Genomic DNA, 115,343 nt, shown 5'->3' on the forward strand with positions numbered 1-115,343 from the left:
GGTACGAGGCCCGGAGCACCAGGTTGATGCCGACGCCGCCGAGTCCACCGATCGCGCCTGCGAAGCCGATCAGCGCGCCGGACATGCTGCGGGACCAGGAGGCCTTCTCGACCTTGCTGAGATCGTCCATGCCCTGGGCCTTGGCCTCGAAGATCGACGGGATGATCTTGTACACCGAGCCGTTGCCGACGCCGGACAGGATGAACAGCGCGATGAAGCCCAGGACCAGGATGGCCAGCGTGCCGGTGGTCGCCGGGCCGGCCGCCCTGTCGTCGAGGGTGCTCGCGGTGACCACGACCGCCGCGGCCAGCGCCATCGCCGAGAAGGTGTACAGGGTGATCTTGCCGCCACCGACGCGGTCCGCGAGCTTGCCGCCGATCGGGCGGGCGATCGAGCCGAGCAGCGGTCCGATGAACGCGATCTGAGCGGCGTGCAGCGCGGCCTGGGCGGGGGTGTCTCCGCCTGCCAGGAAGTTGATCTGCATGACCTGGCCGAAGGCGAAGCTGTAGCCGATGAAGGATCCGAAGGTGCCGATGTACAGGAAGCTGATGACCCAGGAATCGCGGAACTTGAGCGCCTTGCCCATCGCCCGCAGGTCGGCCTTCTGGTTGCCGAGGTTGTCCATGAACAGCGCGGCGCCGATCGCGGCGATGCCGACGAAGACCAGGTAGATGGAGCAGACGATCCAGGGCTCGGTGTTACCGACCGTGGCGATCACGAGCAGGCCGATGAGCTGGATCAACGGCACGCCGATGTTGCCGCCGCCCGCGTTCAGGCCGAGGGCCCAGCCCTTGAGGCGCTGCGGGTAGAAGGCGTTGATGTTCGTCATCGAGGAGGCGAAGTTGCCGCCGCCGACTCCGGCGAGCGCCGCCACCAGCAGGAACGTCGTGTAGGAGGCGCCGGGGTTCAGCATCAGCACCAGGGTCAGCACCAGCGGGACGAACAGGACCAGCGCGCTGAACACGGTCCAGTTGCGCCCGCCGAACCGCGCGGTCGCGACGGTGTAGGGGATGCGGAGGATGGAGCCGACCAGGGTCGGGACCGCCACCAGGAAGAACTTGCCCGCTGGGTCGATGCCGTAGACATCGGTCGGCATGAACAGGATCATCACCGACCAGATGGACCACACCGAGAAGCCGACATGCTCCGCGATGACCGACCAGACGAGATTGCGCTTGGCGATGTCCTTGCCGCCGGCCTCCCAGGCCTCGACGTCCTCGGCATCCCATTCCGCGATGTAGTGCTTGCGATTCGAGAACTCGTCCTCGAGCGCGCCGGCTGTTGCCGTGGCTTCGTCCGAACGTGTGGTCACCGGGCCTCCTCTATGCGTGGGAGACCTAAAGGTACGAGTCGGATGTTGCCGAGGTGCTGCCGGTAATGACTCCGGAATGAACTTGCGCTCACGAACACGGAGGTCGGGTGGTGAGGACGTTTCCGCAGGTAAACGCCATGTTACGGCGTGTGACGACCGGTCACAGCGGGGTCAAGATGTGACCGGTGTCACAGCCAGCTGTCCTCGAGGAACCTCGGTTTGCACGCCACGTAGCCCGCGACCAAGATGACCGCGACCGCGCCGAGCAACAGTGCGAACGGCCAGGTCCAGCCGCCGGTCTGGTCGTGCAGGATGCCGAACAGCAGCGGTCCGATGCAGGCCACCGCGTACCCGAGCCCCTGGGTGAAGCCGGACAGCGCGGCCGAGCCTGCCGCGGTCCGGGTGCGCAGGTTGATCAGCGTCAACGACATGGGGAACGTGCTCGGGCCGAGGCCGACCAGCAGGATCCACAGCACGGGGGCCGCCATGGGCGCGAACAGCAGCCCGGCGAATCCGGCCAGGTAGAACACCGCGCAGGCGACCACGACGGGGTACGGGTTGGCGATCCGCGCGCACAGGGTGGGCGCCCCGATCGCCGCGATGAATCCGACCGCGGAGAACAGCGCGACCATGGCTCCGCCGAATGCCGCGCTCGCACCGGCCTCGGTCAGGATCTTCGGCACCCAGGTGAACATCGAGTACGTGATCAGCGAGGTCATGCCGAACATCCCGGCCATCCCCCAGGCCACCGGCGAGCGCCACGCCCGGCCGCGCTCGCCGTGCTCCGCGTGCGGTTCCGCGGAGGTGTCGACACGGTCTCGGCCGCGCCTGCTGATCACGATGCCGACCCAGGGCAGGGCCGCCGCGAAGGCCAGCAACGACCACAGCCCGAGCGAGACGCGCCACCCGTAGGCGTCCGCGACCGGCACCGCGACGAGCGCGGGCAGGAAGGTGCCGACCTGCACACAGGTGATGTAGATCGTGCTCATCATCGCCACGCGATCGGAGAAATAGCGCTTGACCAGCGGCGGGATCACCACGTTGCCGATCCCCATACCGCCGAGGGCCAACGCGGAGAGCGCGAGCAGGGCCGCGGTGTCGGACACCATCGAACGGGTCGCGATCCCGATGCCGGTCATCAGCATCGCCCCGAGCGCCACCCGCTCCAGACCGAACGTCAAGGCCAGCCGGGGCGTGAGCAGCCCGAAGACGGCGAACATCGCGGTGGGCAGCATCCCGAAGACACCGACGATGGTGGACCCGAACCCGACGTCCTTGCTGATCTCGTCGAGCAGCGGGGTCAGGGAGGTGACGGCGGTGCGGAGGGTGAGCGCGGAGAGCACGATCGCGACCAGCACCATCAGCCGGCCGGTGACGAGTGCGCGCCGGTCGATCGGGTGCCGATGCCGTTCGGTCGCTTGCACGGACACCGCACACCTCGTTCCCTCAACAAATGATCGCAAAATCATAGGATGAATGGATGATCCGATGCAACTGAGTATGATGCGCACACGTCTTACCAGAGAGGGATCGCGTGCAACCCGTACGACGAACAAGCCTCATCGCGCAGGTCACCGACCAGCTGCGCGCGGAGATCGTGTCCGGCCGCTGGCCGACCGGCTCGCGGATTCCGACCGAGCCGGAACTCGCCGAGCTGACCGGGACCGGGCGCAACACGGTCCGCGAGGCGGTCCAGGCTCTCGTGCACGCAGGCATGCTCGAACGACGTCAGGGTTCGGGCACCTACGTGATCACCACCAGCGACCTCGGCGGGACGCTCGGCAAGTACTTCGCGGCCGCGCACGAGCGGGACATCCTCGAGCTGCGTCAGGCCCTCGACGTCACCGCGGCCGCCCTCGCCGCGCGGCGCCGCGACGACACCGACATCGCCACCCTGCGCGATCTGCTCGCGCGCAGGAACCTGCTCTGGTCCCCCGTCGAGGGTGCGGCCGACACGACGGCGGCCGTCGCGGCCGATCTGGCCCTGCATCGCGCGATCGTCGCGGCCAGCCACAACGAGGTGTACCTCGAGTTCTACGACTCGCTACTGCCCGCCATCGAGCAGACCATCCTCCGCCACCCCGTCGCGGCCGAGAACTCCTACGAACCCGAGCACGACGAGCTCGTGCAGGCCGTCATCGACGGCGACAGCGAGCGCGCGGCGACAGCGGCGCGCCGGTTCCTCACCGAGCTCCTGGCCCAGCGCACCTGAGCTGCTAGAGCATCAACCGGATCAGGTCCGCTGTGCGGACCAGGCCGGGCAGCGCCTCGGCCGTCGAGCGCGGATGCAGCGCATGCACCGCCAGACGGAACATCAGGGCGCGCAACAGCATCTGCGGCCATTCCGGCAGATCTTCCCATCGGGCGATCAGCTCCGCGTCGGCTCCGCCCCAGGACAGCGCATCCACCACGACGACCCCTGCCGCCCAGGCCACGGGTCGCCAGTACGGGGTGATGTCGGTGATGCCGGGTGCCTCCGAGCCGGAGAACAGGACGGTGCCGAAGAGGTCGCCGTGCACCAACTGGTCGGGGCTGCGCACCGGCTTGCGTAGCGTCGCGAGTTGCCCGATCAGCTCGACACTGGTCCGGCCGTCGTCGGTGACCGCCTCGAACTGGCCCTTGACCGCCCGCAGGGGAACCTGCTCCCACGCGGCCCGGTCGGCCGCGACGAACACGTCGACATCCGCCCAGGGCGCCACCGGGGGCTGCACCAGGAACCGCGGCCGCTCGAGGGTCGCGGTCGCCGCGTGCAGCCGCATCGACAGCGAGACCACCTCGTCGTGCCGCGGCTCAGGGGAACCGCCGATGAATGTGTCTGCCCGCCATCCCGATACGACATAGCGTCCGTCGGTTGCCCGGACCGGCCTCGCGATCCGCACCCCGTCCGCGGTCAGCGTCTCGCGCACCTTCGCCGACCATGCGGCGCGGGCGTGGTCGGCGACCGGCGAGAGAACGACATCGCCGCAACGCCAACCGCCGTCCCAGTCGGCTCCGAGCGGAATCGGAACCGTCTCGCGCAGACCGAAGGTGGAGCGCACGTGCTCGGGAGGTTCGACAGAGCTCACGTCAACAACGCTACCGCCGTCAGGCCCGTCGCCCTCCCTGACGCGCCGGGTCTGCCTCAGTACACCGGCAGCGACTTGTCCACCTGGTTGGCCCAGGCGATCACGCCGCCCTGCAGATGGGTCGCATCGGCGAAGCCCGCCTTCTTCAGCGCGGCCAGCGCCTCGGCAGACCGGATACCGGTCTTGCAGTGCAGCACGATCGGCCGGTCCTGGGGCAGCTCCGCGAGCGCCTCACCGGACAGGATGCGGTCCTTGGGGATCAGCGTCGCCCCCGGCAGGTGGACGATGTCCCACTCCACCGGTTCGCGGACGTCGACGATCTCGATCTCCTTGCCCGCGGCCAACATCGCGGCCAGTTCGGGCGCCGTGATCGTCGAGCCCGCGGCCGCGGCCACGCCCTCATCGGACACCACGCCGCAGAACGCGTCGTAGTCGATGAGCTCGGTGATCGGCTCCCGGGCCGGGTCACGGCGCAGCTTGATGGTGCGGTAGCTCATCTCGAGGGCGTCGTACACCATGAGCCTGCCGAGCAGCGACTCCCCGATACCGGTGATGAGCTTGATCGCCTCGGTGGCCATGATCGACCCGATCGAGGCGCAGAGCACGCCGAGCACGCCGCCCTCGGCGCACGACGGCACCATCCCCGGCGGCGGCGCCTCCGGGTACAGATCCCGGTAGTTCAGCCCGCGTCCGTCCGGGGCGTCCTCCCAGAACACCGATGCCTGCCCCTCGAACCGATAGATCGAGCCCCAGACGTACGGCTTGCCCGCGAGCACAGCGGCATCGTTCACCAGATAGCGGGTGGCGAAGTTGTCGGTGCCGTCGAGGATCAGGTCGTACTGCGCGAACAGCTCCACCGCGTTGTCGGGCTCGAGCCGGAACTGGTGCAGCCGCACCTCGACGTTGGAGTTGATCTCGAGGATGGAGTCGCGAGCGCTCTCGGCCTTGGGCCTGCCGACGTCGGCCTGCCCGTGGATGACCTGGCGCTGCAGGTTGGACTCGTCGACCTCGTCGAACTCGACGATGCCGATGGTCCCGACGCCCGCGGCAGCCAGGTAGAGCAGCGCAGGCGACCCGAGCCCGCCCGCACCGATCACCAGCACCCTGGCGTTCTTGATCCGCTTCTGCCCCACCATGCCGACATCGGGGATGATCAGGTGCCTGCTGTAGCGCGCCACCTCGGCGCGACTCAGCTCGGCCGCGGGTTCGACCAGCGGCGGCAATGAGTTCTTGGACTTCAGGTCAGACACGACGGCTCCTACGGTCTACGCGCTCACGCAGCTACAACGCTCCGCACGAGTCCATTCTTCCCCCGGTCGGTTACGGTCGGTCGCCCTGGTACGCACGACGTTCGCGAGGAGTCCCGATGAGCACCGCCCCGACCACGCCACCCGATCCGGTCTCCTACCGCGCGGAGGTGCCGGTGCGGTGGTCGGACATGGACGTCTTCCAGCACGTCAACCACGCCAGGATGGTGACCCTGCTCGAGGAGGCCCGGATCGACTGGCTGCGCAGCGTCGGGCCGGAGGCGTCCGAATTGCTCGGGACCTCGGTGGTGGCGCACATCGACGTGCGGTACCGGTCCCCGCTCACCCACGCGGACAGCCCGCTGTCGGTCACGATGTGGATCGAGCGACTGCGCACCGTCGACGTGACCGTGCGCTACGAGGTGCGTGCGGCAACGGCGCCAGCGGATTCCCGCCCCGCGGTCGAGGCCGTCACCCAACTGGCCCTCGGCGATCCGCACACCCAGCGGCTGCGCCGCCTGACCGCGGACGAACGCGCGCTCCTCGCGACCTGGGTGCGCGGCTAGTCGACTAGCCGCGCGGGTGCGGCCAGGGGTTGAACCGGCAGGTCTTGCCGTCCATCGGCACCACACCCTCCGGGTCGAGCTTGGCGATGTCGTTGTTCGAGGTACCGAAGGTCTGCTGCATCATCACCGGCGCCAATCCCCCGTCCGACTCGCAGGGCTGATGGTCCTGATAGCCGATGGCGTGGCCGACCTCGTGGTTGATCTGGTACTGCCGGTAGGAGCCGATGTCGCCCTGGAAGGAAATCGCACCGCGGACCCAGCGCGGCTCGTTGAGCACCACCCGGTTGATCGACGGGTTGTAGCAGGAGACCTCGAGTTCGATGTCGTATCCGCAGGCCTGGCGAACGGTCATCTGGGAGGTCAGCGACACCCTGAACGAGGGTTCGCCGCTGTCGATCCGGCGGACCGCGAACCGCTGGTCCTTGGTCCAGCTCTTCGGGTTGGCCAGGGTCTGGTCCACCATCCGGCCGAACGCCTCGTCGCCGCCGAAACCGGACGTGTCGACGCCGTCCTCGACCTCGACGGTGTACGTGAAGACCTGCTCGGTGCCCTGCCCCGCCTGCCCGGTGCCACCCGGGATCACGTGCCAGGTACCCGCGCCCTGGGCGGTGAACGGTCCGCCGTCCGGGAGAGCGCCGGACGGGATCGTTGCGGCGAAGTTGCCGTCGGCCTGCGGCGGTACGCCGATCACATCGGTGCCGTCGGTGGCCGTACTGAGCGCGCCGAGACCCGGACCGTCGCCGGTCTCCGATTCTGGGGAGCTGCCGCCGCCGCGGATCGCGTCGACGGCGACCAGCACGGTGACCACCAACAGGATCGGGATCGCGTACGCCCGCCATCCGTACACGGAGACGAACTTGCCGAGCTTGCTCTGCTTTCGGACCTGACGTTCCGGCCTCGGGGCGCGGGGTCGCCCCGGCTCGCGACTGGTGGGATCCCATTGCGCTCGAAGCGGCTGATGGGAGCCGGTCTCCCGGCGCCCGTAACGCTCGTCGTCGGGGTACCGATCGTCTCGGTAGTCGTCGCCTGCGCGCGTGGCCGAGTAGCGGTCGTCGGGGTAGTCACTGTCGCCTGAGCGACGCGGAGCGTCGCCCCGCAACCGCGGTCCACCTCGATCTGTCACGGAGCCAGAATCTCACAGACCGGCGCCACGGCGATTCGGCGCGCCGAACGTCGCCCCGACCGGGCACCCGACGGCGACATGCCGACACCGACCGCATCACCTGGAATACTCACTTACACAGCATGCGCCATTGTGAGGGTGGCCCGGCGATCGTCCGGGTATCGTTCGATGACTTTGTGCACTCAGTGCAGTGAGCACCCTCACGGCACCGCACGGGTCAGTGATGGTGGATAGGCAGCAGATTGGGAGCACGATGACAGAACTCGCGGATCGGGCCGCAGCACCAGCCGGCCAGACCACCAAACGCAGCACCCGCCTCCCCCGCGACGCGCGGCGGTTGCAGCTGCTCCAGGCCGCGAGCGAGGTCTTTGTCACCAGGGGCTATCACGCTGCGGGCATGGACGAGATCGCCGAGTGCGCGGGCGTCAGCAAGCCCGTGCTGTACCAGCACTTCCCCGGCAAGCTCGACCTCTACCTCGCGGTGCTGCAGAGCTACGTGGACAGCCTGATCTCGGGCGTGCGGCAGGCCCTTCGCTCGACCACCGACAACAGGCAGCGCGTCCGCGCGGCCGTGCAGGCCTTCTTCGATTTCGTCGACAACGACAGCCAGGGCTACCGGCTGGTGTTCGAGTCCGACGTGATGGGTGACCCGCAGGTCCTGGCCCGGGTCGACCAGGCCACCGAGGCCTGCGTTGACGCCGTCTTCGACCTGGTCAGCCACGACTCGGGACTCGATCCCTATCGCGCCCGCATCCTCGCGGTCGGGCTCGTCGGCACCAGCCAGTTCACGGCGCGCTACTGGCTGCAGGCCAACCGGCCGATCCCCAAGGAGGAGGCCGTCGACACCACCGTCGTGCTCGCCTGGGGCGGACTGTCGCACGTGCCGCTGCAGCACTGAACCGCGCGACACGAACCACAGAGGCACATACGAGAACGGGGCGCGGATGACCGCGCCCCGTTTCTTCGTCCGCTTATTGAGATCAGCTGGTCGCGGCGAACCCGACCTTGCGGCTGTCCGACGGTCCGATCTCCACGTACGCGACCTTGCTGGCCTGGATCAGGAACTTGCGTCCCTTGTCGTCGACGAGCGCCAGCACGCCGCCCTCGCCGCCGAGCGCGCCCGCGACCAGGGCCTCGACCTCTTCGGATGTCTGTTCGCTGTTCACGATGAGCTCGCGCGGGCTGTCAGAAACACCGATCTTGACCTCCACGGCCAACCTCCGAAATCTCGTGCCATCACTACCGAAGTCCAAGGCTAGTGCAGCCCCTCGCCGCCGCGCCCGCGCTGTGCGTGTGCTGAGAGCGAACAGCAGCGGACCGGCCTCACACGAGTCCCAGCACCGTCATGCGCTCCGAGTGCCGTTCCTGCATCCGGTCGAACATGGCGGCGATGCCGCTGAGGTCGCCGCTCGCGGTGATCACCAGCTCGGTCAGATCCTGGCGCTGAGCCATCACGTACTGCGCCTGGGTGATCGCCTCACCCAGCAGCCGACGTCCCCACAGCATCAGCCGGTCCTTCTCCTTCGTGCTCGAGCGGACCGCCGCACTGACCTCGTGCACGACGAACTCTGAATGCCCGGTCTCGGCGAGCACCTCGCGCACGACGCCTGCCACCGACGGGTCGAGGGAGTCCGCGATCTCCAGGTAGAAGTCAGCGGCGATGCCGTCGCCCACAAACGCCTTGACCAGTGATTCCAACCAAGTCGAGGGGTGTGTGGAGGCGTGATAGTCGTCCAGCGCCGCCACGAACGGCTGCATCGCGGAGTACACATCGTGCCCCCGTGCGGTCAACGCGGACTGGAGGGTCTCGAAGTGGCTCATCTCCGCGGCCGCCATGCTCGCCAGCGCGACCTTCCCCTGCAGGGTCGGCGACATCTGCGCGTCCTCCGCGAGGCGATAGAAAGCCGAGATCTCGCCGTACGCGAGAACGGCGAACAGTTCGCCAACTCCCGGATGATCGGCGGCAATGGCTGGCGTCAAAGAATCCGACGAATTGGCTCCCATGCGCACAGCCTAGACGTCGCGCGGTGCCCGCCGACCGGGGCCGCGCCAGGGCGGAGACGGTGAGATTGGCCATGCAAATACCGGCACAGGCGGTCGCGCAAGCTACCATGGACGCGGGCAGCCGCCCGTAGCCCGAGGAAATGGGCCGACACAACCACGCGGCGACCCGCAGATAATGTGCGCGCACCTGATCTTGAGTCCCTTCCCGCGCCGCGCCGAGATCCCCAGATTTCCGCGCTCAGGCAGCAGGAAGCGCGACTCACGGACGAGGGCACCGACATCGGCCGACAATCGGCCTGGCCCCACCTCGTGCGCGCGTGCCAACGAGGAAGGCCAGACCCCTGAGCAAGATCACGATCGACCACGAAGACGACGCGACCGAAACAACTCTCTCCGCCCAGCTCGACGAGACCCACACCGCCCCGACCTTCGCCGAACTCGGCGTCCGGGACGAGATCGTGCGGGCCCTCGCGGAGATCGGCATCGACCGCACCTTCGCCATCCAGGAACTGACCCTGCCGCTCGCGCTGGCGGGCGACGACCTCATCGGCCAGGCCCGCACCGGCATGGGCAAGACCTTCGGATTCGGTGTCCCGCTGCTGCACCGCATCGCCACCGGCGACACCGGCACCGCGACGCTGGACGGCACGCCCCGCGCGCTGATCATCGTGCCGACCCGCGAGCTGTGCATCCAGGTCACCGAGGACCTGGTCAACGCCAGCAAGTTCCTCAAGGCAGGCGACCGCAAGCTCGAGGTGCTCTCGATCTACGGCGGACGCCCGTACGAGACCCAGATCGCCGCGCTGCAGAAGGGCGTCGATGTCGTCGTCGGCACCCCGGGCCGGCTGCTCGACCTGGCCAAGCAGGGCCACCTCATCCTCGGCAAGGTCGGCGTGCTCGTGCTGGACGAGGCCGACGAGATGCTCGACCTCGGCTTCCTGCCGGACATCGAGCGGATCCTCGGCATGGTCCCCGACAAGCGCCAGACGATGCTGTTCTCGGCCACCATGCCGGGACCGATCATCACCCTCGCGCGCACCTTCCTGACCCAGCCGACGCACATCCGCGCCGAGGAGCCGGAATCGTCGGCGGTGCACGACCGCACCAGCCAGCACATCTACCGGGCACACGCACTGGACAAGGCCGAGATGGTCGCCCGCGTGCTGCAGGCCGAGGGTCGCGGCGCCACCATGATCTTCACGCGCACCAAGCGGACCGCGCAGAAAGTTGCCGACGATCTCGCCGAGCGCGGGTTCTCCGTTGGCGCCGTGCACGGCGACCTCGGCCAGGTGGCGCGCGAGAAGGGCCTCAAGGCCTTCCGCACCGGCAAGATCGACGTGCTGGTCGCCACCGACGTCGCGGCCCGCGGCATCGACATCGACGACGTCACCCACGTCATCAACTACCAGTGCCCCGAGGACGAGAAGACCTACGTGCACCGCATCGGCCGCACCGGTCGCGCGGGCCGCACCGGCATCGCGGTCACGCTGGTCGACTGGGACGACATCCCCCGCTGGCAGCTGATCGACAAGGCGCTCGGACTCGGGATCCCGGATCCCGCCGAGACCTACTCCAGCTCCGAGCACCTGTACGCCGAGCTGAACATCCCGACCGACGCCAAGGGCACGATCAAGCGGGCCAGGCCCGAGCGCGCGGAGACCGGCGGCGACTCCGCCGACACCACCGGCACCGAGCGGAGCGAGAAGTCCGAGCGCCCGGCGCGCACGCGGTCCCCCCGCAAGCGCACCCGCGGCGGTCGCAGCACCACCGAAACCAACACCACCGCAGCAGTTTCCGACGCCCCGGCGACGGACACCACCGCACCCTCGGGCGACGGCACCGCGCCCGCGCGCCGTCGCAGGCGTCGGCGTAAGCCCGCGGCAGCGGCAGCCGCACCTTCCGTGGCCGTGGCCTCGGAGTAGCCCGCCGCCGTGGTCGCACCGGAGCGGCGCGCGCGCGCCGACCTCATCGCCGCTGCCGCGATCGCGGTCGTCGTTGTGCTCGCCACCGGTGTGATCTGGCTGCGCAGCGACGCCAGGGGCACCACCTCGATCACCGCGGAAACCCCTGCCACACCGGCAGATACGGCGCTGTCCATCCCGGAGAGCGTCACCGAGATCTGGCGCGCCGACAGCGCATCGACCGGGCGCCCGGTCGTCGCGGGTGGCGCCGTGGTGACCGCGGAGGGCGGTGCGGTCATCGGTCGCGACCGTGACTCCGGCACGCAGCTCTGGAGCTACACCCGGGACCTGCCGCTGTGCGGGGTGATCGGAGCGTGGAACTCCGTCGTGTCGGTGTACCACGACGGTCGCGGCTGCGGAGCCGTCACCGAGCTCGCAGGCGCGGACGGCGCCCGGGTAGCCCAGCGCAGCAGCGATGCCGACGACGCCGTGGTCCTGTCCGAGGACGGCACCTATGTGACCTCCCGCGGGATGGACCGGATGGAGCTGTGGCGTTCGGATCTGGTGCGCACCCTGGAATTCGGCCGCGTCGACGCGCCGGTGAACCCGAACACCCAGCCACGATCTGGCTGCGAGCTGGTCGCGTCGGCGTCGAGCAGCACGCGGCTCGCGGTACTCGAGCGCTGCCCGGACGAGCCCGCCGACCGACTCAGTGTGTTGAACCCCGCTCCCAAGGACAACACCGAACCCGACGAGTACGGCTCGAGCGTGCTCGCCGATCTCGACCCCGGCGTCACCGGCGCGAAGGTCCTCGCCGTCGCGGGTGACCGCACCGCCGTCTACCTGCCCGCCGGACCCTCGACGGGGGCCCGGGTCGGCGTCTTCGACGGCTCCGGCACACCCATCGCCATGCACCCGGTGCCCGCCGACGTCTCCGCCGATTCGAAGGTGGTCAAGGTCGGTTCGGTGTACTCGTGGTGGACGGGCTCACGGGTGATCACCCTGGGCGCAACCGATTTCGCGCCCCGGTGGACCATCGAGGGGGCAATCGGTCCCGGCGCGCTGATGGCGGGCCAGATGCTGGTCCCGGTCGACGGCGCCATCGCCGTGCACGACCTGTCGACCGGAGCCGAGGTGCGTCGGATCGCAGTGGAGCGCGCGGGCGAGCAGGCACCGATCACCACTGCGGTGGTGGGCACGGTGCTGCTCGAGCAGCGCGGGGACGACGTCGTCGCCCTGCGCTGACGATTCAGGCCGTGGGGCTGAAGGTCACCAGGTCCGCGCCGGTGTCCCAGTGCGCCACCAGTTGCTCGGCCAGCTCCCGGTAGGCGAGGGCGCCCTTGTTGCGCCTGCCCGCGAGCACCGTGGCCCCCGAGGCCGAGGCCTCCGCGAACCGCACCGTGCGCGGGATCGGCGGCGCCAGCACGGGCATCTCGTAGCGATCGGCCACGTCGGAGATCACATCGCGGCTGTGGGTGGTGCGGGCGTCGTAGAGCGTCGGCAGCGCGCCGAGCAGGCGCAGATCGGGGTTGGTGATCTGCTGCACCTCGCCGACGGTGCGGAGCAGCTGTCCGACGCCGCGGTGCGCCAGCGTCTCGCACTGCAGCGGCACCAGCACCGAGTCGGCCGCGGTCAGCCCATTGAGGGTCAGGACGCCCAGCGACGGCGGGCAGTCGATCAGCACGATGTCGTAGTCGTTGTCCAGCGTCGCCAGCGCGCGCTTGAGCGCGAACTCGCGGCCCGGCCGCATCAGCAGCATCGCCTCCGCGCCTGCGAGGTCGATGGTCGCGGGCACCAGCGAGATGCCCTCCTCGGTGTCGAGGATCACCTCTCGCAACGCCGCCTCGCCGGTCAGCACCTCGTGCACCGACGATTCGACCCGATCCGGGTTGTGTCCCAACGAGAACGTCAGGCAGCCCTGGGGGTCCAGGTCCACCACGAGCACCTTGCGCCCGAGACCCGCGAGCGCGGCCCCCAGCGAGGCAACCGTCGTGGTCTTGGCGACCCCACCCTTTTGATTCGCCACAGCGAGCACAGTTGTCACGGGGTGATCTTTGCGCACTTCGTCGGATGTGGCGAGCGGTCGGGCTCAGATCGCCCTGGCATCATTGCGGCATGAGCACCGCACGCCCCCGCATCGCCCTGGTCAGACACGGCGCAACGGAGTGGGCACTGAACGGCAGGCACACCGGCAGCACCGACATCCCGCTCACCGCTGCGGGCGAGCAGCAGGCGCGACAGGCCGGGCACCGGATCGCCCTGCTGGGGCTGCGTGACCCGCTGGTCCTGACCAGCCCGCGCAGCCGGGCCACCAGGACCGCGGAGCTGGCCGGACTCGAAAAAGCCACCGCCTGGGACGCGCTGGCGGAGTGGGACTACGGCCGGTACGAGGGCCTGACCACCCCCGAGATCCGCGAGAGCGTGCCGGGCTGGACCGTCTGGTCGCACCCGTGCCCGGGTGGGGAGAGCGCCGAGTCCGTGGCGGCCCGCGCCGATATGGTCCTGTCCACAGCGCTGTCCCAGCTCGAGGAACGCGACGTGATCCTCGTCGGGCATGCACACTTCTCCCGCGCCCTGTTGGCCCGGTGGGCCGAGCTCCCGGTCACCGAGGGCAGACGGTTCGCGATGGACCCGGCGGCGATCTCCGTGCTCGGCTTCGATCACGGTGTTCAGCAGATCAACACACACAACGTCACCTGTTGACGCGATTCGAGAGAGAGCAATCATGATCCGGCGGGCCACCCCCGACGACGCCGCTGCCATCACCGGCCTGATCTACGACCTGGCCGAGTACGAGAAGGCCAGACACGAGTGCACCGTGACCGTCGAGCAGATCACCACCGCGCTGTTCGGCGAGAACCCGTCCGCCTTCTGCCACGTGGTAGAGGAGGCGGGTGACGTCATCGGATTGGCGCTGTGGTTCCGCAACTTCTCGACCTGGGACGGCGTCCACGGGATCTACCTGGAGGACCTCTTCGTCCTGCCGGAGCGGCGAGGCGCAGGCCACGGGAAGGCCCTGCTGGCCGCACTGGCCAAGGAATGCGCCGACAACGGCTACAGCAGGCTCAGTTGGTCGGTGCTGAACTGGAACGCCCCGTCGATCGCGTTCTACGAGTCGCTCGGTGCGACCGCCCAGGACGAGTGGACCACCTACCGCCTGTCCGGAGACGCCCTCGGCAGCCTCGCCAAGCAGGCGTAGCGGCTAGGAGGCCTCGTCGCCGTACTCGTCGGCCATCCACCGCGACGAGGGACTGCTGAAGAGCAACACCAGCGCGGCGACCACGACCACCGCGAGCAACACCCCGTACGCCGGTTGGTGTGAGTCGGTCAGCAGCGACCAGGACACCGGGAGCAGCAACAGCTGGGCGACGACGGCGATCGTGCGGCCCCAGCGCCTGCCCGTGATCAGCGCGAGGCCCGCGGCCAGGACGGCGCCACCGAGGATCGCGAACCACGCCGCGGTGCCGTATCCGCTGGTCGCGGTCTGATTGTGACCGAGGAGGCCACGGATCACGAGCACGATCGCGATGCCGACCGCGACGGTGCCCTGCAGGGTCACCAGCATTCCGGCCCAACGGACCGTGGCGGGCGGGCTGGGGCGTGTGGGCTGTTCTGGCACCGCGCCAGCCTATAGAACGCGAAGCTCCCCGCTAGGGTGGTGTCCTGTGCGCGCGCTGCTGATCGTCAACCCGAATGCCACCTCGACGACCCCCGCGGCGCGTGATCTGCTCGCGCACGCGGTGTCGAGCCGAGTGCAGGTGCGGGTCGCGCACACCACCCACCGCGGTCACGCGGGCGAACTCGCCCGGCGCGCTGCCATCGAGGGCATCGGCCTGATCGTCGTGCACGGCGGCGACGGCACCGTGAACGAGGTCATCAACGGGCTGCTCGGCGCGCCCCGACCGGATTCGATGAGCGAGGTCCCGATCGGGCCCATCCCGCTCATCGCGGTGGTGCCGGGCGGCTCGGCCAACGTGTTCGCCCGTTCGCTCGGCATCAGCGCGGATCCCGTGGCGGCGACCAATCAGCTCATCGAACTGCTCGCGTTGCGTCAGAGCAGGCGGATCGGGCTCGCCCATTGCGACAACCGCTGGTTCACCTTCAATGCCGGCATGGGCCTCGATGCCCAGGTGTGCGAGGCGATCGACGCGAGCCGCGGCAACGGCCACCCGGCGACCCCGTCGCGCTACGTCCGGACCGCGGTCCGCGCCTTCTTCCGCAACAAGGGCACCGAACCGACGCTGACCGTCCAGGCGCCCGGCCACGACCCCGTCGAGGGCGTGCACTACGCCTTCGTGTCGAACTCCAGCCCGTGGACATACCTGAACGACCGTCCCGTCCGGATCAACCCCGAGACCACGTTCAGCACCGGCCTCGGCGTCTTCGCGATGCGGACGATGAGCGTCCCCAAGACCCTGAAGTTGGTCCGCCAGCTCCTCACACCCGGTGCACAACCCAAGGCGCGCAACCTTTTTCGGGTGGACGATGTCCCGCGGATCCTGATCCGCTCGACCACACCGATTGCCCTGCAGATGGACGGCGACTACATCGGCATGCGCACCGAGGTCGAGTTCGTCTCGGTTCCCGACGCGATCTCCGTCGTGGCGCCGAGCGGCATCTGACGCGCCTGACCGCCCCTCTGCCGCCGCTCTGCGCGATCTCCCCCAACATGAGAAAATGCCAAGAAATCTTACGGGACTAGTGCAATCTCGCCGCAACCGGGGTAGAAAGTAGCCCAGACCACAAAGGGCAACCTAACAGAGTGAGTTACCCCACGAAGCGGTCTGATTCCATTGACATCCCGCTAGTTCGTGAAAGCATTCACAAGCAACAGCGCGGAAACATTTCCCACAATGCGCATGAACTCAGCGATACGAAACGGTGCAGAACGCACCCGGTTAAGGAGCAGAAGGATGGACTGGCGCCACAACGCAATTTGTCGGGATGAAGACCCGGAATTGTTCTTTCCCGTGGGCAACAGCGGTCCGGCCATCGCCCAGATCGCAGACGCCAAGCTGGTGTGCAACCGGTGCCCCGTCACCGCCGACTGCCTGTCCTGGGCACTCGAGTCCGGCCAGGATGCAGGCGTCTGGGGCGGCATGAGCGAGGACGAGCGCCGCGCACTCAAGCGTCGCAACGCGCGCACCCGCGCCCGCACCACGGTCTAGCAACACAGCACCGTACGAACGGGCCCGGCACCATGATGGTGCCGGGCCTCAGTCGTTTCCGGGGGTCGATCGTTTCTGCGGTGGATCCGCGAACTACACGCGGTTCGCGCGGCGCCCGAGCGGCACCCGCAGGGCGGCGTCGGTTCCGCCGCCTTCCGCGGGATGCAGCCCGAGCGAACCGCCCAGCTCGGCGGACACCAGGGTCCGGACGATCTGCAGGCCGAGGCGATCGGACCGCTCCAGGCTGAAGCCGGGCGGCAGGCCGTTGCCGTCGTCGTGGATGACCACGTCCAGCCAGCGCGCGGACCGCTCGGCGCGCAGCGTCACGGTGCCGGGCTCCCCCGGCTCGAAGGCGTGCTCGATCGCGTTCTGCACCAGCTCGGTCAGCACCATGACCAGCGGGGTGGCGCGTTCAGCGGGGAACACCCCGAGGCTGCCCTCGCGACGGATCTGGACGGCGCTGCCCACCATCGCGACGTCGGCCATGATCGGCACCAGACGATCGACCACCTCGTCGAGGTTGACCTCCTCGTCCACCGACATGGACAGGGTGTCGTGCACCAGCGCGATCGAGGTCACCCGGCGCACCGATTCGCTCAGCGCCTGACGCGCCTCGTCGTTGTTGGTGCGTCTGGCCTGCAGCCGCAGCAGCGCGGCGACGGTCTGCAGGTTGTTCTTCACCCGGTGGTGGATCTCCCGGATTGTCGCGTCCTTGCTCAGCAGCGCGCGGTCGCGGCGCTTGACCTCCGTGACATCGCGGATCAACACCGCCGCGCCCGCGGGCTGGCCGCCCGGCCGCAGCACCAGGGTGCGCAGCAGCACCGTGGCCCCGCGCGCCTCGACCTCCATCCGCTTGCCCGCCTTGCCCGCGAGGGCGGCCCTGATGTCGTTCGCCACGTCCTGGGAGTCGAACGGGTCGGTGACCAGCGTCCTGGTCACCGAGGCCAGGTCGCTGCCCGTCAGGGTCGTGGTCGTCAGGCCCATCCGGTGGTAGGCCGAGAGCGCGTTCGGGCTGGCGTAGACGACGGTCCCGTCGGAGTCGAGCCGGATGAAGCCGTCACCCGCGCGCGGACTGGAGAGGATCTCGCTGTGCTCCTCCGGCGTCGGGAACGTGCCCTCGCTGATCATCTTGCACAGATCCGCGGCGCAGTCGAGGTACGCGACCTCGAGCGGGCTGGACTGCCGATGCTGGGTGGGGTTGGTGTCGCGACTGAGGACGGCGATCACGTCGCCCGCGCACCGGACGGGGATCGCCTCGCGGCGTACCGGCGTCCCCTCGCCGGGCGGGCCGTCCTCGACGCGCACGATCCGCCACTCCGTCAGCGCCTGCCGCACGTGCGGGTGCTCGGCGTCCGAGACCACGGTCCCGACGGCGTCCTCGGCGAACGCGGTGGGGGCGGTGGTCGGACGGCACTGCGCGACGCAGACCACCTCACCGTGGCCGGCGACCTCCGGGTTACCGCTGTCCGCACCCACCCACAGCAGCACGTCGGCGAACGACAGGTCGGCGAGCAGCTGCCACTCCCCGACCACCCGCTGCAGGTGGTCGACGGCGCTGCCCGGCAGGTCGGTGTGTTCGGCGAGTAGATCACTGAGGGTGGACATCGATCAGGGTGTGGCGGTCAGGAGATGACGGCGATCAGGTCGCCCTGCTGGATGACGTCGCCGACAGTGACATCCACCGAGGTCACGCGGCCGTTCACCTCGGCGAGCACCGGGATCTCCATCTTCATAGACTCCAGGATCACGAGGGTGTCACCCTCCTTCACCTCGTCGCCTTCGGCGACAACCACCTGGAAGACGGTGGAAACCATCTCGGCACGCACGTCTTCTGCCATCGAGCACCTCGCTTGTCTAGACCTGCCAATGGAAGTACAGCCAACCACACGTGGAAGAATGTCCCGGAGCGAGATCTGAGGGAAGGAGACAACCATGGGTAAGCGTGGTCGCAAGAAGCGCAGCCGCAAGGGCAACAAGGCCAACCACGGCAAGCGTCCAAACAGCTGACGCGCCGTAGGCGAAGCCTCACGAGGGCCGGGACACAGTGTGTCCCGGCCCTCGTTGCGTCCCGGCCCATCTCGTGCAGGGGGACGGAACCGCCCCGCCGAAACAGCGTTATACGCAACAGGTCTCGCGATTCACCGTCTTCTGACGCTTTCTCCGAATTTCCCCACGCCCCGGCAGTCCCGTCCATATCATTGCGCCCACGCGGTCGGGGGACCACGCGGTTTGTTTCACTCAAGGCGGACAGCCACCTCGGATCCGGATCCACTCTCGCTGCACTCGACTTCGTCGCGGCACGATCCGAAGGAGACCGATGTCCCGCTCCACCCTGCGCTCGCGCCCCGGCCGGTTCCTCGCCGCCGCTGTGGCCGCAACCGCCGTGCTCGGAGGCGCCCTGGCCGCCGGTGCAGGCAGCGCAATCGCACAGAACGGCTCCAGCGTCGGCTCTCTCGAGGGCCTGGGCTCGGTCGCCGAGGAGTCCGCGACCGCGGTCTTCGACAACATCACGGTCACCAAGGAAGTCGTCGGCGCGGACCTTCGGATCCCCGGCACCACCTTCGGCTACCGCACCACCGTGGCCGCGTCCGGCGCCCCGCCCCGCGAGCTCACCAGGCTTCTCGCCCTCGAACCGGGCGACAACGAGGCAGTGGCCCGGCCCGTCGATGGCACCGCGAAGGTCACCTACACAGCATCCGACGGCACTCGCAGGACCGAACCCGCCCAGCTGACCTGGGCGACGTGGACGTTGACCGACGGCAGCAAATCCACTGGATGGGAGTTGTCGACCGCGGGCTGGCAGATCTCGGCCGACCAGCCGCTGGTCCTCGAAACGCGCTACCAATGGATCGGACAATCCCGGAACTCGGGGCACGAGGGCTTCCGCGACCGCTTCGACACCGCCTTTGCTCTCGAAGTGACCGGCCTCGGCCGAGTCCAGAAGTCCGCGATGGGACCGCAGACCCAATGCATGTCCGAGTGCAGTGCCGCCATCTTCACCCCCTTCGGAAGCTGACAGGACCACTCATGTACACACTCCTGCGGCGTGTCGCCACTGCGGCGGCTGCCACTACTGTCCTCACCGCCGGACTGCTCACCGGCATCGCTACCGCCGCGCCCGTCGACGAGGGCGCCGCCGTCACAGTCACCACCGACCAATACAGGGTGGACAAGGAGGTCCTCGGCGGGAACGTCAAGGCCCTGGGCTCAAGCGTCGAGTACCGTACCCGGGTCTCGACAGTCGACGGGCAGTCCCGACACCTGGACCGGATCTTCGACACCTACAAGCAGGGCCTGACATTCCTGGACGGCAAGCTCAGCCTGATCGCACCCGACGGCGCGAAGACCCTGATCGACGACGTGCCCCTCAACGATCCGTGGAACCACCGGGTCAGCGTCGACCCCGGCAACCTGTGGCTGGCCCCCGGCTGGACCTACGAATTCGACGTCCGGTACCTGATCAACGCCAACCAGTTCGCGCCCGGCGACGTTCTCGAGGGCGGGACCTGGTTCGACACCTGGAACGCAGCGGGAACCGCAACCGACTGGAACCTGCACTTCGCCCGCGACCCGATCGGCATCAAGGTACACATCGTCGAATCACCCTTCGGCACAGGTAGTTCCGGATCAGCCAGCTGAGAATACAAGGACCACACACCATGACCAACACCCTGCGACGCGCCGCGTCCACGCTCACCGCTGCCGCACTCCTGGCACTCACGCTGGCCACCGCAACCGCAACCGCCGAGGATTCCGGCGCGGGCGACAGCGTCACCGTCACCGGATCCGGCCTGACCGTCACCAAATCCGTCTTTGGCAGCAACTACGTCACCAACGGCACTCGCATCACGTACGAGATCTCCCTCACCCCCACCGATGCGAGCAGCCACACCGTCGACAGCATCAGCGACATCTATCCGGCCGGCCTGACCTACCAACCCGGCACCACCGCTGTCACCGTCTTCACCGGACCCGGACAGTCTCAGAACCTCGACCTGACCCCAACGGTCGACGCCACGAGTCGTACTGTGACCTTCACCGACCCCGCACTCGTCCTGCCCGCCGCCGGCCCCGGCACCGCGATCCGAATCCAGCTGTCGTACCTGATTGCCCCCGACGCCTACCCCGTCGGCGCCGACGTCGACAGCGGCCTCACCGTCGACCTCGACGGCACCGACCCGCAGACGTGGAACCCCATCGGCACCCGGTTCCACGTCCGCAGCTACGCCGTCGACCCGTGCCCCACCTGCGTCGACTTCACTTACGGCAGCACCACCTTCGCCAGCTGACGCCCGTCCTCATCCACCGGCGTGACTCGCGGGGAATCCGAAGGCGCCGGATGGAGATTCGACTCTTTGCCGTCTCAACTGTCCGCGGCTGCGCCGCTTGCGCGTCACCGCAGCGCCCACCACCCGACCGGAGACCCATGTCCGACAACGTTCTGACCTCGAGCACGATCCGGCGCCTCACAGCCGGCGTCGCCGTCACCACACTCCTGACGGCCGGCCTCGCCGCAGGCACGGGCAGCGCCGCGGCCGAGGGCTTCGGCTCCGACGGAGGATCCGCCATTGCCGAAGCCGCAATCGCCGACGACATCGACATTTCCGACTGGTTCACCAATGCGCCCGGCTCTGCCGACAACCCAACAGCGTTCGGCTCATCCGACGTATCAGCGACCGCAACCTTCGGCGACCTGAAGGTCACCAAGGCGAACGTCGGCCGGGATACCCGCCTCGCAGGCGACACGCTCACCTACCGCACCACCGTAGCCACCACCGGTGGACAGATCGGCGAGATCACCCAGCTTCTCGCCATCGAACCCAACGGGATGCAGGGTTACTTCGACGGCGCGTGGGGTGGCGGCATGCTCACCCCCGTGGACGGATCAGCCAAGGTCAGCTACACCGCGGCGGACGGAACTCGAAAGACCGAAGCCGCCCACCTCACCTGGACGAAGTGGACGTTGCCTGACGGCGGGACGGTTTCCGGATGGGAACTATCGACCGCGGGGTGGCAGATCTCTGCCACCGAGACCCTGGTCCTCGAAACCACCTACCGCTGGACGGACATGAGCAAAATGAACCAGGTCGGCTACGAGTGGTTCCGGAGCAACATCGACACCGGGGTCGCGATGGACGTTCCCGGGCTCGGGATCGTAGCCAAGCCGGCCATGGGCATGCCGGTGAGTTGCTACAAAGAATGCATGGCCCCGGCCGGGTCACTCCCCTTCGGCAGCTGACCCGACCCTGTGACAACGAAAGGCGATCCGCCCCGAAATTCTTTGGGGCGGATCGCTTTTCGTATACCCTACGACTACTCGGGGTCGATCCTGGTGATGATCCTGGGACACACGGTGTCCCGGCCCTCGTTACATCTCGCCGACGCCAAGGATCGGATCCTCCGAAATATTTTTATACACAACAGTTTTCGCATTTTCCGACGAAACCGGGCGGCCGTCCATACGATCATCGCCAACACGGTCGGGGGGCCGCACAATGTCGAAGTTCCCGACGCGTGCCCCAGTCGTCCACCTCGAACGGAGTCCCGTGCCCCGCCCCACCACCCTCACCCGCCACGTCGCGACCATCGTCGCCACCACAGCCCTGGTCGTATCCGGTCTGGTCGCAGGCGTCGGCACCGCAGGCGCCATCGGCTCCTCGGACTTCGGCATCGGCTTACCCAACCACCCCGAGCTGATCCCCACCGCAACACGCACCGCGGAGAACGTTTCGGTCACCCGGGAGGTCATCGGCCCCAACGCCGGCTACGCGGGTGACAAGATCACCTTCAAGACCACGATCTCCGCGGCGGCAGGCCCGGCCCGGCAGGTCACTAGGATCGTCGACCGCGCACAGCTCATGTCCTACGTCCCGAACACGGCGAAACTCACCTACACCAGCGCGGACGGCACCCGGACGACCGAGGCGGTCACACCGACCTACGTCAAGGCGACATACGACGGCCTCAACCTGACCGACCAGGGGGGAATGGAAGTATCGAGCGCCGGCTGGCCGATCTCCGTCGATTCCGGTGCCACCGTGGTCTTCGAGATCACCTACCAGTGGATCGATTTCCGAGGCAGGCCCTCCATGGAGGATGGAGTCGCCTACACCGGTGTGGGAATCGACGTCACCGGGCTGGACACCATGGACTGGCCCAAGATGACCACCTCCTTCGGCAGCCTCAACGAGGGCGGCCCCTTCGGGAGCTGACCTCACCGGACAGATCGACGGCGAGGGCCGCCCGAGAATTCCCGGGCGGCCCTCGTCGTGCAAATGCCTACTGGTCTGGATCGACCCGCGTGATGATCGTGGTGGTGCGCAGCTGGATCTTGAGCCGCTCACGCAGCCCGTCCGGCGCGTGCTCGCCGCCGCACTTGCGGTTCACCAGGGACTTGACCTTCTCCTCGATGCCATAGGCCTCGAAGCAGGATCCGCAGTCCTCCATGTGCTGCTTCAGCCGGGCGCGCGTCGTCTCGTCGCACTCGTTGTCGAGCATCAGCCACACGTCCGCGATCACCGCGGAGCAGTCCAACCGCTCGAACTCGTCCTGCTCGCTCACCGGGTCGCCTCCTGCTCCTGCGCCGCCGCCGACGCCGCGGCGCCGCTCCGGTTGAATCCACGTTCTCGTGCCACGTCGGCCAGCAGCCCGCGCAGCTGCTTGCGCCCGCGATGCAGACGGGACATCACGGTACCGATGGGCGTGCCCATGATCTCCGCGATCTCCTTGTAGGGGAAGCCCTCGACGTCGGCGTAGTACACCGCCATCCGGAACTCCTCGGGCAGCTCCTGCAGGGCCGCCTTGATGTCGTCGTCGGGCAGCGCGTCGAGCGCCTCGACCTCGGCAGACCGCAGGCCCTGCGAGGTGTGCTCGGCGGTGGCCGCGAGCTGCCAGTCGGTGATCTCGTCCGTCGGGTACTGCGCAGGCTGACGCTGCTTCTTGCGGTACGAGTTGATGTAGGTGTTGGTCAGGATCCGGTACATCCAGGCCTTGAGGTTCGTGCCCTCCTTGAAGGAGCGGAACGCCGAATAGGCCTTGATGTAGGTCTCCTGGACCAGGTCCTCCGCGTCGGCCGGGTTGCGCGTCATCCGCAGCGCCGCGCCGTACAGCTGATCCAGCAGCGGCAGCGCATCGCGCTCGAACCGCGCGGTCAGATCGCCGCCCGACTCGTCCTGCGGTGGCTGATCGTTCTCGGGCCGGTCGTCAGGCACGCTGATCCCTTCGCTCGCCATAGGGATCAAGGCTACCGCTACCCGGTCGACGGGACTGCGGTCAGCGGGGCGCTCGAGGCACTGCACCGACACCTACGACTCCTTTTTCGAGAGGGACCAACGTGCTGGGTGTAACGCCGGTCCAAGGCGTTGTGTTCCCGGCTCACTAGAGTCGGCGCCATGGCCGGTACCTCGACCCCCGCGACCCAGGCGCTCGCCAAGGGCAAGATCGCGCACCGCGTGCACAGCTACGAACACGACTCCGCCAATGCCTCCTACGGCGCCGAGGCGGTGGACGCGCTGGCCGGCCAGCTGGGCCTCGAGCCGGCCCAGATCCTCAAGACGCTGGTGATCAAGACCTCCGACGGCAAGCTGGCGGTCGCCGTGCTCCCGGTCCCCGAGAAGCTCTCCCTCAAGGCCGCGGCGGCCGCACTGGGGTCGAGCAAGGCGGTGATGGCCGAGCAGGCCGAGGCGCAGCGGTCCACCGGCTACGTGCTCGGCGGCATCTCCCCGCTCGGTCAGCGCAAGCGGCTGCCGACCGTGATCGACGCCTCCGCCGCGAACTGGGGCCGGGTGCTGTGCAGCGCGGGCAGGCGCGGTCTGGAGATCGACCTGGACCCGGCCGACCTGGTCCGCCTGACCGGCGCGGTGCTCGCCCCCATCACCGCGGGCTGACCAGAAATACTCGGGGCCCGGCGACGGTTGCACCACGAGGCGCTCATCCCGCCGACGACAGTCATCTCCGAACAAAGGCGGCACCACCGTGACGGTTCCACTCTCCATCCTCGATCTGGCGCACATCGGCGAGGGCGAGAGCGCAGGCGACAGTTTCCGGTCGAGCGTGGAGATGGCGCAGCGCGCCGAGCAGTGGGGCTACCGGCGGATCTGGTACGCCGAGCACCACAACATGCCGTCCATCGCCTCGTCGGCCACCAGCGTGCTGATCGCGCACATCGCGGCGCACACGCAGCGAATCCGCCTCGGCGCAGGCGGCATCATGCTGCCCAACCACGCGCCGCTGACCATCGCCGAACAGTTCGGCACCCTCGCCGAGCTGCACCCCGGCCGGATCGACCTCGGGCTCGGCCGTGCGCCGGGCAGCGACCAGAAGACGATGCGGGCACTGCGCCGCGACCCCGCGTCCGCGGAGTCGTTCCCTCAGGACGTGCTGGAGCTGCAGGGCTACCTGACCGGTCCGTCGCGGATCCCTGGGATCGAGGCGACGCCGGGCAAGGGCACGAACGTGCCGCTGTATGTCCTCGGGTCGTCCCTGTTCGGCGCCAAACTGGCTGCCGCGCTGGGACTTCCGTACGCCTTCGCATCGCACTTCGCTCCCAACGCGCTGCTCGACGCCATCGCGATCTACCGCCGCGAGTTCCGCCCCTCGGCCCAGCTCGCGGAGCCCTACGTGATCGCCGCCGTCAACGTCATCGCTGCGGACACCCAGGACGAGGCGGACCGGCTGTTCCTCGAGACCAAGCGCAAGCGGGTCGGGCTGTTCGTCGGTCGCGGCCGGACCTTCACCGCCGACGAGGCGGACATGATCCTCGAATCCCCCGCCGGCCAACAGGTGCTGCAGATGGTGCGGTACTCGGCCGTCGGTACGCCGACCGTGGTGCGCGAGTACCTGGACCGATTCGGTGAGGAGACCGCCGCCGACGAGCTGATGGTCGTCTCCTCGGCGACCGACCGCGCGGCCTGGCTGCGCTCGCTCGAGCTGGTGGCCGAGGTCAGCGACCTGCCCTCACAGCAGGGTGATCTGCTCGCCGACCGCTGACCCCGGCGCCCCGACCGGCGCGATCAGCTCAGGTCCGTCGTTCCGGACGCTGTTCACCTCGTCCGACACCCGCCGGATCTCGATGCCTGCCGCGACCGCCTCGTCGATCGGGTCCAGCAGGTCGTCGGGTGCGTCCGCGTCCGGGTCGAGCCAGCTCTGCCACCGATCGGGCGTGAGGATCAGCGGCATCCGATCGTGGATCGACTGCAGCGCGCCGACGGAATCCGTGGTCAGGATCGTGACGCTGAGCAGTGGCGGGCCGTCGGCGTCCCGGTCCCGCCACACCGACCAGAGGCCGGCCGCGTACATCCGGGAGCCGTCGGTCGGGGTCATGAAGTACGGCACCTTCACGGCCTTGCCCTTCGCCGCCGGTTCCGTCAGCCACTCGTACCAGCCGTCCATCGGCACCAGGGCGCGCTTGGTCTTCAGCGCCGTGCGGAAGGCCGGCTTGGTCGCGGCGGTGTCCGCGCGGGCGTTGAACAGCGGCGCGCCCTTCGCAGGACGGCTGACATTGCCCGAGGCTTCGCCCGAGGAGCTCGGTGCCGCCGCCTTGGTCCATGGAGGGATGAGACCCCAGCGCATCCTCCGGATACGACGGGTCGGAGTGTCGTCCGGGTGCTCGTGCGAATGCCTGCTCACCACGGCGAGTACCGGGTCGGTCGGTGCCACGTTGTAGTTCTCGGCCGGCTCGCGCGCACCCCCGGGGCCGGACGTCTCGTCGATCGCATCCAACTCGACCGCCAGCAGCGCCGGGTCGACCGTCGTCGCATATCTGCCGCACATACGACCATTGTGTCTCGCACCACCGACACTCTGGGAAGATGGTGCACGTGAGTCTGTGGAGAGCACCCGTCGCCGCGTCGCCCGTGCACGCGTCCGTGACCCTGCCCGGGTCCAAGTCGATCACCAACAGGGCGCTGATCCTGGCCGCGCTCGCCTCGGGTCCGTCGACGATCACCGGCGCGCTGCGCAGCCGCGACACCGACCTGATGATCGACGCCCTGCGCGCCCTCGGCGTGCGGATCGACGACGACGGCGAGCCCACCACCCTGCGCGTGACCCCCGGGTCCCTTGGCTCCGCCGCCGTCGACTGCGGCCTGGCGGGCACCGTGATGCGGTTCCTGCCGCCGCTCGCGGCGCTGTCCGACGGCACCGTCGAGTTCGACGGCGACGAGCAGGCCCGCACCCGGCCCCTGAACACCATCCTCGACGCGCTGCGCGGACTCGGCGTCGACATCGACGGCGACGGCCTGCCTTTCACTGTGAACGGGCACGGCAAGGTCTCGGGCGGCGTCGTGACCATCGACGCCTCGGGTTCGTCCCAGTTCGTCTCCGGGCTCCTGCTCTCCGCCGCGCGCTTCGACGACGGCATCACGGTGCGCCACGAGGGCCGATCGGTGCCCTCGATGCCGCACATCGACATGACCGTGGAGATGCTGCGGGAGGCGGGGGTTCGGGTCCAGACCCCAGGCGACGGCGGCGACGCCGACACCTGGCGCGTGTCCCCCGGGCCCGTCGACGCGGTCGACTGGGTGATCGAGCCCGACCTGTCCAATGCCACCGCGTTTCTCGCCGCGGCAGCGGTGACCGGCGGCTCGGTCAGCGTGCCGCTGTGGCCGGACCGCACCACGCAGCCGGGCGACGAAATCCGCGGCATCCTCACCGAGATGGGCGCCGAAGTGTCGCTGGCGAATTCGACGCTGACCGTGCGCGGGCCGCGTAGCCTTCGTGGCATCGACGTTGACCTGCACGACATCGGCGAACTCACCCCCACCGTCGCGGCCCTGGCCGCCCTGGCGGACGGGCCGTCCACGCTGCGCGGGATCGCCCACCTGCGCGGCCACGAGACCGACCGCCTCGCCGCCCTGCGGACCGAGATCAACAATCTCGGCGGTGCCGTCGCCGAGACCGAGGACGGCCTGCACATCGAGCCGCGCCCGCTGCACGGGGGCGCGTGGCACTCCTACGCCGACCACCGGATGGCGACCGCGGGCGCGATCCTGGGCCTGGTGGTACCGGGCGTGGAGATCGAGGACATCGGCACCACGGCCAAGACCCTGCCCGGATTCGAGAATCTATGGGCAACCATGCTCGAGCCGGCCGGAGCGCCCTCCTGACTGCGCGCCGGTACGACGAGTCCGATGTCCGGGTCCGCCCGGGCAAGGGTTCGCGTCCGCGCACCAAGACCAGGCCGGAACACAAGAGCGCCGAGACGGCGATGGTCGTCTCCGTCGATCGCGGGCGATGGGGCTGCGTGCTCGGCGACGATCCGGACCGGCTGGTGGTCGCCATGCGCGCCCGCGAGCTCGGCCGGACGCCCATCGTGGTGGGCGATCAGGTGGGCGTGGTCGGCGATGTCTCCGGCCGCACCGACACGTTGGCCCGCATCGTGCGCGTCGAGGAGCGCTCGACGGTGTTGCGGCGGACGGCCGACGACACCGACCCGTTCGAGCGGATCGTGGTGGCCAACGCCTCCCAGCTGCTGATCGTGGTCGCCCTGGCTGACCCGCCGCCCCGCACCGGCTTCGTCGAGCGGGCACTCGTCGCCGCCTACGTCGGAGGGCTGGCGCCGATCCTCTGCCTGACCAAGGGCGATCTGGCCGACCACGCGGAGTTCGCGGCCGCCTTCGCCGATCTGGACGTGCCGGTGATCCTCGCCGGCCAGGACGATCCGCTCGGGCCGGTCCAGGACGTGCTCGCCGGAAAGGTCACCGCGCTGATCGGCCACTCGGGCGTCGGGAAGTCGACACTCGTCAATCGCCTTGTGCCCGATGCCGATCGGGCCACCGGCGTGGTCTCCGGCGTCGGCAAGGGACGACACACCTCGACCCAGTCGGTGGCCCTGCCGCTGCCCGACGCCACGGGGAGCGGACGTTCCGGCGGCTGGGTCGTCGACACGCCCGGTATCCGTTCGTTCGGCCTCGCCCACATCTCGCCCGACGACGTGCTCGGCGCGTTCACCGACCTGGCCGCGGCCATCGAAGACTGCCCGCGCGGCTGCAGCCATCTGGGCCCGCCCGCCGACCCCGAGTGCGCGCTGGACCGCCTCGAGGGAGAGGCCGCACGCCGGGTCGACGCCGTGCGATTACTGCTGGTGGCGCTCAATTCCAACGAGGCCTGGTAACGGTTTCGTCACCGAACAAGGTCACGGTCGGGTCAACTACCCCGTGAAATCCCATGTTTGTAGTAACCGTGTTTTTACACTGTTTGGGCTCGACCTGATTCGAATCACTTCAAGGTCAAGACACACCGGGATCACCCGATCTCACCGTCACGACACAAGGAGTTTCAGATGGGTAGTGCAGAAGTCATCCTCGCCGCCGGATCGTCCATCATCGGCGACATCCAGAGCATCTTCGGAACGTTGCTCGACACCGGCTCGGCATTGGTCGGGTCCTAACAAAAGCGGAGTGACGTGAGTGCCCCGTCACCGCGGGGCACTCACGTCACCTTCCACAGATCAGTTCAGCGGGAGAACAGTCCCCGCACGGTCCTGCGCTTCTTCGCCTCACGGATGGCGGTGCGCAGACCGCGACTACGGCCGGTGACCGGATCCACCGTCAGCACCGCCTGGGTGCCCTCCCATTTGCGCTCCGAGGCGGTCTCCGGCGCATCGTCGGTGGTGTCGCGCAGGTACTGGTTGGGCAGTGACAGCTTGGCGATCGTCCGCCAGGCCTTCGCGTACTGAACCAACAGCGGGCCGGTGGTGTAGGGCAGGTCGTACTTGTCGCACAGCGCCCGCACCCGGACCGCGATCTCGGCGTACCGGTTCGACGGCAGGTCGGGGAAGATGTGGTGCTCGATCTGGTAGCTGAGGTTGCCGGTCATGAAGTCCATCACCGGGCCGCCGCTGATGTTGGCGCTGCCGAGCATCTGCCGCAGGTACCACTGGGCCTGGGTCTCGTTGTCGACATCGTCCTTGGTGAACTTCTCGGCGCCGTCCGGGAAGTGCCCACAGAAGATCACCGCGTTGGTCCACACGTTCCTGATCATGTTCGCGGTCAGGTTCGCGGTCATCGTCGACTTCCACGCCTTGCCGGTCAAGGCCGGGAACAGGACGTAGTCCTTGGCGAGCTGCTTGCCGACCTTCTCACCGACCTCGCGCAGCTTGCGCTTGGTCTCGGCGCGGTCGTCGCGGCCCATCGCGACCTTGCCCAGCTCGACGTGTTGCGCGGCGATGCCGAACTCGAAGAACAAGGCCAGCACGGTGTTGTACGCGATGTTGCCTGCGTTGAACGGCTTCCATCGCTGGTCCCGCGTGACGCGGAGCAGGCCGTATCCCACGTCGTCGTCCATGCCGAGGATGTTGGTGTACTTGTGGTGCAGGTAGTTGTGCGTCTGCTTCCAGTGCGCAGACGGCCCGACGACGTCCCACTCCCAGGTGCTCGAGTGCACCTCGGGATCGTTCATCCAGTCCCACTGGCCGTGCATGACGTTGTGGCCGAGCTCCATGTTCTCGATGATCTTCGCCGTGCCGAGCAGTCCGGCACCGAGCAGCCACAACGGGCGCTTTCGGCTGCCGAACAGGACGGCCCGGCCCGCGACCTCGAGGCCGCGCTGCAGGCGGATGGTGTTGCGCAGGTAGCGGGCATCCCGCTCACCGCGCGACTCCTCGATGTCGCGGCGGATCGCGTCCAGCTCGATACCGAGCGCTTCCACATCCGCCTCGGTAAGGTGCGCGTATTCCTTGACGTCCGCAATCGCCATTTCGGCTCTCCCCGCAGTCGATCAGTTCCCTTGGTTCCGACCTACCGTACCGTAAGTTACGGCTGCGTAGGTTACCTGGATCAAGGTGTGATCCAACTCACGGGGAGAGCTCAGCGGCGGCGCTGGAACACGGGCGCCGCCCGCTAGCGACGGCGCTGGAACACGGGCACCGCCCGCTAGCGACGGCGCTGGCGCAACTCCCGCAGCGCCGACCTCAGACCGCTGCGCCTGCCGGTGACCGGGTCGACCCGAAGCGGATTCAGCGAACCCTCCGAGCGGAACTTGCGCTCCGAACTGGTCTCCGGCGCGTCGTCGGAGGTGGCCGTCAGGAACCGGTCGGGCAGGGCCAGCTTGTGAATCGTCCTGAGCGCCAACAGGTACTGGCGCACCAGCGAGCCGGTCGTGTACGGCAGGTCGTACTTGTCGCACAACGCCTGCACCCGGACCGACACCTCACGGAGCCGATTGCTCGGCAGATCCGGGAACAGGTGGTGCTCGATCTGGAAGCTGAGGTTGCCGCTCATGAACGCCATCACCCGGCCCGCCTTGAAGTTGGCACTGCCGAGCATCTGCCGCAGGTACCACTCGGGCTTCGTCTCGTTGCGGTACTGCTCGACGGTGAACTTCTCCGCCCCGTCCGGGAAATGCCCGCAGAAGATCACCGCGTACGCCCACAGATTCCTGGCGAGGTTCGCGGTCGCGTTCGCGGCCAGGGTGTGTTTCCACGCGGGACCGGTCAGCACCGGGAACAGCACGAAGTCCTTCGTGACCTGCTTGGCGGCCTTCGCGTAGAACTCCCGATTCAGCTGGGCGATGTTGGCGCCGCCACGCTTCTCGTCCTCGGCCTTGGCGCTCCCGAGGTCGTGCATCGCGATGCCCCACTCGAAGGTGGTCGCGAGCAGCACGTTCGCCGCGGGCTGCATCAGGTTGATCGGTCGCCACGGCTCATCGCGGGTCATCCGGAGGATCCCGAATCCCACGTCATGGTCCATCCCGACGATGTTGGTGTACGTGTGGTGCGAGTAGTTGTGCGCGCGTTTCCACTGCGATGTCGGACCGGTCATGTCCCACTCCCACGTGGTGGAGTGGATCTCCGGATCGTTCATCCAGTCCCACTGTCCGTGCACCACGTTGTGGCCGAGCTCCATGTTCTCGATGCACTTGGCGAGGGCCAGCATGGTGGTGCCCGCGAGCCAGGCCGGCCGGTACTTGCTGCCGAACAGGGTCAGCCGGCCACCGACCTCGAGGACGCGCTGGAGCCGGATGACATTGCGGATGTACCGCGCATCGCGCTCACCGCGCGAATCCTCGATATCGCGGCGGATCTCGTCGAGTTCGCGCCCGAGCGCCTCGATGTCGGCTTCGGTGAGGTGTGAGAATTCTTTGATGTCCGTGATGGCCATCAGGGCCCTCCGATGGGGATAAGTAGATTGCCTGCGGAGGCCCCCGCGGCGTATCCGATACCGACAACGATAGCCGACATCCGTGAACTCGAGATGACGGAAAACCTAGAGGTCAAAGGTGCAGTCACCAGCAGCCGAAGCGATACAGGTCTGCACCCGCTCGCCCTCGCCGTGTTCGCGCCCGGACCGCAGATCCCGGGTGTGACCGGCGACGAGCGGAACCACACAGGTCTGGCAGATTCCCATCCGGCACCCGAACGGCATCTGGACCCCGACCTTCTCTCCGGCCTCGAGCAGGGTGGTCGCGCCGTCGATCTCGATGCTGCGGCCCGTCTTGGTGAAGGTCACCGTGCCGCCCTGCCCGGCGTTGTCCGCGCGCGAGATCGCGAACCGCTCGGTGTGCAGTCGGTCGGCGAGACCTTCCTCCTGCCAGACGCGTTCGATCTCGTCGAGCATCGGCGTCGGCCCGCATGCCCAGGTCTGCCGCTCACGCCAATCCGGGTACAGCGCGTCGAGGTCCGCCAGCCGGAACCGGCCACCGGTCCTGGTGTGCTGGACCTGGGAGACAAAACTGGGATGCGACTCGTGCAGCGCCGACAACTCCTCGCCGAACATCACGTCCTCGGCGGTCGGCGCGGAATGCACGTGCACCACGTCCGGCAGCTCGTCGCGGCGCACCATCGCGCGCAGCATCGCCATCACGGGGGTGATGCCGCTGCCCGCGGTGAGGAAGAGGATCTTCGCAGGCGGCGGCTCCGGGAGCGCGAAGTTGCCCTGCGGTGCGGCCAGCCGGATCACGGTTCCCGAGGGCACGCCGTTGATCAGGTGGCTCGACAGCTTGCCCTCCGGCATCGCCTTGACCGCGATCGAGATCCGCTTCTTCTCCCAGTTCGGCGGGGAGGTCAGCGAGTACGACCGCCAGTGGAATCGTCCGTCCACGAGCAGTCCGATGCCGATGTACTGGCCCGGCTGGTAGTCGAAGTCGAAGCCCCACCCGGGCTTGATCACGAGGGTTGCCGAATCTGCGGTCTCCTTGCGGACCTCGATGACCTTGCCGCGCAGCTCACGCGCCGACCACAGCGGGTTCGCCAGGTGCAGGAAGTCGTCCGGCAGCAGGGGCGTGGTCACCCGCGTCACCGCTCCGCGCAGCATGTTCAGCTTCGGCCGGCGGGGCGCCGAGATATCGGCAGCAGGCGCCTCGAGCCAGTTCCTCAAACCCATCAACAATCCATCCACTCACGTAGGTTACGGAACCGTAGGTTACCTACACGCGTGCCCTGCTGTCACGCGGACCGTCACAACAGATCGAGTAAGAATGCGAGCTCCTGGGTGGCATACCAGGCCAACTCGTGATCCTCGGCGTCACCGAGCACGAATTCGGCGTCCGCATCACCCAGATCGGCCGCGTCGATCGCCTCCACGGCCTTGGCGATCGCCGGCTCCGCCTCCGCGAGATCGACATGGACTGACGCCACCTCGGCCAGCGTCACCGGCGCCGCCAAGCGGACAACGGCGTCGTCGAGATCGGGCCGCAGCTTCGCCTCGTCCACGTCCGCGGCGATGACCGCGCGGCGCTGGATGCTCGCGGCGCCCTCGTCATCGTCCTCGGCGGCGAGCAGTCGCAGCGAGGCCCGTGCCGCCTCCGTCATCGCGACCTCGGCCAGCTCATCGTCGTCGCCGGAGGCATACGCCTCGCGCAGCGCCGGGGTGACCGCGAACGCGGTGCGGCTCACCGGATCGAACTCCTGGTCCGCGACCAACCTCTGCAACATCGCGATGGTCGCCGGGATGTAGACCCTCATGCGTAATCCTTATGTAGTGGCATCCAACAGCTCCTCGAGCGACTCGTACAGAAGCGCCGTCACCACATCCACGTCGGACATCGCATCGCGGTCGGCATTCAAACCGTAGTAGACGTGGCCGTTATATGACGTCAGGCCGACACTGAGCGTCTGGTTCTTCAGCAACGGCGACACCGGATACATCTCGAGAACCTTCGCCCCGCCCAGGTACAGCGGGGACTGCGGGCCGGGCGCATTGGTGATCATCAGATTGAACACCCGTTGCGAGAGCCCACTGGCCACCCGCAGGCCCATCGCGTGCAGGGTCGCAGGCGCGAGACCCGACATCCGGGCCAGCGGCAGCGCGGCCGACCTGTTCTGCTTCGTGTGTGCCTCGGTGGCGTGCGCGATGTGCGAGAGCCGCACCACCGGGTTCAGCTCCCCCACCGGCAGGTCGACCAGGAACGAGGACACCCCGCGCTCGGCGACCCCGGAATCGACCGCCATCGGCACCAGCGCACGCACCGTGGTGAACGCGGTGACCGGTTCGCCGCGGGACAGCAACCAGTTCCGCAGCGCCCCGGTCAGCACCGCCAGGATCGCGTCGTTGACCGTGCACGAGTACTTGTCACGGACGGCCCGGTAGTCCGCCAGGGACGTCTTCGCGACGGCGAATCGCCGGTTCCGGGAGATCGGCGCGTTCAACGGGCTGGTGGGCGCCGTGTGCGCGGCCGTCCGGACCACCGCGGCGATGTTGCCTGCCACCTCGGCCGCCGTCCCGATCAGGTCGCCGACCGCCATCCGGAGGGTGGCCGCTCCCTCGCTCGGGCGCGCGACCATCTCAGCGACGGCATCGAGCACCAACTCCGCCTCGCGCGGTTCGCGCCGCGGCATCCACAGTTCCTCGATCGGCGGCGGCGGCGTCTTCGTCGGGTCGAGCAGCACCTGACCGATCTCGAGCGCGTGCTCGCCGTCCACCAGCGAGGAATGCGATTTGGTGAAGATCGCCACCCGGTTCTTGGACAGCCCCTCCACGAGGTACATCTCCCACAGCGGCCGGGAGCGGTCCAGCGGTCGTGAGGTCAGCCGCGCCACCAGGTCGTGCAACTGCTCGTCGGACCCCGGCTTCGGCAGCGCCGAACGCCGGACGTGATAGGTGATGTCGAAGTCCCTGTCGTCCACCCACACCGGCCGGGCGAGGCCGAACGCCACCTCCCGCACCCGCTGCCGATATCGCGGCACCAGCGCCAGCCGGTTCTCGACGCGGGTCAGCAGGTCCTCGTAGTCGAGACCCGACCGCGGTGGCTGCAGGATCGACAGCGAACCGAGATGCATCGGGGTGTTGCTCGCCTCGAGGAAATAGAACGACGCATCGAGTGTGGTCAGCCTGTTCACCATTGCACCGGCACCCCCTGCCCGAGATCGAAGAGAATCCGTAGTTCCGTTGCCGTGGCCTCCGGGTCCACGTGGTGCACCCCGACCATCCCCGACGCGGCGGCGCCGCGGACGTTGACCGCGAGATCGTCGACGAACACGCAGTCCACCGGCGCCAGTCCGAGACGATCCGCGGTCAGCCGGTAGATCCGCGGGTCGGGCTTGGCCATTCCGACGTCGCCGGAGAGCACCACCTCGTCGACCAGAACCCCGTTGCCCAGCCCGCGCAGTTCCGCGCCCGCCGGCCCGCCGGGATCGTTGCTGAGGATGGCCGAGCGAACCCCGACCGCGCGCAGTGCCCCGATGATCTCGGTCAGTACCGCACGGTCCGAGCCCGATCCGGCCAGCACGCCGCCGAAGTCCACCACCAACCCTTGCATCCGCCCACCCTATGGCTCCGGGAACATCCGCGCGCGATGAGGTTCGCGAGAACCCGCGCGCCGCTTCCTGATCCGTGCAATCCTTCAGTCCGTCCGGCCTCTCCTCGGACTCGGCACCGCTGCCCGGCGACTCGTCACGAGCCGCCCGTCGAGACAGGAGACGTCCCTCATGCGCGACACCCACAGGTTCCTGACCCAGGCCCCGCGATGCGAACCGCCCATCACTGGCCGGACGGAGTCTCGAGCCGCCGCACACCGCGCTCCGACCCGCTCGCCGCACAGCGGTCGATCCCCCGTGAGCGGCCGCGGTCATGGGAGGCCACCGGCCGAGCCCGTGGCGATCGACCCCGAGGCGCAACGGTTCGCCGAGCACGCCCTCCGGCTGACGCTCGAGGTGCTCGACCGTCGGCGGCCGCCGGCGCAGCTGCGGCCGCTGCTGGCGCCCGCGCTGGTCGGCCTCGTCGGCGCGCTGGCCCAGCGACCCCTGCCTGCCCGTGGGCTCGGCGTCGCCTGCCTGGGCCGCGTGCACCTGCGACCGAGCGGTGCCGATTCCGCCGAGGTGTTCGGCAGCTACTCACGCGGGCCGCGGATGTTCGCCGTCGCGGCCCGCCTCGAACGCACGCCAGCCGCCCTCGGATGGGGCGGCTGGCGTGTCACATCACTTCAGGTCGGCTGAGGCCGGTCACTTCTTGCGCTTGGACCGTCCGGCTTGTCGGCGCTCGCGCCGGGAACCCTCGCCCGCACCCGCGGCGGTCCGGCGGACCTGAGCGTTGCCGTCCTCGGCGGGACCCGAGTAGGTCAGCCGGGTCTCCTCCGACGCATCGAGGCCCTTGGCACGCAGCGCGGCCGGGGCGGCGGGGGCGGCGGGAGCCTGCTCCTCGGTCGGCAGCGCGGCGGGCGCCTGACGCGCCGCGGTTGCGGCTGCCGTCCAACCCGAATGCTCCGGTTCTGCCGCCGGCGCGGCCTCGACCTGCAGGTTGAACAGGAATCCGACCGACTCCTCCTTCAGCCCCTCCAGCATCGCGGTGAACATGTCGAAGCCCTCGCGCTGGTATTCGACCAGCGGGTCACGCTGGGCCATCGCCCGCAGGCCGATGCCCTCCTTGAGGTAGTCCATCTCGTAGAGGTGCTCACGCCACTTGCGGTCGAGAACCGACAGCAGCACGCGCCGCTCGAGTTCACGCATCCCGTTCTCGCCTGCGATCTCGTCGATCTGTCGCTCGCGTGCGTCGTAGGCCGCCCGCACGTCCGCCAGCAGCGCATCGCGCAGTTCCTCACGAGTGAGATCGCCGCGCTCGCCGATCTCGGTCTCGCCGGTCAGCTCCTTGTGGTCGATGCCGACCGGGTACAGCGTCTTGAGCGCCGTCCACAGCTGCTCGAGGTCCCAGTCCTCCACGTAGCCCTCGGCGGTGGCGCCGTCGACGTAGGCGGTGACCACGTCGGTGATCATGCCCTCGACCTGGCCCTCCATGTCCTCGCCCTCGAGGATCTGGCGACGCTCGGCATAGATGACCGTGCGCTGCTGGTTCATCACCTCGTCGTACTTCAGGACGTTCTTGCGGATCTCGAAGTTCTGCTGCTCGACCTGCGTCTGGGCGCTCTTGATGGCCTTGGAGACCATCTTCGCCTCGATCGGCACGTCGTCGGGCAGGTTGAGGCGCGTCATGATCGACTCGAGGGCAGCGCCGTTGAACCGCCGCATCAACTCGTCGCCGAGCGACAGGTAGAAGCGGGACTCGCCCGGGTCGCCCTGGCGGCCGGAACGGCCTCGGAGCTGGTTGTCGATGCGGCGGGACTCGTGCCGCTCGGTGCCGAGCACGTAGAGTCCGCCTGCCGCTCGCACGTCCTCCGCGTCGGCCTTGACCTGGGCCTTGACCTCTTCGAGTGCGGGCTCCCACGCGGCCTCGTACTCGTCGGGGGTCTCGACGGGGTCCAGCCCCTGCTTGCGCAGGTGCAGGTCGGCGAGGATGTCCGGGTTTCCGCCCAGCACGACGTCGGTGCCACGGCCGGCCATGTTGGTGGCCACGGTGACCGCACCGGTGCGGCCTGCCTCGGCGACGATGGTCGCCTCCTGCTCGTGGAACTTCGCGTTGAGCACACTGTGCACGACGCCGCGCTTGGTGAACTGCTTGGACAGGTACTCCGAGCGCTCGACGCTGGTGGTGCCGATGAGGACCGGCTGGCCCTGCTGGTGGCGCTCGACGACGTCGTCGACGACGGCGGCGAACTTCGCCTCCTCGGTCTTGTAGATCAGGTCGCCCTGGTCGACGCGGACCATCGGACGGTTCGTCGGGATCGGGATCACGCCGAGACCGTAGGTCTGGTGCAGCTCGGCGGCCTCGGTCTCGGCCGTGCCGGTCATGCCCGAGAGCTTGTCGTAGAGGCGGAAGTAGTTCTGCAGGGTGATCGTGGCGAGGGTCTGGTTCTCGGCCTTGATCTCGACCTTTTCCTTGGCCTCGATGGCCTGGTGCATGCCCTCGTTGTAGCGGCGGCCGACCAGGATGCGTCCGGTGAACTCGTCGACGATGATGACCTCGCCGTCACGGACGATGTAGTCCTTGTCCTTCTGGTAGAGCTCCTTGGCCTTGACGGCGTTGTTCAGGTAGCTGACCAGCGGCGAGTTCGCGGCCTCGTAGAGGTTGTCGATGCCGAGCTGATCCTCGACGAGTTCGACGCCCGCCTCGTGCACGCCGACCGTGCGCTTCTTGATGTCGACCTCGTAGTGCACATCGCGCTTGAGCAGCGGCGCGATGCGGGCGAACTCGCCGTACCACTTGCTGGACGCGTCGGCCGGGCCGGAGATGATCAGCGGTGTGCGGGCCTCGTCGATGAGGATCGAGTCGACCTCGTCGACGATGGCGAAGTTGTGGCCGCGCTGCACCAGGTCGTCGAGGCTGTGCGTCATGTTGTCGCGCAGGTAGTCGAAGCCGAACTCGTTGTTGGTGCCGTAGGTGATGTCGGCCGCGTACGCCGAGCGCCGCTCGGCCGGGGTCATCCCCGACAGGATCACGCTGGTGTCGAGGCCAAGGAAGCGGTGCACACGGCCCATCCACTCGGAGTCACGCTTGGCCAGGTAGTCGTTGACCGTGACCACGTGCACGCCGTCGCCCGCGATCGCGTTGAGGTAGGCCGGGAGCACACAGGTCAGGGTCTTGCCCTCACCGGTCTTCATCTCGGAGACGTTCCCGAAGTGCAGCGCAGCGCCGCCCATGACCTGGACGGTGTAGTGCTTCTGGCCGAGCACCCGCCAGGAAGCCTCCCTCGCCACTGCGAACGCCTCGGGCAGCAGCTCGTCGAGGGTCTCCCCGCGGGCGTACCGCTCCCGGAACTCCGCCGTCTTCGCGTGGAGTTGGGCGTCGGACAGGGCTTCCACGTCGGGCGAGAGGGTGGATACGTGCTCGGCGATGTGCTTGAGCCGCTTGACCATGCGACCTTCACCAACACGGAGCAGCTTCGAAAGCGACAACGACGGCACGGGCTTAAACGTCCTCAATCCTCGGCGGGCAGGTGGTGTACACGGTGGAGCCGGTCGGGAGAGTTCTCTCCCGACCGGCTCCATGGTAGGCGTTAACTCAATTGACCGGGGTCAGGCCAGTCGGATCAGGCCATAGTCGAACGCGTGTCGCCGGTAGACGACAGAGGGCCGATCCGATTCCTTGTCGTGGAACAGGAAGAAGTCGTGGCCGACCAGTTCCATCTCGTACAGGGCGTCGTCGACGCTCATCGGTGCTGCGGTGTGCACCTTGGTCCGCACTACCTGACCTGGGCCGTCGGGCGGCACGGTCTCGGATTCGAGTGACAGGTCGGGCGAAATCGCCAGGGAATCGTCCTCGGCGAGGGCTGCGGTCGCCTCGGCCACCGAGACCGGTGTCTTGTCGCCGTAGTGGACGCGGCGCCGATCCTTGGTGCGGCGCAGTCTGCTCTCCAGCTTGGTGGTGACGCCCTCGAATGCCGCGTAGAAACTGTCGGCGGTGGCCTCAGCCCTGGCGACGGGGCCCTTGCCCCTGGCGGTGATCTCGACGCGCTGGCAGCTCTTGGCCTGTCGTCGATTGCGCTCGTGATAGAGCTCCACGTCGAAGAGGTAGATCGTGGGATCGAAGCGCTCGAGCCGAGCCAGCTTCTCTGAGACATACACACGGAAGTGGTCGGGGACCTCGACATTGCGGCCCTTCACCACAATGTCGGCGCGCGGGCCGTCAGGCTGCCCGGCCGAGTCCGTCTCTTCTTCGAAAAAAACCGAGGCTTTTGAAGGGTTCGTCACGGTACCTCCAGGTTACGGCCGTGTCACCGCGGTGACAGTCGGCGGGTGATCTGCGCCGGGAGGGGACCGCCCGGCGCCAGGTTTGGGGTATCACCTCCCGCCCGTGTCGTCGGTTGTGTTGGCGACGCTAGTCCGAGTTGGACGCGAGTGCCAGCGTTCTCCCCGATTGATTCATGCGGCGCCGATCACAAGCACGGCATCGACCCTGACACCGCTCCCGGCGAGGACCCGTACGGACTCCGCGGCCGTCGCCCCGGTCGTCAGAACGTCGTCGACGAGCACCACGCAAGCAGACCGGCCGGTTCGCGAACCCGGGGCCACCATGATCCGACCCGACAGGTTCTCGACGCGCGCCCGCGCCGAGAGTCCGACCGAATCCTTAACTCCCCGAGCAAATTTCAGAATCGGCAACACCGCAACCGGTTCGGGCGACAGCGCCGACACCGCCGCCAACGCCGCCCGGGTCACCGGGTCTCCCCCGCGCACTCGCGCCGCCCTCGCCCGGGTCGGCGCAGGCACCAAGGTCAATCCGGCGAGTTCCGGCGGGTCGATCTCGCCGAGTTCTCGAAGCCGCCCAAGAGCACCGGCCAATGCGTGCCCGAGCGGCCTCGCCAGGTCCCGGCGGCCGCGTTCCTTGGCGGCGATCACCGCGCTCCGGCGCGGACCCGTGTACCGCCCCAGCGCCCAGGCCGGAACCCCCGGATCGAGCCGGGGAGCGAGCCGCACCGGGTCGCCCGACAGCTCCGCCCGGCACCGGTCACACCAGTCGGTGCCGACTGCCCCGCAGCCGCCACACTCGCGGGGCAGGATCAGGTCGACGAGCGCGCGCATGCACCGCAGTGTGCACCCGCGCTACGACAGTCAGCCGGGCAGCACGGGGGTGGCCTTGACCCCGGTCAGTCCGGGCACCTCACGCCAGTACCGGTCGGACGCCGGGTCGTTGTTGTTGAGCTGGAACACCCCGCGCGCGTCTCCGACGAACACCGTCGTCGGGGAGGCATCGACGGAGTCCACCGGAGATGTCAGGTTCCGGCTCGGCAGCGCGTCCATCCGGGAGCCGTCCTGCGACACCATGACCACCGGGATCTCGGACGCCGCCCTGACCACAACCACGGAGTCGGCACCACTCCAGTCCAGCGCCACAGCCGGGCTACCGAGACCGACCGCGGCCGGGCGCGGATTCGTGAGCTGGTATTGGCCGTCCGGACGCCGCTCTGCAGTCGCGACGTACACCTTGCCGTCGACGATGATCGCCGCCCGCACGCCGTCGCGGGACAGCCGCAGTTCGGTGATGGACCCGCCCAGCCCCGCGATCGCGGCCGAGTCGACGGGCTGAACGGACATCTGGCCTGCCGGGTCCCGCTCGGCGCGGACCACCCGGGAACCGTCCACCACCGCCCAGATGGACCCGTTGTCGGGCGACCAGGTGGGCCTGGTGATGGAACCGCCCTGGAGCAGCGGCACCGCGTCACCGTCGATCGGGCCTGCCATCAAGGTCCGAACCGTCCCGGACGCCTGGCCCGCGGCCGACACGCCCGCGGCCCATCTGCCGTCCCGGGACAACGCGATGGACTCGAGGCTCGTCGCCGAACCGAAGTAGCCGGGCCTCGGCAACACGCCGGTATCGGTCACGCTGACCAACGCCCCGCCCCGCAGCGCGTTCAGCCCGACGACCCCGCTCACCGAGGCCGTCGGGTTGGTCGAGGCGACGTCGGCGGTGCTCCATCCCTGCGGGTACCGCTCGTCGAGCGGCTTTCCGTCCGCGAGCAGCACGTACGGCCCGGAGATCTCGGCCGTGGCGAGGGTCCACACGACCTGCGCTGCCAGCAGCTCGCGCTGATGCTGGTCGAGTCCCTGCGCGCCCTGGAAGTCGATGCGGACGCCGCCGAACCCGATGCCGACGCCCTCGGTGCGGCCATCGGCCTTGGTGACCGGCCCGCGCCGCGACAGGCCCGCCAACTCGTTCTCGACCGCGTTCGCCAGCACCGCCTTGGGGCCGGCGATGAGCAGGTCCACCAGCCGCTCCGGGAGATTCTCCTGGCGGGCCGAGATCCAGCGCAGGTCGGGCACGACCATGTTCTCGCTGGGAGCGACGAAGTACAGGGCGTTGCGCTGATAGGTCTTGAGGAACTGCGGCCGGTCCATGATCACGCCGGGCGGGAGTTCGTCGATCCGCCACTGACCGTCGGTTCGGTGCAGATGGACCTTGGCCTCGAAATTTCCCTCGGTCGCCTGATAGGAACCGCCGGGTTCGAGCTGACCGACCTTGTTCGCGCGGATGGTGAAGGTGGCCGTGTCGCCATTGCGCTGTTCCTCGAGCACATCCACCTTGTCGACGATGGTCGTGCTCGCGGCGTCGTCCCAGCGCTCCGCTGTGGCCGGGGTCAGGAACTGGCGTGCCGCGGCATGCCGGTTCACCGGGTCCGTGCTGGCCGCGAAGAAGTCCCGCAGCAGCAGGTTCGGCTCGCGGCCGGGCAGCGGCACCGGTACCTCCCCGGTGACCGGGCTGGGCGCGATGGTGCCGATCGCCTGCGGGGTGGACGAGTCGGGGAGGCTGGCGCAGCCGGCAAGCAGGAAAACCGACGCCAGCGCCGCGACGATCCGTACCCTCATGGCCGCTCCCTGAGCATCGGTACGCTGCTCGCCTCATCCGGGTCGAGCGACTCGCTCCGCGTCTGGAGCCCGTCATCGGATCGGGCGGTCCCCGGAATCGGCTGACCCTGAGCGTGTTTGCGGGCCGACGGCTTCAGCGGCAGCGGGCTGCTGGTGATCTTGTGGCCGCGCACCAGGGGAAGCGTCAACCGGAAGCATGCGCCCTCCCCCGGCTCGCCCCACGCCTCGAGCCGGCCGTCGTGCAGCCGCGCGTCCTCGAGGCTGATGGCCAGGCCGAGACCGGTTCCCCCTGAGCGGCGCACCCGGGACGGGTCCGAACGCCAGAACCTGTTGAACACCAGCTTCTCCTCGCCTGGGCGAAGTCCGATCCCCTGATCCCGCACGATGAACGCCGCCGCGTCGGCATCCGCGCGCAGCCGCAGCAACACCGGCTTGCCCTCCCCGTGGTCGATCGCGTTGGCGAGCAGGTTCCGCAGGATGCGCTCGACCCGGCGGGGATCGACGGACGCGATCACCGGCTCGTCCGGCAGATCGAGGATCAGTTCGGTCGAGGACTCACGGGCGAGATGGCGGATCGTCGACACCGCGGCCCGCGCGCTCATCCGCAGGTCGAGTTGTTCGTTGGACAGCTCGGCGACGCCCGCGTCGTGGCGGCTGATCTCCAGTAGGTCGTTCAGCAGCGACTCGAACCGGTCGAGCTCGGCGACGAGCAGCTGGGAGGAACGCCGCATCGCCGGATCCAGGTCCGCACTGCCGTCGTGGATCAACTCGGCGGCCATCCGCACGGTGGTCAGCGGGGTCCGCAGCTCGTGGCTCACGTCCGAGGTGAACCGCTTCTGCAGGTTGCCGAACTCCTCGAGCTGGGTGATCTGTTTGGACAGGCTCTCCGCCATGTCGTTGAAGGAGACGGCAAGCCTGGCCATGTCGTCCTCGCCGCGGACCGGCATCCGTTCCTTGAGCCTGCCGTCCGCGAAGCGCTCCGCGATCCGCGAGGCCGACCTGATCGGAAGCACCACCTGACGGGCGACCAGCATCGAGATCGCGGCCAGCAACACCAACAGCACCGCGCCACCGATGAGCATCGTGCCGCGCATCAGCGACAGGCTCTTCTCCTCGGCCGCCAGCGGGAACACCAGGTACAACTGCAGGCCGGCGACGTCGGACGCCACCGGGCTGCCGACGATCAGCGCCGGACCGGAGTAGCCCTCCGGATCCGAGACCGTCGCGAACTGGTAGCTGACCTGATCCTTCCTGACGAACTCGCGGAGGTTGTCCGGGATCTGCCCGATCGGGCCGCTGGACTCGGTTTGATGTGGCGGCACAGCCGGTGCCACCAGGACGGGAGTGAAGGTGCCCGCGGCGCCCGAGGCCGCGCCCGCGTCACTCTCCCGATTCGTCAGCGCCGCGCGCGCCCCGTCGAGCTGGGTCTCGAGCGAGGTACCGTCGTCGGCTCCCGCCAACTCGTTCTGCACGGTGCTGCGCGCACGGTCCATCTCCTCGGTGGCGGCGGTGATCTTCGCCTCGAGCAGCCGATCGGTGATCTGGCTGGTCAGCACCACACCGAGAATGGTGATGACCACCAGCGACAGCGTCAGGGTCGAGACCACGACCCGGAGCTGCAGTGAACGCCGCCACAGGTGCCCGAGCGAATGACTCAGGTCCTTGCAGCGGCGCAGCAGCGGCGTGAAGGTTCCGTTGATACGCCGCCGCGTACGAGAGAATCGGATCACGGCGGTCCGGCCTTGTAGCCGACCCCCCTGACCGTGAGCACCACTTCGGGATTCTCAGGATCGGTTTCGACCTTGGCGCGCAGCCGCTGGACGTGGACGTTGACCAGGCGGGTGTCGGCGGCGTGGCGATATCCCCACACCTGCTCGAGCAGGACCTCGCGGGTGAAGACCTGGCGGGGCTTGCGGGCCAGGGCGACGAGGAGGTCGAACTCGAGGGGCGTGAGGGCGATGAGCTGGCCCTCACGGGTGACCTTGTGGGCGGGCACGTCGATGACGATGTCCGCGATGCTGAGCAGCTCGGCCGGCTCGTCCTCAGTGCGCCGCAGCCGGGCCCGCACACGGGCCACGAGCCCCTTCGGCTTGAAGGGCTTCATGATGTAGTCGTCGGCACCCGACTCGAGCCCGAGCACCACGTCGACGGTGTCCGTCTTGGCGGTCAGCATCACGATCGGGACCCCGGAATCGGCACGCAGCACCCGGCACACGTCGATGCCGTTCATCCCCGGCAGCATCAGGTCAAGGAGCACCAGGTCGGGGCGGATCTCTCGGACTGCGGTCAGCGCCTGCGTGCCGTCCCCGACGACGAAGGGCTCGAAGCCCTCCCCACGGAGCACGATGGTGAGCATCTCGGCCAGAGCCGTGTCGTCATCGACAACCAGAATGCGTGGCTTCATATCCCTATCGTGTCATCTCGGGACGCCGGAACCCGTCGTTGCGTGGGGTCCGGCGCAGTGTGTCGTCATATCCACTGTGCCAGATCCGCGGCAAGTGCCGCCGGATCGACGTTCGGGTCGATCAGCTTCCAGCTCGAGACCCACTCCCGCTGGGCCAGTCCCCGGTACACCGCACCGGTCCTGGTCTGCAGATCCGAGTCCCGCTCGTAGGCGTCGAGTTCGCGGGTCGAGTCGGACGCCTCCCTGGCCAGCGCGCGCGCCCGCGCCAGTTCGACGGGCACGTCGAGCAGCATCTGCAGCGCCGGTCGTGGCAGCCCGAGGCGATCGAACTCCAGCTCACGCACCCAGCGGACGAATTCGCCGTCCGGCCCCTGCCGCAGGCGCGCCGCACCGTAGGCCGCGTTGGAGGCCACGTACCTGTCGAGCAGCACGATGTCGTGTCGCTCGAGCAGGTCCGTCAGTTCCGTCACCGCGCCGCCTCGGTCGAGCGCGAAGAGCACGGCCATCGCGTGGACCGACTCGGCCAGATCACCGTGGGCGCCCTTGAGCGCCTCGGCCGCGAGATCCGCGTGGATCGACACGCCGTAGCGGGGAAAGGTGTCCACAGCGACGCGGACGCCGGCCGACGTGAGCTCGGAGACGAGCTTGTCGACCAGCGTCCGCTTGCCCGCGCCGTCGAGACCCTCCAGCGCGATCAGTGTTCCCACTGCGGTGTTGCTCAGTACCGGTAGTGCTCGGGCTTGTACGGGCCCTCGACGTCCACGCCGATGTACTCGGCCTGGTCCTTGGAGAGCTTGGTCAGCGATCCGCCGAGCGCCTCGACGTGGATCTTCGCGACCTTCTCGTCCAGGTGCTTGGGCAGGCGGTAGACCTCGTTGTCGTACTCGTCCGGCTTCGTCCACAGCTCGATCTGCGCGATGACCTGGTTGGAGAAGCTGTTGCTCATCACGAACGAGGGGTGGCCGGTGGCGTTGCCCAGGTTCAGCAGGCGTCCCTCGGACAGCACGATGATCGAGTGGCCGTCCGCGAACGTGAACTCGTCGACCTGCGGCTTGATGTTGATGCGGGTGACGTCGGCCGCCCGCTCCAGGCCTGCCATGTCGATCTCGTTGTCGAAGTGACCGATGTTGCCCAGGATCGCCTGGTGCTTCATCTGCTTCATGTGCTCGAAGGTGATGATGTCCTTGTTACCCGTCGAGGTGATGACGATGTCGGCCCAGCCGATCGCCTCCTCCACGGTCTTGACCTCGAAGCCGTCCATCAGCGCCTGCAGGGCGTTGATGGGGTCGATCTCGGTGACCGCGACCCGCGCTCCCTGGCCGCGCAGGGCCTCCGCGCAGCCCTTGCCGACGTCGCCGTAGCCGCAGACCAGCGCCGCCTTGCCGCCGATCAGCACGTCGGTGCCGCGGTTGATGCCGTCGAGCAGCGAGTGCCGGGTGCCGTACTTGTTGTCGAACTTGCTCTTGGTGACCGAGTCGTTGACGTTGATGGCCGGGAAGGTCAGCTCACCGGCCGCGGCCACCTGGTACAGGCGCAGCACGCCGGTGGTGGTCTCCTCGGTGACACCCTTGACGGAGTCCGCGATCGTCGTCCACTTGGACTTGTCGGCCTCGAGCGACTGGCGCAGCAGCGCGAGGAACACCTTGTACTCGTCCGAGTCGTGCTCGTCGTCGGTGGGCGGCACGACGCCCGCCTTCTCGAACTGCGCGCCCTTGAGCACCAGCATGGTGGCGTCGCCGCCGTCGTCGAGGATCATGTTCGCGGGCTCGCCCGGCCAGGTGAGCATCTGCTCGGCCGCCCACCAGTACTCCTCCAGCGTCTCGCCCTTCCAGGCGAACACGGGGATGCCCTTGGGCTCCTCCGGGGTGCCGTGCGGGCCGACGACGATCGCGGCCGCGGCGTGATCCTGGGTGGAGAAGATGTTGCACGAGGCCCAGCGGACCTCGGCGCCGAGCGCTGCCAGCGTCTCGATCAGCACGGCGGTCTGGATCGTCATGTGCAGGGACCCGGAGATGCGGGCACCCTTGAGCGGCAGGACCTCGGCGTACTCACGACGAAGGGCCATCAGGCCCGGCATCTCGTGCTCGGCGAGACGGATCTCCTTGCGGCCGAACTCGGCGAGCGAAAGGTCCGCCACCTTGTAGTCGATTCCGTTGCGGGTATCCGCCTCGAGCTTGTTCTCAGACACTGAGGTCGTCATCTGCCTCTCCTGGTTGCCGATATCTCGGGTAAGGCTATCGGGTTTCCTCCGGGGGCGGGCGCGCGAGTTACGCCTCGGCGGCGCCGACGATCGCCTCGATGAAGGGCACGAAGATCCGGGCCAGGTCCTCGGCCACGTTGCGATCCGACTCCGGCGGCATCGAGATGTAGCCGATCGCCAATCTGACGATTCCCCGACTGAGGATTCCGGCGTCGGCAGGCGAAGCCTGAATCCAGCTGCGCTCCAATGTTTCCGCGAGCCTTGCCGAGGCGTGGTCGAGCAGCGGGGCGCTGTCGGTGGTGATCAGTCGCAGCAGGTCCGGCTTGGCTTCCCCGGTGAGCAGCGACTGGACCAGTGGATCGGAGGCACTCTGCCGGAAGAACGTGGTGAAGGCCTCGACCAGCGCCACGTGCGGCCGACCCGCATTGCCGTAGATGGAGTCCTCGATGGCTCCGACGAAGCTGTCCGCCAGTTGCAATGCGTACGCCTGCGCGAGACCCTGCCTTGACTTGAACTCGTTGTAGACGGTCTGCCTGCTGACCCCCGCTTCGGCCGCGATGTCGGTCATGGTCACCTCGGACCAGTCCTTGACCGACAGCAGGTCCCGCATCGCGCCGAGAACCGAATCCCGCAGCAGCGTGCGGGTCGCCTGTTGGAACGGGATTCGGTTCGTCGGTGCCATGGTGGCGAGAGTGGCAGCATGCATCCGGGCCGTCAAACAGGAACCCGCTGACTCAACGCCGTGAGGTCCTGGCTCTCATCAGCCAGGAGCGCCGGATCGATCGTCGGGTGCTCGCCGATCAGGACCCGCGCCGCGCGGAGGTCCTTGGGCCTGCCGAGGGTCACCGCGCCGACCAATCGGCCCTCCCGACGCGTGAGCAGGGTGAAGTCACGCCCGGCGATGCTGCCCCGAACGACGGTGTCGTCGTTGGCCTGCGGCCACCCCGCGATCTGGAGATTGAGCCCGTACTGCGAGGACCAGCACCAGGGCACCTCGCGGGCCGGTGCGGGCTCCGCACCTGCCAGGCCCACGAGCATCGCGCGCGCGGCGCCGGCGCCCTGGGTCTGCGCGGAGTTCCAGTGCTCGGTTCGATGCCGGCCGCCCAGCACGAGATTCGGGCAGTTGGCCACGTCCCCCGCCGCGTACACACCGGGCTCGGAAGTGGCGTAGCCCTCGTCCACCACGATCCCGTCCGCAATGGTGAGCCCGGCCCGCTCCGCGAGGAGCGTATTCGGCACCATTCCGACCGCGAGCAGCGCCGCGCCCGCGGACCAGGCCGTCCCGTCGTCGGCGGTGGCACGCACCCCGCCCGCACCGTCCGAGGCGAGCTCGGCGAGCCGCACGGAGGTGTGCAACGCCACGCCGTTTTCGCGATGGATCTGCTCGTACAGCGCGCCGACCTGCGGCGGGAGCACCCGGTGCAGCGGCGCGGGCGCCGCTTCGAGCATCGTCACCTCGGCACCGAGACCCCGGGCCGTGGCGGCGACCTCGGAACCGATAAGGCCAGCCCCGATCACCAGGATCGAATTGGTCCGGTCGATGGCGGCACGCAGCGGTGCCACGTCGTGCATCGACCGCAGCGCCAGCACGGCGTCACCGGCCGAGTGCTCGATGCCGCGCGCCCGGCCGCCGGTCGCGAGGAGCAGGGCGTCGTACGGCAGCTCCTCGCCGGTGTCGAGCCGGACCGATCGGCCGGCCACGTCGATCGAGAGGACGGCAACCGACGTGCGGAACTCGATCCCTCGCTCGGTCCAGTAGTCGGCCGCGCGGAGCCGGGCCTTCTCCGCGGGCATCGTCCCGAGCAACAGATCCTTCGAGAGGGCCGGCCGGCGGTACGGATGCGCGGGATCGTCGCCGATCACGGTCACCGCTCCCGAGAAGCCCTCCGCCCGTAGCATTTCAGCAGCGGTGATCCCGGCGACCCCGGTGCCCACGATCACGATCGAGCTCACGAGCGGGCAACCTCGACCATCTCGAAATCCGCCTTGGCCGCGCCGCAGTCAGGGCAGCTCCAGTCATCGGGGATGTCGTCCCAACGGGTGCCGGGCGCGATGCCGTCCTCGGGCCACCCCAGTTCCTCGTCGTACTCGAACCCACACTGGACACAGCGGTAGAGCTTCATCACGCAGTCCTCTCGAAATCGATCTTCTCCCGCACTCCGCAGTCCGGGCAGCACCAGTCGTCGGGAACCGAATCCCATGGGGTGCCGGCCGGGAATCCTTCTCGCGGGGCACCTTTCACTTCGTCATAGCGGTAGTCACACACCGGGCACTGATAGGCAGCCATGATCACGCCGCCCCGTAGCGGGAGAGGATCCGCTCACGCTTGGCCGGCTGGACATTCACCCGGGTGATGTCGCCGTCATAGTGGTCGAGGACGCGCTTGTCCATCACCTTGCGCCAGACCGGCGGGAAGTACGCGAGGGAGATCATGCTGGCGTAGCCGCTCGGCAGGTTCGGGGCGCCGTCCATGCTGCGCAGCGTCTGGTAGCGCCGCGTCGGGTTGGCGTGATGGTCACTGTGCCGCTGCAGGTGGTACAGGAAGATGTTGGTGCAGATGTGATCCGAGTTCCAACTGTGCGCCGGGGCGCAGCGCTCGTAGCGGCCACTCGCGGTCTTCTGACGAAGCAGTCCGTAGTGCTCGAGGTAGTTCACGGTCTCCAGCAGCGAGAAGCCGTAGACGGCCTGCAGCAGCAGGAAGGGCAGCACCTCCCAGCCGAACCCGGCGACGAGCGCGACGTACAGGACGACGGACATCAGCCAGGCGTTGAGCACGTCGTTGTGGATGCTCCACGTGCTCTTGCCGAGGCGTTCCATGCGGGTCTTCTCCAGCTCCCACGACGACTTCAGGCTGCCCCAGACGCTGCGCGGCAGGAAGGACCAGAAGGTCTCGCCGAATCGGGCGCTGGCCGGGTCCTCCGGGGTGGACACGCGAACGTGGTGGCCGCGATTGTGCTCGATGTAGAAGTGCCCGTAGAAGGTCTGGGCCAGGGTGATCTTGGACAGCCAGCGCTCGAGCTCGTCCTTCTTGTGGCCGAGCTCGTGGGCGGTGTTGATACCGATGCCGCCCATCACCCCGATGCTGAGCGCGAGTCCGATCTTGGAGGCGAGTCCCAGACCCCCCTCGATACCTAGCCAGGCGAGATTGTCCGCGGTCCACAGGTAGCAGGCGAACACCAGGCTCGCGAGCTGGAACGGGATGTAGACGTACGTGCAGTACCGGTAGTACTTGTCGTTCTCGAGCCGCTCCATCACCTCCTCGGGCGGGTTCTGGCCGTCCGGCCCGAAGAAGATGTCGAGCACCGGCAACAGCCCGTAGACGAGGATCGGCCCGATCCACCACCACACCGGTGAGACCGCCTGCCAGCCCAGCTCGTTGAACCCCCAGACCAGTCCGGCCGCGAGGAAGACGGCGGTCGGCGGGATCAGCCCCAGCAACCACAGATGCCGCTTCTTGTCTCGCCACTGCTCGGCGGGTGCCTGCGCCCCCGGATCGACCTGCATTGCCACGACTGCCTCCTCTGGGACGGGGCCCTCGACTGTGAGGTGAACCACGTAGATATGGACGATATGCCACATCAAGTCTTGTGTCTATACAAATCATTCTATTTGTAAACTGACTAAGGTGAGGTTTACCAATGTTCTCGAGTGAAAGAGGTGCGGTGTGGCGTCAGCCATGTATCGGCGAGCCATCCTGTCCATGAGCCTGGTGGCCGTCGCCGGAATCGCGATCGGTTGCAGCGCGCAGGCAGATGAGTCGTCCGCGGCCGGTGCCGGGGCGGGCGCCGAACCCGGCGCGCTGCCGGTGACCCTCGAGCACGCGTACGGGTCGACCACGATCAGCGAAACCCCGCAGCGGATCGCCGCCGTCGGCATCGGCGACACCGACGTCCTGCTCTCGCTCGGCATCACCCCGGTCCTCGTCCCCGCGTGGAAGGGCTCGGTGGACACCGGCATCGGGGCCTGGGCCGAGCCGAATCGGGGCGGAGCCGCCGCTCCCCCGGTCCTGGCCAACGCCGTCAGCGACTTCGACATCGAGGCGGTTGCCGCGGCGGCGCCCGACCTGATTCTCGCGGTGAACAACGCCATCGACGAGGACGAGTACCGCAAGCTCAGCGCCATCGCGCCGACCGTGCTGCACGCGCCCGACCAGACCGACTGGATGCTGCCCTGGCAGGACGTGACCACCCGGATCGGTGCTGCCGTCGGACGCCCGCAGGCCGCCGCCGAGCAGATCACCTCCGTCGAGGACACCTTCGGCGCCGCCCGCGCGGAGAATCCGCAGTTCGCAGGCAAGTCCGCAATCCTCGTTCGCGCCATGCCCGACGACACGTTCCGCGTCTACAGCCCCACCTCCGCGCGCGGCCAGATGCTCACCGAGCTCGGCTTCACGATGCCGGCGCAGCTGCGCGACCGATTCGGCGAAGCCCTCTACACCGACGTCTCGGCGGAGAACCTCCCGCTGCTCGAGGCGGACCTGCTGGTGATGGACAACTACGACGCCTCGAGCGAGCGGCTGCAGGCGATGCCGACCTTCACCGGGCTGGACGTGGTGCGGGGCGGACGCATGGTCGGACTGGACGCGGTGACCAGCGATGCCGTGTCCATGCCGAACCCGCTGACGATTCCGTTCGTGGTCGACGACCTGCTCGAGCGGATCAGCCGGACACCGGTCGGCTGACCCGCACCCGCGAGGTCCAGAGCCAGATCCCGACCGCCGAGGCGCCGGCCACGGCGGCCACCGTCCACCAGGGCGTGCCCGCCGCGGCAGTTCCCGCGTCCACGCGGTCGTAGAGCCGGCCCACCACCAGCGAGCCGATCAGCGTCAACACCCCGCCGAGGGTGTTGAGCATCCCGAAGTGGGCGCCCAGGTTCCGCTCGTGGGCCAGGACGCCTATGGTGTCGCGCATCGACGGCACCATCAGCATCTGGCCCAGATGCAGCGCGGCGACCCACAGCGCGACCCCGACCAGCCCGCCCGCCAGCGGGAGCAGGAACGACGCCGCGATGGTCGCCATCCCCGCGACCATCGAGACGCGGTGCCCGAGCCGGTTGGCCAGGGCGACCATGGGCGCCTGCCCGACGATCACGAGGATCGCGGCGGCCGCGAAGAACCAGCCGAGTGCCGCCTGCGACCCGGTGACCCGCTCCAACTGCTCGGGCAGCATCAGGTAGAGCTGGTTGTAGGCGAGCAACTGCACCCCGCACAGCGCCACGAAGACCATGAAGCCGCGGTTGCGCAACACCGACCGCCACACCCCGCGCAGGCTCGCGGCGCCCGTGTCGGAGCCGTGCGAGGTCGACGCGTCCCGCGGCAGCCAGCGCGCGAACATCACCCCGAGTCCCGCGAACAGGACCGCGGCGGACACCGCGGTCCACTCGAAGGGCACGCCGAGCAGGAGTGCCCCCAGCGCAGGCCCGACCACGGTGCCGAGTCGGCTGCACATCTGCTCGATACCGAACAGTTCGGTCCGCCGGATCACGCCGGCCTCCTCGAGCCCCCGGCCGTACGCGGCGTTCGCGGCCTCGACCGCCGGAGCGAACAGCGCCGCGGCCAGGCCGACCAGCAGCACGCCGACGATCATCGTGGCCAGGGTCGTCGCAACGCCGAGTACGACGAAACCGACCACGCGGATCGCGATGCCCAGCAACACCATCGGCCGCACACCGAACCTGTCGGCCAGGCTGCCGCCGACGAAGAACATGCCCTGCTGACTGAACGTCCTCAGCCCGAGCACCAGGCCGATCGCCCAGCCCGCCAGGTGCAGGTCCTGCGCCAGGTGTGCCGCGAGGAAGGGGACGACCAGGTAGAAGCCGATGTTGAACAGGACCATCGAGACGAGGATCAGGCGCACCGGCGCGGGCAGGGTGCGTGCCGTCCGGAACGCCCGGCCGATGGGGTCGAGCGGTCGGGCGCGCAGCACGATGGAGCAGCCTAGTCGGCCAGGGTCAGAGCCCGACCCCGCCTGGCCCCTCCGGACCGCCGAGGTGACCGAGCGCCTCGGCCTCCACACCCGGCTGGGGCCTGGCACGTAGGCCCACCATCGAATGCCGGTATCCGTAGAGGAAGTAGACGACGATGCCGATGGCCATCCAGACGACGAAGCGGATCCAGGTCTCCACCGACAGGTTGAGCATCAGCCACAGGCAGGCGAGCACCGCGAGGATCGGGACCAGCGGCACCAGGGGCACCTTGAAGCCGCGCGGCAGGTCCGGCCGCGTGCGACGCAGGATGATCACCCCGATGCACACGAGCACGAAGGCGAAGAGGGTGCCGATGTTGACCATCTCTTCGAGCGTGCCCATCGGGAAGAAGCCGGCCAGCAGGGCGGAGACGACACCGACGATGACGGTGATCCGCACCGGGGTCCCGTGCGGACCCGTGTGCGCCAGCTTCCTCGGCATCAGTCCGTCCCTGGACATCGCGAACAGCACCCGGGTCTGACCGAGCAGCATCACCAGGACCACCGTGGTGAGACCGGCGAGGGCACCGAGGTTGATCACCCACTGAGCCCAGGTGATCCCGTGGATCTCGAATGCCGTTGCGAGTGTCGAACTCTCGCCGGCGAGATCGGTGTACGGGACCATCCCGGTGAGCACCAGGGTCACCGCGACGTACAGGACGGTGACGATGGCGAGGGATCCGAGGATGCCCCTCGGCAGCGACTTCTGGGGGTTCTTCGTCTCCTCGGCCGTGGTGGCCACGACGTCGAATCCGATGAACGCGAAGAAGACCAGGCTGGAGGCGGCGAGCAGGCCGTACCAGCCGTAGGTGCTGCCGCCCGCGCCCGTGAGATAGGAGAACAGCGATTGGTGGATGCCCTCGCCGGTATCACCGGGCTGCGACGGCGGGATGTACGGCGAGTAGTTGGCCTTGCTGATATAGAACGCGCCAACCACGATCACCAGCAGGACGACACCCACCTTGATCCCGGTGACGACGGCCGAGACCCGGGACGAGAGCTTGGTACCGGTCGCGAGGACCACGGTCAGCGCCGCGATCAGCAGCACCGATCCCCAGTCGAAGTCGATCGGCCCCAGCTCGACGACGGTCGATCCCTCGGCGCCGATCACATTGCCGAGGTACAGCGACCAGCCCTTGGCCACAACCGAGGCGGCCAAGGCGAATTCCAGGATGAGGTCCCAGCCGATGATCCAGGCGACGAACTCGCCGAAGGTGGCGTAGGAGAAGGTGTACGCGCTGCCCGCGACCGGAACGGTCGAGGCGAACTCCGCGTAACACAGCGCGGCCAGTCCGCACGCGATGGCGGCGAGCACGAAGGCGAGGGAGACCGACGGCCCGGCGACATTGCCTGCGGTACGCGCGGTCAGCGTGAAGATGCCCGCACCGACGACCACCGCGACGCCGAAGACCGTCAGGTCCCAGGCCGTCAGATCCTTCCGGAGCTTGCTGTCCGGCTCGTCGGTGTCCGCGATCGACTGCTCGACCGACTTCGTTCTGAAAATCCCGGATCCCATCGCTGCCTCCTCGTGAGGGAATGCGGCCAAGCCTATTGCGCCCGGCACCCCTCACACGAGGTTTCGCCGCGGTGGCGCGTCGACTACTGCGCGGGCGCCCGGTACAGGTCGGGCTCGAGGTAGATGACCCGGGCCAACGGGACCGCGGCGCGCACCCGGGCCTCCGCCTCGTCGATCGCGGCCGCGACGGTCTCGATGTCGGATCCGGGTGCGATCGCCACCTTCGCGGCGACGAGCATCTCCTCGGGGCCGAGGTACTGGGTCTTGCAGTGGATGACCCGGTCGATCTGCTTGCCGTCGACCAGCGCGGCCAGGATCCGCTCCTCGTCGTCCTCCGTGGCGCCCTCGCCGATCAGCAGGCTCTTCATCTCGATGATCAGGATGACCGCGATGATGCCGAGCAGGACACCGATGCAGAGCGTGCCGATGCCGTCGAAGACCGGGTTCCCGGTGAGCATCGACAGGCCGACACCACCGAGCGCGAGGACCAGGCCGACCAGCGCGCCGGTGTCCTCGAGCAGCACGACGGGCAGCTCCGGGCTGCGCGAGGTCCGGATGAAGTGCCACCAGCCGGCCTGCCCCTTGAGGGGGCGCGACTCCTTGACGGCGGTGAGGAAGCTGAAGGTCTCCAGCCCGATCGCGATCACCAGGATGACCACGGCCACCATCGGGGACGTCAGGTCCTCCGGATGCTGGATCTTGTGGACACCCTCATAGATGGCGAACATCGAGCCGAGGGTGAACAGCACCAGGGCGACGACGAACGAGTAGAAGTAGCGGTTGCGGCCGTACCCGAAGGGATGCAGCCTGGTGGCCGCCCGATTCGCCCTTGCCTGTCCGAACAGCAGCAGACCCTGGTTCGAGGTATCCGCGACCGAGTGCACGGACTCGGCGAGCATCGACGAGGATCCGGTGATGAGGAAGCCGACGAATTTCGCCACCGCGATACCGGCGTTCGCGAGCAAGGCCGCGACGATCGCCTTCTTGCCGCCATGAGCGGACACAGCAGTTCTCCTCTCCCCGATCGCATCGGCGACCCGGGCATCGATCAATCCTGACTAGGGGGTGTTCACCCGACTGCGGCGCTGAACACCTGCGCGGTCGAGGTCCGGGCGACGGCCACGAGCTCGGGATCCGAGGCCGCGATCCACGCCGCGCCGCCCTGCTCGAGCTCCAGGGTCCGTCCGCCGCTCCGAAGTGTGACAGATCCGGAGGTGCACAACAGTATCCGCGGACCGGCGAGCTCGAACTCCACCGAGGCGGGGTGCCGATCGCCGGACCGGTCCAGGTCCACCCGGGTCAGTGCGAACTCGGGCGCGGGCGTCTCGTAGACGACGGTGGCGGTGCCGGGGACCGCGGACGGCGTCAGCACCGGACCGGTGAGCGGCTCGAAGTCGAGCACCCGCAACAGTTCCGGCACGTCGACGTGCTTGGGGGTGAGCCCGCCACGCAACACGTTGTCCGAGTTCGCCATCACCTCGACAGCGAGCCCGTGCAGGTACGCGTGCAGGTTTCCGGCTGCGACGTAGAGACCCTCACCCGGCTGCAGGGTGATCCGGTTCAACAGCAGCGAGGCCAGCACGCCCGCGTCGCCCGGGTAGGACTCGCCCAGACCGAGCACGGTCCGCAGTTCCGCGGTGTACGGGCGCGTGCCCGGCCCACCCGACAGGTACCGCACACAACCCTCGAGGATCTTCGGGAGCAGCGCTTCGAGTGCGGGTGGCGGCAGCGTGATCCAGGTGGTGAACAGGGCCCGCAGACCCGACGAATCGGGCTGTCCCGCAAGGAGAGCGATGTAGTGGTCGAGCGCGGGCACCTCGAGCGCCGTGAGCAGCTCGACGGTCCGATGCGGATCCCGGAACCCGGCGAGCACCTCGAACCGGGTCAGCGCCACCACCAGTTCCGGCTTGTGACTGTCGTCGCGGTAGTTGCGCACCGGTGAGTCGAGCGGTATCCCGGCGGCCTCCTCGCGCTGGAAGCCCTCCTTGGCCTGAACGGCACTCGGGTGGGCCTGCAGCGACAGCGGTTCCTCGGCGGCGAGCAGCTTGAGCAGGAACGGCAACCGGTCACCGAACTCGGCCCGCGCACGGTCACCGAGCTGGCCGGCCGGGTCGGCGTCGACCGCCTCGAGCAGCGAGACCGGGTCCGCACCGCCGAGCAGACGTGCCGGGTCGGCCGGATGCGCGCCGAGCCAGACCTCAGCCTCCGGATGGTTCGACGGCACGGGCCTGCCACACAGTTCGGCGATAGCAGTGCGCGAGCCCCAGGCATAGGTGCGCAGCGCGCCTTCGAGCAACTGCACTAGCTACCGCCGATCAACTGCAGATAGGCCGCGGCCATCTCCAGGCGCACGGCCGTCACCGCCAGCTGCTCGATCTCGGTGCGCTCCCCAGCCATCTCCCGGCCCCCCTTGTCGGTCTCTTCGTCGTCCTCCACGGCGAGCACCAGATCGGCATCCGGCAGGACCGCGATCCGGCGCGATGAGGCCGACTTCGTGGCCGCGCTCGACAGCACGAAGACCCGCACCGGGTTGCTCGGTGGCGGACCGTCCAGTTCCTCGTCATGGAAGATCGGATCGTATCCAGCGGCCTCCGCGACGGATCCGCCGGACGCGAATCGTGTGGCCGAGGCCACCACATCGCTGAGGTCGGCCGCCGCGACCACAGCCCCCGCGGTGCGCATGAGCACCTCGGCGCCGTGCCGCGCGAGCGCAGCGGTGGAGGGGCTGTCCCCGGCCAGCACCACCCGGCGTCCACGCATGCGGACCGCCAGCGACTTCGCGGGATTGTGGAACACCTCGTTGGCGGGGTGACCGCGCAGCGCCTCCGCGTCGACCGCGTCGGCGAGTTCGTGTAGGTCCGGCAGCAGGTTGTCTGCGCGCGACGGCCCGAGCACGGTCAGCACCGCGAGACCGGCGGACAGGTACCGCAGGAACCCGTGCTGGTCCGCGACGCGAACGCGCGGCGGCAGGTGCATCGCCCGTCCTGCCCCCGCGGCGCGGAGCGGCCCCTCGTCCGGCGCGGCGATCACCACATCGGCGCCCCGGCGCAGAGCCGAGTCGACGGCGGTCAGCAACCGTGGATCCCCCGCGTCCTCGCCCGCGACGACGACGACATCGAGCGAGCCGACCCACGGCGGGACCGCGGGCAGGTGCAGGATCGGCACGCCGATCCGGGCGCCGAGCGCACTGGTGAGCACCGACGCGGCCCGGCCTGCGCGGCCACCGCCTGTCACCAGGACGATGCTGCGCGGGCGGAGGTCCCTGATCCGATCGAGGGCGCCCTCGGCGACCGACTCCGCGGTGGCCCGCACCTGCGCCCCACCGAGCGCGGCGGACCGCAGCGATCCCTCCGAATCGGCTGCGGTGACGCTTGCGGAGTCATCGAGGTCGAGAAGGTGTGACGGAGCCGTCATGGCGTCCTTCCTCTCTCGCTCTGCCCGGGGCAAGAATTCTACGGCTCTTCCGGTGTCCGTTAGGCGCGCACGACACCAAGTATCTCAGCCACCAGCGCATCGACCTCTTCGCCCGTCCGCGCTTCCACGTTCATCCGCAGCAAGGGCTCGGTGTTCGAGGCGCGCAGGTTGAACCACGCGCCCTGGCCGAGGTTGACCGTGACACCGTCGAGTCGGTCGACGGACTTCGTGCGGCCCGAGAAGGCGGCGAGGACGGCGGCGGTCCGTTCGGCGGCGTCGGCGACCGTCGAGTTGATCTCGCCCGAGGCCTCGTAGCGCTCGTAGCTCTTCATCAGGTCGGACAGCGGCCGGTCCTGCTCACCGAGCGCCGCGAGTACGTGCAGCGCCGCGAGCATGCCGGAGTCGGCGCCCCAGAAGTCGCGGAAGTAGTAGTGCGCCGAGTGCTCGCCGCCGAAGATCGCGCCCGTCTCCGCCATCTGCTGCTTGATGAAGGAGTGCCCGACCCTGGTCCGCACGGGGGTGCCACCGAGCTCGGTCACCAGCTCGGGCACCGCCCTCGAGGTGATCAGGTTGTGGATGATCGTGGCGCCGGGCTCCTTGGCGAGCTCCCGCTCCGCGACCAATGCCGTCACCGCGGACGGGGACACCGGGTTGCCGAGCTCGTCGACGACGAAGCACCGGTCCGCGTCGCCGTCGAAGGCGAGGCCGATGTCCGCGCCGGTCTGCCGGATCCGCTCCTGCAGGTCGACCAGGTTCTTCGGGTCGAGCGGGTTGGCCTCATGGTTCGGGAAGTTCCCGTCGAGCTCGAAGTACATCGGATCCACGCTCAGCGGCAGCCGTTCGAGCACCGCCGGGACGGTGTGCCCGCCCATGCCGTTACCCGCGTCCACCGCGACCGACATCGGCTTCATCGACGACAGGTCGACGAGGCCTCGGACGAAGTCGGCGTACTCGACGAGCACATCCTGCTCGCTGACAGAGCCCGCCTCGCCGTCGTAGCCGGGCACGCCCTCGATGACCTCGGCCGAGATCGTCGCCAGCCCGGTGTCCTGTCCGACCGGCTTGGCGCCCGCACGGCACAGCTTGATCCCGTTGTATTTCGCCGGGTTGTGGCTCGCGGTGAACATGGCACCCGGACAATCGAGCAACCCCGACGCGAAGTACAGCTGATCGGTGGAGGCGAGGCCGATGAGGACGACGTCGAGCCCCTGGGCCGTCACTCCTTCGGCGAACGCGTTCGCGAGCTCCGGCGACGACTCCCGCATGTCGTAACCGATGGCCACGCGGTCGGCGCCGGCACGGACCAGGCGGGCAAACGCGCCACCGACATCACGCACGAAGTCGACATCGATCTGTTCGCCCACCACTCCGCGGACGTCGTATGCCTTGATGACGGCATGGACGGATTCGGCGGGACGTGCCACTGCGATAACTCCTGCGTTCGGGGACGGTCTTGATCGGTGCACCGCCAGCCTAGTGCCAGGTGCCGCACGGGTCAGTTCGTGGGATCGGGCAGAACCCGCAGATGGCCGCGACGACCGGTGCGCGGGGCCGGGGCAGGCGCGTGCGCGGTTTCCACCGAACCCGACGCCGCGGAATCGACGGATGCACGCTCGGGCATGCCCGCCTCGCGGACGGCCTCGGCGAGGGCCGTGAGGTCGTCCTCGTCCGGGGTGCTGGTGGAGAAGCCGCCCTCGTAGCGGACCAACTCCCAGCCCTTCGGCGCGGTGATCCGGGAAGCGTGCGTCTCGCACAGATCCCAGGAATGGGGCTCGTCGACGGTGGCGAGCGGACCGACCACTGCCGTCGAGTCCGAATAGACATACGTCAGCGTCGCAACGGCGGGGTTCTTACACCCAGGCCGGCAGCATCGACGCAGTGCTCTCACGCAGATGAGGGTAGCTGGCAGACCCGCAGGCTCCTACTCGGACACACCGGAAGCCGATGGGTGTCGGTAGGATTGACCTTCATGCGCAGAGCCCGACACGGACGACCCTTGACCTCCCGATCGGCCGCTCGGCGGGGACGCGGCATCCGCGGACCGGTGCTCCCGGCGAGTGTGCCCGCGTGGCGCAGTCGGGCCGAGAAGTTCGACATGCTGGTCCTGGAGGCGTTCGCCCCGATCGACGCCCGCTGGCACGATCGGATCACCAAGCTCGACATCGCCGTCGACGAGGTGCCGAAGATCCGCGCGCTCGACCCCGATTCGGTCACCTGGCCGCCGGAGGTGGTGGCGGAGGGACCTGTGCCGCTCTCGCGACTGGTACCGGCGGGCGTGGACCGGCACGGCGCCGCCACGAGAGCGCGACTGGTCCTGTTCCGCCGGCCTCTCGAATTGCGCGCCAAGCGTCAGGAAGACCTCGTCGATCTGCTGAACGAGGTTCTGGTCCGGCAGGTCGCCACCTACCTCGGAGTCGACCCTGAAGTGATCGACCCGGAGCTCGGTGAAGACCCCGAGGACTGAAAAGTGCTTGAGCCCTGAATGATCCGGCTCTAGATGATCCCTCGCTTGAGCCGACGACGCTCGCGCTCCGAGAGACCCCCCCAGATTCCGAAGCGCTCGTCATTGGAGAGCGCGTACTCGAGGCACTCGTCGCGAACCTCGCAACCGAGGCAGATTCGCTTGGCCTCGCGGGTCGAGCCACCCTTCTCGGGGAAGAACGCCTCGGGATCGGTCTGAGCGCACAGGGCGCGCTCCTGCCACTGATCTTCGATGTTCTCGAACATCTCATCAAATCCGGTGACCAGGCTCAGCTGAGGCCGTACCGGCTCCCTCTCCCCCAAAAGTTCGCCAACACCCTCCACTGCATTCGCTGTGAAATCGGTCTGCGGTTCGTAATCAAGCGCGCTCAGAAGTCGTGATCCCTCGTACTGGTTGGGCATCGTTCCGCCTCCTCACCTTGGATTGCGCAGAAAATTCCGGTCACTTTCGTTCCCCGACAATGTCATCCACTCCGAACGAACGTTCGAATCAAGGTTCGCCACAACTGATCTCGGGTGGCGAAGGTGGAATGACATACCTGTGATTAGACACGGCACCGAGCGCTGGGGTCAAGCTGTTGGGCAATTCCCCTTACCACCACACACGACGGAATCGCCTCGACGACGCATTCGTGCGCGTCACCAGCGTGTCGCACCGGCTGTCACCGATCGACTGGTGCAAGTCGGCTGCACCAGTGCAGGACGCCTAGGCTCTTGAGCTGTGAGAGTCACAGTATTGGTCGGCGGCGTCGGTGGAGCCCGTTTCCTTCAAGGTGTGCGGAGCCTGCTCGGAGAATCAGATGCCGCGGGCGCACACGAGATCACCGCGGTCGTGAACGTCGGAGACGACGTCTGGATGCACGGCCTGCGCATCTGCCCCGACCTGGACACATGTATGTACACGCTCGGCGGCGGCATCGACCCCGAGCGGGGTTGGGGTCACGTCGGCGAAACCTGGAACGCAAAAGAGGAACTCGCGGCGTACGGCGCGAAGCCGGATTGGTTCGGCCTCGGCGACCGCGACATCGCCACACACCTCATCCGGACCCAGATGCTGCGCACCGGTTATCCACTGTCGGCGGTCACCGAGGCGCTGTGCAATCGCTGGCAACCCGGGGTGCGACTGCTCCCGGTGACCGATGACCGCAGCGAAACCCATGTGGTCATCACCGATCCGGCCGACGACGAGCAGCGGGCGATCCACTTCCAGGAATGGTGGGTCCGCCACCGCGCTCAGGTTCCGACGCACAGCTTCGTGCACGTCGGTGCCGACAAGGCCACGCCTGCACCCGGCGTCATCGACGCGATCGAGAACGCGGACGTGGTGCTCCTGGCACCCTCCAACCCGGTGGTCAGCGTCGGCGCCGTTCTCGCGGTGCCCGGAATCCGGGGCGCGTTGCGAACCGGCAAGGCAAAGGTCGTCGGCCTGTCCCCCGTCATCGACGGAAAGCCGTTGCGCGGCATGGCCGACGAATGCCTGGAGGTGATCGGCGTGGAGACCACCGCCGAGGCGATCGGACGCTACTACGGCGCCCGCTCGGAGACCGGAATCCTGGACGGCTGGCTCGTCCACGAGACCGACACCGCGCAGGTTCCCGGAGTGCAGGTCGAGGCGGTCCCGCTGCTGATGACAGACCCGGAGACGACGGCCGAGATGGCGCGGGCCGCGCTGCGCCTGGCCGGGGTCACGGTGTGAACGGCGATCACGGGGCCGGCGGTTCCATCGAGGTCCGCCCAGTGCCAGGACTTCCCGAATTCCGGCCGGGTGATGACCTGGCCGCTGCGATCGCGGCTCAGGCGCCGTGGCTGGTGGACGGCGACGTGCTGGTCGTCACTAGCAAGGTCGTCTCCAAGGTCGAGGGCCGAATCGTGGCCTCCCCCACCGATCCCGACGAACGCGATGCCGTTCGCCGACGCCTGGTGGACCAGGAAGCCGTCCGGGTCGTCGCCCGCAGGGGCCGCACCCTGATCACCGAGAACAGGCTGGGGATCATCCAGGCCGCGTCGGGCATCGACGGATCGAATGTGGACCCGGCGGAACTGGCGCTGCTGCCGGAAGACCCCGATGCGAGCGCCAGGCGGTTGCGTCAACGGTTGGCCGAACTGCTGGGCGTGAGCGTCGCCGTAGTCATCACCGACACCATGGGGCGGGCGTGGCGGGTCGGCCAGACGGACGCCGCGATCGGCGCGTCCGGACTGCCCGTGCTGCACGGCTACGCTGGATCGGTCGATGCCCAGGGCAACGAGCTCTACGTCACGGAAGTGGCGGTCGCGGACGAGCTCGCGGCGGCGGGCGATCTGGTGAAGGGCAAGGTCGGTAGCGTGCCGATCGCCGTGGTCCGCGGGTTCGAGTTCGACGATGACGGTTCGGTGGCGCGGGATCTGGTGCGGCCGGGCGAGGAAGACCTGTTCTGGCTCGGCTCCAACGAGGCACTGGAGCGGGGCCGCAACGAAGCCCTGCTGCTGCGTCGCTCGGTGCGCGAGTTCTCCACCGAATCGATTGATCCGCAGTCCCTTCGGGACGCGATCGCGGAGGCCCTGACGGCGCCGGCACCGCACCACACCCGCCCTGTGCGCTTCGTGTGGATCCGCACGGCCGCCACCCGCAGGCGATTGCTGAACGCGATGCGGGAGCAGTGGCGCTCGGATCTCACCGAGGACGGGCTGAGCCTGGAGAAGATCAACGCGCGGCTCGACCGGGGCAACATCCTGTTCGAGGCGCCGGAACTGGTGATCCCCTTCTGTGTGCCCGAGGGCGCGCACCGCTACCCCGACGAGGCCAGGACCAGGGCCGAACAGACGATGTTCACCGTCGCGGCCGGCGCCGCCGTTCAGGGACTGCTGGTGTCGTTGGCCACCAAGGGAATCGGCAGCTGCTGGATCGGGTCGACCATTTTCGCGGCGGACCTCGTGCGGGCCGAACTCGGCTTGCGTGCGGACTGGCAGGCCCTCGGCGCCATCGCGGTCGGCCATCCTCTCGAGCCTCTCGCGCCACGCGTGCCGAGCGAGCCCGGAGACCTGCTGGTGGAGATGTGAGTGCTCAGTCCCTGCACCGTTCGGCACGCGAGGCGTTGCTGGGCTGGCAGACACCGAACGCTGCCGACGAGTCGTTGCGGCACACCATGCTCGCGTTCCTCGACTCGGCGCCGCTTGGCTGCCTGCGTGAGCATGCCCCCGGCCACATCACCGCGTCGTCCCTGGTTCTGAGCGAGGACCGGCAGCAGGTGCTGCTGACCCTGCATCCCAGGGTTGGACGCTGGATCCAGCTCGGCGGCCACTGCGAGGAAACGGACGAGACTGTCGTCGGCGCGGCACTGCGGGAGGCCACCGAGGAGTCCGGCATCGAGGGCCTGCGGATCGACCCGATCCTGCTCTCCGCGCACACGCACCCGATCACCTGCTCGCTCGGCCGGCCGACGCGGCATCTCGATCTGAGGTTCGTCGTCTGGGCGGCGAACGACGCACCGATCGTCGTCAGCGACGAGTCGACCGATCTGCGATGGTGGCCGGTCGATGCGCTGCCGGAGACCGCCGAGCGGGAGACCATCGATCACTTGGTGCAGTTGGCCCGGCTGCGCTCCACCTAGAAGGGCGCCGGCTGGTGGCGGCGCCCTCAGCCCTCCGCAGAGATCGATTCCAGCACAGGACGTCTCGCCGCCACGGTGTCGCCCGAGGACTTTCCGGTCAGCCGGCGCCCGATCCACGGACCGACGAAGTCCTTGGTCCAGATGTAGTTCACCCGACGCCGCTCGGCCTTGCTCAGGACCGGCGCCGGACCCAGATCGGGGGCCTCCAGGTCATGGCTGACACCCAGCGTGTCGAGGGTCTCGACCGCCATCCGCTGATGCCCGGCGGTCGACATGTGCAGGCGGTCCCAGTCCCACATCCGTTCGTCGTCATAGCCGTCGAACCGCCAGAAATCGACCACCACCGCACCGTGCCGTTCCGCGACCTCGCGGACCAGCTCGTTGTAGATCGCGATGCGACCGCGGATCTTGCCGAACACGGCCGACCATCCGGCGTCGTATGCCGTCCACAACGCCACTGTCGCCCCGCTCGCGGTGAGCTTGCCGATCGCCTCGTCGTAGCGGTCCACCATCGCGTCGATGTCCACCGACGGACGCATCAGGTCGTTCCCACCGCCGTAGATCGTGACCAGATCCGGACCAAGGGCGAGCGCCTGATCGACCTGGTCGTCGATGATCTGCCCCAACAGCTTTCCGCGGACCGCGAGGTTGGCGTACCGGAAGCCCTCGCTCTTGCCCGCGAGCTGCTCGGCGACGCGATCCGCCCAGCCCCGCAGCCCGTTCGGCCGCGCCGGATCGTGATCGCCGACCCCCTCCGTGAACGAATCCCCGAGGGCGACGTAACGATTGAAGACAGGTTCCGGCGAATTCATCGCATAGATTTTGCCAGAATGGGCCAGGTCACACCCGCACGGGCTACACGTCGGTGGAGAACCGAACCCCGCCGTCGGGCAGGGCCACACCCGGCCACACCCGCGCGCCGCGCAGCAGTTCGCAGCGGGCACCGACGTCAGCGCCGTCCCCGATCACCGCATCGCGCACCAGTGCCCGCGGACCGATCCGAGCACCGAATCCGACGATCGACCGCTCCACCGTCGCGCCCGCCTCGATGACCGCGCCGTCGAAGACGACCGCACCGTCGAGCCGTGCCCCCGCGCCGATCTCGGCGCCGCGTCCGACCACGGTGCCGCCGATCAGCACCGCGCCGGGCGCGATGCCTGCGCCCGGGTGCACCAGCGACTCTCCCCGCGGGCCCTCGAGCGCGGGCGAGGGCGCGATGCCGCGCACCAGATCCGCGGATCCACGGACGAAGTCCTCCGGGGTGCCCATGTCGCGCCAGTACGCCGCGTCGACATGCCCGAAGACGCGTCGACCCTCGGCCAACAGCCCGGGGAAGACCTCGCGCTCCACCGAGACCGGACGCCCGGCCGGGATCTTCTCGATGATCTCGCGCCTGAAGACGTAGCAACCGGCGTTGATCTGGTCGGTCGGCGGATCCTGGGTCTTCTCGAGGAAGTCCGTGACGCGGCCGTCGTCGTCGGTCGGCACGCAACCGAAGGCCCGCGGATCCCCCACCCGGACCAGGTGCATCGTCACGTCCGCCTCGGTGGTGCGGTGCGTATCCAGCACGGCCCGCAGGTCGGTGCCGCCGAGCACGTCGCCGTTGAAGACGATCACGTTGTCGGCCCTGAGCTTGGGCAGCACGTTCCGGATACCGCCACCGGTGCCGAGCGGCTCGGTCTCGGTGACGTACTCGATCTCCAGACCCATCGACGACCCGTCGCCGAAGTAGTCCTCGAAGACCTCGGCCTTGAACGAGGTGCCGAGCACGACGTGCTTGATCCCGGCCGCGCCGATGCGCGCCAGCAGATGCTGTAGGAAGGGCAGGCCCGCCGTCGGCAGCATGGGCTTCGGCGCGGAGAGCGTCAGCGGCCGCAGCCTGGTGCCCTTACCGCCGACGAGAACCACAGCGTCCACGTTCGGTTCGCTCGTCACTTGGTCATTCACCATCGTCTGCAGTCCCCTCGTTCTTCGCCCTGTTCCGTACCGCCGCCGCGACCGCCACCTTCGACCGCACCGCGAGACCGCCGCGCAGCGCCCACCGAAGCGGCGCCTGCCACCAATGCGGATGCCGATCGGCCTGGAAGCGGTAGGCACTCTGGTGATGTGCCGGCAGCATCAACTCGGGATGCCGCCCTGCCGCATGTCCCTTGGCGTGGGTCACCTCGGCCGAGGGCACGAAAACGTTGTGCCAGCCGGCGCGGCCGAGGCGATCGCCGAAGTCGACGTCCTCCATGTACATGAAGTACCGGGAGTCGAACCCGTCGATCGAGTCGAAGGCGGCGCGACGCACCAGCAGGCAGGACCCGGAGAGCCACCCCACGGGGCGCTCGGATACCTGCTCGTTCTCCTGGCGGTACCGCTGGGTCCACGGATTGGACGGCCAGACGGTGCCGAGAAGGGCGTGGCCTGCGCCCGAGACGAGCCCGGGAACCTGCCGCGCCGACGGGTACACGCTGCCGTCCGGTTCGAGCACCATGGGACCGAGTGCACCCGCGCGCGGCCAACGCTGCGCCGCTTCGAGAAGCACATCGAGGGAGCCGGCGCCCCAGCGAAGATCGGGATTGGCGATCACCACGAACTCCACATCGGGGTCCAACTCGGCCACCGCGCGGTTGATGGCGCCGCCGTAGCCGATGTTCCCGCCCGTGCGCAGCAGGCTCACATTGGAATTCTGTTCGAGGGCGGCCTCGGGAGCACCGTCTGTCGACCCGTTGTCGGCCATGATGACCTGGGTCGGCAACGTCGTGGCTCCCTCGAGGGTGTCCAGGAAACTCTGAAGATGCTTGCCCGGCGAATAGGTCACCGTCACCACGGCCAGCTGCGAACTCACGCCGGCAACCCTAGTCGCTGGCCGGCGGCAACTGCGCCAGGGCCGCCCTCAGCGCCTCCTGCCACGGCCGCAACGGGGTCAGGCCGGCGTCCACCCAGGACGTCTCCGACAGCACCGAGTACGCCGGCCGCGGCGCGGGCCGCACGAACTGGGCACTGGTGCACGGGCGGACCCTCTCCCGATCTGCACCGACCCCCGCGAACACCGCCCTGGCGAGGTCGAACCAGCTCGCCTGGCCTGCGTTCGTCGCGTGCAGCACCCCGCCCGGCACGGCACTCGAACCGGCCAGCTGCAACAAGCCGTCGGCCAGGTCGCCCGCGTAGGTCGGCGACCCGATCTGGTCGTCGACCACGTCGACCGTGTCGCGTTCACGTTCCAGGCGCAGCATCGTGGCCACGAAATCCGCGCCAACACCGGTGTAGACCCACGCGGTCCGCACCACGAGGGCGTTCGGGTCCGCGGCGAGCACCGCGCGCTCGCCCTCGAGCTTCGTCCGACCGTATGCGGTGCGTGGCCCGGTCGCGGAATCTGTCTCGTATGGGCGGTCCGCGTCGCCGGCGAACACGTAGTCCGTCGACACATGGATGAGGCGGGCGCCGACACGCGCGGTCGCCGACGCCAGATTCCGCGGTCCGAGCACATTCACCCGCTCGGCAGCCTGCTCGTCGGATTCGGCCGCATCGACCGCGGTGTATGCGGCGCAGTTGATGACGACGGTGCCGGGCTCGACGAGCCCGTCGACCGCCTCACCATCGGTGATGTCCAGGTCTCTGGACCCGAATCCGACAACGTCGAGACCGGCCGCGGTACCGCGACGCAGCAACTGCGTGCCGAGCTGGCCACCGGCCCCGGTCACAAGGATCTTTCTCACAAAGGAAAGTCTGGCACGCCGGTCCTGGGACACCGGAACCACGCGTCCCCACCAGTAGCCTGGACCCCGGTCGGGGTGAACCACATGCAGAGTTAGGGGGCATCAGGTGCCGGACAACGAGGAAGCTCCGACGGCGAGGCGTACCGCCTTCGGTCGGGGCCAGATAGCCGTCGCGGCCGCGTCGGTCCTCGTCCTCCTCATCACCGGATTCGCGTGGCGCAGCATCGATGCCCTCGCGTCGAACCTCGCAACCGCGCGATTGGAGCTGGGCGACGGCGGCAAGGACGGCGCGGTCGACATCCTCATGGTCGGTACCGACAGTCGCACCGACGCGCACGGCAATCCGCTCTCTGCCGACGAACTGGCCTCGCTCAGGGCGGGCGAGGCGGAGGCCGACAACACCGACACCATCGTGCTCATCCGGGTGCCGACCGACGGCAGCTCGGCGACGGCCGTCTCGATCCCACGCGATTCGTACGTCGAGGTGCCTGGCATCGGCCGTTCGAAGATCAACGCGGCCTTCGGGGCCACCCGGGCCACCGAGCGGCAACGGTTGCTCGACGAGGGCGAGTCCGAGGACGAGGCCGACAAGGCCGCGACCCAGGCCGGCCGCGAGGCCCTCATCAAGTCGGTCGCCAACCTCACCGGCATCACCGTCGACCACTACGGGGAGGTGGGACTGCTGGGATTCGTCCTGCTCACCGATGCCGTGGGCGGCGTCGACGTGTGCCTGAACAACCCGGTCGACGAGTGGATGTCCGGTGCCAAGTTCCCAGCGGGCGAACAGACCCTCAGCGGTTCGAACGCACTGTCCTTCGTCCGGCAGCGGCACGATCTCCCGCGCGGCGACCTCGACCGCATCGTCCGCCAGCAGGTCTTCATGGCGTCGCTGGTACACGAGGTCCTCAATGCCAAGACGCTGAGCAATCCCGGCAAGCTCGCGCAGCTGACCTCCGCGGTGCAGCGTTCGGTGGTCCTCGACGACGACTGGGACATCATCGATTTCGCTCGGCAGCTGCAGGGCCTCGCGGGCGGGGAGGTCAAGTTCCAGACCATCCCGGTCGTCGACCTCAACGCGATGACCGACTACGGCGAGTCGATCGTGCAGGTGGACCCGAAGGCCGTCCGCACCTACGTCGCCGGCCTGGTGGGCGAGAACGACAGTGACAATGAAGCCACCGGCACCAGCGAGCCGCCGTCGATCGACACCTCGAAGGTCACCGTCGACGTGTCCAATGACAGCGGGATCGGTGGTCTCGCGTCCCGGGTGTCCGAGGCGCTGACCGAGCAGGGCTACCTGCAGGGCGAGGTCGGGAACAACACCGGCACCGCGGTGAGCACGAGCCGCGTCCTCGCGGCCGACCCCGACTCCGACGCGGCGAAGGCCGTCGCTGCCGCGCTCGGCGGCCTGACGATCGTCGGCGACAGTTCGCTGTCCGCGGGCGCCGTGAAGGTCCTGATCGCCGCCGACTACACCGGTCCCGGTTCCGACTCCGACTCCGCGTCGGGGCCCACCTCGGATATCGTCGACATGGGCACCAGCCCCACCCCCGCGCCACCAGGACCGGCGATCGACGCCGGAAGCAAGGGCCCGCGGTGCGTCAACTAGCGAGAACGGCGGCGGAAGTGCCCGACCCGAACACATCCGTGCCCAACCTGACTGCGGCCCTTCTCGATCCGATCCTGCAGCAGGACCCGGCCGGCCCGCGCATCACCTACTACGACGACGTCAGCGGTGAGCGGATCGAACTGTCCGCACTCACCCTCGCCAATTGGGCCGCCAAGACCGCCAACCTGATTCGCGACGAGTTCGGCCTGCTACCGGGCGCCCGGATCTGCGTGCTGCTCCCCGCGCACTGGCAGAGCGCCGCCGTGTTGCTCGGGTGCTGGTGGGCCGGGGCCGAGGTGCTGTTGTCGTCCGCGGACGACGCGGAGCTCGCGCTGGTCGCGGCGGACCGGCTCGCCGAGGTCGAGGACGTGCCCGAGGTCGCGGTGCTCTCGCTCGACGCGTTCGGTCGCCCCGCCGAGGGGCTCCCGGTCGGCGTCACCGACTACGCCACCTCGGTTCGCGTGCACGGCGACCAGTTCCGGCCCGACGCCGGAGCATCGTCGGCACTCGACGGCATGTCGATCGCCGAGGTGCTCACCGCGGCGACGGCCTCCGCCGCGGCCCAGTCCATCAGCCGCCCGGATCGCGTGCTCTCGAGTTCCGAGTGGGGCACCACGACCGAACTGCTCGACGGCCTGCTCGCGGTGCTGGCGGTCGGCGCCTCGCTGGTGCAGGTCGCGCGCCCCTCCGACGACGCGATGACCAGGCGGATGGGCACCGAGAAGATCACGATCCGACGCTGACCCGATCACCGGCGTGATCGGCGGTCCAGATACGGCTGCGCAGATCCCTTCCCCGAATCACCTGAATTCGCCAGGGATCCAGGCGCAGGACGTGTAGATCGGGATCGTCGGGCGACCGCCAGAAGTTGCCCAGGTCGTATCCCGCCCCACGCGGGCTGGTCCGGCGATAGAGGTCCCACACGCGGCGCGTGGTGTCGCCGTCATCGACCCATTCCGCGACCGTGTCGATCGCCACCGAGTTGTTGCCTGGCGCCCAGTACGAGAAGTTCGTGTGCGGGTTCCCGCGCAGGTGAGCGGCTTTGACCGGGGTCCGGTAGGTGGCCAGCCAGCCGACCGGACGCCCGTCGACGACCTCCCAGACCGGGATGAGCACCCGTGTCCTCGGCCGCCCCTTGCTGTCGACCGTGACCATCGTCGCGTAGACGATCGACCCGACGAACGCGTCGAATTCTTCCTCGAGCGCCGCAAACGACGTCACTTTCATGCCGATCTCCCGTCTCGGTTCGTAACCGACACCAGCATGCGCCGGCGCAAAGCGAAGGGGAAGAAGGCACTTCGGCGACACCCGGTTACCGCGCGGGAACCGATCGGGACCAGGCCCCGCTAGCCGCTCCGGCGCTTGGGGCGCCGGACGTACCCGCCGTCGACCAGCCCGGCCTCGATCTCGAATCGATTGCGGTGCATCGGATGCCGAATCTCTTCGATGAGGTAGCGGACAATGAATCCGAGACCGTACCGGGCCCACTGCTCGGCGTGGACCGCTTCGTGGCGCAGGGTCGCGGCGCCGGTGTTCCGCCCGGTCAGGTAGGCCCCACCGATCGTGGTCCCTCCTCGTGCGAAACCGAACCGCATCCCGGCGCAGACGAACAGGTCGAACTCCTCGTCGAAGACGATCCGAGCACGCAGCGCTGCCGCATAGGCCAGGGCGGCCACCGTCGCCACCATCGACCCCGCGCTGCCCCGCGAGGCCCGGACCAGCCGAAGTCGACCGGCCCGGGCCTCGCGTCGCAGCGAACTCGGTCCCGCGGGCACCCGTCCAGATTAGGCCGCCATTGCCTCGACGGGCGGCACCTTCGCGGCGCTCCTCGCCGGCAGCAGCGCCGCGATCACCCCGGCGATCCCGCCGACCAACACCGTCGCCGCCAGCGCCAGCCAGGGCAGCGAGGGCAGCACCAGGTCGTCGACACCGAACACCGAGGCCGTACCCGCCAGCCCGAAGGCAAGCCCGAGCACCACTCCGAGCACCGACGCGACCACCGACACCAGGACCGCCTCGTAGATCAGCAGGGTTCGCAGTCCGGCTCGGGTGACACCGATCGACCGCAGCAGACCGCTCTCGCGTCGACGTTCGATCACCGACAGCGCCATCGTGTTACCCACCCCGATGACCGCGATCAGGATCGCCACCGACAGCAGTCCCACGACGATCATCAGCATGGTGTCCAGGACCGAGTTCAGTGCCGCTCGCATGGACACCGCCCCGCCGATCTCCGCGGTCGGCACACTGTCGGTGGCCAGCGAGGTGACCTCCTTTTGTACGGTCGCGATCTCGTCGTCGGTCAGGCCATCCGCGAAGCGGACCCACAGCGAATCCACTGCCGGGTTCGCCGTCACCGCTGCCAGGTCCCCGCGGACCATCAGCGGCGGCGGGCCCTCCGTCCCTTCCACCACCGTCAGGCTCCGGGTGGTGCCTGCGCCCCGGACGTCGATCGGCTCGCCTGCGCGGACCCCCAGCTCGTCGAGCTGTTTCGGCGACACCGCGATCTGGCCGGGCTTCGGCAGCGTGATCGACACCCGGAGCGCCATGGCCGCCTCCGCCGGATCGACCCCGGTCACGGTCAACTCCTTCCCCGCAGCGGTGCTCACCTCGCCGCTCGAGAGCGCCGCGACCGCGGTCACCCGATCCACCTCGCCGATCCGCTCGCCCAGCGTCGCAGGCAGTGCGGAACCCGGGTCGCCTGCCACCGAGACATCGATGGGGAACTGCTCGTCGAGCGCGCCCGGGGCGCTGGCCTTGACGGTCGCGATTCCGACGATCATCGTCGCGGTCACACAGACGCCGATCAGCAACGCCGTCGCAGTGGCTGTGGTGCGCCGGGGATTGCGGCCCGCGTTGCCCGCCGCCAGCTCCCCCAACGGACCCGACACACGTCCCAGCCCCTTTCCGAACGCCGCAACCGCGGGCGGAATGATGTACCTGCACAGCAGGACCACCGCGACGAAGCAGACCAGCGCACCCCCGGCAGCCACCAGTACCTGCTTGCCCAGCACGCCGGCGGTCAGCACAGCGGCGCCGACGATCAGGCCCGTCACGCCGATGATCCGTCGCAGCCGCGACGACCGCACGGGTTCGGGCTTGGCCTCGGCGGGGGTCAGAGCGGCGAGCGGCGACACGGCGGTAGCCGCCCGCGCGGGCGCGACCGCCGCCAGGTATGTGACGACGACTCCGACCAGCAGGCCGACCGCGAGCGCAACAGGCGAGACGGAGAGGTGATCGAGCGGAATGGGAACATCAAGCGCGCCTGCGACTTCGGTCACTGCCCAGGCCAAGCCCACGCCCGCCGCAAGACCGGCAACCGAGGCCACCAGCCCCACCACCAGCGACTCGATGCGGACGCTGCGGCGAATCTGATCGCTGGTCGCGCCGACGCAGCGGAGCAACGCCAGCTCCTGGGTTCGTGCAGCCAGCAGCACCGCGAACGTGTTCGCGATGACCAGTCCGGACACCACCACCGCGAGCGCTCCGAACGCAAGCAGCACGTTGCGCAGCATGTCACTGCCACCGAGGAACCTCGCCGAGACCTCCTTGGCCTTCTCGGCACCGGTGATCACCGCGGCGCCGGGTGCGAGCGCACCGGCGACGGCCTCGCGGTCGCCGCCTGCGACACGCATCTCCCTGGAGGCCTGGCCGTCGGTCCATGCCTCGATGTCCGCCGCGGTGGCAAAGACCGAGATGCCGTCCATTCGCTGCGCGGTGCCGTCGAGGTCCACCGTGCCCACGACGGTGGCCTCGCCGGCGTCCGGGCCGGTGGTCTCACCCAGCGCCGTCACCGCGACGCGGGTTCCGATGGGCAGGTCGGAATTCGAGCCGACCGCGATCTCGCCCGCCGCACTCGGGAAGCGGCCGTCCGCCAGCTTCTGCCAGCGCAGGTCCGCATCCGCGGCCAACGACGTGGCCGCGCCGAACGATTTGCCCGACCCCGCCGCCGTCACCTTCACCGGCGTGGAGACATCGGTGGTCACCGCCCGCACACCGGGCACCGACCGGACGGCATCCGCGGCCCGCTGTGCCTGCAGACCGTCCCCGAGATCGGAGACCACATAGTCGGTGCTCCGATACTGTCCGGCAAGGGAATTGGTGACGCCCGCGGTGGCCGTGGAACTGAGCACCAGGGTCGCGACGACAAAGGCCACCGCGATGAGCACCGCGAGCATCGCGGCCAGGTAGCGCCCGAAGTGCGCGCGCGCCTGCGCGAGCGTGAGCCTCAGCATGCCCGAGTCCCGAGTTCGCGCATCGTCTCGATCACCGAATCGGTCGTGGGGCGATCGATCTCGCCGGCGATCCGCCCGTCGGCGATCAGCACCACCCGGTCCGAATAGGACGCCGCCACCGGGTCGTGGGTGACCATCACGACCGTCTGCCCGAACTCTCGGACGCTGGAACGGAGCAACTCGAGAACCTCGGTGCCCGAGCGTGAATCGAGGTTTCCCGTCGGCTCGTCGGCGAAGATGACGTCGGGCCTGGGCAGCAGGGCCCGCGCGACCGCGACGCGCTGCTGCTGGCCACCGGACAGCTCGTGCGGCAGGTGTCCGAGTCGTTCGGTGAGACCCAGTCGTCCGACGATCTCCGCCATCCACTCCGGATCCGGGTCCACTCCTCCCAGTCGCATGGGCAGCAGCATGTTCTCCTCCGCGGTGAGCACCGGCAGGAGATTGAAGGCCTGGAACACGAATCCGATTCGGTGACGGCGCAATTCGGTCAGCTCCCGGTCGCTCAGCCCGGTCAGCTCGGTGTCCCCGAGGTACACCAACCCGGACGTCGCCGTGTCGAGCCCGGCCAGGCAGTGCATCAACGTGGACTTGCCCGACCCCGACGGTCCCATGATCGCGGTGAAGGCCGCGCCCAGGAACTCGGTGTGCACACCGTCGAGGGCGCGCACGGCCGCCTCGCCCTCGCCGTAGCTCTTGCTCAGGCCGACGGCGCGGACCGCGGCGGTTCGTGTGATGGTGGGTGCATTCATGTCCTCGACGCTACGAACGACACCCCACTCGGCGCGTCGGCGTGCGGACGGATCCTCGAGGTGACCGCGTCATACCTGGGTAGGACGCACGCCTCTTCCTGGTCCTACCCGCCCAGAAGATCCTCCGGCTGCACCAGCCCGGTCTGGTACGCGAACACCACCGCCTGCACCCGGTCCCGCGATCCCGTCTTCGCCAGCACCCGGCCCACGTGTGTCTTCACGGTCGCCTCGGAGACGAAGAACTTCTCCGCGATCTCGGTGTTGGACAATCCGTGCGCCATCGCCTCGAGCACCTCCACCTCACGGGGAGTCAGGTCGTCGGGCAGTTGCGGGCGATCCACCGTGGACGCGCCCGCCAGCATCGGACCCACGTGCTGGAGCAGCCGGCGGGTCGAGCGGGCCGCGATCACCGCGTCCCCCCGGTACACGGTCCGCAGAGCGGCGAGCAGGTCCTCCGGCTGCGCGTCCTTGAGCAGGAAGCCGCTGGCGCCTGCGGAGATCGCGGCGACCACGTATTCGTCGTTGTCGAAGGTGGTGAGCACCACCACCTTCGGCGAGTGCTCCAGCGCGGTCAGGCGACGGGTGGCCTCGATGCCGTCCAGGTTCGGCATCTGCACGTCCATCAGGACCACGTCGACCGGAACGCGCGCGAGCTCACGCAGCGCCTGCTCACCGTCCGAGGCCTCCACCTCGACGCTCATGTCAGGCTGGGAGTCGATCACCATCCGGAAGCCCGCTCGGACCAGCTGCTGATCGTCGACGATCGCGATCCGGATCGGACCCGTTGTGGCATCGGACATGTCATTCACCTCTCGAATATGGCAGCGCGGTGTGCACCCGATAGCCGCCGCCTGCGGCGGGTCCGGCCTCGAAGCTGCCGCCGTACAACTCGGCCCGTTCGCGCATGCCGAGCACACCCTGCCCACCCGCGGAGGGCGCGACCAGGGCGCCGGACGCTCCCCTGCCGTCGTCGATGACCGTCAGCTCCAGCGCACTGTCGGTCCAGCGCTCGGTGACCTCGACACTGGCCGAGGGACCCGCGTGCTTGAGCACGTTGGTCAGCGATTCCTGCACGATCCGGTACGCGGTCAGCTCGGCACCCGTGGACAGCACGCGTCGCTCCCCGTCGGTGGTGAGCTGCACTCCGAGGCCGCCCTTGCGGACCTCCTCGATCAGCGTATCGATATCCGAAACCCCTGGCGTCGAGGAGTACTCGCGCGGCCGGTCCTCCCGCAGCACGGACAGCAGCGCGCGCATGTCGGTCAGCGCCTGCCGCCCTGTCTGGGAGATGGTCTCCAGCGCAGTGACCGCCGCGGCGGGATCGGCGGCCGCGCTGTACCGACCACCGTCGGCCTGGGCGATCACGACGGTCAGCGAGTGCGCGACGATGTCGTGCATCTCCCGCGCGATCCGGGTGCGCTCGTTGATGGCGGCGATCTCCGCCTCCTGCGCGCGTTCGAGTTCGAGCAGCCGGGCCCGCTCGGTGAGTCCCTCGAGTTCCTGGTTACGCACCCGGCGCAGGTCGCCGAACGCCCACACTGCGGTGACGTACACGATCAGGAACGCGATCAGGAAAGCGTGGGCCTGCCATGTGGACTCCGCACCGCCGAAGTACCGGAGGCCCGCCGCGATCACGCCGAGGATGGCCGCCGCCAGGCCCCATCCGCTCGCCCACCTCGGTCCGTACGCCGCCAGCGCGTACAGCGCGATCGGAACGCAGATACCGGGCATGACGAGGTTGGTCTGGTCACTCGAGATGATCAGATACGCCACCGAGAAGAACGCGACAACGGCGGCGGCCGCGACCGGCCGGATGCGACGCCAGGCCAGCGGCACGGTGAGTCCCAGCGCGATCACCACGTCGACCCACCCGACGGCGACCGACGCCGCCACCCCGATGAGCGCGAAGAACGCCGCGACGGTGCGATCGATCCCGACGGTGTGATCGGCGCTCCAGCGGTACCAGCGCTCGCTCAGTGGGAATCGGGGCATGGACCCCAGGGTAAACACCTGTGGCCGGTGAGCGAGCTCACCGGCCACGAGGCGACTCACGCGTCAGCTCACTTGAGCAGGGCGCGCGACATCACGACTCGCTGAATCTGGTTGGTGCCCTCGTAGATCTGGGTGATCTTGGCGTCGCGCATCATCCGCTCGACCGGGAAGTCGGTGGTGTAGCCGGCGCCACCGAACAGCTGCACGGCGTCCGTGGTGACCTCCATCGCGACGTCCGAGGCGAAGCACTTGGCGGCGGCCGAGATGAACCCGAGGTTCTTCTCGCCACGCTCGGCGCGGGCGGCCGAGGTGTAGACCATCAGACGAGCGGCCTCGACCTTCATCGCCATGTCGGCGAGCATGAACTGCACGGCCTGGAAGTCGGAGATCGACTTGCCGAACTGCTTGCGGTCCTTGGTGTACGCGAGGGCCGCGTCGAGCGCGCCCTGCGCCAGGCCGACGGCCTGGGCGCCGATGGTCGGGCGGGTGTGGTCCAGGGTCTGCAGGGCGGTCTTGAAGCCGGTGCCGGGCGCGCCGATGATGCGGTCGCCGGGAATGCGGCAGTTCTCGAAGTACAGCTCCGCGGTTGGCGAGCCCTTGATACCGAGCTTCTTCTCCTTCGGGCCGACGACGAAGCCCTCGTCGTCCTTGTGCACCATGAAGGAGGAGATGCCGTTGGCGCCCTTGTCGGGGTCCGTGACGGCCATGACGGTGTACCAGGTCGACTTGCCGCCGTTGGTGATCCAACACTTGGAGCCGTTGAGGATCCAGTCATCGCCGTCGGCCTTCGCGCGGGTGCGCATGCTGGCGGCGTCGGAGCCCGCCTCACGCTCGGAGAGCGCGTAGGAGGCCATCGCCTCGCCCGAGGCGAGCGACGGGAGGACCTGCTGCTTGAGCTCCTCCGAGCCGTTGAGGATCAGGCCCATGGTGCCGAGCTTGTTGACGGCGGGGATCAGCGAGGACGAGCCGCAGACGCGGGCCACCTCCTCGATCACGATGCAGGTGGCCACGGAATCGGCGCCCTGGCCGTCATAGGCCTCGGGGACGTGGATCGCATTGAAGCCGGAGTTGACGAGCGCCTTGAGCGCCTCCTCGGGGAACCGGGAGTTCTCGTCGACATCCTTCGCGTAGGGCGCGATCTCCTTCTCCGACAGCGCGCGGATCGCGGCCCGCAGCTCATCGTGCTCGTCGGCGAGCTTGAACAGGTCGAAGTCGGGGTTGCCAGCCATCTGGTTGCTCCTCGTGGAAGTCTCGGGGCGCGGCACTCAGTGCCATTCACGGGCCATCATACCGCACCTACCCGGCAAGTAGCCGGTAAGACGTGCCACACTGCGGCACCGAGTGCCAACTCCCCTACTCGTCCTCCTCGAGCCTGCGTCGCAGCAGCTCCGCCACCCGGCGCGGCGCGGTGCCGCGCGGGAACACCGCCACCACCATCTCGCCGTCCCCGTCGGTCGCCGAGGCATCGTGTCGGCCGACCCCGCGGCGGATATCGGCCAACGCCGCACGCAGGTCCTCGGAGGTGGTCCGGGCGCCGTCGCGCACCATCCGGCGCAGCAGGTAGTTGTGGGTGGCGGTCACCGAGGCGGAGAACTGCACCATCGACAGGTCCGGCTCGCCGGGCAGCGCGCGGCGCAGGTAGTCGACGAACAATCGCTCGTACCGGAATCCGGTGACGATCTCCCGGTCGCGTAGCGCGGGCACCTCGTGCACCACCGCGTAGCGCCGGGTCGCCATGTCGTTCCACTGCGAGAACCGTTCGAAAACGATCATCGCGGCGTCGCAGACCGCGTCCCACGGGTCGTCATGATCGGCGGCGAGATGCTCCTGCGCCTGGGCGAGCAGGATCTCGTGGTCGGCGAACACCACGTCTTCCTTGGAGCGGAACTGCCGGAAGAAGGTGCGACGCGAGATGCCTGCCGCCTCGGCTATCTCGTCGACGCTGGTCGCCTCGTAGCCCTTCTCGGAGAAGAGCCGCAACGCCTCCGACACCACGTGGAGACGGAAGCGGTCAGTGTCGTCGGGCATGAGCACAGCGTAGGCGGCTGCGCCGCCCGTGCGCGGTTGACGAGTCCCTGCACCCGTCAACCGCGCACGGGCCGCGGAGCGGCCTAGGGGGCCACCGAACCCCAGTCCGCGAAGCCGGTCGGATCGTGCCTGCCCATGCTCGCGTGCTCGAACATGCCAGCACCGGGAACACCGTTGCAGGTGACGCTGGCCGGATACTCGTTGACGCCGTACGGAATTCGCGCCGCGATCGCGGGGTCGGTGAGGTCGTACACCGACCGGGAGCTCCAGTTGCGGCCGCGCCATTGCCCGTGTGTCCACTCCGGGTCACCGCCGTATCCCGCACCGACATGCAGCGCGAGACCGTCGCGCGGGGTCACCTCGACGGTCAGCGGGCTGCCGTCGGAGGCGGTCAGGTGCAGCGTCGCCGCGAACGGCCTGCGGGTACCGGGGTGATACTTGATGTCGTAGCGCGGCCAGCCGAGCTGCTCGATCCGGCCGTCGTTCCAGACCCGGGTCGCATCGTTCAGCGTCCGGTAGCCGTCGGGGTTCTCCTGCAGGATCACGATGATCGAGAACTCGTCGAACCGCAGCGGCACGTACATCCACCAGAAGCCCTCGGACGGCTCGTCGGCGAGCCTGCCGGCCGGGTCCCCGTCGCCGACCGGACGGATGCCCCAGGACCGATCCCGGCTGCCGATCCACCGATCCGGGCTCACCACGACGTCCTCGCCGTCGACCGACAGCACACCGGTCCACGTGCCGGTCTGTGCGAAACGGCTCGCGTCCAGGGTCGGCCGGAACTTGCTCATCAACAGGTGCGGCTGCTCCGAGATCGCGGGGCCGGAACCCTCCCACGTGAGGTCGAACCCGAGTCCGCCCTCGCCGTCGCCCTCGCAGACCATCCGCAGCCTGCGCAGCGGCTCGAGCACCTCGATTCGATACCCGCCGACGGCGAGATCCAACGACCGCTCCTCGAGCGCGTCGGAGAACTTGACCGCCCACTGCCTCTCACCCTTGCGGATGGTGGCGAACGCGTCGGTGACACCGAGGTTCGGGTACGCACCGAAGCCGCTCACCAGGAACAGCTCGCCCTTGGTGTCGATCGCGTTGAAATAGGACCGGTCGTAGAAGTTCTTGTCACTGGAGGCGACCCGGGCCATCGAGAGCGGCGTCTGATGGATCGGGTATTCGTCAAGCGGCGCAGGCATGAGGACACTCCCTGAGGGATTCGTTACAGCGTCAAACGTAATCCGGACGACGCCATTTAACCCCGGGAGATCCGCTCCGGTCAGCCGATTGGCAGAACCAGCGTCAGTCGAGCAGCTTCGCGCGCAGCGCCGCGTCCTTCTCCAGCACCATCGCCTCGAGTCCGGCCTGGAACGTCTCCATCGCCGCACGCAGCGCGGGGTCCGAGGCGCCGAGGATCCGCGCCGCCAACAACCCGGCGTTGCGCGCGCCACCGATCGACACCGTCGCGACCGGCACGCCCGCGGGCATCTGCACGATCGACAGCAGCGAGTCCATGCCGTCGAGGTACTTGAGCGGCACGGGCACGCCGATCACCGGGAGCGGCGTCGCCGAGGCGACCATGCCCGGCAGGTGCGCCGCCCCACCCGCGCCCGCGATGATCACCTTGATGCCGCGATCGGCGGCGTCACGGGCGTAGTCGAGCATCCGCTGCGGCGTCCGGTGCGCCGAGACGACACCGACCTCGAACCGGATCCCGAACTCGGCGAGTGCCTCGGCGGCCGCCTCCATCGTCGGCCAGTCCGAGTCGCTGCCCATGATCAGGCCGACAACGGGCCCATTCGAATCACTCACCGTGCACATCCCATCCGTCGGTCCATTCCCCGTGCGAGAGCCAGTGTGCCGCCCGCTCGGCGCGCTCACGTACCGCCGCGACGTACGCCTCGTCAGCGATCGAGCCCTGCGCGCCGCCGACAACGTTGACGTGCCCGATCTTGCGGGCCGGCCGCTCGCCCTTGTCGTAGAGGTGCACCTTCGCGTCCGGCATCCGGGCGAACAGGTGGTGCAGGCGCTCGTCCATGCTCATCTCCGGGGCCGACTCCGCGCCCAGCACGTTCGCCATCACGGTGACCGGCGCGATCGGCGCCGTGTCGCCGAGCGGGTAGTCGAGCACCGCCCGCAGGTGCTGCTCGAACTGCGACGTCCGCGCACCGTCCTGGGTCCAGTGCCCGGAATTGTGCGGCCGCATCGCCAGCTCGTTCACCACCAGCCGTCCGTCGGTGGTCTCGAACAGCTCCACCGCCATCGACCCGACGACGCCCAGCTCGGACGAGATGCGCAGCGCCATCTGCTCGGCCTCCATGGCGAGCGAGTCGGACAGCTCGGGCGCGGGGGCGATCACCACCGCACACTGCCCGTCGCGCTGCACCGTCTCCACGACCGGCCAGGTCGCGCCCTGCCCGAACGACGATCGCGCGACCATCGCGGACAGCTCACGCCGCATCGACACCTTCTGCTCGACCATCAGGGCCACGCCCTTGTCGAGCTGCTCGGTGACGATGGCCTCGGCCTCGTCCGAATCGGCTGGCATCCACACACCGCGCCCGTCGTAGCCGCCCCGAACCGCCTTGATCACGATCTGCCAGTTGTGCTCGTCCCCGAAGCGCACGACGTCGCCAGCCCAGGTGATCTCCGCGAACGCGGGCACGGGCGCGCCCAGCTCCGCGAGCTTGCGCCGCATGGCGAGCTTGTCCTGCGCGTAGATCAACGCCTGCGGCGGCGGCTGGACGTTCACGCCCTCCGCGACGAGGATTTCGAGGTGCTCGGTCGGGACGTGCTCGTGGTCGAAGGTCAGGGCGCTGGCCCCGACCGCGACCTCCCGGAGCGCGTCGAGGTCGGTGTGGCTGCCGATCACGACATCCGCACACACCTTGGCCGCCGGCTCGTCGGGGCCGCCGGAGAGCACCCGGAGGCACTGACCGAGTTCGATGGCGGCCTGATGGGTCATCCGGGCCAACTGCCCGCCGCCGATCATCGCGACCACCGGCAATCCGGCATTCGGGCCGCGGGGGGTGCTTGGGCGGTGCTGGGATCCGGAATCGACGCTCACGGCAGTCAATGGTGTCATGACGGCCTCCGAACCCACGATCGGAGTGTCAGTTCGTCGGATCGGCGTCCTCTTTCGTACACTCAGTCGTTGTGTCTTTAGTCGATCAGGCGGTCAGCCGCGTACCCCAGCCCTTCCGGGACGTGGTCCTTCGCCATCACGAGCTGATCAAGTTCGCGATAGTCGGCGGCACGACCATGGTCTTCGACCTCGCGATCTTCTACTCGCTGAGCCTGACCATCCTCGAGCAGAAGCCCGTCGTCGCCAAGATCATCTCCGGCGTGATGGCCACGATCTTGAGCTACATCCTCAATCGGGAGTGGTCCTTCAAGAACCGCGGCGGCCGCGAGCGCCACCACGAGGCATTGCTGTTCTTCACCATCAGCGGCATCGGCGTCGTCATCGCCGCGGCCCCGCTTTTCATCGCCAACAACGTCTTCGACTTCCGGTCAACGGCGAGCCTGACCACGCTGGTGATCGTCGACTTCATCCTCAACTACGTCATCGGCAACGTGCTGCAGATGGTCTTCCGATTCTGGGCGCTGCGCCGATTCGCGTTCCCCGAGGAGAACGCCAGGGGTGCGGCGGCCGGGTCCACCGGCTTCGACCCGACGCCCGAGGAACTCGCCGAGGAAGAGCTCGGGCACAGCTAGCCCGCTAACGCGGCTCCACATCGGGCGCCATCGGCAGGAACGCCGCGAACAGCGCGGGTCGCCTGCGCTGGAGATCGAGCCGGCCGCCGTCCGCCTCGACCAGGGCCCTGGCCAACGCCAGCCCGACGCCCGTCGAGCCGCCGCCGGAGAAACCGCGGTCGAAGATGTGCGGGGCCAGTTCGTCGCTGACACCCTCGCCCTCGTCGCCGACCTCAACGCAGACCATCGCCTCGTGCTCCGCCGTCCCCGGCACCGACCGGACGGCCACGGTGCAGGTGCCACCACCGTGCATGAGCGCGTTGTCGACCAGCACGGACACGGACTCACGCAGTCGTGAGGACCTCGCCGTCGACATCACCGCGGCCTCGCCCCGCAGCACCAGGTCCCGTCCCGCGTCCCGATAGGGCCGCTGCCAGTCGGAAACGACCCCGGCGAGCTCCCGGACCACCGCGACCGGTTCCGGGAGCTCGCCTGCCATCCGGGACGAGCGCACCAGTTCGTCGATCGCCTCCGTCAGCCGGTCCACCTGTCCCAACGCCTCGGTCGCCTCGTCGACCACCGCGGGATCCGGGTGCACCGACAACTCGTCGAGCCGCAGCCGCACCGCGGTGAGCCGGCTGCGGAGCTGATGGGAGACGTCGCCGACGAGCGCCCGTTCGCGCTGCAATCGCCCGGCGATCTCGACGGTGACCGCGTCGAGCACGTCGGACACCCGATCCAGTTCGGCGATCCCGTGCCTGCGCGGGTCCTTGCGGAAGTCGCCCTCCGCCAGCCGGGCGGCGCGGCCCGCGACGTCCCGCAGCGGATCCGCGAGCCGCCTGGCGGTCACCGTCGCCACCGCCGCGCCCGCGCCGAGTGAGGCCAACACCACCAAGGCGACCGCCCCGACCGCCTGCTGTTGGAGCGATCTCATCGAATCCGACGGCGCCTCCAGCCGCAACGAACCAGAGCGGCCCATGGAGAGCGATTCGCTCAGGGGCTGCTCGACCGCGGGCTCGCCGATGTCGACCTGCACCTCGTGATCGCCCGGGGTCGGATAGATCACCGTGAGTTTGGCGCCTGCCGGGACCACCAGCCGCAGCGGCGCCGTGTCGAGACCGTCCACGATCACGCCCTGCTCGCCCTCCTGCGAGACGATCTCCGCCGCCATCCGGTCCAGCCTGGCCTGCAGATCGCTCCGGGTGAGGTCCTCGACCCACAACCAGGCGGTGTACATCAGCGGCAGCCCCAGCAGGAGCGCGATGAGGATGACGACGGCCAGGATGGAGAGCAGGATTCGGCGGCGCACGTCTGCGCCCGGCTACGTGTTCAGCCGGAAGCCGACGCCCCGCACGGTCGCGATGCGCCGCTCGGCGACCGGACCCTCGTCGCCGATCTTCCGGCGCAGCCACGACATGTGCATGTCGAGGGTCTTGGAGCCGCGCAGGTCCGCGTCACCCCACACCTCCTGCAGGATGACATCGCGCGAGACCACCTCGCCCGCCCGGTCGAGCAGGACCTTGAGCAGCTCGTATTCCTTGTTCGCGAGGATGACCTCGGAGCCGCCGACCAGCACGCGCCTGGCGGCCGGTTCGAGCCTGATGTCCCCCACCGCGATGGCGGTGTCCTCGGAGCCGCCGCGGCGGCGCATCAGCGCGCGGACCCGCGCCATCAGCTCGGCCAGCCGGAACGGCTTGCCCACGTAGTCGTCGGCTCCCGCGTCGAGGCCAACCACGAAGTCCACCTCGTCGGTGCGCGCCGTCAGCATCAGTACCGCGAGATCGGAGCCGCCCGCGCGCAGTTGCCTGCACACCTCCAGCCCGTCCATGCCGGGCAGGCCGAGGTCGAGAACCAGCAGATCGAACGACCCGCTCAGCGCGAGCTCGAGGGTCCCGGGACCGGTCGGTTCGACGGTGACCGTGTAGCCCTCACGGCCAAGGGCACGGGAGAGCGGGGCGGCAATGGCCTCATCGTCTTCGGCAAGCAGTACGGCTGTCACGACCCCAGCCTACGGAGCGGCCCCACCGTACTCCGTCGGCGGACCGGAATCGAGATTCATCGCGTCGAACACCTGGTGATAGAGAAGCGAATGCACCCGCTGCACATCGGGGATGTCGTCGAACTCCAGCGGATCGTCGGCCGCCGACGCGATCACCAAGGTGCCGGTCCGCAGCATCCGGTCGATCAGTCCGTGCCTGAACTGCACGTTGCTGATCCGCCCCATCGGGATGTCGATCCCCGTGTGGGTGATCACGCCGTGCCTGATCAGCACCCGCCGGTCCGTGACGATGAAGTGGGTGAACTTCCACCTCAACAGCGGTCCGACACAACGCCACCCGACGATCCCGACCCAGGCCACCGCAACCACGACCAGCGCGACGGAGCGGGCGGTCCCGTCGAGCCGGTCCTGGGCGAGTCCGAGCGCGAACCCGGCGAACGCCGTCGCCACGATGAACGTCAACGCGGGCAACACCAGCATCTTCCAATGCGGGTGTCGGTGCAGCAGCAGCTCCTCGTCCGTGGCGAGGGCGTCCTCCGGATATCCCATCAGGAAAGCGTATCGACTACTTCGCGTCCTCGACCGCACCCACGACTTCGGATTCGACGGCATCCTCGACGGCGGATTCGGCCTCCGCCTGCAGCTCCGCCGTCTTCTGTGCGGCCTCGGCCTCGGCCGTCGCCAGCTCCTCCGCGGTCGGCGGGGAGCCCGTGATCAGGGCGTTGGCCCACCGGGTCGACGGATCGATGTCGAGCAGGAGCGCCTTGGCCAGCAGCGTCATCGGAATGGCGAGCAGCGCGCCGAGTGGCCCGATCACCCACCCCCAGAACACCAATGCCAAGAACGTGAGCGTCACCGACAACCCGACGGCCTCGCCGACGAACTTGGGCTGGATCACCGACTGGATGATGACGTTGATGACGCTGTAGACGACGATCACCCACAGCATCAGCGTCGGACCGCCCTCCAGCAGTGCGATCAGCGCGGGCGGGATCACTCCGATGACGAACCCGATGTTCGGAATGTAGTTGGTGATGAAGGAGAGCAGTCCCCACAGGATCGGCAGCGGAATTCCCATGGCCCAGAGCGCGCCTGCGTCGATCACGGCGACGATGAGGCCGAACACCGTCGACACGATCAGGTAGCTGCGGGTACCGCTGGCGAAGGAGGAGAACGCGTAGGCGATGTCCGCGCGGGAGTAGGCCACCGCGCGCATCCGCTCGCCGAACGAACTCGCGTCCATCGCCATGAAGATCAGCAGGGCCAGGATGAAGAAGAGATTCGAGAAGACACCCAGCAGCCCGAGCAACACGTCGTCGACCAGACCGATGATCTTGCCGAGATCGATGCTCGAGAGCGCCTTCTCCACCTGATCGGAACCGATGTTCATCTGGGCGAACTGATCCTGCACGTTGGCGATCAGCTCGTCTGCCTTGTCGGTGTACTGCGGCAACAGCGTGGCCAGCTGGGCGATCGAGACGACGAGCGCCGCGACCAGACCGAGCAGGATCAGGTAGACGGCCGTCAGCGTCGAGATCACCGCGACCCATTTGGGCGCGCCCTTGCGCTGCAGCCAGTCGCCCAGCGGCTGCACACCCACCACCAACATCAGTGCCAGGAACACCGGCCCGATGATCCCGGCGAAGGCTTTGGTGCCTGCGATCGCGACCACGGCGCCTGCGAGGCCGAGCAGCACGATCAGCCCGCGCGGCAAGGTCGAGGGGGGCACCGGGGAGGTCGGGGCGGACACGGGGGCGGTCGCGGTCGCGACCGATCGACTCATTTCCACACCGCGGCTCGATCGGCGACGCCGGGCAGCAGGCCGAGGATCGGCAGGCCGATGGCGAGGTGAACCAGACTCGTGGCGATCCGGTCAGCCATCACCGCGTCGTAGGCGAAGGGCACGACAACCATGGCAAGAGTGACCAGGCCGATGATCCAGCCGAAGAACGAGTCGCCACCCGGAGTGGTCAGCAGCAGCACGTAGAGCAGCCCGGCGGCGATGAGCGCCCCGATGAACCCGAGGATGGCGAACCGGACCGCGACGGTGGTCTCGGGCAACCAGTTCGGCGAGAGCGGCATCAGGTCGAAGACCCGGAGAATCACCGTGGCCACCAGCGCGCTGAGCGCGGTGACCAGCGCGGCCGCGGCTGCACCCGCCCAGTACTTGCCCCCGGCGATGCCGCGCGTTGGCGTCCCTGGGGTGCCGGACATGCCCGGCCCTCCCGGATAGCTCGTCATTGCTGTCCCTCCTCGATCTCACAGTCGTTCGCAGTGAGGGTCGCACCGACCGCGCCGTACACGCTTCACCCACGACGGATGAGGCACAAGTGTCTAACGGGACTCACACTGCTTGTCGAAGCACCACTCCCATTTCTGAGAGAGGAACAGCTATGACGGCAAACCGCGCGGACAACAGCGTCAAGCAGGGATTCGCGGCCGGAGGCTCGATCGCGGCAGCGGTCCTGCTGCTGACCGTGGGCATCCTCCAGGTCTTCCAGGGAATCTCCGCGCTCGCCAAGGACAGCGTCCTGATCGTCGGGCCGGAATACTCCTACGCGCTCAACACCACGGGCTGGGGCTGGATTCACCTCATCGTGGGAATCCTCATCGCGCTGACCGGCTTCGGCCTGCTCACCGGTGCGACCTGGGCGCGGATCGCGGGTATCTTCCTGGCCGCCCTCTCGATCATCGCCAACTTCATGTGGCTGCCCTACTACCCGTGGTGGTCGATCCTGATCATCGCCCTCGACGTGGTCGTCATCTGGGCCATCGCGACATGGGACAACGACTAGCCACGACGCTGTGCTGACGAGGGTGCGGGCCATCGGCCCGCACCCTCGTCTCGTCATTCCTGCGGGCGCAGGTGCGTGATGTCGCCCGCCGAGACCGCGACCGCTTCCCTGCCACCGTCCGGGCTTATCACGATCCGGCCCTGTGCATCGATCCCGCTCGCGGTGCCCAGCAGTTCGCCGCCGCCCGGCAGTTCCGCGCGGACGCGCTGCCCGATCGTGGCGCACCGATCCCGGTACGACTCGGCGAGCGCCTTTGTGTCCCAACCATTCCGGTGCCACTTCGTCCACTCCGACGCCAGCGCGCGGAGCAGTGCGCGCACCACGGTGTCCCGATCGGTTGTGGCGGCACCCGCGAGCGCGAGCGAGGTGGCGGTCGGCACCGGCAGCTCCGACTCCGTGAGGCTGACGTTCAACCCGATCCCGAGCACGACCGACGGGATCGGTGCGGTCGCGGCGACCTCGGCAAGGATGCCCGCCACCTTCTTGCCACCGATCAGGACGTCGTTCGGCCACTTGAGCACGGCGTCCACCTCGGCCACCGATCGCATGGCATCGACCACCGCGACGCCTGCGAGCAGCGGGAGCCACCCCAGATCGGCGGGATCGATCCCCGGCATCCGGAGCAACACCGAGACGGAGACGGCCGACCTCGGCGGTGCCACCCAGGAGCGGGCGTGCCTGCCCCGGCCGTGGTCCTGGAACTCCGAGATCAGCACCGCGCGGTCGAGGGCGGAGTCCGCCGCCCTTGCCAACAGGTCGGCGTTCGTCGAACCGGTCTCGGCGACGACGTCGAGACTCGAGTAGAAGGCATCGGGGTCGCCGCCGGCCGTCCCGCGCACCAGCGCTCTGCGCAGTGCGTCGGCGACGAGCGGGGGCCGATTCAGATCGGTGTACATGCCGATCAGACTATGGGCTCCGGCCACTGCGGCGGGGATCACAATTTCGTACTGGCCAGTAGCTTGGGTTCAATGATTGAACGCAACCTGACCTCGGTCAACGGGCACCGAGACCGGCTGGATAAGCTCTGTCCTCATGACCAGTGTCCAGGAGCCCACTGCGCCAGAGGCGACAAACACCCCTGATATCCACACGACGGCTGGAAAGCTCGCCGACCTGCGCAGACGCCAGGAAGAGGCGAAGTACCCCAGCGGCGAGGCCGCCGTCGAGCGGGTGCACGCGAAGGGCAAGCTGACCGCCCGTGAGCGCATCACCGCGCTGCTCGACGAGGGCTCCTTCGTAGAGCTCGACGCTCTCGCCCGGCACCGGAGCGTGAACTTCGGTCTCGCCGACAACCGCCCGTTCGGCGACGGCGTGGTGACCGGCTACGGCACCATCGATGGCCGCGACGTGTGCGTCTTCTCCCAGGACGCCACAGTGTTCGGCGGCAGCCTCGGCGAGATCTACGGCGAGAAGATCGTCAAGGTCATGGACCTGGCACTCAAGACCGGCCGCCCGCTCGTCGGCATCAACGAGGGCGCGGGCGCCCGCATCCAGGAGGGCGTGGTCTCGCTCGGCCTCTACGGCGAGATCTTCCACCGCAACGTGCAGGCCTCCGGCGTCATCCCGCAGATCTCGCTGATCATGGGCCCGGCCGCTGGTGGCCACGTCTACTCCCCCGCGCTGACCGACTTCGTCGTGATGGTCGACCAGACCAGCCAGATGTTCGTCACCGGCCCCGACGTGATCAAGACCGTCACCGGCGAGGACGTCACCATGGAGGACCTGGGCGGCGCCCACACCCACATGGTCAAGTCCGGTGTGGCCCACTACGTCGCCTCCGGCGAGCAGGATGCCCTCGACTACGTCAAGGACCTGCTCAGCTACCTGCCGAGCAACAACCAGGCCGCCGCGCCGCGACTGGCCCCGTCCGACCCGATCGTCGGCTCCATCGAGGACTCGCTGACCTCCGAGGACATCGAGCTCGACACCCTGATCCCGGACTCGCCGAACCAGCCGTACGACATGCACGAGGTCATCCGGCGCATCCTCGACGACGACGAGTTCCTCGAGGTCCAAGCCGAGCGTGCCGCGAACATCATCTGTGGCTTCGGTCGCGTCGACGGCCGCAGCGTCGGCATCGTCGCGAACCAGCCCACCCAGTTCGCCGGCTGCCTCGACATCAACGCCTCCGAGAAGGCCGCTCGCTTCGTGCGCACCTGCGACGCCTTCAACGTCCCGATCATCACCCTGGTCGACGTGCCCGGCTTCCTGCCCGGCACCGAGCAGGAGTACAACGGCATCATCCGCCGCGGCGCCAAGCTGCTCTACGCGTACGGCGAGGCCACGGTCGGAAAGATCACCGTCATCACCCGCAAGGCGTACGGCGGCGCGTACGACGTCATGGGCTCCAAGCACATGGGCGCCGACCTGAACCTGGCCTGGCCGAGCGCACAGATCGCGGTCATGGGCGCCTCCGGCGCCGTCGGCTTCGTCTACCGCAAGCAGCTCAAGGAGGCCGAGGCCTCGGGCGCCGACGTCGACGCGCTGCGCCTCAAGCTGCAGAACGAGTACGAGGACACTCTGGTGAACCCGTATGTCGCGGCCGAGCGCGGTTACATCGACGCGGTCATCCCGCCGTCGCACACCCGCGGTCAGATCGTGGCGGCCCTTCGCCTGCTCGAACGCAAGCAGGTTTCCCTTCCGCCCAAGAAGCATGGGAACATCCCGCTATGACAGCGACGAGGGAAACGACACTCGAAGACGTCGAGGTGCTCTCCGCAGCCGCGGAGGCCATCGACTCCGCTACGGTCGACATCGTGACTGCCGACAGCAAGGGCTCTCAATTGCCGGTCATCACGGTGGTCAAGGGCGCACCGACCGACATCGAGGTGGCGGCACTGGTGACCGTCTTCGCCGCCGCTGCAGGCGCCGAGGAGGCACCGGCCGACACCCGTCCGGCCGAGCGGTGGGGCGACCCCGCCGGCATGCACCGGGGCGCTGCCCCCCTGTCCCCGTACGCGTACTCGAACCGTCGGTGACCACGCTCGTTCTGGCCTCGGCCTCGCCGGCACGGTTGACCGTGCTGCGCAAGGCCGGGGTCGAGCCATTTGTACTGGTCTCCGGAGTCGACGAGGACGCGGTGCAGGAAGCACTCGGCCCCTCGGCCGCGCCCTCGCGGGTGGTCACCGAGCTCGCGCGGGCGAAGGCAACCGCCGTGCTCCCCGAGCTACCCGCCGAGGTCGCCACCGACGTGGTGGTGATCGGCTGCGATTCGATGCTGCTGATCGACGGCACCCTGCAGGGCAAGCCGCACACCGCCGACGTGGCCCGGGCCCGCTGGCGTTCGATGATGGGTCGCAGCGGCACCCTGCTCACCGGGCACTGCGTGCTGCGGGTGCGCGACGGGGTGACCGTCGGTGAGGCCAGCGCGGACAGCGCGACGATCGTGCATTTCGGGACCCCGTCCGGCGACGATCTCGAGGCCTACCTCGAGTCCGGCGAGCCCATGCAGGTCGCTGGCGCGTTCACGCTCGATGGGCTCGGAGGGTGGTTCATCGACCGGATCGAGGGCGACCCCTCCAGCGTGATCGGCATCGGCCTGCCGTTGGTCCGCCGACTGCTCGGCGAGGTCGGCGTCGGCATCTCCGAGCTCTGGGCCGCGACCCCAGCCACCTGAACTCGAAGCCCGCCTACTGAAGTCATCGCCCACCGACACCGCGATTGCGGGGTCGGTGGGCGACTTCATGTCCCGACCGGGGCCCTCCCTACCGGTCCCGGTTCCCGCCGGTGTGCTCCTTCAGGACGGGTCCGACGACATTCAGTGCGGCAGGCGACGTCATTCCCCAGTGGGTGCTGGCGATGCGATGGTTGCGGACATCGCCACTGACGTACGACTGCCAGCCCGTGGCCGCAAACCGCCCCGTCGGGTCGTCCTCGGCCGCGGTGAAGAACAGCAGATCGCCCTCGAACACTCCCGGCCGGTACGACGCGGTGAGGCCCGCATTGTGCTGGGCAGCGGCGAGCAGGCGCCCGACGACCTCGGCGGCCTCCTCCTCGCTCTGCCCGGTCAGCTGGCCGAACATGGCAACCGCTTGGGGCAGGGTGACGTCCGCGACCAGCTGATCACCGACTCCGTCCATTCCCATGCCGCTGAGGACCTCGGCCATCGTCACCGCGCCGTTCGGCGAGGTCGGCAGGGTCTCCGCAGTGAAGCTGTCGAGCATCGCCAACAGTTCCACCGCCTCGCCCTGTTCCTGCAGTTGCACCGCGATCGCATGGCTGATCGTGCCACCGAGGGACCACCCGAGCAGGTGATACGGGCCAGACGGCTGCACCCGACGGATCTCGCGGAGGTAGAGCTCGGCGACGGCCTCGATCGAACCGGGCAGCTCACCGTCGCCCTGCGCCGCCGGGGTCTGCAGCCCGTAGATCGGACGGTCCGCATCGATGTGCTGGGCCATTCCCACGTAGCACCACGCCAGCCCGACGATCGGGTGGACACAGAACACCGGCGGCTTCGACCCCGCCGCGCGGATCGGGAACAGCATGTCGAAGGCCTGCCCGACGACGTCGTCGGCGCCATGGTCGATCTGCCGGGCCAGCGCCTCCGGGGTGGCTTCGGAGAACAGCCACGGCAGCTGGACCACGGTCTCGAGTTCGGTCCGCAGCCGACCGACCACCCGCATGCCGATCAGCGAATTGCCACCGAGCTCGAAGAAGTTGTCGTCCAACCCCACTCGCTCCACACCGAGCAGCTCCGCGAACACCGCCGCGACCGCCTGCTCCGTGGCGGACACGGGGGCCCGGTACTCGCGTGCCGCAATCTCCGGAACCGGCAGCGCCCGGCGCTCCAGCTTGCCGTTCGCGCTGAGCGGGAACTCGTCGAGCACCATGATCGTCTCCGGGATCATGTACGACGGGAGTGCCGTGGACATACCCCGGCGAAGTGCCGCGGTGTCGATCTCGCCCTCGCCGACCACATAGCCGATCAGCTGCTGGCCCGAGGCCCCCGAATGCACGACGACCACCGCCGCCCGCACCGACGGGTCTGCCACCAGCGCGGCCTCGATCTCGCCGAGTTCGATCCGCAGTCCGCGCAGCTTCACCTGGAAGTCGGTGCGGCCGAGGAACTCCAGCTCGCCGCCGGAGTTCCACCGGACCAGGTCGCCGGTTCGGTACAGGCGCTCACCGGGACCTCCACACGGATCGGCGACGAACCGTTCCGCCGTCAGGTCCGCCCGGTCGTGATAGCCGCGGGCCAGCTGCGCGCCTGCCAGGTAGAGCTCACCCGGTACGCCAACCGGTACCGGCCTCAGCCGTGAGTCGAGCACATGCGCCCTGGTGTTCCACACCCCGCGACCGATGGGCACCACCGCACCGACGTCGGGCCCGATCCGGTGCGCAGTCGAGGTCACGGTGACCTCGGTGGGCCCGTAGGTGTTGTCGAGCACGGCGATGGACCGGGCCGCAAAGCGACGAGCCAGTTCGGCAGGGAGTTCCTCACCACCGGCGAGGACGTACCGAAGCGACGCAGGCAGCTGCAGCTGCGGATCGGCCAGGAAGACGTCGAGCATCGACGGCACGAACTCCATGATCGTGACCGACCGTTCCTCGGCGACGGCCACCAGGTACTCGGGGTCCCGATGTCCGCCCGGCTTCGCGATCACCGTGCGGGCGCCCACCTGCAGGGGCATGAACAGCTCCCACACCGACACGTCGAAGGTGACGGGGGCCTTCTGGAGCACGGTGTCGGACGGACCAAGGGGGTACTGGCCCTGCATCCAGGCGATCTGATTCACCACCGAACCGTGTGTGACAGTCACACCCTTCGGCCGGCCGGTGGACCCCGACGTGAACATCGCGTACGCGACGTTGGCCGGCCGCAACGGCCGGAGACGATCCGCATCCGTCAACGCGGTGTCGGCGAAGCCGGACAGGTCGAGCCTGTCGATCTCCACCACGTCGACCGAGGCCGGCAGGTCACCGGCGTCCTGCGATCTCGACAGCACCACAACCGGATTCGCGGTCGCCACGACGTACTCGGTGCGGTCGTCCGGATGCTCCGGATCGATGGGCAGGTAGCCGCCGCCGGCCTTGAGGATGGCGTACATGGCCACCATCAGGTCGACCGAGCGATACATGCCGAGCCCGACCAGCGTCTCGGGCCCGACACCGATCGAGACCAGGTGGCGCGCCAGCCTGTTCGCCTCTCGGTCGAACTCCCGGTAGGTCAGCTCCTGCTCACCGAAGAGCAGCGCAGTCGCATCGGGCGTGCGTTCGACCTGTGCCTCGAAGGCATCGACGAGCGTGAGTGCGGGTACGACGACATCGGTCTCGTTCCAGCGCTCCATCTCGGAACGTTCCGTGTCGCTGCGCAGTTCGATCGCGTCGACAGTCAGCGTTGCGTCCTTGGTGACCGCCTCGAGGATCGCGGTGAACTTCTCCGTGAAGCCGACCACCGTCGACTCGTCGAAGATGTCACGCGCGTAGTTGAACACCCCCCGGATCCCGGTGCGTCGCGCCTCCTGGTCGAACTCGGTCGACAGCGTCAACTGAAGGTCCAGCTTCGCCCCGTCGGGTACCGCGTCGATCGGGGCAACCGTCAGCCCAGGCAGCGTGACCTCCGCTCGGGCGAAGTTCTGCACCACGAGCAGCACCTGGAACAGCGCCGAGTAGGCGGTCGACCGCCTCGGGTTGAGCACCTCGATCAACTGCTCGACCTGGGTGTCAGCGTGGGCGAAGCCGTCGATGTCGTTCGCGCGGACCTCGTCGAGGAAGTCCGTGAACGCGGTCGCGGCCTCGACCCGGTTGCGCAGTACCAACGTGTTGCCGAACATGCCGATCAGGTCGTCGAGGGCCTCCTCACCTCGGCCGGCGACCTGCACTCCGATCACGATGTCGTCGCTGCCGGAGAGCCTCGACAACAGCACCGCGAGTGCAGCGTGGGCCACCATGAAGAAGGTCGAGTTGTGTTCCCTGGCCAGACGGTCGATCCGATCCGCGAGATCCGCGGACAGCACGAAGTCGACGTAGCCGCCGCGGTTCGACGCGACCGCGGGGCGCGGCCGGTCGGTCGGGAGCTCCAACAGGTCGGGAGCCCCGTCGAGCTGCTTTGTCCAGTAGCCGATCTGCTTGGCGGACAAGCTGTTCGGATCGTCCTGATCGCCGAGCAATGCTCGCTGCCACAATGCATAGTCCGCGTACTGCACCGCCAGTGGCGCCCAGCCGGGCTCGAGGCCCATGCGACGCGCCTCGTAGGCGACGAGTATGTCCCTCGACATGGGTGCCATGGACCCACCGTCGCTGGAGATGTGGTGCAGGACGATGGCGAGCACGAACTCGTCCTCGTCGAGCTGGAACAGGCCGGCCCGCAATGGGACCGCCGCGGCGACGTCGAACCCGCCGCCGACGATCCCGATCAGCCGAGACCACATCTGGTCCTCGTCGATGCGCTCCGGCTCGAGCTGCGGCACCACGTCGGCAGCGGACAGGATCACCTGCTGCGGTCCCTCCGCCGAGTCCGGGAAGACCGTGCGCAGCGCCTCGTGCCGCTCCACCACATCGGCGATGGCCGCGCGCAGCGCCGCGGTGTCCAGCGCGCCACTCAGGCGCACTACGAGGGGGATGTTGAACGCGGGCGAACTGGTGTCGAACTGGTTGAAGAACCACATCCGCTGCTGTGCATGTGACAGCGGAATACGTTCCGGCCGAGGACCCGCCACCAGAGCGGGGCGCCCGCCCTCGCCCGCGTGACGCTCCACCGCAACCGCGAGGGCGCCGACCGTCGACGCCTCGAAGAGCACCCGGACCGGCACCTGCGCGTCCAGCGCCGCGCCCAACCGCGAGATCACCTGGGTGGCGATCAGCGAGTTACCGCCGAGGGCGAAGAAGTCGTCGTCGACGCCGACGCGTTCGACCCCGAGCACATCGGCGAACACGCCTGCCACGATCTCCTCGATCGGCGTCGACGGCGCCCGGTATGCGACGGCCTCGAAGGCAGGCACCGGCAGCGCCTTTCGGTCCAGCTTGCCGTTGACCGTCACCGGCAGCGCGTCGAGGACCACCAACTGGGCGGGCACCATGTACGCCGGCATCGATCCCGACAGCTGGGTGCGCAGTTCCTGCGGGTCGAGCGCGATCTCCTGGTCGCCGACAACATAGCCGAGCAACCGCTGTCCGGTGTGCGGGTCCTCGTGCACCGTCACCACGGCCTGCGCCACCCCGGCGCAGGCCAGGAGGGCGGACTCGATCTCGCCGAGCTCGATCCGCAGACCGCGAAGCTTGACCTGCGAGTCGGCGCGGCCCATGAAGTCGAGCTCGCCGTCGGCGGTCCAGCGCACCAGGTCGCCGGTCGCGTACATCCGCGTGCCTGCCTCACCGAACGGGTTGGCCACGAACTTGCTCGCGGTGAGCCCGGCGCGGTCGTGGTAGCCGCGCGCCAGCCCGGCGCCGGACGTATAGAGCTCACCGACCACGCCGATCGGCACCGGCCGCAGCAGAGTGTCGAGGACGACCGCACCGACGCCGCCGATCGGCGCGCCGATGGTGATCGGGTCACCGGCGGCCAACGCCCCCGTCAGCGTGACGACGATGGTGGTCTCGGTCGGGCCGTAACCGTTGAAGAACCGTCGTCCCGGCGCCAACCGCGCGACCAGCTCCGGCGGGCAGACGTCGCCGCCGACGCCCACCATCTCCAGGTCGGGCAGGTCCTCGGCACGCATGGTCCCCATCGCCGCGGGCGCGCTCATCAGGTGGCTCACCCGCTGCTCGCGCACCAGCCCCGCGAGTTCGTCACCACCGACGACCTCCGGCGGCGCCACCACCATCGTGGCGCCGGCGCTGAAGGAGGTCAGCATCTCGAACATCGAGGCGTCGAAGCTGGCCGAGGCCAGGCGCAGCACCCGCGACTTGGCGGTGATGACCATCTCCGGGTGGGCGTCCGCGGAGAATGCGGACAGCCCGGTGTGGGTGACCACCACACCCTTCGGCAGGCCGGTGGAACCCGAGGTGTAGATCATGTACGCGCCGTTGTCCGCGGACAGCGGCGCCGTCCGGTCGCGGTCGGTGACCCGGGCGGACGAGAGCCCGTCGGCCGTCGCGCCGTCGAGCTCGAGCCATTCGGTGGTGCCAGGCAGATCCTCGCGGACCCCGGCGACAGTCAGCCCAAGGGCCGCGGCGGAATCGGTGAGGATGTGCTCGATCCGTGCGAGCGGCAGCGCCGGGTCCACCGGTACGAACGCGGCCCCGCTCTTGGCGACCGCCCACATCGCGACCACCGACTCGACCGACCGCGGGAACGCCAACGCCACGAACGTCTCCGGCCCGATACCCCGCGAGATCAACAGCCGCGCAATACGGTTCGACGTCCCATCGAGCTCCGCATAGGTCATCTCGGTGCCGCTCGCGGTCAACGCGACCTTCTGCGGGTCCAGTGCCGCGCCGGCGGCGAGCATCTCCGGCAGCAGTCGCGGCTGCAGCGGTCGCGCGAGCGCCCGCTGCGCCAGGGTCGCCCGCTCGCTCTCGTCGAGCAGGTCCAGCTCGCCGACCACCACGGTCGGTTCGGCCACGATCGATCCCAGCAACCGCATCAGGCGCTCGACGAAGACTCGCGCCGTGGACTCGTCGAACAGGTCCGCCGCGTAGGTGAGCGAACCGGCCAGGCCGTCCGCGCTCTCCCGGAAGGTCAGCTCGAGGTCCATCTTCGCGACAGCGGCGTCCGCCTCGAGCGCCGACACCTCGATGCCCGGCAGCTCGAACGAGGCCAACCCCTGGTTCTGCAGCGACAGGGCCACCTGGGCCAGCGGCGGGTGCGCCTGCGATCGAGGCGGGTTCACCACCTCCACGACCCGCTCGAACGGCACATCGGCATTGCCGAACGCGGCCAGGTCCACCGCACGGGTCCGCGCCAGCAACTCGGCGAAGGTCAGAGTCGGGTCGACCTGGGTGCGCAACACCAGGGTGTTGACGAACATGCCGACCACGTCATCGAGCGCGGCGTCGCCCCGACCGGCGATCGGGCTGCCGACGGTGATGTCAGTGGACCCGCTCAGGCGGGCCAGCTGCACCGTCAGCGCCGCGTGCAGCACCATGAACAGCGTGGACTGACGCTCCCGAGCCAGCTCCGTCAGCTGCCCCAGCAGCTCCGCCTCGATCGTGAAGTCGGTGCGTGCACCGCGCATCGACGCCACCGGCGGCCGCGGGCGGTCCGTCGGCAGTTCCAGGAGTGCGGGCACCCCGGCCAGCTGCTCGACCCAGTAGCCGAGCTGGACCGCCGCAGGCGACTCCGGGTCGTCCTCCGACCCGAGCACCTCGTGTTGCCACAGCGCGAAGTCCGCGTACTGCACCGTCAGCGGCGCCCACGTCGGGGCCTGCCCCTCGGTCCGCGCGAGGTACGCCACCATCAGATCCCGCGCCAACGGCCCCGCCGAGAATCCGTCGGACGAGATGTGGTGGACCGAGAACGCGAAGACATGCTCCGTCTCCGAAACGCGGAACAGGCTTGCCCGCAACGGGATCTCCGCAGACACGTCGAAGCCGCGCAGCGCGAAGCCGGTGAACGCGGCCATCAAGCCGTCCGCCGACACCGCCACCTCGTCCAGCTCCAACCGGACGTCGTCGATGCCGACGACCACCTGGGACGGGCCGTCCGCCGAGTTCGGGAACACCGTCCGCAGCGACTCGTGCCGCTCGACAACGTCACCGACGGCCGCCCGCAGGGCCGCGACGTCGAGCTCGCCCGACAGCCGCACCGCGACCGGAATGTTGTAGGCAGGCGAGGCGGTGTCGAACTGGTTGATGAACCACATCCGGGACTGCGCGGGCGAGAGCGGGATCCGCTCCGGCCGGGGGCCCGCCACCAGCGCGGGGCGCCCACCGGAACCCGCGTGCTGTTCGAGGGCCACGGCCAGCGCCGCTACCGACGACGCCTCGAAGAGCACCCGCACCGGGACCTGGGCATCCAACGCCGCGCCCAGCCGCGAAACCACCTGGGTCGCGATCAGCGAGTTGCCACCCAACTCGAAGAAGTCGTCGTCGACACCGACCCGCTCCACGCCGAGCACATCCGCGAACACCCCGGCCACGATCTCCTCGATCGGGGTCGACGGCGCCCGGAAGACCCGCACCTCGAACACCGGGGCCGGTAGCGCCTTCCGATCCACCTTGCCGTTGGCACTCAACGGAATCCGATCGAGCACCGTCACCGACGAGGGCACCATGTACGCAGGCAACCGCCTCGCCAGCGCCGACCTCAGGTCATCCGCCGAGACGGTCTCACCCGGCACCGCCACCACATAGCCCACCAACCGGTCACCGAGATGCCGGTCGTGGTGCAGTACGACCACAGCCTGTCCGACCGAACCATGCTCGACCAGCGCGGCCTCGATCTCTCCGAGCTCGATCCTCTGACCGCGCAACTTCACCTGGAAGTCGGACCGCCCGATGTACTCCAGGTTGCCGTCACCGTTCCACCGCACCAGGTCACCGGTGCGGTACATCCGGGAACCGTTGTCCCCGAAGGGGTTGGCCACGAACCGGTCCGCCGTCAGGCCGAACCGGTTCCCATAGCCGCGACCCACGCCGATGCCGCCGACGTAGAGTTCGCCCTCCACACCGGCCGGGACCAGCCGCATCCGACGGTCCACCACGAACAGGTCGATGTTCGCGATCGGGGATCCGATCGGTACGCCGGAGCCGTCGGTGACCGCCGCGTCGAAGGCGGAGACCACGTCCGAGGCCTCTGTCGGTCCGTAGCTGTTGACCACCCGCAGACCGGAATTCATCAGCGTCTCGAACTTGCCGAGCCGGATCGCCTCGCCACCGAGGAAGACCACCTCGAGTGCGGACAGAATCCCGTCGGTGTCGGTGTCGACGACCGCCTCGAACGCGCTCGGCGACATGTTCGCCACCCTGACACCCGACCCGACCGCGGCGCCTGCCTCGACAATCCGCAGGATGTCCCGCGCGTCGAAGCCGTCGGCGGCGAGATGGATCGCGCGCCCCTCCGTCAGCGCGGCCCACACGTTCTTCTGCGTCAGGTCGAAGCTCGGCGAGGACGCGATCAACAGTCCGCCGACGGCGGGCAGTTCTCGTCGGTACCAGGCCAGGGTGTTCTCGATGCCGGCCATCGGGACCAGCGTCGGCTTCGGCTTGCCCGTCGACCCGGATGTCGAGATGACGTAGCCCAGCCGCAGCCCCGCCCCCGGCTCCCGCCACCGGTCGACGGGACGCGCGGAAACCTCACCCGTCCCCGCGAACTCGTCCATGGCGACGACCGGGACAGGCAGGTCCCTTGCCGACGCACTCACCACGCACAGCGCACCGGTGTCGTCGAGGATCGACTCGATCCGATCCGCCGGGTACGCCGGGTCGATCGGCGCGTAGGCCGCACCGGCCTTCCATGCCGCCAGCATGGCGACGACCCACTCCACCGACCGCGGCAGCACCAGCGCCACCACATCGTCGACGCCGACACCCAGCCGGACCAGTTCGGCCGACAACGCCGTCGATCGTGTGTCGAGCTCCGCGTAGGTCACCGATTCGTCACCGGCCGCCACCGCGACCGCGTCGGGGAACCGGTCCACCCGGTCACCGAACAACGACACCGGTGACGTCACCGAGACCGGCGAGCACCTGCCCCGCGACCACCCGAGCACACGGGCGCTCTCGGCCTCGTCGAGAATCTGGACGTCGCCGACGGCGACGGACATGTCGGTCACCATCGCGGACAGGATCCGCTGAAGCATCTCGGCGAACGAGGTGACTGTCGACTCGTCGAAAAGATCTGTTGCGTACTCGAACTCGGCGAGCATTCCCCCGCCCGCCGCGTCTACCTCGGACATCGTCAGCTGCAGGTCGACCTTGGCAGCCGCAGCGTCGTAGTCGACTCCCGAAATCGTCAGCCCCGGCAGCTCGAGCGAGGCCTCCGCGAAGTTCTGGAACACCAGCATCACCTGGAACAACGGGTGACGGGCCTGCGAGCGAGCCGGGTTGAGGACCTCGACCAGCCGCTCGAACGGGACATCGGCATGCCCGAACGCCTGCAGATCCGACTCCCTGGCGCGCGCGAGCAGCCCTGCGAGGGACTCGGACTGGTCCAGCTCCGTCCGCAGCACCAGCGTGTTGACGAACATGCCGACGAGGTCGTCGAGGGCCGCGTCGCCGCGACCCGCCACCGGGGTGCCGACAGCGATGTCGTCCGTACCCGACAGGCGCGAGAGCAAGACCGCCAAGGCCGCGTGCACGACCATGAACAGCGTGACGTGGTTCTCCCGCGCCACCCGGTTCAGCCCGCGCTGCAGGTCGGCGTCGAGTGAGAAGCGATGCCGCGCGCCACGGTACGAGGCGACACTCGGCCGAGGCCGGTCACCCGGCAGGTTCAGCTGGTCCGGTAGACCCTCCAGCGTGTCCCGCCAGTGGGTGAGCTGACCGGCGATCAGGGACGTCGGATCGTCCTCGGAACCGAGGACCTCACGCTGCCACAGCGCGAAGTCCGCGTACTGCACGGCCAGCGGCGCCCAGCCCGGCGCCTGTCCGCGACTGCGGGCTTCGTAGGCGACCATCACGTCGCGGGCCAGCGGCCCGACGGAGAACCCGTCGGCCGCGATGTGGTGCACGACGACGACGAGGACGTGCTCGGCGTCGGAGAGCTCGAACAGCCGCGCCCGCACAGGAGCGCCGGTCGTGACGTCGAATCCGGCCGAGGCCACCTCGGTCAGTGCCGGGATCAGCGCGTCCGGTGCGAGCGGGAGGCCGACAATGTCGACTCCGGCCTCGGCGGATGTCAGGATCCGCTGCCGCGGACCGCCGTCTGAGCCGGGGAAGACGGTACGCAGGGACTCGTGCCGCTCGAGCACGTCGGCCAACGCGGCCCGCAGCGCATCGACGTCCAACTCACCCGACAGTCGCAGCGCGATCGGCACGTTGTACGCCGACGACTGCGGATCGAACTGGTTGAGGAACCACATTCGTTGCTGCGCAAGCGACAACGGAATTCGATCCGGGCGCGGAGCCGCGACCAGCGCCGTGCGTCCGCCCGCACCGGCGTGCCGCTCGACGGCCACCGCCAGGGCCGCCACCGACGACGCCTCGAACAGGATGCGTACCGGCACCTGCGCGTCCAGCGCCGCACCGAGCCGCGAGATCGCCTGGGTGGCGATCAGCGAGTTACCGCCGAGGGCGAAGAAGTCGTCGTCTGCGCCGACCCGTTCCACGCCGAGCACGTCCGCGAACACGCCGGCCACGATCTCCTCGATCGGCGTCGACGGTGCACGGAAGGCCCTCGCCTCCAACTCCGGCACCGGCAAGGACTTCCGGTCCAACTTGCCCACCACCGTGCGCGGGAGCTCGTCGAGCACCACCACCTGCGCCGGCACCATGTACGCCGGCAGCACAGCGGACAACCCATCACGCAACACCTGCGGTACGAGCGCCGAATCCGCCTCACCCACCACGTAACCGAGCAACCGCTGTCCGGTGTGCGGGTCCTCGTGCACCATCACGACCGCCTGCGCCACTCCCTCGCAGCCGGCCAGCGCGGCCTCGATCTCGCCGAGCTCGATCCGCAACCCGCGGAGCTTGACCTGCGAATCCGCACGCCCCACGAAGTCCAGTTGGCCGTCGACGGTCCAGCGCACCAGGTCGCCCGTCGCATACATCCGACTCCCCGGAGCGCCGAACGGATTCGCCAAGAACCGGCTCGCCGTCATCGCGGAACTGCCGTGGTAACCCCGGGCCAGCCCGGCACCCGACAGATACAGCTCACCCACAACCCCGAGAGGGACCGGCCGCAGCCGCGCATCGAGCACCGCGGCGCCCGCTCCCCCGATGGGTGCACCGATGGTGATTCGGTCGTCCACCGACAGCGGCGCCGTCAAGGTGATGACGATGGAGGTCTCCGTCGGACCATAGCCGTTGAAGAACCGGCGCCCCGGCGCCAACCGCGCCACCAGCTCCGGCGGGCACACGTCACCGCCGACCCCCACCATCTCGAGATCCGGCAGGTCCTCGCCGCGCATGGTTCCCAACGCTGCGGGCGCGCTCATCACATGGCTCACCCGCTCGTCCCGCAACAGCACCGCGAGCTCGTCGCCACCCACGACCTCCGGCGGCGCCACCACCATGGTTGCGCCGGTACTGAACGCGGACAGCATCTCGAACAGCGACGCGTCGAAGCTCGCCGACGACAGTCGCAGCACCCGCGACGCGGCAGTGATCGCCAGCTCCGGACGTGCCTCGGCCATGAACGTCGCGAGACCGGTGTGGGTCACCACCACGCCCTTCGGCGTGCCCGTCGACCCCGACGTGTAGATCATGTACGCGGCGGTGTTCGCGGACACCGGCGCCGTCCGGTCCCGATCGGTGACCGGGCCGTCCGGTAGCCCCTCGGCCACCTCGCCGTCCAACTCGAGCCACTCGATGGGGCCCGGCAGCCCGTCGCGGACCCGGGCCACTGTCAGCCCCAGCACCGCGCCGGAATCGGTCAACATGTGCTCGATCCGCGCGTCCGGCAGCGCCGGATCCACCGGCACGAACGCGGCCCCGGTCTTGGCGACCGCCCACATCGCGACCACCGATTCCACCGACCGCGGGAACGCCAACGCCACAAACGACTCCGGCCCCGCGCCGCGCGAGATCAACAGCCGGGCAAGACGATTGGACGACCCGTCCAGCTCCGCGTAGGACATCTCGGTGCCGCTCGCGGTCAGCGCGACCGCCGCCGGGTCGACGGCCGCTCCGAAACCGAGGATCTCCGGCAGCAGCCGCACCGGCAGCGGCGCCGCGATCGCGCGCTCCGCGAGCACCGACCGCTCGCCCTGCTCGAGCAGGTCGACCTCGCCTACCAAGACCGACGGGTCGGCCGAGACCGCACCCAGCACCCGCACCAAGCGCTCGACGAACCGCTGTGCGGTGTCGCCGTCGAACAGGTCCGCCGCGTAGATGAGCGAGCCCGACATGCCCCCCTCGCTCTCGCGGAAGGTCAGCTCGAGATCGGTCTTCGCGAGGTCGATCTCCTGGTCGAGCATCGTCACCCGGACGTCCGGCAGCTCGAGCGAGCCGACGCCCTGACTCTGCAGCGACAGCGCCACCTGGAACAGCGGTGAATATGCCTGCGAGCGAGGCGGGTTGGCGACCTCGACGACGCGCTCGAACGGCACATCGGCGTGCCCGAACGCGGCCAGGTCGACCCCGCGGGTCTGGGCCAGCAGGTCCGCGAAAGTCGCGGTCGGATCGACCTCGGTGCGCAGCACCAGGGTGTTGACGAACATCCCGACCACGTCGTCCAGCGCCGCCTCGCCGCGGCCGGCGATCGGGCTGCCGACGGTGATGTCGGTGGAGCCGCTGAGCCGGGCAAGCTGGAGCGAGAGCGCCGCGTGCAGGACCATGAACAGGGTCACGCGGTGCTCGAGCGCGAGCCCACGCAGGCGATCGACCAACTCGGCGTCGACGACGAAGTCGACGCGGGCACCGCGATAGGAGGCGACCGCAGGCCGGGGTCGGTCGGCGGGCAAGTCGAGCACGGCAGGCACGCCTGCCAGTCGCTCGGCCCAGTAGGCGAGCTGGACCGACGCCAGCGAGTCCAGGCGGTCCTCGGACCCGAGCACCTCGCGCTGCCACAGCGCGTAGTCCGCGTACTGCACCGCCAGTGGCGCCCAGCCCGGGCCCTCACCGCGGGTCCGGGCCGCATAGGCGGTGACCAGGTCGCGGGCCAGCGGCAGCGTCGAGAATCCGTCGGCGCTGATGTGGTGGACCACGAGCACCAACACGTAGTCGCCTGTGTCGATGCGGAAGAGGCCGCCGCGCAACGGGATGGCGGCGGTGACGTCGAATCCACCGGAGACGAGCTCGACGATCGCCTTCCGTAGCGCGTCCTCGCCGTCGACGTCGACGGGGCTGAGGTCGACGGGCACCTCGGTCGCCGGCAGGACCCGCTGTTGCGGACCGTCAGCGGAGTCCGGGAACACCGTGCGGAGCGATTCGTGCCGGTCGATCACGTCGTGCACGGCGGCGGCGAGCGCGGCGGCGTCCAACTCGCCGGTCAGGCGCACCGCCAGCGGGATGTTGTACACCGCGGACGCGGGGTCGAATCGGTTGAGGAACCACATCCGCTGCTGCGCCAGCGACAGCGGGATCCGGTCCGGCCGGTTCCCCGCCACGAGCGGGATCCGGTCCGCGGCCTCGTGCGTGTCCACCAGGGCCGCGAGACCGGCCACGGTGGAGCTGCCGAAGATCTCCCGAACGCGGAGTCCGGTGCCCGCGGTCGCGTTGAGCCGAGCGACAACCTGGGTGGCGCTGAGCGAGTTGCCTCCGAGCGCGAAGAAGTCGTCGTCCGCGCCGACCCGCTCGCTCCCGAGGACCTCGGCGAAGATGTCGGCAACCACCTGCTCGGTGGCCGTGCGCGGCGGCAGGTATTCGCGTACCTCGAACACCGGTGCAGGCAGCGCCTTCCGATCCAGCTTGCCTCCCGGCGTCAACGGCACCGCCTCGAGCACCGTCACCGATGCCGGCACCATGTACTCCGGCAACCGATCCCGCACGAAAGCGGTCAACACGGAAGTGTCCAGCTCGGTGCCCGCCCGCGGCAGCACGTACGCGACCAGCGACCGGCCACCGGCCGGGCCCTCGAATCCGACCGTCGCCGCGAAATCGACGTCCGGATGAGCGGACAGCACCGCGTCGATCTCGCCCAACTCGATTCGGTGGCCGCGGATCTTCACCTGCGCATCGGTGCGGCCCAGGTACTCGAGCACCCCGTCCCGAGTCCACCGCACCAGGTCACCGGTCCGGTACAGCCGCGACCCCGCGGTTCCGAACGGGTTGGCCACGAACCGCTCCGCGGTCAGCGGCAGCCGCGCGTGGTAGCCGCGCGCCAGTCCGACTCCCGACAGGTAGAGCTCTCCCGCGACGCCGACCGGCACCGGATGAAGCCGGGCGTCCAGCACCACGACGTCGGTGCCCACGACGGGACCACCCAGCGCCACCGGCCGACCCGCGACCATCGGGTCCGAGTGCACCGCGACAACCGTCGACTCGGTCGGCCCGTATGCGTTGAACATCCGTCGGCCCGGCGCCCACCGCTCGACCAGTGAGGCCTCGCAGGCGTCACCGCCGACGACGACGACCTCTAGCTGCTCGAGCCCGGCCGGATCGACCGTGGCCAGAGCCGCGGGGGTCACGAACGCGTGTGTCACTCGCTGTTCGCGCAGCAGGTCTGCGAGGGCTTCGCCGCCGTAGACGTACGTCGGCGCCACCACCATCGTGGCCGCACCGCCCACCGCGAGCATCAGCTCCAGGACGGACGCGTCGAAGCTGGGCGATGCGAAATGCAGTGTCCGTGAATCGGTCCGCACCCCGTACCGGCCGCGCTGATCGTCGGCGAAGGCGCGGAGGCCGGCGTGGCTGACCACGACGCCCTTCGGGACCCCCGTGGAACCGGAGGTGTAGATGACGTACGCCGGGTTCTCCTGCCGCACCGCACCCAGGCGATCACCGTCGGCGACATGCGCAGACGACCTGCCCTCGATGCGCTCGACCGCCGCCGCGTCGTCGAGCACCAGCCAGTGCACCGCATCGCTGAGCGCGGGGCGGTTCCGTCCGACGGTCACGCCGACAACAGCACCCGAATCCGAGAGCATGTGCTCGATCCGCTCGGCCGGGTACGTCGGATCCACCGGCAGGAACGCGGCACCGGCCTTCGCCACCGCCCACACCGCCGTGACCGATTCGATCGACCGTTCGAGGGCCACCGCCACGCACGACTCGGGGGCGACCCCCATGCCGATCAGTTCGCGCGCAATACGATTCGAGCGCGCATCCAACTCGGCATAGGACAGAGCTGTCCCCTCGAACACCAGCGCGTGCCCGTCGGGGTTGGCCGCGACGGCGTCGGCCAGCAGGGACGCCAGGGTCGATTCGGGCAGCTCGGGGCGCGAGGGAGCGCCGCCCAGCTCCAGCAGCGACTCCCGCTCGGCCGCATCGAGGATCTCGATGTCGCCGACGGGTGCCGCGGGAGTGCGCACCGCGGCGGTGAGGATCCGCAGGAAACGCGCGGCGAAGGCCACCACGGTCTGCTCGTCGAACAGGTCGGTGGCGTAGACGAACTCGGCGGCCGCACCCTCGGCGTCCAGCAGCTCACTGACCGTCAGCTGCAGGTCGAATTTCGCGACCCCGACGTCGAGCGGCTCCCGCCCGATCTGCAGTCCGGGCAGGGCGAACCCGTCGACGGGCAGGTCCTCGAAGGCGAAGACCACCTGGAACAGCGGGTGGTGCGCGGTGGAACGGGCCGGTGCGGCGACCTCCACCAGACGCTCGAACGCCACGTCCGCGTGCCCGAACGCAGCGAGGTCGACCGCGCGGACCTCGCTGACCAGCTGGTCGAACGAGCGCGCCCCGCCCACCTCGGTGCGCAGCACCAGGGTGTTGACGAACATGCCGACCACGTCGTCGAGGGCGGACTCGCCGCGGCCCGCGACCGGGGTGCCGATGGCGATGTCGGTGGACTCGCTCAACCGGGCGAGCAGCACCGCCAACGCCGCGTGCAGCACCATGAACGGCGTGGCGTTGGCGTGCCGCGCGATCTCCCGGACGCCGTGGTAGACGTCGGCGTCGATGGTGAAGGGCACCGCGGCGCCCCGGTAGCTCGGCGTCGGGGGGCGACGGTGGTCGTGTGGCAGCGCCAGCAGGTCCGGCATGCCCGCCAGTCGCTGCGACCAGTACCCGAGCTGGCGTGCGACCAGCGACTGCGGGTCCGATTCCGATCCGAGGATCTCCTGCTTCCACAGCGCATAGTCCGCGTACTGGACCTCCAGCGGTCCCCACCCCGGCTCCAGTCCGTGCGCGCGGGCACCGAAGGCGACCATCACGTCACGCGCCAGGGCCTGCATCGACCAGGCGTCGATGCTGATGTGGTGCACCACCATCGAGAGCACGTGTTCGTCTGCCGCCACCCGGAACAGGCGCAGCCGCACCGGCGGCGCGGCTGTGACGTCGAACCCGCCTGCCATCTCCGTGAGGAGCCGATCCGCGAGCTCTGCCGGTGCCACCGCTGCGACCGGCAGCTCGACATCGGTGTCGTCCGCGGCGAGGATCACCTGGCTGGGGCCGTCGAGCGAATCCGGGTACCGGGTGCGCAGCGACTCGTGCCGCCCCACCACGTCCGCGATCGCCGCCCGCAGCGCCTCGATGTCGAGTGTGCCGCTCAACCGGAGCGCGACCGCGACGTTGTACGCACCCGAGTCCGTGTCGAACTGGTTGAGGAACCACATCCGAGACTGCGCCGGTGACAACGGGATCCGCTCCGGACGCTCTGCCCGGACCAGTGGTCGGCGCGTGCCCGTTCCGACTGCGTCGTCCAGTGCAGCGGCCAGCGCGGACACCGTCGGCGACTCAAACAGATCCCGCACACTCACCCGCACGCCCAGCTCCGAGTCGAGCCGCGCGAGCAGACGGGTGGCGAGCAACGAGTTGCCGCCGAGGTCGAAGAAGTTATCGGATGCGCCGACCTGAGGCTTCCCGAGCAACTCCGCACTGATCCGTGCGACCACGATCTCGGTGGCGGTGGCGGGAGCGACGAATTCTGCGCCCGTGAACTCGGGTTCCGGCAGCGCCTTCCGATCGAGCTTGCCGTTCGCGTTCAGCGGGAATTCGTCGAGGACGACCAGCACCGACGGCACCATGTACGCGGGCAGGTCGCGTCCCAGTGCTTCGAGCACACCCGCCCGGTCGATCTCCGCGCTCGGCGCGGGCACCACGTATCCGGCAAGGAACTCGCCGGACCCGCCGCCGCACAGGACCACCGCGGCCTGACCGACCGTCTCGCCGCGCGTCAGCGCCGCCTCGATCTCGCCGAGTTCGATCCGCTGCCCGCGCAGCTTGACCTGGAAGTCGGACCGTCCGATGTACTCCAGGTGTCCTTCACCATTCCAGCGAACCAGGTCACCGGTGCGGTACATCCGCTCACCGGGCGCCCCGAAATGGTTGGCCACGAACCGGTCCGCAGTGAGGTCGAACCGTCCCCCGTAGCCGCGGCCAACACCGACGCCGCCGACGTAGAGCTCACCGGCAACCCCGGGCGGGACCAGCCGCAACCGGTCGTCGAGCACATAGAGGTCGAGATTCGCGATCGGAGATCCGATCGGCACACTGGCCACGTCCGAGACCGCCGCCGGGTGGCACGAGACCACGTCCGACGCCTCCGTGGGGCCGTAGCTGTTCACCACCCGCAGATCCGAATTCATCAGTGCCGCGATCTTGCCGACCCGGATCGACTCACCACCGAGGACCACCAGCTCCAGCCCGGACAGGACGCCGTCGACATCGGTGTCCACGACAGCCTCGAACGCGCTCGGCGACATGTTCGCCACCGTGACACCGCCGCGTCCGACGACCCGCAGGATGTCCCACGGATCGAAACCGTCCGCCGCCAGATGGATCGTGCGGCCGTCGGTCAGCGCGGCCCACACGTTCTTCTGGGTCAGGTCGAAGCTCGGCGACGACGCCACCAGCAGCCCGCCCTCGGCAGGCAGCAGGCGGCGGTACCACGCGAGCGTGTTCTCGATGCCCGCCATCGGCACCAGCGTCGGCTTCGGCTTACCCGTCGAACCCGAGGTGGAGATGACGTATCCCAACCGCAGCCCCGCGCCCGGCTCCCGCCACCGATCGGCCGGACGCGACACCTCGCCTTCCGGTGCGGCGAACTCGTCCAACGCGACGACCGCGACCGGCAACTGCCGCGCCGACCCGCTCACCACGCATCGCGCACCGCTGTTCTCGATGACCGACTCGATCCGCTCGACCGGATAGGTCGGGTCGATCGGCGCGTAGGCCGCGCCTGCCTTCCACACCGCCAGCATCGCGACGATCCACTCGACCGACCTCGGCAGCAGCAGCGCCACCACGTCGTCGGCACCGACGCCCCGCCGGATCAGATCCTGGGCGAGCGCGGTCGACCGACGGTCGAGTTCGCGGTACGACAGCGACTGATCGCCCGCCACCACGGCCGCGGCATCGGCTCGCAGGGCCGCCTGCGCGCCGAACAGCGCGACCGGAGACCGGACTTCGGCGGGCAGCCGATCGCCCCGCGACCATTCGAGCATCCGGTCCCGCTCGCCCTCGGCGAAGAGGTCGATCTCCCCGATCGCCAGGGCCGGGTGCACCGCCATCGTGTCCAAGATGCGGATCAGCCGGGAAGCCAACAGCGTCACGGCATCCCGATCGAAGGACAGCGGGCTGTACCGCAGGTTCAGTCGCAGCTGCGGGTCGAGGATCGACATCAGCGTCAGCGGGAAGTGCGTCGCGTCGTGTGCGTCGAGGTCGAGCACCCGCATTCCGCCGATGTCGGTGTTCTCGTCGAATCCGGACTTGTCGACCGGATACGACTCGAACACCGTCAAGGTGTCGAAGAGCTCCCCCAGGCCGACCGCAGCCTGGATGTCGCCGAGTCCGACGTGATGGTGATCGAGCAGGTCCGCCTGGTCGGCCTGCAGCCGGGACAGGAAGTCCGAGACCGACTCGTCCTGATCGACTCGGACGCGGACGGGCACGGTGTTGATGAACAGGCCCAGCATGGACTCGACGCCTGCCAGCTGCGGCGGGCGCCCGGATACGGTGGCGCCGAAGGTGACGTCGTCGCGGGAGAGCAGCCGGGCCAGCAGCAGCCCCCACGCCGCCTGGATCACCGTGTTCACGGTCACCCCGCGCTCGCGGGCCATCCGGCCGATCCCGTCCTCCAGCCCGGAGGGCAGATCGACGACCAACTCCTCGGGCAGCGGTCCCTGCTCCCCCGGCAGGCGGGCAGGCGCGAGCAGGGTGGGTTCGGTGACGCCGTCGAGTGCGTGACCCCAGGCCGCGTGCGCGGCCGCGGTGTCACAATCGGCCAGCCAGGCGAGGTACTCGCGATACGAGCGCGGCCGGGCCAGGCCCGCGATGTCGGCGCCGGCGGCATACGAGATCAACAGTTCCCGCACCAGCAGCGGCATCGACCAACCGTCGAGCAGGATGTGGTGATTGGTGATAGCGAGCACGTACCGCTCGGGCGCCGTGCGCACCAACAGGATCCGCAGTAGCGGCGGGCTGTCCATCGGGAACCGAGCGGTCCGCTCGTCGTCCAGGAGCTTCTCCAGGCGCACGTCGCGCTCGTGCTCGGGCAGCGCCCGGACGTCCACCTCCCGCCACGGCAGGTCGACTCGCTCGACCACGATCTGCACGGCGGAACCGTCCTCCGCGTAGCCGAACGCGGTACGCAGATTCTCGTGGCGCCGAACCAGATCCGTTGCGGCGGAACGGAGCCTGCTCGAATCGACGACCCCCGCCAGGTTCAGCCGCAGCTGCGCGGTGTACACGTCCACCGTCTGCTCCGACAGCTCGGCGTGGAAGAGCAGGCCGCGCTGCAGAGGCGAGAGCGGCCACACGTCGGACAGCAGCGGGTACCGGCTCTCCCACCGCTCGATCTCGGCCTGGCCCACCCGGACCAGCGGGAAGTCCGAGGGCGTGAACCCGCCCGCGGCGGGCCGCTCGGCGTGCGCCGCGAGCCCCACCAGCGCACGCTGCCACAGGCCGGCGAGCTCGGCGACGTCGTCGGCGGTCAGCAGTCCGGTCGGGAACGCGAAGGTCGCCGAGAGCCGCGGCCCGTCGACTCCGTCGTCGACCACCGCGTTGACGTCCACCACTGCCCCGACGGTCAGGTCGGAACCGCTGGCGGCGTTGAGGTCCGGTGCTTCCGGGTCCGGGACCCACCCGAGACCCCGCATCGACTCGGGCACCTGGGCCGCGCCGGTGCGTCCGAGGTAGTTGAAACTGACCTGAGGCACGGGCAATGACGCGAGGACCGGGGAGGTCATCTCGTCGAGGTACCGCAGCACGCCGAACCCGACACCGCGGTTCGGAACCGCGTGCAGTTGCTCCTTGACGGCCTTCATCACTGCGCCCGCCGCGTCGCCCCCGTCCACGGCGTCGGCGAGATCAACCCCGGTCAGGTCGACACGCACCGGGAACAGGCTGGTGAACCAACCCACCGTCCTCGACAGGTCAGCACCGGCGACGGCCTCGTCCTCGCGGCCGTGGCCCTCGAGGTTCAGCAGGAGCGAGGGCAACTCGAGCCCGCGATCCCGGCGCCATGCCGACACCGCAACGGCGAGTGCCGAGATCAGCCCCTCGCTGACTCCACATCGGAAGGCCGCGGGCAGGGCGGTCAGCAGGGATTCGGTGACGGCGGTGGTCAGCTCCACCCGCACCCGGCCCGCGGTCTTCACCGTGTCCAGATCCGGGTCGAGGTCCCTGGCGCCGAGCGCCGGGTCCGGACCCGAGAGAACACCAGTCCAGTAGTCCATTTCGCCTGCGAACGTCTTCGCGGCGGCGGTATCGGCGACGCCGTGGGCCCACCTGCGCAGCGAGGTCCCGATCGGCGCGAGTTCCGGGGCGGCGCCTGCGGAAGCCTGCATCCATGCCTGCGCGAGGTCGGGGACGATGGTGCGCCACGACACCCCGTCGACGACGAGGTGGTGGGCGACGATCAGGAGCCGGTCCGCCGATTCCGTTGTCAGCCATACGAACTGGATCATGATTCCGTCGGCGGGGTCGAGTCGGCCCGCAGCCGTCTCGCACTCCTCGAGCAGGGCTTCGGCCATGCCGTCCGGGGTGACGGTGACCCTGTGCAGCAGCTTTTCCGGGTCGAGCGAGCCGGCCCGGGTCTCGAAGACCCAGCCATCGCCGTCGGGCAGGAACCGCGAGCGCAGCGCGTCGTGACGATCGGTCAGCGCGGTGACGGCGGCGGTCAGCGAGGCGTGGTCGACGCCGTCGGGCAGGGTGAGGGCGATCGCCTGGAAGAACGTGCCCGGGCCGCCGCGGTCGAGCATCGAGTGCACGATCGGCGTCAGCGGCACCGTTCCGATGCCCCCGCCTGCGAGCTCCTCGAGCGCAGCGTTCTCCGAACCCTCCACCTCGACTGCGATCTTGGCGATCTCGGCGATGGTCTTGCGCTCGAAGACGTCCCGCGCCGAGAACCGCAGTCCGCGGGCCTTGGCCCTGGCGACGAGCTGGATGGCGATGATGCTGTCGCCGCCGACCGCGAAGAAGGACTCGTCGACACCGATGCGCTGGACGCCGAGCAGCTCCGACACCACCTCCGCGATCAGCTTCTCGGCCTCGGTGACCGGTTCGCGGTACTCCGCCGTGGCGGTGCCGAACACGGGGATGGGCAACGCGCGCCGATCCAGTTTGCCCGCGGTGGTCAGCGGGACGTGGTCGATCACCATCACCGCGGACGGCAGCATGTGACCGGGGAGGAACTCCCCGGCGCGGGTGATGACAGCGGCCGGATCCACCGCGTGACCGGTCCGGGGACGCACGTAGGACACCAGCGCGATCGCGCCGTTGCTGCGCTCGTGCGCGATGGTGACCGCGAAGTCGATCCCGTCCTGCGACGTCAACGCGGCGTCGATCTCGCCGAGCTCGATCCGGAATCCGCGGATCTTGACCTGGTGGTCGGCGCGTCCGACGAACATCAGCTCGTGATCGGGCGTCCACCTGACCTCGTCGCCGGTCCGGTACATCCGAGAACCGGGCTCCGCGAAGGGATTCGCGACGAAACGGTCGGAGGTCAGCCCCCGCCGGTCGTGGTATCCGCGGGCCAGCGCCGGGCCCGCCAGGTACAGCTCACCAACGGCCCCCACCGGCACCGGGCGGAGCAGGCGATCGAGCACAAGGGCGCTCGCACCCTGGATCGGCGCGCCGATGGTGATCCGATCGTCCACCGAGAGCGGGCGGCCGGTCGTGATGACGATCGTCGTCTCGGTCGGCCCATAGCTGTTGGTGAACCTGCAGACGTCGGCGAACTTCCCGACCAGGTCCGGGGTGCAGACGTCGCCACCCACGACCACCGCCTGCAGGTCGACGAGACCCTTCGGGTCGACCGACCCGAGCACGGTCGGCGCCGAGATGATGTGGGTGACCCGCTCCGATCGCAGCAGGTCCACGAGGTCCTCGCCGCCGTACACCTCGGGAGGGGCCACCACCATCGTCGCGCCCGCGGTGAAGGCCTGCAGCATCTCGAAGACCGAGGCGTCGAAGCTGGCGGACGAGAAACGCAGCACCCGGGAGGCCGAGGTGATCGCCAGCTCCTGGCGCGCCGCGGCCGCGAAGTTGACCAGACCGGCGTGGGTGACCACCACGCCCTTCGGCAGCCCCGTCGATCCGGAGGTGTAGATGACGAACGCCGGGTTTCCGATGCGCAGCGGACGTCGCCGGTCCGCGTCCGTGACCGGATCCGTCGGCAGCACCGAGTACCGGGCGGTCGTCTCCTCGTCGTCCGTGACCAGCCAGTCGACCGAGGACGGCAACGCACCGCGCTGCGCCGCCGTGGTGAGCCCGACCAGGACGCCGGAGTCGGTGACCATGTGCAACTTGCGATCGACGGGCAGTTCCGGGTCGATGGGCAGGAAAGCCGCACCGGACTTCGCCACGGCCCACACGGCCACGAGCGCCTCGACCGACCGGGCGAAGGAGAGGGCCACGAACGACTCCGGGCCGACGCCGCTGTCGATCAGCAGCCGAGCGAGCTGGTTCGACCGGGCATCGAGTTCGCGGTAGCTGACCCGATCCTCGCCCGCGACGATCGCGAGGCCGTCCGGATTTGCCGTCGCACCGTCCGCGAACAGGTCCGGCAGCAGGCGGGCATCGGAGGCCGCGGGCCCACGCAGCGGCACCAGCTCCGCGCGCTCGTCGTCGTGCAGCACGTCTAGATCGGACACCAGCGCGGCACGATCGGCCGCGGCGAACTGCGTGAGGTACTCCAGGAACCGCGCGTGGTGCCCGTCCAGGTCCTCGGCGGTGTACAGGTTCGGGTTCGCCTCGAAGTCGATGTGGGGCCGGCTCCCGGCGACGCTCGGGTAGATGTTGACGGACAGGTCCTCGACCGGCCCGGTGGTCAGGACCCGCATTTGCCCGATCAGGGCGCCAAGGCGGATCTCGCTGTGGAACATCATGATGTTGATCGCGGGACCGAAGAATCCACGCTGTCCAGCACCGGAGCCGAGTCCGCGCCGGATGTCCTCGTGGCGGTAGCGCTGGTGGCGCAGCGCCCCGGTCAGTTCCAACTGCACCTGGGAGACGAGGTCCGAGACGGTCGTCTCGTTGCCGACCTGCACCCGCAGCGGGATCACGTTGGAGACCATGCCGCCGGATCGGCGCATCCGCGCGGTCGTCCGGGCCGACACGGGCAGGCTCAGCGCGACATCGCTCTCGCCGGTCAGCCGGGAGAGGAAGGCCGCGACCGCGGCGATGGCGGTCGGGGTGAACTGGGAGTCCTGTCCCTCCATGGCTGCCTCGGTCGCAGCGGCCATCGGCCCGCCTGCCACCAGCGAGAAGGCGCCGACCGCCGCGGTGCTTGCGGCGAGGCTGATCGCCTCGGGCAGGTCCCGGGTCCGCTCCATCCAGTACTCGCGGTCCTTGGCGAACCGGGTGGACTCCCGGTATCGAGCCTCGTCCTCGCAGATCTCACGGACGGGACTGGCCGTGAGCTCGGCTGCGGGTCTGCCCTCGGCGGTCGCCGTGTACAGCTCGGCCACGCGGTTCATGTACGTCATCGCGCCGAATCCGTCGAGCACGATGTGGTGGATGCGGGCGTACCAGTAGTAGTGGTGGTCCCCGAGCCGCAGGACGGCGGACTCGATCAACCGGTCCGTCAACAGGTCGATCGGAGCGCTGTACTCGGCACGCATCCAGTCCTCGGCCGCCCGAGCCGGATCGGCCGAGGACCGCAGGTCGATGACCTTCATCTGGTCGTTGAGCGTCTCGTCGACGACCTGGGCGGGCTCACCGCCGCGTTCGACGATCCGCAGCATCCCGGTGCCCATCTCCCGCGAGCCAAGGGCCCCCGCGGCCCGCAGGGTCTCGACGTCGAGGTCACCGACCACCTCGACACACTGGGCGATCGTGATCGGCACGTCCGGCAGCAGGTGCTGCGCGAACCAGATCCCGCGCTGCGCAGCCGACAGCGGGAACGCCTCGGCACCTCGGTCCGCATCCAGCTGCGGATGCGAGTGGCGGGGATCGGACTCACGGACAGCGTCGCGTGCAGGAACCACGGGTAGAACCTCTCGAGATGATTGCTAAGCCCGAAGAGACTCGGCGATTAGGCAAGTGTCCAGTTGACGGGGCGATGTGTGGGCAATGTGTGGTTTGCGGCGGTGGTCCTTCAGTGCCGACGGCGAGTGCTGGGCACGCGAATTACGCACGCGGATCGGCGCGTGTCTGTGCGGGAGACTACGAGACACCGCGGGCTTCGCGCATGCGAATGGTCCAATTGTCCGACAAATAACACGGGAGCCCTCAGATCGGTTCGACATCGAATCGATGCAGGTCAACGTGCCACACGGCGGCGAACGACGATTCTGTGACCGGCGTTTTGCCGCAGTCCGAAACCGCGAACTATACACTTCTTCCCGCGCGAGGACCGCGCCGATCGACGTCGGCGCGGGCGGCACACCCGGCGCCGTCAGCTTAGAATCGACGGCGACCCATTTGCCGCCTCGTCAGGAGATCCCCAGTGCCCGTAGCGCCCGACCCGAACCCCTCCTTCGCGGCGTACGCCCATCCCGAACGACTGGTCACCTCCGAATGGTTGGGCGCTCACATCGGCGCACCGGGCGTCAAGATCGTGGAGTCGGACGAGGACGTGCTCCTCTACGACGTCGGCCACATCCCGGGCGCGGTGAAGATCGACTGGCACCTCGACCTCAACGATCCGGTGACCCGCGACTACATCGACGGCGAGGCCTTCGCGGACCTGATGAGCCGTAAGGGCATCAGGCGCGATGACACCGTCGTGATCTACGGCGACAAGAGCAACTGGTGGGCCGCCTACGCGCTGTGGGTGTTCACCCTCTTCGGCCACGAGGACGTGCGACTGCTCGACGGGGGTCGGGACGCGTGGATCGCGGAGGACCGGGGCACCACGCTCGACGTGCCGGAGAACCCGCGCACCGACTACCCGGTGGTCGAGCGCGACGATGCCGCGATCCGCGCCTTCAAGGACGACGTCCTCGGCCACCTGGGCAAGGGACCGCTGATCGACGTCCGTTCCCCCCAGGAGTACA

General features: G+C 68.9%; 96 protein-coding genes (2 of these 96 only partly in view). 33 read left to right on the top strand and 63 right to left on the bottom strand.

The window, feature by feature from the left end:
- Window positions 1-1,237, bottom strand: partial view of an MFS transporter gene (locus FCG67_RS02095; RefSeq protein ID WP_246044790.1) — the 5' portion only. 143 nt of this gene lie to the left of the window's left edge; 1,237 of the gene's 1,380 nt are visible here — the first part of the coding sequence; it begins with the start codon at window positions 1,235-1,237; the stop codon falls past the left edge of the window.
- A 263-nt stretch (window positions 1,238-1,500) separates the two neighbouring features.
- The gene (locus FCG67_RS02100; RefSeq protein WP_246044791.1) at window positions 1,501-2,673 is read right to left on the bottom strand and encodes an MFS transporter; all 1,173 of its coding nucleotides are present in this window, start codon (window positions 2,671-2,673) and stop codon (window positions 1,501-1,503) included.
- A 173-nt stretch (window positions 2,674-2,846) separates the two neighbouring features.
- On the opposite strand from FCG67_RS02100, the gene FCG67_RS02105 reads away from it, so the two are divergent.
- Window positions 2,847-3,524, top strand: coding sequence for a FadR/GntR family transcriptional regulator (locus FCG67_RS02105; protein WP_136906668.1), 678 nt, complete (start codon window positions 2,847-2,849; stop codon window positions 3,522-3,524).
- Between the two features lie 4 nt (window positions 3,525-3,528).
- On the opposite strand, the gene FCG67_RS02110 is transcribed toward FCG67_RS02105, so the two are convergent.
- Both FCG67_RS02110 and moeZ read right to left on the bottom strand, forming a co-directional pair.
- A complete protein-coding gene (locus FCG67_RS02110) occupies window positions 3,529-4,377 on the bottom strand; it encodes a TIGR02569 family protein (protein ID WP_077041051.1) in 849 nt (282 codons plus the stop codon).
- Between the two features lie 56 nt (window positions 4,378-4,433).
- A complete protein-coding gene (gene moeZ / locus FCG67_RS02115; protein ID WP_136907164.1) occupies window positions 4,434-5,618 on the bottom strand; it encodes an adenylyltransferase/sulfurtransferase MoeZ in 1,185 nt (394 codons plus the stop codon).
- Window positions 5,619-5,743: 125 nt separating this feature from the next.
- On the opposite strand from moeZ, the gene FCG67_RS02120 reads away from it, so the two are divergent.
- Window positions 5,744-6,190 carry an acyl-CoA thioesterase gene (locus FCG67_RS02120; protein WP_136906670.1) on the top strand — a complete coding sequence of 149 codons (447 nt, stop codon included), beginning with the start codon at window positions 5,744-5,746 and terminating at the stop codon, window positions 6,188-6,190.
- A 4-nt stretch (window positions 6,191-6,194) separates the two neighbouring features.
- On the opposite strand, the gene FCG67_RS02125 is transcribed toward FCG67_RS02120, so the two are convergent.
- Entirely contained in the window at window positions 6,195-7,313 is a 1,119-nt protein-coding gene (locus tag FCG67_RS02125) for a DUF3152 domain-containing protein (protein ID WP_136906672.1), read from the bottom strand.
- A 253-nt stretch (window positions 7,314-7,566) separates the two neighbouring features.
- On the opposite strand from FCG67_RS02125, the gene fasR reads away from it, so the two are divergent.
- On the top strand, window positions 7,567-8,211 hold the full coding sequence (gene fasR, locus FCG67_RS02130; protein WP_027500149.1) for an HTH-type transcriptional activator FasR: 645 nt from the start codon (window positions 7,567-7,569) through the stop codon (window positions 8,209-8,211).
- 82 nt (window positions 8,212-8,293) lie between these two features.
- Here fasR and FCG67_RS02135 read toward each other — a convergent pair whose 3' ends face one another.
- A complete protein-coding gene (locus FCG67_RS02135; RefSeq protein WP_077041048.1) occupies window positions 8,294-8,524 on the bottom strand; it encodes a DUF3107 domain-containing protein in 231 nt (76 codons plus the stop codon).
- Between the two features lie 112 nt (window positions 8,525-8,636).
- Entirely contained in the window at window positions 8,637-9,317 is a 681-nt protein-coding gene (locus tag FCG67_RS02140; RefSeq protein WP_136906674.1) for a ferritin-like fold-containing protein, read from the bottom strand.
- 317 nt (window positions 9,318-9,634) lie between these two features.
- Between FCG67_RS02140 and FCG67_RS02145 the strand changes: the two genes are divergently transcribed.
- Complete coding sequence (locus tag FCG67_RS02145; protein WP_136906676.1) at window positions 9,635-11,239, top strand: DEAD/DEAH box helicase; 1,605 nt, start codon at window positions 9,635-9,637, stop codon at window positions 11,237-11,239.
- A gap of 9 nt (window positions 11,240-11,248) precedes the next feature.
- Complete coding sequence (locus FCG67_RS02150) at window positions 11,249-12,463, top strand: Rv3212 family protein (protein WP_136906678.1); 1,215 nt, start codon at window positions 11,249-11,251, stop codon at window positions 12,461-12,463.
- 4 nt (window positions 12,464-12,467) lie between these two features.
- On the opposite strand, the gene FCG67_RS02155 is transcribed toward FCG67_RS02150, so the two are convergent.
- Entirely contained in the window at window positions 12,468-13,262 is a 795-nt protein-coding gene (locus FCG67_RS02155) for a ParA family protein (RefSeq protein ID WP_077041046.1), read from the bottom strand.
- A 71-nt stretch (window positions 13,263-13,333) separates the two neighbouring features.
- On the opposite strand from FCG67_RS02155, the gene FCG67_RS02160 reads away from it, so the two are divergent.
- Window positions 13,334-13,921, top strand: coding sequence for an acid phosphatase (locus tag FCG67_RS02160; protein WP_136906680.1), 588 nt, complete (start codon window positions 13,334-13,336; stop codon window positions 13,919-13,921).
- A gap of 22 nt (window positions 13,922-13,943) precedes the next feature.
- On the top strand, window positions 13,944-14,417 hold the full coding sequence (locus FCG67_RS02165) for a GNAT family N-acetyltransferase (RefSeq protein ID WP_136906682.1): 474 nt from the start codon (window positions 13,944-13,946) through the stop codon (window positions 14,415-14,417).
- A 3-nt stretch (window positions 14,418-14,420) separates the two neighbouring features.
- Here FCG67_RS02165 and FCG67_RS02170 read toward each other — a convergent pair whose 3' ends face one another.
- Window positions 14,421-14,783 (bottom strand): hypothetical protein, encoded by a 363-nt coding sequence (locus tag FCG67_RS02170; protein WP_136907166.1) that lies wholly within the window; start codon window positions 14,781-14,783, stop codon window positions 14,421-14,423.
- Between the two features lie 100 nt (window positions 14,784-14,883).
- Here FCG67_RS02170 and FCG67_RS02175 point away from each other — a divergent pair, with 100 nt between their 5' ends.
- Together FCG67_RS02175 and FCG67_RS02180 are read left to right on the top strand one after the other, a co-directional pair.
- The gene (locus tag FCG67_RS02175) at window positions 14,884-15,840 is read left to right on the top strand and encodes a diacylglycerol/lipid kinase family protein (RefSeq protein WP_136906684.1); all 957 of its coding nucleotides are present in this window, start codon (window positions 14,884-14,886) and stop codon (window positions 15,838-15,840) included.
- A 291-nt stretch (window positions 15,841-16,131) separates the two neighbouring features.
- On the top strand, window positions 16,132-16,386 hold the full coding sequence (locus FCG67_RS02180) for a WhiB family transcriptional regulator (protein WP_027500159.1): 255 nt from the start codon (window positions 16,132-16,134) through the stop codon (window positions 16,384-16,386).
- Between the two features lie 93 nt (window positions 16,387-16,479).
- Here the strand turns inward: FCG67_RS02180 and FCG67_RS02185 are convergent, their stop codons facing one another.
- On the bottom strand, window positions 16,480-17,991 hold the full coding sequence (locus FCG67_RS02185; protein ID WP_136906686.1) for a sensor histidine kinase: 1,512 nt from the start codon (window positions 17,989-17,991) through the stop codon (window positions 16,480-16,482).
- A gap of 17 nt (window positions 17,992-18,008) precedes the next feature.
- Complete coding sequence (locus FCG67_RS02190; RefSeq protein ID WP_136906687.1) at window positions 18,009-18,224, bottom strand: biotin/lipoyl-binding carrier protein; 216 nt, start codon at window positions 18,222-18,224, stop codon at window positions 18,009-18,011.
- Between the two features lie 94 nt (window positions 18,225-18,318).
- Between FCG67_RS02190 and FCG67_RS25680 the strand changes: the two genes are divergently transcribed.
- The 6 genes from FCG67_RS25680 to FCG67_RS02215 all read left to right on the top strand — a co-directional run bounded on the left by FCG67_RS25680 (window position 18,319) and on the right by FCG67_RS02215 (window position 22,598).
- The gene (locus tag FCG67_RS25680) at window positions 18,319-18,393 is read left to right on the top strand and encodes a 50S ribosomal protein bL37 (protein ID WP_115967926.1); all 75 of its coding nucleotides are present in this window, start codon (window positions 18,319-18,321) and stop codon (window positions 18,391-18,393) included.
- Window positions 18,394-18,703: 310 nt separating this feature from the next.
- Window positions 18,704-19,402 (top strand): hypothetical protein, encoded by a 699-nt coding sequence (locus FCG67_RS02195; protein ID WP_136906690.1) that lies wholly within the window; start codon window positions 18,704-18,706, stop codon window positions 19,400-19,402.
- Between the two features lie 11 nt (window positions 19,403-19,413).
- Window positions 19,414-20,025, top strand: coding sequence for a YggN family protein (locus tag FCG67_RS02200; RefSeq protein WP_136906692.1), 612 nt, complete (start codon window positions 19,414-19,416; stop codon window positions 20,023-20,025).
- A gap of 20 nt (window positions 20,026-20,045) precedes the next feature.
- Window positions 20,046-20,675, top strand: coding sequence for a hypothetical protein (locus tag FCG67_RS02205; RefSeq protein WP_136906694.1), 630 nt, complete (start codon window positions 20,046-20,048; stop codon window positions 20,673-20,675).
- A 137-nt stretch (window positions 20,676-20,812) separates the two neighbouring features.
- Entirely contained in the window at window positions 20,813-21,625 is an 813-nt protein-coding gene (locus FCG67_RS02210) for a hypothetical protein (RefSeq protein ID WP_136906697.1), read from the top strand.
- A 307-nt stretch (window positions 21,626-21,932) separates the two neighbouring features.
- Window positions 21,933-22,598: a hypothetical protein gene (locus FCG67_RS02215; RefSeq protein WP_136906699.1), complete on the top strand. Its 666-nt coding sequence runs from the start codon at window positions 21,933-21,935 to the stop codon at window positions 22,596-22,598.
- Window positions 22,599-22,665: 67 nt separating this feature from the next.
- Here the strand turns inward: FCG67_RS02215 and rsrA are convergent, their stop codons facing one another.
- Both rsrA and FCG67_RS02225 read right to left on the bottom strand, forming a co-directional pair.
- The gene (gene rsrA / locus FCG67_RS02220; RefSeq protein WP_136906701.1) at window positions 22,666-22,947 is read right to left on the bottom strand and encodes a mycothiol system anti-sigma-R factor; all 282 of its coding nucleotides are present in this window, start codon (window positions 22,945-22,947) and stop codon (window positions 22,666-22,668) included.
- On the bottom strand, window positions 22,944-23,618 hold the full coding sequence (locus FCG67_RS02225; RefSeq protein WP_097210574.1) for a sigma-70 family RNA polymerase sigma factor: 675 nt from the start codon (window positions 23,616-23,618) through the stop codon (window positions 22,944-22,946). The genes rsrA and FCG67_RS02225 overlap by 4 nt, the downstream gene beginning before the upstream one ends.
- Window positions 23,619-23,777: 159 nt before the next feature.
- On the opposite strand from FCG67_RS02225, the gene ybaK reads away from it, so the two are divergent.
- Window positions 23,778-24,272, top strand: a complete 495-nt coding sequence (gene ybaK / locus FCG67_RS02230; protein WP_136906703.1) for a Cys-tRNA(Pro) deacylase — start codon at window positions 23,778-23,780, stop codon at window positions 24,270-24,272.
- An 88-nt stretch (window positions 24,273-24,360) separates the two neighbouring features.
- Window positions 24,361-25,374 (top strand): LLM class flavin-dependent oxidoreductase, encoded by a 1,014-nt coding sequence (locus tag FCG67_RS02235; RefSeq protein ID WP_136906705.1) that lies wholly within the window; start codon window positions 24,361-24,363, stop codon window positions 25,372-25,374.
- Here the strand turns inward: FCG67_RS02235 and FCG67_RS02240 are convergent.
- Window positions 25,342-26,157: an SOS response-associated peptidase gene (locus FCG67_RS02240; RefSeq protein WP_136906707.1), complete on the bottom strand. Its 816-nt coding sequence runs from the start codon at window positions 26,155-26,157 to the stop codon at window positions 25,342-25,344. The two genes, FCG67_RS02235 and FCG67_RS02240, sit on opposite strands and share 33 nt — an antisense overlap.
- 38 nt (window positions 26,158-26,195) lie before the next feature.
- Between FCG67_RS02240 and aroA the strand changes: the two genes are divergently transcribed.
- Window positions 26,196-27,491 carry a 3-phosphoshikimate 1-carboxyvinyltransferase gene (gene aroA / locus FCG67_RS02245; protein ID WP_136906709.1) on the top strand — a complete coding sequence of 432 codons (1,296 nt, stop codon included), beginning with the start codon at window positions 26,196-26,198 and terminating at the stop codon, window positions 27,489-27,491.
- Window positions 27,452-28,498 carry a ribosome small subunit-dependent GTPase A gene (gene rsgA / locus FCG67_RS02250; protein ID WP_136906711.1) on the top strand — a complete coding sequence of 349 codons (1,047 nt, stop codon included), beginning with the start codon at window positions 27,452-27,454 and terminating at the stop codon, window positions 28,496-28,498. The genes aroA and rsgA overlap by 40 nt, the downstream gene beginning before the upstream one ends.
- A 341-nt stretch (window positions 28,499-28,839) precedes the next feature.
- Here the strand turns inward: rsgA and FCG67_RS02255 are convergent, their stop codons facing one another.
- The 6 genes from FCG67_RS02255 to FCG67_RS02280 form a co-directional block, all read right to left on the bottom strand.
- Window positions 28,840-30,081, bottom strand: coding sequence for a fatty acid desaturase family protein (locus tag FCG67_RS02255; RefSeq protein WP_077041034.1), 1,242 nt, complete (start codon window positions 30,079-30,081; stop codon window positions 28,840-28,842).
- A gap of 176 nt (window positions 30,082-30,257) precedes the next feature.
- On the bottom strand, window positions 30,258-31,484 hold the full coding sequence (locus tag FCG67_RS02260) for a fatty acid desaturase family protein (protein WP_136906713.1): 1,227 nt from the start codon (window positions 31,482-31,484) through the stop codon (window positions 30,258-30,260).
- 105 nt (window positions 31,485-31,589) lie between these two features.
- Complete coding sequence (locus tag FCG67_RS02265) at window positions 31,590-32,705, bottom strand: ferredoxin reductase (protein ID WP_136906715.1); 1,116 nt, start codon at window positions 32,703-32,705, stop codon at window positions 31,590-31,592.
- Between the two features lie 74 nt (window positions 32,706-32,779).
- Window positions 32,780-33,286, bottom strand: a complete 507-nt coding sequence (locus FCG67_RS02270; RefSeq protein ID WP_136906717.1) for a DUF6912 family protein — start codon at window positions 33,284-33,286, stop codon at window positions 32,780-32,782.
- Window positions 33,287-33,295: 9 nt separating this feature from the next.
- A complete protein-coding gene (locus tag FCG67_RS02275; RefSeq protein ID WP_077041031.1) occupies window positions 33,296-34,663 on the bottom strand; it encodes a WS/DGAT/MGAT family O-acyltransferase in 1,368 nt (455 codons plus the stop codon).
- Entirely contained in the window at window positions 34,657-35,079 is a 423-nt protein-coding gene (locus tag FCG67_RS02280) for an HAD-IA family hydrolase (protein WP_136906719.1), read from the bottom strand. The genes FCG67_RS02275 and FCG67_RS02280 overlap by 7 nt, the downstream gene beginning before the upstream one ends.
- A gap of 334 nt (window positions 35,080-35,413) precedes the next feature.
- Between FCG67_RS02280 and FCG67_RS02285 the strand changes: the two genes are divergently transcribed.
- A complete protein-coding gene (locus FCG67_RS02285) occupies window positions 35,414-35,755 on the top strand; it encodes an Rv3235 family protein (protein ID WP_246044749.1) in 342 nt (113 codons plus the stop codon).
- 6 nt (window positions 35,756-35,761) lie between these two features.
- On the opposite strand, the gene secA is transcribed toward FCG67_RS02285, so the two are convergent.
- The 13 genes from secA to FCG67_RS02350 form a co-directional block, all read right to left on the bottom strand.
- Window positions 35,762-38,554: a preprotein translocase subunit SecA gene (gene secA / locus FCG67_RS02290; protein WP_136906723.1), complete on the bottom strand. Its 2,793-nt coding sequence runs from the start codon at window positions 38,552-38,554 to the stop codon at window positions 35,762-35,764.
- A gap of 111 nt (window positions 38,555-38,665) precedes the next feature.
- Window positions 38,666-39,340: a ribosome hibernation-promoting factor, HPF/YfiA family gene (gene hpf / locus FCG67_RS02295; RefSeq protein ID WP_077041028.1), complete on the bottom strand. Its 675-nt coding sequence runs from the start codon at window positions 39,338-39,340 to the stop codon at window positions 38,666-38,668.
- Window positions 39,341-39,511: 171 nt separating this feature from the next.
- Window positions 39,512-40,171: a ComF family protein gene (locus FCG67_RS02300; RefSeq protein WP_136906725.1), complete on the bottom strand. Its 660-nt coding sequence runs from the start codon at window positions 40,169-40,171 to the stop codon at window positions 39,512-39,514.
- A 30-nt stretch (window positions 40,172-40,201) separates the two neighbouring features.
- Window positions 40,202-41,953, bottom strand: coding sequence for an MtrAB system accessory lipoprotein LpqB (gene lpqB / locus FCG67_RS02305; protein ID WP_136906727.1), 1,752 nt, complete (start codon window positions 41,951-41,953; stop codon window positions 40,202-40,204).
- Window positions 41,950-43,683 carry an MtrAB system histidine kinase MtrB gene (gene mtrB / locus FCG67_RS02310; RefSeq protein ID WP_136906729.1) on the bottom strand — a complete coding sequence of 578 codons (1,734 nt, stop codon included), beginning with the start codon at window positions 43,681-43,683 and terminating at the stop codon, window positions 41,950-41,952. Before mtrB ends, lpqB begins: the two co-directional genes overlap by 4 nt.
- Window positions 43,680-44,357 carry an MtrAB system response regulator MtrA gene (gene mtrA, locus FCG67_RS02315; RefSeq protein WP_136906731.1) on the bottom strand — a complete coding sequence of 226 codons (678 nt, stop codon included), beginning with the start codon at window positions 44,355-44,357 and terminating at the stop codon, window positions 43,680-43,682. The genes mtrB and mtrA overlap by 4 nt, the downstream gene beginning before the upstream one ends.
- A 65-nt stretch (window positions 44,358-44,422) precedes the next feature.
- Entirely contained in the window at window positions 44,423-45,064 is a 642-nt protein-coding gene (locus FCG67_RS02320; protein WP_136906733.1) for a dTMP kinase, read from the bottom strand.
- A gap of 11 nt (window positions 45,065-45,075) precedes the next feature.
- Window positions 45,076-46,557: an adenosylhomocysteinase gene (gene ahcY, locus FCG67_RS02325; protein ID WP_136906735.1), complete on the bottom strand. Its 1,482-nt coding sequence runs from the start codon at window positions 46,555-46,557 to the stop codon at window positions 45,076-45,078.
- A gap of 67 nt (window positions 46,558-46,624) precedes the next feature.
- The gene (locus tag FCG67_RS02330; protein ID WP_425467780.1) at window positions 46,625-47,263 is read right to left on the bottom strand and encodes a TetR/AcrR family transcriptional regulator; all 639 of its coding nucleotides are present in this window, start codon (window positions 47,261-47,263) and stop codon (window positions 46,625-46,627) included.
- 8 nt (window positions 47,264-47,271) lie between these two features.
- Complete coding sequence (locus FCG67_RS02335; RefSeq protein ID WP_281282312.1) at window positions 47,272-48,510, bottom strand: NAD(P)/FAD-dependent oxidoreductase; 1,239 nt, start codon at window positions 48,508-48,510, stop codon at window positions 47,272-47,274.
- Window positions 48,507-48,680: a rubredoxin gene (locus tag FCG67_RS02340; protein WP_027500191.1), complete on the bottom strand. Its 174-nt coding sequence runs from the start codon at window positions 48,678-48,680 to the stop codon at window positions 48,507-48,509. Before FCG67_RS02340 ends, FCG67_RS02335 begins: the two co-directional genes overlap by 4 nt.
- Window positions 48,680-48,844 (bottom strand): rubredoxin, encoded by a 165-nt coding sequence (locus FCG67_RS02345; RefSeq protein ID WP_136906739.1) that lies wholly within the window; start codon window positions 48,842-48,844, stop codon window positions 48,680-48,682. The genes FCG67_RS02340 and FCG67_RS02345 overlap by 1 nt, the downstream gene beginning before the upstream one ends.
- 2 nt (window positions 48,845-48,846) lie before the next feature.
- Window positions 48,847-50,061 carry an alkane 1-monooxygenase gene (locus FCG67_RS02350; protein ID WP_136907168.1) on the bottom strand — a complete coding sequence of 405 codons (1,215 nt, stop codon included), beginning with the start codon at window positions 50,059-50,061 and terminating at the stop codon, window positions 48,847-48,849.
- 160 nt (window positions 50,062-50,221) lie between these two features.
- Between FCG67_RS02350 and FCG67_RS02355 the strand changes: the two genes are divergently transcribed.
- A complete protein-coding gene (locus FCG67_RS02355) occupies window positions 50,222-51,238 on the top strand; it encodes an iron-siderophore ABC transporter substrate-binding protein (protein WP_246044751.1) in 1,017 nt (338 codons plus the stop codon).
- On the opposite strand, the gene FCG67_RS02360 is transcribed toward FCG67_RS02355, so the two are convergent.
- The 7 genes from FCG67_RS02360 to FCG67_RS02390 form a co-directional block, all read right to left on the bottom strand.
- Window positions 51,216-52,481 (bottom strand): MFS transporter, encoded by a 1,266-nt coding sequence (locus tag FCG67_RS02360; protein ID WP_246044752.1) that lies wholly within the window; start codon window positions 52,479-52,481, stop codon window positions 51,216-51,218. The two genes, FCG67_RS02355 and FCG67_RS02360, sit on opposite strands and share 23 nt — an antisense overlap.
- 25 nt (window positions 52,482-52,506) lie before the next feature.
- Window positions 52,507-54,036, bottom strand: a complete 1,530-nt coding sequence (locus tag FCG67_RS02365) for an amino acid permease (RefSeq protein WP_136906741.1) — start codon at window positions 54,034-54,036, stop codon at window positions 52,507-52,509.
- 83 nt (window positions 54,037-54,119) lie between these two features.
- Complete coding sequence (locus tag FCG67_RS02370) at window positions 54,120-55,040, bottom strand: cation diffusion facilitator family transporter (protein ID WP_136906743.1); 921 nt, start codon at window positions 55,038-55,040, stop codon at window positions 54,120-54,122.
- A 65-nt stretch (window positions 55,041-55,105) separates the two neighbouring features.
- On the bottom strand, window positions 55,106-56,338 hold the full coding sequence (gene manA / locus FCG67_RS02375; RefSeq protein WP_136906745.1) for a mannose-6-phosphate isomerase, class I: 1,233 nt from the start codon (window positions 56,336-56,338) through the stop codon (window positions 55,106-55,108).
- Entirely contained in the window at window positions 56,338-57,450 is a 1,113-nt protein-coding gene (locus FCG67_RS02380) for a tobH protein (RefSeq protein WP_136906747.1), read from the bottom strand. The genes manA and FCG67_RS02380 overlap by 1 nt, the downstream gene beginning before the upstream one ends.
- Window positions 57,451-57,509: 59 nt before the next feature.
- Window positions 57,510-58,874 (bottom strand): phosphomannomutase/phosphoglucomutase, encoded by a 1,365-nt coding sequence (locus FCG67_RS02385; RefSeq protein ID WP_136906749.1) that lies wholly within the window; start codon window positions 58,872-58,874, stop codon window positions 57,510-57,512.
- Between the two features lie 71 nt (window positions 58,875-58,945).
- A complete protein-coding gene (locus FCG67_RS02390) occupies window positions 58,946-59,338 on the bottom strand; it encodes a DUF3499 domain-containing protein (RefSeq protein ID WP_077041019.1) in 393 nt (130 codons plus the stop codon).
- A gap of 81 nt (window positions 59,339-59,419) precedes the next feature.
- Here FCG67_RS02390 and FCG67_RS02395 point away from each other — a divergent pair, with 81 nt between their 5' ends.
- Window positions 59,420-59,914 carry a metallopeptidase family protein gene (locus FCG67_RS02395; RefSeq protein WP_077041018.1) on the top strand — a complete coding sequence of 165 codons (495 nt, stop codon included), beginning with the start codon at window positions 59,420-59,422 and terminating at the stop codon, window positions 59,912-59,914.
- A 29-nt stretch (window positions 59,915-59,943) separates the two neighbouring features.
- Here FCG67_RS02395 and FCG67_RS02400 read toward each other — a convergent pair whose 3' ends face one another.
- Window positions 59,944-60,177 carry a WhiB family transcriptional regulator gene (locus FCG67_RS02400; RefSeq protein WP_027500199.1) on the bottom strand — a complete coding sequence of 78 codons (234 nt, stop codon included), beginning with the start codon at window positions 60,175-60,177 and terminating at the stop codon, window positions 59,944-59,946.
- A gap of 475 nt (window positions 60,178-60,652) precedes the next feature.
- Here FCG67_RS02400 and cofD point away from each other — a divergent pair, with 475 nt between their 5' ends.
- Genes cofD through FCG67_RS02415 form a run of 3 tightly spaced genes read left to right on the top strand, consistent with a single transcriptional unit; the run spans window position 60,653 to window position 63,518 of the window.
- Window positions 60,653-61,627, top strand: a complete 975-nt coding sequence (gene cofD, locus FCG67_RS25135; protein ID WP_136906751.1) for a 2-phospho-L-lactate transferase — start codon at window positions 60,653-60,655, stop codon at window positions 61,625-61,627.
- Window positions 61,624-62,967 (top strand): coenzyme F420-0:L-glutamate ligase, encoded by a 1,344-nt coding sequence (locus tag FCG67_RS02410; protein WP_136906753.1) that lies wholly within the window; start codon window positions 61,624-61,626, stop codon window positions 62,965-62,967. The genes cofD and FCG67_RS02410 overlap by 4 nt, the downstream gene beginning before the upstream one ends.
- Window positions 62,964-63,518 carry an NUDIX hydrolase gene (locus FCG67_RS02415; protein WP_136906755.1) on the top strand — a complete coding sequence of 185 codons (555 nt, stop codon included), beginning with the start codon at window positions 62,964-62,966 and terminating at the stop codon, window positions 63,516-63,518. Before FCG67_RS02410 ends, FCG67_RS02415 begins: the two co-directional genes overlap by 4 nt.
- 26 nt (window positions 63,519-63,544) lie before the next feature.
- Here the strand turns inward: FCG67_RS02415 and FCG67_RS02420 are convergent, their stop codons facing one another.
- The 4 genes from FCG67_RS02420 to rfbD are packed head-to-tail and all read right to left on the bottom strand — an operon-like array spanning window position 63,545 to window position 67,222.
- Window positions 63,545-64,330: an SGNH/GDSL hydrolase family protein gene (locus FCG67_RS02420; protein WP_136906757.1), complete on the bottom strand. Its 786-nt coding sequence runs from the start codon at window positions 64,328-64,330 to the stop codon at window positions 63,545-63,547.
- Between the two features lie 43 nt (window positions 64,331-64,373).
- Window positions 64,374-65,453 carry a mannose-1-phosphate guanylyltransferase gene (gene manB, locus FCG67_RS02425; RefSeq protein WP_425467781.1) on the bottom strand — a complete coding sequence of 360 codons (1,080 nt, stop codon included), beginning with the start codon at window positions 65,451-65,453 and terminating at the stop codon, window positions 64,374-64,376.
- A gap of 4 nt (window positions 65,454-65,457) precedes the next feature.
- Window positions 65,458-66,351, bottom strand: a complete 894-nt coding sequence (locus FCG67_RS02430) for a glycosyltransferase family 2 protein (RefSeq protein ID WP_136906761.1) — start codon at window positions 66,349-66,351, stop codon at window positions 65,458-65,460.
- A gap of 10 nt (window positions 66,352-66,361) precedes the next feature.
- On the bottom strand, window positions 66,362-67,222 hold the full coding sequence (gene rfbD / locus FCG67_RS02435) for a dTDP-4-dehydrorhamnose reductase (protein ID WP_136906763.1): 861 nt from the start codon (window positions 67,220-67,222) through the stop codon (window positions 66,362-66,364).
- Between the two features lie 106 nt (window positions 67,223-67,328).
- On the opposite strand from rfbD, the gene FCG67_RS02440 reads away from it, so the two are divergent.
- Together FCG67_RS02440 and FCG67_RS02445 are read left to right on the top strand one after the other, a co-directional pair.
- The gene (locus FCG67_RS02440) at window positions 67,329-68,831 is read left to right on the top strand and encodes an LCP family protein (RefSeq protein WP_136906765.1); all 1,503 of its coding nucleotides are present in this window, start codon (window positions 67,329-67,331) and stop codon (window positions 68,829-68,831) included.
- A 38-nt stretch (window positions 68,832-68,869) separates the two neighbouring features.
- Window positions 68,870-69,574: a TIGR03089 family protein gene (locus FCG67_RS02445; RefSeq protein ID WP_136906767.1), complete on the top strand. Its 705-nt coding sequence runs from the start codon at window positions 68,870-68,872 to the stop codon at window positions 69,572-69,574.
- Here FCG67_RS02445 and FCG67_RS02450 read toward each other — a convergent pair.
- The 11 genes from FCG67_RS02450 to FCG67_RS02500 all read right to left on the bottom strand — a co-directional run bounded on the left by FCG67_RS02450 (window position 69,558) and on the right by FCG67_RS02500 (window position 80,911).
- Window positions 69,558-70,058, bottom strand: coding sequence for a pyridoxamine 5'-phosphate oxidase family protein (locus tag FCG67_RS02450; RefSeq protein WP_246044753.1), 501 nt, complete (start codon window positions 70,056-70,058; stop codon window positions 69,558-69,560). The two genes, FCG67_RS02445 and FCG67_RS02450, sit on opposite strands and share 17 nt — an antisense overlap.
- Window positions 70,059-70,177: 119 nt before the next feature.
- Entirely contained in the window at window positions 70,178-70,519 is a 342-nt protein-coding gene (locus FCG67_RS02455; RefSeq protein WP_136907176.1) for a hypothetical protein, read from the bottom strand.
- A gap of 96 nt (window positions 70,520-70,615) precedes the next feature.
- Entirely contained in the window at window positions 70,616-73,066 is a 2,451-nt protein-coding gene (locus FCG67_RS02460; RefSeq protein ID WP_136906770.1) for an ABC transporter permease, read from the bottom strand.
- Window positions 73,060-73,815: an ABC transporter ATP-binding protein gene (locus FCG67_RS02465; RefSeq protein ID WP_136906772.1), complete on the bottom strand. Its 756-nt coding sequence runs from the start codon at window positions 73,813-73,815 to the stop codon at window positions 73,060-73,062. Before FCG67_RS02465 ends, FCG67_RS02460 begins: the two co-directional genes overlap by 7 nt.
- Before the next feature lie 104 nt (window positions 73,816-73,919).
- Entirely contained in the window at window positions 73,920-74,615 is a 696-nt protein-coding gene (locus FCG67_RS02470) for a response regulator (RefSeq protein WP_136906774.1), read from the bottom strand.
- 1 nt (window position 74,616) lies between these two features.
- On the bottom strand, window positions 74,617-75,807 hold the full coding sequence (locus FCG67_RS02475) for a sensor histidine kinase (RefSeq protein ID WP_136906776.1): 1,191 nt from the start codon (window positions 75,805-75,807) through the stop codon (window positions 74,617-74,619).
- 68 nt (window positions 75,808-75,875) lie between these two features.
- Entirely contained in the window at window positions 75,876-77,036 is a 1,161-nt protein-coding gene (locus tag FCG67_RS02480) for an acyl-CoA dehydrogenase (protein WP_077041003.1), read from the bottom strand.
- 124 nt (window positions 77,037-77,160) lie between these two features.
- Entirely contained in the window at window positions 77,161-77,835 is a 675-nt protein-coding gene (locus tag FCG67_RS02485; RefSeq protein ID WP_136906778.1) for a TetR family transcriptional regulator, read from the bottom strand.
- A gap of 83 nt (window positions 77,836-77,918) precedes the next feature.
- Window positions 77,919-79,025, bottom strand: a complete 1,107-nt coding sequence (locus tag FCG67_RS02490) for an Rv3169 family protein (RefSeq protein WP_136906780.1) — start codon at window positions 79,023-79,025, stop codon at window positions 77,919-77,921.
- A 103-nt stretch (window positions 79,026-79,128) separates the two neighbouring features.
- Entirely contained in the window at window positions 79,129-79,602 is a 474-nt protein-coding gene (purE, locus tag FCG67_RS02495) for a 5-(carboxyamino)imidazole ribonucleotide mutase (protein WP_246044794.1), read from the bottom strand.
- Window positions 79,603-79,630: 28 nt separating this feature from the next.
- A complete protein-coding gene (locus FCG67_RS02500) occupies window positions 79,631-80,911 on the bottom strand; it encodes a 5-(carboxyamino)imidazole ribonucleotide synthase (protein WP_136906784.1) in 1,281 nt (426 codons plus the stop codon).
- Window positions 80,912-80,982: 71 nt separating this feature from the next.
- On the opposite strand from FCG67_RS02500, the gene FCG67_RS02505 reads away from it, so the two are divergent.
- Window positions 80,983-81,543, top strand: coding sequence for a GtrA family protein (locus tag FCG67_RS02505; RefSeq protein WP_136906786.1), 561 nt, complete (start codon window positions 80,983-80,985; stop codon window positions 81,541-81,543).
- 4 nt (window positions 81,544-81,547) lie between these two features.
- On the opposite strand, the gene FCG67_RS02510 is transcribed toward FCG67_RS02505, so the two are convergent.
- Genes FCG67_RS02510 through FCG67_RS02530 form a run of 5 tightly spaced genes read right to left on the bottom strand, consistent with a single transcriptional unit; the run spans window position 81,548 to window position 85,762 of the window.
- Window positions 81,548-82,831 carry a sensor histidine kinase gene (locus tag FCG67_RS02510; protein WP_136906788.1) on the bottom strand — a complete coding sequence of 428 codons (1,284 nt, stop codon included), beginning with the start codon at window positions 82,829-82,831 and terminating at the stop codon, window positions 81,548-81,550.
- A gap of 12 nt (window positions 82,832-82,843) precedes the next feature.
- Window positions 82,844-83,521: a response regulator transcription factor gene (locus tag FCG67_RS02515; protein WP_097210521.1), complete on the bottom strand. Its 678-nt coding sequence runs from the start codon at window positions 83,519-83,521 to the stop codon at window positions 82,844-82,846.
- Window positions 83,522-83,530: 9 nt separating this feature from the next.
- The gene (locus FCG67_RS02520) at window positions 83,531-84,070 is read right to left on the bottom strand and encodes a PH domain-containing protein (RefSeq protein ID WP_136906790.1); all 540 of its coding nucleotides are present in this window, start codon (window positions 84,068-84,070) and stop codon (window positions 83,531-83,533) included.
- Between the two features lie 16 nt (window positions 84,071-84,086).
- Window positions 84,087-85,304 (bottom strand): AI-2E family transporter, encoded by a 1,218-nt coding sequence (locus FCG67_RS02525; RefSeq protein ID WP_136906792.1) that lies wholly within the window; start codon window positions 85,302-85,304, stop codon window positions 84,087-84,089.
- Entirely contained in the window at window positions 85,301-85,762 is a 462-nt protein-coding gene (locus FCG67_RS02530) for a DUF6069 family protein (RefSeq protein ID WP_136906794.1), read from the bottom strand. Before FCG67_RS02530 ends, FCG67_RS02525 begins: the two co-directional genes overlap by 4 nt.
- Window positions 85,763-85,914: 152 nt before the next feature.
- Between FCG67_RS02530 and FCG67_RS02535 the strand changes: the two genes are divergently transcribed.
- The gene (locus tag FCG67_RS02535) at window positions 85,915-86,316 is read left to right on the top strand and encodes a DUF7144 family membrane protein (RefSeq protein ID WP_097210518.1); all 402 of its coding nucleotides are present in this window, start codon (window positions 85,915-85,917) and stop codon (window positions 86,314-86,316) included.
- Window positions 86,317-86,369: 53 nt separating this feature from the next.
- On the opposite strand, the gene FCG67_RS02540 is transcribed toward FCG67_RS02535, so the two are convergent.
- Window positions 86,370-87,212 carry a biotin--[acetyl-CoA-carboxylase] ligase gene (locus FCG67_RS02540; protein WP_136906796.1) on the bottom strand — a complete coding sequence of 281 codons (843 nt, stop codon included), beginning with the start codon at window positions 87,210-87,212 and terminating at the stop codon, window positions 86,370-86,372.
- A 136-nt stretch (window positions 87,213-87,348) separates the two neighbouring features.
- On the opposite strand from FCG67_RS02540, the gene FCG67_RS02545 reads away from it, so the two are divergent.
- From FCG67_RS02545 to FCG67_RS02555, 3 genes are read left to right on the top strand one after another with little or no spacing between them, the layout of a single operon-like run.
- On the top strand, window positions 87,349-88,989 hold the full coding sequence (locus FCG67_RS02545) for an acyl-CoA carboxylase subunit beta (protein WP_097210516.1): 1,641 nt from the start codon (window positions 87,349-87,351) through the stop codon (window positions 88,987-88,989).
- Window positions 88,986-89,294 carry an acyl-CoA carboxylase subunit epsilon gene (locus FCG67_RS02550; protein WP_136906798.1) on the top strand — a complete coding sequence of 103 codons (309 nt, stop codon included), beginning with the start codon at window positions 88,986-88,988 and terminating at the stop codon, window positions 89,292-89,294. Before FCG67_RS02545 ends, FCG67_RS02550 begins: the two co-directional genes overlap by 4 nt.
- Window positions 89,291-89,932 (top strand): Maf family protein, encoded by a 642-nt coding sequence (locus FCG67_RS02555; protein WP_136906800.1) that lies wholly within the window; start codon window positions 89,291-89,293, stop codon window positions 89,930-89,932. The genes FCG67_RS02550 and FCG67_RS02555 overlap by 4 nt, the downstream gene beginning before the upstream one ends.
- Before the next feature lie 88 nt (window positions 89,933-90,020).
- Here FCG67_RS02555 and FCG67_RS02560 read toward each other — a convergent pair whose 3' ends face one another.
- Window positions 90,021-114,332 (bottom strand): non-ribosomal peptide synthase/polyketide synthase, encoded by a 24,312-nt coding sequence (locus FCG67_RS02560; RefSeq protein WP_136906802.1) that lies wholly within the window; start codon window positions 114,330-114,332, stop codon window positions 90,021-90,023.
- A 461-nt stretch (window positions 114,333-114,793) separates the two neighbouring features.
- Here FCG67_RS02560 and FCG67_RS02565 point away from each other — a divergent pair, with 461 nt between their 5' ends.
- Window positions 114,794-115,343: the 5' portion of a sulfurtransferase gene (locus FCG67_RS02565; RefSeq protein WP_136906804.1), read on the top strand. It continues 347 nt past the right edge of the window; only the first 550 of its 897 coding nucleotides appear in the window; it begins with the start codon at window positions 114,794-114,796; its stop codon lies off the right edge, out of view.

The sequence above is a fragment of the Rhodococcus oryzae genome, from assembly GCF_005049235.1.
GTDB lineage: Bacteria > Actinomycetota > Actinomycetes > Mycobacteriales > Mycobacteriaceae > Rhodococcus_G > Rhodococcus_G oryzae.

What these genes read in the sequence shown, in the direction of transcription:
- FCG67_RS02100 (WP_246044791.1), bottom strand. Translation starts at nt 2,673, where the DNA reads ATGGTGCTGGTCGCGATCGTGCTCTCCGCGCTCACCCTCCGCACCGCC.
- FCG67_RS02120 (WP_136906670.1), top strand. Translation starts at nt 5,744, where the DNA reads ATGAGCACCGCCCCGACCACGCCACCCGATCCGGTCTCCTACCGCGCG.
- fasR (WP_027500149.1), top strand. Translation starts at nt 7,567, where the DNA reads ATGACAGAACTCGCGGATCGGGCCGCAGCACCAGCCGGCCAGACCACC.
- FCG67_RS02140 (WP_136906674.1), bottom strand. Translation starts at nt 9,317, where the DNA reads ATGGGAGCCAATTCGTCGGATTCTTTGACGCCAGCCATTGCCGCCGAT.
- FCG67_RS02160 (WP_136906680.1), top strand. Translation starts at nt 13,334, where the DNA reads ATGAGCACCGCACGCCCCCGCATCGCCCTGGTCAGACACGGCGCAACG.
- FCG67_RS02165 (WP_136906682.1), top strand. Translation starts at nt 13,944, where the DNA reads ATGATCCGGCGGGCCACCCCCGACGACGCCGCTGCCATCACCGGCCTG.
- FCG67_RS02170 (WP_136907166.1), bottom strand. Translation starts at nt 14,783, where the DNA reads ATGCTGGTGACCCTGCAGGGCACCGTCGCGGTCGGCATCGCGATCGTG.
- FCG67_RS02180 (WP_027500159.1), top strand. Translation starts at nt 16,132, where the DNA reads ATGGACTGGCGCCACAACGCAATTTGTCGGGATGAAGACCCGGAATTG.
- FCG67_RS02185 (WP_136906686.1), bottom strand. Translation starts at nt 17,991, where the DNA reads ATGTCCACCCTCAGTGATCTACTCGCCGAACACACCGACCTGCCGGGC.
- FCG67_RS02190 (WP_136906687.1), bottom strand. Translation starts at nt 18,224, where the DNA reads ATGGCAGAAGACGTGCGTGCCGAGATGGTTTCCACCGTCTTCCAGGTG.
- FCG67_RS02195 (WP_136906690.1), top strand. Translation starts at nt 18,704, where the DNA reads ATGTCCCGCTCCACCCTGCGCTCGCGCCCCGGCCGGTTCCTCGCCGCC.
- FCG67_RS02200 (WP_136906692.1), top strand. Translation starts at nt 19,414, where the DNA reads ATGTACACACTCCTGCGGCGTGTCGCCACTGCGGCGGCTGCCACTACT.
- FCG67_RS02205 (WP_136906694.1), top strand. Translation starts at nt 20,046, where the DNA reads ATGACCAACACCCTGCGACGCGCCGCGTCCACGCTCACCGCTGCCGCA.
- FCG67_RS02210 (WP_136906697.1), top strand. Translation starts at nt 20,813, where the DNA reads ATGTCCGACAACGTTCTGACCTCGAGCACGATCCGGCGCCTCACAGCC.
- FCG67_RS02225 (WP_097210574.1), bottom strand. Translation starts at nt 23,618, where the DNA reads ATGGCGAGCGAAGGGATCAGCGTGCCTGACGACCGGCCCGAGAACGAT.
- ybaK (WP_136906703.1), top strand. Translation starts at nt 23,778, where the DNA reads ATGGCCGGTACCTCGACCCCCGCGACCCAGGCGCTCGCCAAGGGCAAG.
- FCG67_RS02240 (WP_136906707.1), bottom strand. Translation starts at nt 26,157, where the DNA reads ATGTGCGGCAGATATGCGACGACGGTCGACCCGGCGCTGCTGGCGGTC.
- aroA (WP_136906709.1), top strand. Translation starts at nt 26,196, where the DNA reads ATGGTGCACGTGAGTCTGTGGAGAGCACCCGTCGCCGCGTCGCCCGTG.
- rsgA (WP_136906711.1), top strand. Translation starts at nt 27,452, where the DNA reads ATGGGCAACCATGCTCGAGCCGGCCGGAGCGCCCTCCTGACTGCGCGC.
- FCG67_RS02255 (WP_077041034.1), bottom strand. Translation starts at nt 30,081, where the DNA reads ATGGCGATTGCGGACGTCAAGGAATACGCGCACCTTACCGAGGCGGAT.
- FCG67_RS02260 (WP_136906713.1), bottom strand. Translation starts at nt 31,484, where the DNA reads ATGGCCATCACGGACATCAAAGAATTCTCACACCTCACCGAAGCCGAC.
- FCG67_RS02265 (WP_136906715.1), bottom strand. Translation starts at nt 32,705, where the DNA reads ATGGGTTTGAGGAACTGGCTCGAGGCGCCTGCTGCCGATATCTCGGCG.
- FCG67_RS02270 (WP_136906717.1), bottom strand. Translation starts at nt 33,286, where the DNA reads ATGAGGGTCTACATCCCGGCGACCATCGCGATGTTGCAGAGGTTGGTC.
- FCG67_RS02275 (WP_077041031.1), bottom strand. Translation starts at nt 34,663, where the DNA reads ATGGTGAACAGGCTGACCACACTCGATGCGTCGTTCTATTTCCTCGAG.
- FCG67_RS02280 (WP_136906719.1), bottom strand. Translation starts at nt 35,079, where the DNA reads ATGCAAGGGTTGGTGGTGGACTTCGGCGGCGTGCTGGCCGGATCGGGC.
- FCG67_RS02300 (WP_136906725.1), bottom strand. Translation starts at nt 40,171, where the DNA reads ATGCGCGCGCTCGTCGACCTGATCCTGCCCCGCGAGTGTGGCGGCTGC.
- lpqB (WP_136906727.1), bottom strand. Translation starts at nt 41,953, where the DNA reads ATGAGGGTACGGATCGTCGCGGCGCTGGCGTCGGTTTTCCTGCTTGCC.
- mtrA (WP_136906731.1), bottom strand. Translation starts at nt 44,357, where the DNA reads ATGAAGCCACGCATTCTGGTTGTCGATGACGACACGGCTCTGGCCGAG.
- ahcY (WP_136906735.1), bottom strand. Translation starts at nt 46,557, where the DNA reads ATGACGACCTCAGTGTCTGAGAACAAGCTCGAGGCGGATACCCGCAAC.
- FCG67_RS02330 (WP_425467780.1), bottom strand. Translation starts at nt 47,263, where the DNA reads ATGCATGCTGCCACTCTCGCCACCATGGCACCGACGAACCGAATCCCG.
- FCG67_RS02340 (WP_027500191.1), bottom strand. Translation starts at nt 48,680, where the DNA reads ATGAAGCTCTACCGCTGTGTCCAGTGTGGGTTCGAGTACGACGAGGAA.
- FCG67_RS02345 (WP_136906739.1), bottom strand. Translation starts at nt 48,844, where the DNA reads ATGGCTGCCTATCAGTGCCCGGTGTGTGACTACCGCTATGACGAAGTG.
- FCG67_RS02350 (WP_136907168.1), bottom strand. Translation starts at nt 50,061, where the DNA reads ATGCAGGTCGATCCGGGGGCGCAGGCACCCGCCGAGCAGTGGCGAGAC.
- FCG67_RS02365 (WP_136906741.1), bottom strand. Translation starts at nt 54,036, where the DNA reads ATGGGATCCGGGATTTTCAGAACGAAGTCGGTCGAGCAGTCGATCGCG.
- FCG67_RS02380 (WP_136906747.1), bottom strand. Translation starts at nt 57,450, where the DNA reads ATGACGGCTCCGTCACACCTTCTCGACCTCGATGACTCCGCAAGCGTC.
- FCG67_RS02395 (WP_077041018.1), top strand. Translation starts at nt 59,420, where the DNA reads ATGCGCAGAGCCCGACACGGACGACCCTTGACCTCCCGATCGGCCGCT.
- FCG67_RS02400 (WP_027500199.1), bottom strand. Translation starts at nt 60,177, where the DNA reads ATGTTCGAGAACATCGAAGATCAGTGGCAGGAGCGCGCCCTGTGCGCT.
- FCG67_RS02420 (WP_136906757.1), bottom strand. Translation starts at nt 64,330, where the DNA reads ATGAATTCGCCGGAACCTGTCTTCAATCGTTACGTCGCCCTCGGGGAT.
- FCG67_RS02450 (WP_246044753.1), bottom strand. Translation starts at nt 70,058, where the DNA reads ATGAAAGTGACGTCGTTTGCGGCGCTCGAGGAAGAATTCGACGCGTTC.
- FCG67_RS02455 (WP_136907176.1), bottom strand. Translation starts at nt 70,519, where the DNA reads ATGGTGGCGACGGTGGCCGCCCTGGCCTATGCGGCAGCGCTGCGTGCT.
- FCG67_RS02460 (WP_136906770.1), bottom strand. Translation starts at nt 73,066, where the DNA reads ATGCTGAGGCTCACGCTCGCGCAGGCGCGCGCGCACTTCGGGCGCTAC.
- FCG67_RS02465 (WP_136906772.1), bottom strand. Translation starts at nt 73,815, where the DNA reads ATGAATGCACCCACCATCACACGAACCGCCGCGGTCCGCGCCGTCGGC.
- FCG67_RS02470 (WP_136906774.1), bottom strand. Translation starts at nt 74,615, where the DNA reads ATGTCCGATGCCACAACGGGTCCGATCCGGATCGCGATCGTCGACGAT.
- FCG67_RS02475 (WP_136906776.1), bottom strand. Translation starts at nt 75,807, where the DNA reads ATGCCCCGATTCCCACTGAGCGAGCGCTGGTACCGCTGGAGCGCCGAT.
- FCG67_RS02480 (WP_077041003.1), bottom strand. Translation starts at nt 77,036, where the DNA reads ATGGCTGGCAACCCCGACTTCGACCTGTTCAAGCTCGCCGACGAGCAC.
- FCG67_RS02485 (WP_136906778.1), bottom strand. Translation starts at nt 77,835, where the DNA reads ATGCCCGACGACACTGACCGCTTCCGTCTCCACGTGGTGTCGGAGGCG.
- FCG67_RS02490 (WP_136906780.1), bottom strand. Translation starts at nt 79,025, where the DNA reads ATGCCTGCGCCGCTTGACGAATACCCGATCCATCAGACGCCGCTCTCG.
- purE (WP_246044794.1), bottom strand. Translation starts at nt 79,602, where the DNA reads ATGGGCAGCGACTCGGACTGGCCGACGATGGAGGCGGCCGCCGAGGCA.
- FCG67_RS02500 (WP_136906784.1), bottom strand. Translation starts at nt 80,911, where the DNA reads ATGACACCATTGACTGCCGTGAGCGTCGATTCCGGATCCCAGCACCGC.
- FCG67_RS02520 (WP_136906790.1), bottom strand. Translation starts at nt 84,070, where the DNA reads ATGGGATATCCGGAGGACGCCCTCGCCACGGACGAGGAGCTGCTGCTG.
- FCG67_RS02525 (WP_136906792.1), bottom strand. Translation starts at nt 85,304, where the DNA reads ATGAGTCGATCGGTCGCGACCGCGACCGCCCCCGTGTCCGCCCCGACC.
- FCG67_RS02530 (WP_136906794.1), bottom strand. Translation starts at nt 85,762, where the DNA reads ATGACGAGCTATCCGGGAGGGCCGGGCATGTCCGGCACCCCAGGGACG.
- FCG67_RS02535 (WP_097210518.1), top strand. Translation starts at nt 85,915, where the DNA reads ATGACGGCAAACCGCGCGGACAACAGCGTCAAGCAGGGATTCGCGGCC.
- FCG67_RS02540 (WP_136906796.1), bottom strand. Translation starts at nt 87,212, where the DNA reads ATGTACACCGATCTGAATCGGCCCCCGCTCGTCGCCGACGCACTGCGC.
- FCG67_RS02545 (WP_097210516.1), top strand. Translation starts at nt 87,349, where the DNA reads ATGACCAGTGTCCAGGAGCCCACTGCGCCAGAGGCGACAAACACCCCT.
- FCG67_RS02550 (WP_136906798.1), top strand. Translation starts at nt 88,986, where the DNA reads ATGACAGCGACGAGGGAAACGACACTCGAAGACGTCGAGGTGCTCTCC.